Annotated in this window: 95 protein-coding genes and 4 pseudogenes; 42 read left to right on the top strand and 57 right to left on the bottom strand. The window is 71.1% G+C overall.

All coding sequences use genetic code 11. The features are described 5' to 3' along the window. Positions 1-725: 725 nt before the first annotated feature. A complete protein-coding gene (locus H613_RS0114005; protein WP_026924301.1) occupies positions 726-1469 on the bottom strand; it encodes a class I SAM-dependent methyltransferase in 744 nt (247 codons plus the stop codon). Positions 1470-1814: 345 nt separating this feature from the next. Between H613_RS0114005 and H613_RS26550 the strand changes: the two genes are divergently transcribed. After that, positions 1815-2321, top strand: a complete 507-nt coding sequence (locus H613_RS26550; RefSeq protein ID WP_051393341.1) for a hypothetical protein — start codon at positions 1815-1817, stop codon at positions 2319-2321. A gap of 124 nt (positions 2322-2445) precedes the next feature. Here the strand turns inward: H613_RS26550 and H613_RS0113995 are convergent, their stop codons facing one another. The 3 genes from H613_RS0113995 to H613_RS0113985 form a co-directional block, all read right to left on the bottom strand. Beyond that, positions 2446-3180 (bottom strand): hypothetical protein, encoded by a 735-nt coding sequence (locus H613_RS0113995; RefSeq protein WP_026924300.1) that lies wholly within the window; start codon positions 3178-3180, stop codon positions 2446-2448. A 186-nt stretch (positions 3181-3366) separates the two neighbouring features. Next, the gene (locus H613_RS26545) at positions 3367-3618 is read right to left on the bottom strand and encodes a DUF397 domain-containing protein (RefSeq protein ID WP_035738094.1); all 252 of its coding nucleotides are present in this window, start codon (positions 3616-3618) and stop codon (positions 3367-3369) included. Then, positions 3593-4426 carry a Scr1 family TA system antitoxin-like transcriptional regulator gene (locus H613_RS0113985; RefSeq protein ID WP_026924299.1) on the bottom strand — a complete coding sequence of 278 codons (834 nt, stop codon included), beginning with the start codon at positions 4424-4426 and terminating at the stop codon, positions 3593-3595. Before H613_RS0113985 ends, H613_RS26545 begins: the two co-directional genes overlap by 26 nt. 354 nt (positions 4427-4780) lie before the next feature. Between H613_RS0113985 and H613_RS0113980 the strand changes: the two genes are divergently transcribed. After that, positions 4781-5086 carry a hypothetical protein gene (locus tag H613_RS0113980; protein WP_156926027.1) on the top strand — a complete coding sequence of 102 codons (306 nt, stop codon included), beginning with the start codon at positions 4781-4783 and terminating at the stop codon, positions 5084-5086. Continuing rightward, entirely contained in the window at positions 5079-5438 is a 360-nt protein-coding gene (locus H613_RS0113975) for a hypothetical protein (protein WP_156926026.1), read from the top strand. Before H613_RS0113980 ends, H613_RS0113975 begins: the two co-directional genes overlap by 8 nt. A gap of 64 nt (positions 5439-5502) precedes the next feature. Here the strand turns inward: H613_RS0113975 and H613_RS0113970 are convergent, their stop codons facing one another. Beyond that, positions 5503-5832 (bottom strand): MazG nucleotide pyrophosphohydrolase domain-containing protein, encoded by a 330-nt coding sequence (locus tag H613_RS0113970; RefSeq protein ID WP_026924296.1) that lies wholly within the window; start codon positions 5830-5832, stop codon positions 5503-5505. A gap of 171 nt (positions 5833-6003) precedes the next feature. Further along, positions 6004-7140 carry a serine hydrolase domain-containing protein gene (locus tag H613_RS26540; RefSeq protein WP_035738092.1) on the bottom strand — a complete coding sequence of 379 codons (1137 nt, stop codon included), beginning with the start codon at positions 7138-7140 and terminating at the stop codon, positions 6004-6006. Positions 7141-7367: 227 nt separating this feature from the next. Here H613_RS26540 and nuoK point away from each other — a divergent pair. The 5 genes and pseudogenes from nuoK to htpX all read left to right on the top strand — a co-directional run. Next, a pseudogene (nuoK, locus tag H613_RS32395) lies at positions 7368-7670 on the top strand (NADH-quinone oxidoreductase subunit NuoK); the annotation flags it as partial. A gap of 44 nt (positions 7671-7714) precedes the next feature. Next, on the top strand, positions 7715-9484 hold the full coding sequence (locus H613_RS32390; protein ID WP_026924295.1) for an NADH-quinone oxidoreductase subunit 5 family protein: 1770 nt from the start codon (positions 7715-7717) through the stop codon (positions 9482-9484). Further along, positions 9484-10890: a complex I subunit 4 family protein gene (locus H613_RS0113955; protein WP_035738124.1), complete on the top strand. Its 1407-nt coding sequence runs from the start codon at positions 9484-9486 to the stop codon at positions 10888-10890. Before H613_RS32390 ends, H613_RS0113955 begins: the two co-directional genes overlap by 1 nt. After that, the gene (locus H613_RS0113950) at positions 10890-12293 is read left to right on the top strand and encodes an NADH-quinone oxidoreductase subunit N (RefSeq protein WP_026924293.1); all 1404 of its coding nucleotides are present in this window, start codon (positions 10890-10892) and stop codon (positions 12291-12293) included. Before H613_RS0113955 ends, H613_RS0113950 begins: the two co-directional genes overlap by 1 nt. A gap of 114 nt (positions 12294-12407) precedes the next feature. Continuing rightward, on the top strand, positions 12408-13265 hold the full coding sequence (gene htpX / locus H613_RS0113945; RefSeq protein WP_026924292.1) for a zinc metalloprotease HtpX: 858 nt from the start codon (positions 12408-12410) through the stop codon (positions 13263-13265). Between the two features lie 115 nt (positions 13266-13380). Here the strand turns inward: htpX and H613_RS0113940 are convergent, their stop codons facing one another. The 12 genes from H613_RS0113940 to H613_RS0113885 all read right to left on the bottom strand — a co-directional run bounded on the left by H613_RS0113940 (position 13381) and on the right by H613_RS0113885 (position 24743). Beyond that, positions 13381-13698: a DUF2516 family protein gene (locus H613_RS0113940; protein ID WP_026924291.1), complete on the bottom strand. Its 318-nt coding sequence runs from the start codon at positions 13696-13698 to the stop codon at positions 13381-13383. Positions 13699-13741: 43 nt separating this feature from the next. After that, on the bottom strand, positions 13742-13843 hold the full coding sequence (locus H613_RS30115; protein ID WP_081687713.1) for a 30S ribosomal protein bS22: 102 nt from the start codon (positions 13841-13843) through the stop codon (positions 13742-13744). 300 nt (positions 13844-14143) lie between these two features. Next, complete coding sequence (locus H613_RS0113930; protein ID WP_026924290.1) at positions 14144-14347, bottom strand: helix-turn-helix domain-containing protein; 204 nt, start codon at positions 14345-14347, stop codon at positions 14144-14146. 670 nt (positions 14348-15017) lie between these two features. Beyond that, positions 15018-16553: a hypothetical protein gene (locus H613_RS0113925; RefSeq protein WP_156926025.1), complete on the bottom strand. Its 1536-nt coding sequence runs from the start codon at positions 16551-16553 to the stop codon at positions 15018-15020. Positions 16554-16644: 91 nt separating this feature from the next. After that, a complete protein-coding gene (locus tag H613_RS0113920) occupies positions 16645-17565 on the bottom strand; it encodes a proline dehydrogenase family protein (RefSeq protein WP_026924288.1) in 921 nt (306 codons plus the stop codon). Positions 17566-17685: 120 nt separating this feature from the next. Next, positions 17686-18282, bottom strand: a complete 597-nt coding sequence (locus tag H613_RS29320; RefSeq protein ID WP_051393340.1) for a hypothetical protein — start codon at positions 18280-18282, stop codon at positions 17686-17688. Beyond that, complete coding sequence (locus tag H613_RS0113910; RefSeq protein WP_026924287.1) at positions 18279-19616, bottom strand: glycosyltransferase; 1338 nt, start codon at positions 19614-19616, stop codon at positions 18279-18281. Before H613_RS0113910 ends, H613_RS29320 begins: the two co-directional genes overlap by 4 nt. Then, the gene (locus H613_RS29315) at positions 19613-20149 is read right to left on the bottom strand and encodes a hypothetical protein (RefSeq protein ID WP_026924286.1); all 537 of its coding nucleotides are present in this window, start codon (positions 20147-20149) and stop codon (positions 19613-19615) included. Before H613_RS29315 ends, H613_RS0113910 begins: the two co-directional genes overlap by 4 nt. 29 nt (positions 20150-20178) lie before the next feature. Beyond that, positions 20179-21444 (bottom strand): glycosyltransferase family 4 protein, encoded by a 1266-nt coding sequence (locus tag H613_RS26530; RefSeq protein ID WP_169731998.1) that lies wholly within the window; start codon positions 21442-21444, stop codon positions 20179-20181. Positions 21445-21494: 50 nt separating this feature from the next. Further along, entirely contained in the window at positions 21495-22031 is a 537-nt protein-coding gene (locus H613_RS0113895; protein WP_026924285.1) for a hypothetical protein, read from the bottom strand. Continuing rightward, positions 22028-23242 carry a glycosyltransferase gene (locus H613_RS26525; RefSeq protein WP_211234822.1) on the bottom strand — a complete coding sequence of 405 codons (1215 nt, stop codon included), beginning with the start codon at positions 23240-23242 and terminating at the stop codon, positions 22028-22030. The genes H613_RS0113895 and H613_RS26525 overlap by 4 nt, the downstream gene beginning before the upstream one ends. Continuing rightward, positions 23235-24743: a glycosyltransferase family 4 protein gene (locus tag H613_RS0113885; RefSeq protein ID WP_156926023.1), complete on the bottom strand. Its 1509-nt coding sequence runs from the start codon at positions 24741-24743 to the stop codon at positions 23235-23237. Before H613_RS0113885 ends, H613_RS26525 begins: the two co-directional genes overlap by 8 nt. 343 nt (positions 24744-25086) lie before the next feature. Between H613_RS0113885 and wecB the strand changes: the two genes are divergently transcribed. Both wecB and H613_RS0113875 read left to right on the top strand, forming a co-directional pair. Continuing rightward, positions 25087-26172 (top strand): non-hydrolyzing UDP-N-acetylglucosamine 2-epimerase, encoded by a 1086-nt coding sequence (wecB, locus tag H613_RS0113880; RefSeq protein ID WP_026924283.1) that lies wholly within the window; start codon positions 25087-25089, stop codon positions 26170-26172. Positions 26173-26358: 186 nt separating this feature from the next. Continuing rightward, positions 26359-26976 carry an acyltransferase gene (locus H613_RS0113875; RefSeq protein ID WP_026924282.1) on the top strand — a complete coding sequence of 206 codons (618 nt, stop codon included), beginning with the start codon at positions 26359-26361 and terminating at the stop codon, positions 26974-26976. 76 nt (positions 26977-27052) lie between these two features. On the opposite strand, the gene H613_RS0113870 is transcribed toward H613_RS0113875, so the two are convergent. The 4 genes from H613_RS0113870 to H613_RS26520 all read right to left on the bottom strand — a co-directional run bounded on the left by H613_RS0113870 (position 27053) and on the right by H613_RS26520 (position 31457). Next, entirely contained in the window at positions 27053-28336 is a 1284-nt protein-coding gene (locus tag H613_RS0113870; protein WP_026924281.1) for a nucleotide sugar dehydrogenase, read from the bottom strand. 2 nt (positions 28337-28338) lie between these two features. Further along, positions 28339-29349, bottom strand: a complete 1011-nt coding sequence (locus tag H613_RS0113865; protein ID WP_026924280.1) for a Gfo/Idh/MocA family protein — start codon at positions 29347-29349, stop codon at positions 28339-28341. After that, the gene (locus tag H613_RS0113860) at positions 29346-30437 is read right to left on the bottom strand and encodes a DegT/DnrJ/EryC1/StrS family aminotransferase (RefSeq protein ID WP_026924279.1); all 1092 of its coding nucleotides are present in this window, start codon (positions 30435-30437) and stop codon (positions 29346-29348) included. The genes H613_RS0113865 and H613_RS0113860 overlap by 4 nt, the downstream gene beginning before the upstream one ends. Positions 30438-30659: 222 nt before the next feature. Next, on the bottom strand, positions 30660-31457 hold the full coding sequence (locus H613_RS26520; protein ID WP_035738117.1) for a sugar phosphate isomerase/epimerase family protein: 798 nt from the start codon (positions 31455-31457) through the stop codon (positions 30660-30662). 220 nt (positions 31458-31677) lie between these two features. Between H613_RS26520 and H613_RS0113850 the strand changes: the two genes are divergently transcribed. The 5 genes from H613_RS0113850 (at position 31678) to H613_RS29310 (ending at position 40090) form a co-directional block, all read left to right on the top strand. Beyond that, a complete protein-coding gene (locus tag H613_RS0113850; protein WP_026924278.1) occupies positions 31678-32487 on the top strand; it encodes a DUF3109 family protein in 810 nt (269 codons plus the stop codon). A 604-nt stretch (positions 32488-33091) separates the two neighbouring features. Continuing rightward, positions 33092-34588 (top strand): bifunctional cytidylyltransferase/SDR family oxidoreductase, encoded by a 1497-nt coding sequence (locus H613_RS0113840; protein ID WP_026924276.1) that lies wholly within the window; start codon positions 33092-33094, stop codon positions 34586-34588. A gap of 44 nt (positions 34589-34632) precedes the next feature. After that, positions 34633-36624: a hypothetical protein gene (locus H613_RS0113835; protein WP_211234820.1), complete on the top strand. Its 1992-nt coding sequence runs from the start codon at positions 34633-34635 to the stop codon at positions 36622-36624. A 25-nt stretch (positions 36625-36649) separates the two neighbouring features. After that, the gene (locus H613_RS0113830; RefSeq protein ID WP_035738091.1) at positions 36650-38299 is read left to right on the top strand and encodes a CDP-glycerol glycerophosphotransferase family protein; all 1650 of its coding nucleotides are present in this window, start codon (positions 36650-36652) and stop codon (positions 38297-38299) included. A gap of 135 nt (positions 38300-38434) precedes the next feature. Further along, entirely contained in the window at positions 38435-40090 is a 1656-nt protein-coding gene (locus tag H613_RS29310; protein ID WP_084546613.1) for a glycosyltransferase family 2 protein, read from the top strand. Positions 40091-40093: 3 nt separating this feature from the next. Here the strand turns inward: H613_RS29310 and rfbC are convergent, their stop codons facing one another. The 14 genes from rfbC to H613_RS0113755 all read right to left on the bottom strand — a co-directional run bounded on the left by rfbC (position 40094) and on the right by H613_RS0113755 (position 60188). Next, on the bottom strand, positions 40094-40687 hold the full coding sequence (rfbC, locus tag H613_RS0113820; protein WP_026924273.1) for a dTDP-4-dehydrorhamnose 3,5-epimerase: 594 nt from the start codon (positions 40685-40687) through the stop codon (positions 40094-40096). 29 nt (positions 40688-40716) lie between these two features. Continuing rightward, a complete protein-coding gene (locus H613_RS0113815; RefSeq protein ID WP_026924272.1) occupies positions 40717-42735 on the bottom strand; it encodes a glycosyltransferase family 2 protein in 2019 nt (672 codons plus the stop codon). Positions 42736-42793: 58 nt separating this feature from the next. Beyond that, positions 42794-44776, bottom strand: coding sequence for a glycosyltransferase family 2 protein (locus H613_RS26510; protein WP_035738090.1), 1983 nt, complete (start codon positions 44774-44776; stop codon positions 42794-42796). Continuing rightward, positions 44773-46677 carry a glycosyltransferase family 2 protein gene (locus tag H613_RS0113805; protein ID WP_026924271.1) on the bottom strand — a complete coding sequence of 635 codons (1905 nt, stop codon included), beginning with the start codon at positions 46675-46677 and terminating at the stop codon, positions 44773-44775. Before H613_RS0113805 ends, H613_RS26510 begins: the two co-directional genes overlap by 4 nt. Before the next feature lie 37 nt (positions 46678-46714). Next, entirely contained in the window at positions 46715-47599 is an 885-nt protein-coding gene (gene rfbD / locus H613_RS0113800) for a dTDP-4-dehydrorhamnose reductase (protein ID WP_026924270.1), read from the bottom strand. Then, complete coding sequence (gene rfbB, locus H613_RS0113795) at positions 47596-48579, bottom strand: dTDP-glucose 4,6-dehydratase (RefSeq protein WP_026924269.1); 984 nt, start codon at positions 48577-48579, stop codon at positions 47596-47598. The genes rfbD and rfbB overlap by 4 nt, the downstream gene beginning before the upstream one ends. Continuing rightward, the gene (locus H613_RS0113790) at positions 48576-49643 is read right to left on the bottom strand and encodes a glucose-1-phosphate thymidylyltransferase (RefSeq protein WP_026924268.1); all 1068 of its coding nucleotides are present in this window, start codon (positions 49641-49643) and stop codon (positions 48576-48578) included. Before H613_RS0113790 ends, rfbB begins: the two co-directional genes overlap by 4 nt. A 201-nt stretch (positions 49644-49844) precedes the next feature. Next, positions 49845-51566 (bottom strand): CDP-glycerol glycerophosphotransferase family protein, encoded by a 1722-nt coding sequence (locus H613_RS26505; protein ID WP_051393338.1) that lies wholly within the window; start codon positions 51564-51566, stop codon positions 49845-49847. 88 nt (positions 51567-51654) lie between these two features. Continuing rightward, entirely contained in the window at positions 51655-52350 is a 696-nt protein-coding gene (locus H613_RS0113780; protein ID WP_026924267.1) for a phosphocholine cytidylyltransferase family protein, read from the bottom strand. Positions 52351-52444: 94 nt separating this feature from the next. Beyond that, positions 52445-53653 carry a glycosyltransferase family 4 protein gene (locus tag H613_RS26500; RefSeq protein WP_084546612.1) on the bottom strand — a complete coding sequence of 403 codons (1209 nt, stop codon included), beginning with the start codon at positions 53651-53653 and terminating at the stop codon, positions 52445-52447. Between the two features lie 190 nt (positions 53654-53843). Further along, on the bottom strand, positions 53844-56603 hold the full coding sequence (topA, locus tag H613_RS0113770) for a type I DNA topoisomerase (protein WP_035738111.1): 2760 nt from the start codon (positions 56601-56603) through the stop codon (positions 53844-53846). Between the two features lie 179 nt (positions 56604-56782). Next, positions 56783-59104, bottom strand: a complete 2322-nt coding sequence (locus H613_RS0113765; RefSeq protein WP_026924265.1) for a sodium-translocating pyrophosphatase — start codon at positions 59102-59104, stop codon at positions 56783-56785. Between the two features lie 218 nt (positions 59105-59322). Beyond that, positions 59323-59832, bottom strand: a complete 510-nt coding sequence (locus tag H613_RS0113760; RefSeq protein WP_051393337.1) for an ATP-binding protein — start codon at positions 59830-59832, stop codon at positions 59323-59325. Then, positions 59829-60188, bottom strand: coding sequence for an STAS domain-containing protein (locus tag H613_RS0113755; RefSeq protein WP_245598558.1), 360 nt, complete (start codon positions 60186-60188; stop codon positions 59829-59831). Before H613_RS0113755 ends, H613_RS0113760 begins: the two co-directional genes overlap by 4 nt. Before the next feature lie 214 nt (positions 60189-60402). On the opposite strand from H613_RS0113755, the gene H613_RS26495 reads away from it, so the two are divergent. The 4 genes from H613_RS26495 (at position 60403) to H613_RS0113735 (ending at position 63791) form a co-directional block, all read left to right on the top strand. Continuing rightward, complete coding sequence (locus tag H613_RS26495) at positions 60403-62727, top strand: DEAD/DEAH box helicase (protein ID WP_245598557.1); 2325 nt, start codon at positions 60403-60405, stop codon at positions 62725-62727. Between the two features lie 97 nt (positions 62728-62824). Beyond that, the gene (locus H613_RS26490; RefSeq protein WP_156926022.1) at positions 62825-63046 is read left to right on the top strand and encodes a type II toxin-antitoxin system HicB family antitoxin; all 222 of its coding nucleotides are present in this window, start codon (positions 62825-62827) and stop codon (positions 63044-63046) included. Between the two features lie 95 nt (positions 63047-63141). Then, on the top strand, positions 63142-63381 hold the full coding sequence (locus H613_RS0113740; RefSeq protein ID WP_026924262.1) for a hypothetical protein: 240 nt from the start codon (positions 63142-63144) through the stop codon (positions 63379-63381). After that, the gene (locus H613_RS0113735; RefSeq protein WP_026924261.1) at positions 63378-63791 is read left to right on the top strand and encodes a type II toxin-antitoxin system VapC family toxin; all 414 of its coding nucleotides are present in this window, start codon (positions 63378-63380) and stop codon (positions 63789-63791) included. The genes H613_RS0113740 and H613_RS0113735 overlap by 4 nt, the downstream gene beginning before the upstream one ends. A gap of 6 nt (positions 63792-63797) precedes the next feature. On the opposite strand, the gene H613_RS0113730 is transcribed toward H613_RS0113735, so the two are convergent. Next, positions 63798-64385 (bottom strand): heme-binding beta-barrel domain-containing protein, encoded by a 588-nt coding sequence (locus H613_RS0113730; RefSeq protein WP_051393336.1) that lies wholly within the window; start codon positions 64383-64385, stop codon positions 63798-63800. A gap of 150 nt (positions 64386-64535) precedes the next feature. On the opposite strand from H613_RS0113730, the gene H613_RS0113725 reads away from it, so the two are divergent. Together H613_RS0113725 and H613_RS32620 are read left to right on the top strand one after the other, a co-directional pair. Next, a complete protein-coding gene (locus H613_RS0113725) occupies positions 64536-65321 on the top strand; it encodes an HAD-IIA family hydrolase (protein WP_026924259.1) in 786 nt (261 codons plus the stop codon). A 25-nt stretch (positions 65322-65346) separates the two neighbouring features. Beyond that, a pseudogene (locus tag H613_RS32620) lies at positions 65347-65703 on the top strand (DUF3263 domain-containing protein); the annotation flags it as partial. Positions 65704-65715: 12 nt separating this feature from the next. On the opposite strand, the gene H613_RS0113720 reads toward H613_RS32620, so the two are convergent. From H613_RS0113720 to mdh, 3 genes are all read right to left on the bottom strand, one after another. Further along, positions 65716-66957: an APC family permease gene (locus H613_RS0113720; RefSeq protein WP_026924258.1), complete on the bottom strand. Its 1242-nt coding sequence runs from the start codon at positions 66955-66957 to the stop codon at positions 65716-65718. Positions 66958-66973: 16 nt separating this feature from the next. Then, on the bottom strand, positions 66974-67720 hold the full coding sequence (locus H613_RS0113715; RefSeq protein ID WP_156926021.1) for a phosphatase PAP2 family protein: 747 nt from the start codon (positions 67718-67720) through the stop codon (positions 66974-66976). 102 nt (positions 67721-67822) lie between these two features. Then, complete coding sequence (gene mdh / locus H613_RS0113710; RefSeq protein ID WP_026924256.1) at positions 67823-68773, bottom strand: malate dehydrogenase; 951 nt, start codon at positions 68771-68773, stop codon at positions 67823-67825. Positions 68774-68960: 187 nt separating this feature from the next. Here mdh and H613_RS0113705 point away from each other — a divergent pair, with 187 nt between their 5' ends. The 4 genes from H613_RS0113705 to egtD all read left to right on the top strand — a co-directional run bounded on the left by H613_RS0113705 (position 68961) and on the right by egtD (position 73526). After that, positions 68961-69872 (top strand): sulfite exporter TauE/SafE family protein, encoded by a 912-nt coding sequence (locus H613_RS0113705; RefSeq protein WP_051393335.1) that lies wholly within the window; start codon positions 68961-68963, stop codon positions 69870-69872. Between the two features lie 124 nt (positions 69873-69996). Next, entirely contained in the window at positions 69997-71235 is a 1239-nt protein-coding gene (gene egtA, locus H613_RS0113700; protein WP_026924254.1) for an ergothioneine biosynthesis glutamate--cysteine ligase EgtA, read from the top strand. Continuing rightward, positions 71232-72545, top strand: a complete 1314-nt coding sequence (gene egtB, locus H613_RS0113695; protein WP_026924253.1) for an ergothioneine biosynthesis protein EgtB — start codon at positions 71232-71234, stop codon at positions 72543-72545. Before egtA ends, egtB begins: the two co-directional genes overlap by 4 nt. A 6-nt stretch (positions 72546-72551) precedes the next feature. Beyond that, positions 72552-73526 carry an L-histidine N(alpha)-methyltransferase gene (gene egtD / locus H613_RS0113690; RefSeq protein WP_026924252.1) on the top strand — a complete coding sequence of 325 codons (975 nt, stop codon included), beginning with the start codon at positions 72552-72554 and terminating at the stop codon, positions 73524-73526. Between the two features lie 11 nt (positions 73527-73537). On the opposite strand, the gene H613_RS0113685 is transcribed toward egtD, so the two are convergent. Further along, a complete protein-coding gene (locus tag H613_RS0113685) occupies positions 73538-74704 on the bottom strand; it encodes an acyl-CoA dehydrogenase family protein (protein WP_026924251.1) in 1167 nt (388 codons plus the stop codon). 329 nt (positions 74705-75033) lie between these two features. Between H613_RS0113685 and H613_RS0113680 the strand changes: the two genes are divergently transcribed. Then, the gene (locus H613_RS0113680; protein ID WP_035738088.1) at positions 75034-76434 is read left to right on the top strand and encodes a UDP-glucose dehydrogenase family protein; all 1401 of its coding nucleotides are present in this window, start codon (positions 75034-75036) and stop codon (positions 76432-76434) included. An 84-nt stretch (positions 76435-76518) separates the two neighbouring features. Here the strand turns inward: H613_RS0113680 and H613_RS0113675 are convergent, their stop codons facing one another. Both H613_RS0113675 and H613_RS0113670 read right to left on the bottom strand, forming a co-directional pair. Further along, positions 76519-76782, bottom strand: a complete 264-nt coding sequence (locus H613_RS0113675) for a hypothetical protein (protein ID WP_026924249.1) — start codon at positions 76780-76782, stop codon at positions 76519-76521. A 94-nt stretch (positions 76783-76876) separates the two neighbouring features. Continuing rightward, the gene (locus tag H613_RS0113670; protein WP_026924248.1) at positions 76877-77467 is read right to left on the bottom strand and encodes a non-oxidative hydroxyarylic acid decarboxylases subunit B; all 591 of its coding nucleotides are present in this window, start codon (positions 77465-77467) and stop codon (positions 76877-76879) included. A gap of 389 nt (positions 77468-77856) precedes the next feature. Between H613_RS0113670 and H613_RS0113665 the strand changes: the two genes are divergently transcribed. Further along, a complete protein-coding gene (locus H613_RS0113665) occupies positions 77857-78747 on the top strand; it encodes a polysaccharide deacetylase family protein (RefSeq protein ID WP_051393334.1) in 891 nt (296 codons plus the stop codon). 10 nt (positions 78748-78757) lie between these two features. Here H613_RS0113665 and H613_RS0113660 read toward each other — a convergent pair whose 3' ends face one another. From H613_RS0113660 to H613_RS0113640, 5 genes are all read right to left on the bottom strand, one after another. Continuing rightward, the gene (locus tag H613_RS0113660) at positions 78758-79183 is read right to left on the bottom strand and encodes a hypothetical protein (RefSeq protein WP_026924246.1); all 426 of its coding nucleotides are present in this window, start codon (positions 79181-79183) and stop codon (positions 78758-78760) included. 91 nt (positions 79184-79274) lie between these two features. Then, positions 79275-81296, bottom strand: a complete 2022-nt coding sequence (locus H613_RS26485) for a CDP-alcohol phosphatidyltransferase family protein (RefSeq protein ID WP_035738087.1) — start codon at positions 81294-81296, stop codon at positions 79275-79277. Continuing rightward, positions 81293-82111 (bottom strand): ABC transporter ATP-binding protein, encoded by an 819-nt coding sequence (locus tag H613_RS0113650; protein ID WP_026924245.1) that lies wholly within the window; start codon positions 82109-82111, stop codon positions 81293-81295. Before H613_RS0113650 ends, H613_RS26485 begins: the two co-directional genes overlap by 4 nt. A gap of 115 nt (positions 82112-82226) precedes the next feature. Next, positions 82227-82574, bottom strand: a complete 348-nt coding sequence (locus H613_RS0113645; RefSeq protein ID WP_026924244.1) for a hypothetical protein — start codon at positions 82572-82574, stop codon at positions 82227-82229. Beyond that, positions 82571-85060 carry a glycosyltransferase gene (locus H613_RS0113640; RefSeq protein WP_026924243.1) on the bottom strand — a complete coding sequence of 830 codons (2490 nt, stop codon included), beginning with the start codon at positions 85058-85060 and terminating at the stop codon, positions 82571-82573. The genes H613_RS0113645 and H613_RS0113640 overlap by 4 nt, the downstream gene beginning before the upstream one ends. Before the next feature lie 159 nt (positions 85061-85219). Here H613_RS0113640 and H613_RS26480 point away from each other — a divergent pair, with 159 nt between their 5' ends. Next, positions 85220-86719, top strand: a complete 1500-nt coding sequence (locus H613_RS26480) for a glycosyltransferase family 2 protein (protein ID WP_084546609.1) — start codon at positions 85220-85222, stop codon at positions 86717-86719. 29 nt (positions 86720-86748) lie between these two features. Continuing rightward, positions 86749-88203 (top strand): glycosyltransferase family 2 protein, encoded by a 1455-nt coding sequence (locus H613_RS31440; protein ID WP_051393332.1) that lies wholly within the window; start codon positions 86749-86751, stop codon positions 88201-88203. Here the strand turns inward: H613_RS31440 and H613_RS26470 are convergent. Next, positions 88120-89226, bottom strand: a complete 1107-nt coding sequence (locus tag H613_RS26470) for a glycosyltransferase family 2 protein (protein ID WP_051393331.1) — start codon at positions 89224-89226, stop codon at positions 88120-88122. The genes H613_RS31440 and H613_RS26470 overlap by 84 nt on opposite strands. 342 nt (positions 89227-89568) lie before the next feature. On the opposite strand from H613_RS26470, the gene H613_RS0113620 reads away from it, so the two are divergent. After that, positions 89569-90846: a nucleotide sugar dehydrogenase gene (locus H613_RS0113620; RefSeq protein ID WP_035738086.1), complete on the top strand. Its 1278-nt coding sequence runs from the start codon at positions 89569-89571 to the stop codon at positions 90844-90846. Positions 90847-90917: 71 nt separating this feature from the next. Here the strand turns inward: H613_RS0113620 and H613_RS0113615 are convergent, their stop codons facing one another. After that, on the bottom strand, positions 90918-91691 hold the full coding sequence (locus H613_RS0113615; protein ID WP_026924241.1) for an ABC transporter permease: 774 nt from the start codon (positions 91689-91691) through the stop codon (positions 90918-90920). A 1-nt stretch (position 91692) separates the two neighbouring features. Then, positions 91693-92664: a daunorubicin resistance protein DrrA family ABC transporter ATP-binding protein gene (locus H613_RS0113610; protein ID WP_026924240.1), complete on the bottom strand. Its 972-nt coding sequence runs from the start codon at positions 92662-92664 to the stop codon at positions 91693-91695. A 165-nt stretch (positions 92665-92829) separates the two neighbouring features. Between H613_RS0113610 and H613_RS26465 the strand changes: the two genes are divergently transcribed. From H613_RS26465 to H613_RS0113595, 3 genes and pseudogenes are all read left to right on the top strand, one after another. Continuing rightward, positions 92830-93504, top strand: a complete 675-nt coding sequence (locus H613_RS26465) for a PadR family transcriptional regulator (RefSeq protein WP_051393330.1) — start codon at positions 92830-92832, stop codon at positions 93502-93504. 157 nt (positions 93505-93661) lie between these two features. Continuing rightward, positions 93662-95392, top strand: a pseudogene (locus H613_RS26460) (acetyl/propionyl/methylcrotonyl-CoA carboxylase subunit alpha); the annotation flags it as partial. Positions 95393-95533: 141 nt separating this feature from the next. After that, the gene (locus H613_RS0113595; RefSeq protein ID WP_026924239.1) at positions 95534-96970 is read left to right on the top strand and encodes a GuaB1 family IMP dehydrogenase-related protein; all 1437 of its coding nucleotides are present in this window, start codon (positions 95534-95536) and stop codon (positions 96968-96970) included. Between the two features lie 62 nt (positions 96971-97032). On the opposite strand, the gene H613_RS0113590 is transcribed toward H613_RS0113595, so the two are convergent. Both H613_RS0113590 and H613_RS0113585 read right to left on the bottom strand, forming a co-directional pair. Continuing rightward, a complete protein-coding gene (locus tag H613_RS0113590) occupies positions 97033-97659 on the bottom strand; it encodes a response regulator (RefSeq protein ID WP_026924238.1) in 627 nt (208 codons plus the stop codon). Then, entirely contained in the window at positions 97656-98432 is a 777-nt protein-coding gene (locus H613_RS0113585; protein ID WP_026924237.1) for a sensor histidine kinase, read from the bottom strand. Before H613_RS0113585 ends, H613_RS0113590 begins: the two co-directional genes overlap by 4 nt. Positions 98433-98521: 89 nt before the next feature. Between H613_RS0113585 and H613_RS0113580 the strand changes: the two are divergent. Both H613_RS0113580 and H613_RS0113575 read left to right on the top strand, forming a co-directional pair. After that, a pseudogene (locus H613_RS0113580) lies at positions 98522-99184 on the top strand (ABC transporter ATP-binding protein); the annotation flags it as partial. A gap of 65 nt (positions 99185-99249) precedes the next feature. Then, on the top strand, positions 99250-100005 hold the full coding sequence (locus H613_RS0113575; RefSeq protein ID WP_026924235.1) for an ABC transporter permease: 756 nt from the start codon (positions 99250-99252) through the stop codon (positions 100003-100005). A 265-nt stretch (positions 100006-100270) separates the two neighbouring features. Here H613_RS0113575 and H613_RS0113570 read toward each other — a convergent pair whose 3' ends face one another. Continuing rightward, on the bottom strand, positions 100271-101776 hold the full coding sequence (locus H613_RS0113570) for an NAD(P)H-quinone dehydrogenase (RefSeq protein ID WP_084546607.1): 1506 nt from the start codon (positions 101774-101776) through the stop codon (positions 100271-100273). Here H613_RS0113570 and H613_RS0113565 point away from each other — a divergent pair. Continuing rightward, the gene (locus H613_RS0113565) at positions 101719-102162 is read left to right on the top strand and encodes a gamma-glutamylcyclotransferase family protein (RefSeq protein ID WP_026924233.1); all 444 of its coding nucleotides are present in this window, start codon (positions 101719-101721) and stop codon (positions 102160-102162) included. The genes H613_RS0113570 and H613_RS0113565 overlap by 58 nt on opposite strands. Positions 102163-102222: 60 nt before the next feature. On the opposite strand, the gene H613_RS0113560 is transcribed toward H613_RS0113565, so the two are convergent. After that, positions 102223-103413 carry an amidohydrolase gene (locus H613_RS0113560; protein WP_051393342.1) on the bottom strand — a complete coding sequence of 397 codons (1191 nt, stop codon included), beginning with the start codon at positions 103411-103413 and terminating at the stop codon, positions 102223-102225. A 571-nt stretch (positions 103414-103984) separates the two neighbouring features. After that, entirely contained in the window at positions 103985-105571 is a 1587-nt protein-coding gene (locus H613_RS0113555) for an acyl-CoA mutase large subunit family protein (RefSeq protein ID WP_026924231.1), read from the bottom strand. Between the two features lie 137 nt (positions 105572-105708). Here H613_RS0113555 and H613_RS31435 point away from each other — a divergent pair, with 137 nt between their 5' ends. The 3 genes from H613_RS31435 to H613_RS0113540 all read left to right on the top strand — a co-directional run bounded on the left by H613_RS31435 (position 105709) and on the right by H613_RS0113540 (position 110481). Beyond that, positions 105709-107679, top strand: a complete 1971-nt coding sequence (locus H613_RS31435) for a serine/threonine-protein kinase (protein WP_211234818.1) — start codon at positions 105709-105711, stop codon at positions 107677-107679. Between the two features lie 56 nt (positions 107680-107735). Then, positions 107736-109412: a phospho-sugar mutase gene (locus tag H613_RS0113545; RefSeq protein ID WP_051393327.1), complete on the top strand. Its 1677-nt coding sequence runs from the start codon at positions 107736-107738 to the stop codon at positions 109410-109412. Positions 109413-109596: 184 nt separating this feature from the next. After that, a complete protein-coding gene (locus H613_RS0113540) occupies positions 109597-110481 on the top strand; it encodes a hypothetical protein (protein WP_026924229.1) in 885 nt (294 codons plus the stop codon). A 277-nt stretch (positions 110482-110758) separates the two neighbouring features. Here the strand turns inward: H613_RS0113540 and upp are convergent, their stop codons facing one another. Further along, a complete protein-coding gene (gene upp, locus H613_RS0113535; protein WP_026924228.1) occupies positions 110759-111391 on the bottom strand; it encodes a uracil phosphoribosyltransferase in 633 nt (210 codons plus the stop codon). A gap of 122 nt (positions 111392-111513) precedes the next feature. On the opposite strand from upp, the gene deoC reads away from it, so the two are divergent. Genes deoC through H613_RS0113520 form a run of 3 tightly spaced genes read left to right on the top strand, consistent with a single transcriptional unit; the run spans position 111514 to position 114768 of the window. After that, positions 111514-112428 (top strand): deoxyribose-phosphate aldolase, encoded by a 915-nt coding sequence (deoC, locus tag H613_RS0113530; RefSeq protein WP_026924227.1) that lies wholly within the window; start codon positions 111514-111516, stop codon positions 112426-112428. A 2-nt stretch (positions 112429-112430) separates the two neighbouring features. Then, positions 112431-113855, top strand: a complete 1425-nt coding sequence (locus tag H613_RS0113525; RefSeq protein ID WP_026924226.1) for an aldehyde dehydrogenase family protein — start codon at positions 112431-112433, stop codon at positions 113853-113855. After that, positions 113848-114768, top strand: a complete 921-nt coding sequence (locus H613_RS0113520; protein ID WP_026924225.1) for an aldehyde dehydrogenase family protein — start codon at positions 113848-113850, stop codon at positions 114766-114768. Before H613_RS0113525 ends, H613_RS0113520 begins: the two co-directional genes overlap by 8 nt. Positions 114769-115166: the final 398 nt, after the last annotated feature.

The raw sequence follows: 115166 nt of genomic DNA, 5'->3' as shown, positions 1-115166 counted from the left end.
GCACGGGTACGCGCCCGCTTCGCCACACCAGCCACCAGGCAGGAGGCGACCGGCACACCCGAATGGGACACAGTAGACGAACCTGCGCCGGCCACGATAGCCGAAAACGAGCAGACCTCACTCCCACCGGATCGGACCACCCTGACACCGGCAGGAGTGACCGGCGCCACCGGGCCTGACGACCCCGTTCCCTTCTTACCCCGCCCGCCGCAGGATGCTGCGGCGGGGACAGAGCACATATGCTGCTCAGCCCGGAACCCCAACAGGGACCGGGCCCTTCCCCCTGTCCAGGCACCAAACCGACCCCACACGCCATCCCCTCAGCCGCCGCCACACCCCCAGAGGAAAGGACACCACGCCAACCCCACGACCAACCTCCGCGCCGACAAACCACCCCCGGCGTCCACTCACCTCTGCATCGCTGCCCCGTTTGAAGCCCAACCGAAGGCAACCCCAAGGACACCACACCAACCCCAGTCTCTTCCCATCTCACGATCGCCGATGCCTGAAGCCCAACCGAAGACAACCCGGAGAACACCACACCGCCCCAACGCTCTCCCACCTCACGGTCGCCGCCTCGCCTGAAGTCGGGCCAAAGGCGGCCCCAAGGCCACAGGGCACCTCAGGCCGACAGGCCAATGAAAAGTTCGACCACCGTCTCGTCCGCCGCGCTGATCACGCCTGCCGGGCAGGCACGATTCCATGCACCCGATCTTGGACAACCTTCAGGCGGCCTCGAGAACGAAGAACAGGAAGCACAGGAACGCCGAGTCGGGTGTCTCGACTTCGTCGGGGAACCGCTCGTGGGCGCCAGGGGCCGGAGGCGGCTCGCTGACAACGGCGATTCGGAACCCCGCTTCGATGAAGGCGCCAGTGATCGCGTGCAACGGCCGGTGCCATTGCGACAGTACGACGTTCTGACCGCTGAAATTGCACTCCAAGCCGTATTCGTGGGTCGCGAAGTAACTGCCGCCGTCCGGGTTGGTGTACTTGTAGACGAAGGGGTGATTCACGGCGACAATCAGGCGGCCGCCTGGGGTCAGCACGCGCCGCAATTCGGCGAGCGGTGCCGTCCAGTCCTCCAGGTAGTGCAGGACCAGACACGCGACGGCATCATCGAACGCATCGTCGGGGAACGGGAGTGGATCATTGAGGTCCGCCTGCCGCAACGCCGCGCCGTCGCCGAGCCGCTTCCTGGCCAGCTCCAGCATCTTGACGCTGGGGTCGATGCCGGTGACGATGGCGCCCCGGTCACGGAGCGCCTCGAAGAGCGGCCCGGCACCGCAGCCGACATCGAGGATGCGCCGCCCGACCACATCCCCGGCCAAATCCAGGATCGCGGGCCGCGCGTAGTAGCCGTTGAGAAGACTCGATTCCGTCTCAGCGGCGTACGCCTCGGCGAAGCCGTCGTAGTCGGCGGTCGGCGTCTGACCGCCAAGCCCGGAGGAATGCTTGCCATCAGGGGACATCGGCTCATCCTGGCATGGCTCCTCTGCGCAAAGGCATCCGGTGCCGCAGGACTCGAAGGACGAAGGTTTCCTGACACGACTCGGAAAACGACCACACAACGCCTCCACCGCAAGGTCCGCGAACGGCTTGCGGGTGGGCGCGCAGCCGTCCGATCCCGCACCTTCTTGGCCTGGTGAGCCGAGCGCCTGTTCACGACGAGGTGGACCTTCGGGTCGAACTGGCCGATGAGCCGTTCGAGGCGGCCGATGGACGCCTCCGCGTTGGACCGCTCGCGCATGACCGTGAAGTGCCGTTCGCCTTAAATCACCACAGCCGCGAACGACTCGCACGGCTATCATCCGGTTATGGCAACCACCCCCCATTCCGCGGTCCGCCGACTGCTCCGGCTGATCGGGCTCGCCGCACGGCTCCCGGTCGCGAGTGTCGCGCTGGCGGTCGCTCCTTCCGCCCGGATCGCCCGCGACACCTTCGAGATCACCGAAACACCCACGAGCGCAAGACGAATCGTTCACGCGATCACCGCGTTCGTCCTCGGCCTCACGAGCTGGGTCCTGTTCGCATTCGTCGCGCTCACGTTCGCGCGCGGCGCGCTCTACCCGATCTTCGATCACGGTCCGTACGACGACGCTTGGGGAGGACCGACCCTCGGCGGGGCATGGTTGGTCCATTTTCTTCTGTCCACCGTATTCCAGATCGTCGTGCTGCTGCTCGTTGCGGGCATCGGTGCTTTGAACCGCCGCCTGTCGGCCCCGTACCGCAACTCCAGGAGCGGCGTTTGGCCGTGGGTGATCGCAGTGCTCATCTGTCTCGCGACAGCCCTGTTCGTGGTGGCCTGGTCTCGCCAGATCTGATTCCCCGCGGAGCGGCGATCACTTCGCGAAGACGACCGGCATTGCGCGATCCTCGGTCCCCGCGCTGCGGTTCCGGCGTGTGAGCAGGGCTCGGGTGCCGGTCGACGGCGAGGCTCGGCGGCGTTCAGCTCCAGACGTAGAGGTCGGTGGTCAGGTAGATCCGCATCCAATTGCGTTCGTCTTCGGGGTGAATCGAGTCGATCGTCGACATGGCGATGGCGCCGTCGTCGGTCTGGACGCAGAAGACGGAGGTCTCCTCCAAGTCGTACTCCGAGGGGTTCCAGGGGTTGAAGTGCCAGCTGAGGCCGTCAACGCGCTCACTCAGCGTCGCGTAGCACTCGTCGGGGGTCGGATCGCCACCCGCGTAGTAAAGCGTGCCGACAAGGCCGTTCGGGGTGTACAGGTAGCTCATGCCCTCAACGCCGTAGTCGAAGCCGCACGAGTCCCACACCAGGTCGGTATAGTCGGGGAATCCGGAGTCCGGGCTCGTCTCGTACCAGGCCTCAGGATTCATGCTGGTGTCGTCGAAGTCGAAGAGGTAGTACAGGCACGATTCGCCGGTGGCGTCGTCGGGGCCGTTCTCGAGGACCATCGAGTATTCAGAGTATTCGAGGGTCCAGCCGGAAACCGCCTCCTCGGTGGTCGCCTCGTCCTCCCAGTCGACCCCGTTGTCGTCTTCCTCGCCCCAGTCCTCGGCATCGTCCTGCCAAGCGCTCTCGGTCGTGAACGGGTCGTCCGCTGAAGTCGTTTCAGTCGGTTCCGGGTCGGCGTCGGGGCCGACACCGATCCATCCGAGCGCGGTCGTGAAGTCGACGACGACGCTCAGGACGAAGGCGGCGGCCGTGATGTACACGGTCACCTTCCATTTCTGAATCGGTTCGGGGTCTGAACCGGAAGCGCCTGCCACCATGCAAGGTTACAGTGAGGAGACACGCCTCGCTGGTCGTGGAATTGGTGTGTGCTCTTGGGGCCGTTGCGATCAAGATCGAGTTCGCGCCGTCAGACGCATGCTCTGCGGTTCCCTGGTGGTGTCTATGGGAGGCGGTCAGCCTGTGACGGCCGCGCGGAGCAGGCTCGTGAAGTCGGTAGCGGCGAGGTCGAAGACCGGCGAGTCGTGGCCGAGCTTCGAGTCCCGGACCTGGAAGCCGGTGGCTGCGGTGCGGGCCTCGACGCAGTTGGTGTTGTTGGTGCCGCTGCTGTAGGTGCTCTTGCGCCAGGTCTGGCGGCACTCGACACAGTTGCTGGAGTCGGTGCCACTGCTGCGGGTGCTCTTACGCCAAGCGGTCGCGCTCTGCATTGAGATACTCCTCCAGAGGTGTCGCACGAAGCCAGTTCGGCTTGATCGATTCATGGTACAGCTTCACCCGCTTCAGCTCTTCCACACACCAGCTGCGGTCACGAACCTGGTTAAACACGAACGGCGGCCCTGCTGTCGCGTTGCTGTTCGGCATGAAGACCTCGAAGTTACCGCCGAGCAGCTGCGGCTTGTCCATGATTCGGAGCTCCCATCCGGAGCGGTCGTTGCATTCACGGAGATGTTCGAGCTGTGCAAGACGGCCTTCAGAGGGCATTCCCCGCAACCACAGGAGCGCGGCCTCACCGATGAGAATGTTCATCTTGTATTCGTCGGCACGGTCGAGGATGCCGCGCACCCGGCGTTCCTTGAAGTCCCAGCCGAAATTGGCCACCTCGTCGGTGGTGCCCTCGACCGGTTGCAGGACCTCGAAGTGGAACTCCCGGGTCTGGACAACGCCTGGTAGCACCTGTGGCTCCCACTTGAAGATGTCCCGGTAGTGCAGCTCTCCCTTCGCCAACATCAGGGCGTTGAATCGGGCGTCGGCCTCCAGGACCCGCAGGTCGGCCTTCTTGTTGCGCACTACCTGCTGCATGTACAGCATCGCTTCCTCGTCGCCGTCGCCGTAGTGCGCGAAGAACTCCCGCGCGTCGCCCACGGTCGGCTGTCCCGATCCCTTCCTCCAGTTCGCGATCGTCTGCGGCGAGTAGTCCAGGCGTGCCGCGACTTCGACGTCCGATGCCCCGTGAGCGTCCATGCGGTCGATGAGTTCGGCCCTGACATACCAGTCCGACAGCGACTGTCGCGCCATGAGAGATACCCCGCATTCGGTGGGAAGACTGCTGGTGGGCACACATAATGGCATGTGAGGGCAACTTGCGAAACCCCCACTGTGCACCTATTGCAAGTGGACCCAAATAATTTGGCCAAATTTTTATGCTCAAGATTTTGGGGCGTCTCAATCCACGATGAACTATCAGCTCATGTCCCCTTGCCACCTGCGAAAACGCCCCTTAGATTGGGTTCATCGCGAGCGACGCCATACGACTCGCGACAGGTAGGGAAAGCCGGAAACCGCCCTGTCGGAAAGCCGACATGCGGTTTTCGGCACACCTCTTACGAAAGTCCAATAGCGAACCGAACGCATCGAGGTGGGAACGCGGCAATGATCAGAACATCCATACCGGACTCAATTGAGCGCGGCGCCTTCTCCGACGGCGTGCACTCATTCTCCGTACGAGCCTCCAGCGGGGACGCGCCCGACTTCTTCCAGGTCTACACCTCCGGGAAGGTCGCCGAGATAGTCCTGGTCGTCTCCGGGCTCAACGCGGGCACCCTCAAGGCCACTTGGGGCCTCAACTGGGTCACCGCCTCCGAGGAGTGGCGCGAGTGGTGCGAGGCCGAGGCGTTCATGGTGTTCTACAACGGCACCAAGCCCGCCGTGGGGAGAGTGCGGGTCTGCAATGGCTGAGCCTCCAGTGCCCGAAGGCGCCTACATCGGCGAGTTCCGGCGCGGCCCGGCGATCTTCACCGTCTTCCGCATCGCCGTCAAACCCGACCGCTACCGGGTGCTGTGCTCGGACGGCAACGGCCCCGGCCCGGTCTGCGTCTTCGCCGACGAGCCCGGCTCCGAACCCCGCTGGCACGGCGCCTGGAACGGCGACGAGTGGTGCCCTTGGATCGACGCCGAGGCCCGCAAGGTCATCGCGCGGTTAAAGACTCGGGGGCGGAGGCGGGCCGACCGTTGTCGTCGTTCACGGCCTCTCAGCGCCGCCGCTCCCGACCATATGCCCTCGCCCGGCAACCCCCAGGGTCGCGGTTGAGGGCTGGAGGGCCGGTCGACCATGGTGGAGGTCGACCGGCCCGCCGCATCCGGCGCGGCACGGCCTATCGATCGTCGCCGCTGCCGCCGAGCACGCCGCGCTGTTGCCTGTCGGCGAGCTTCGCGATGTTGTGCTCGGCGACATCGTCAAGCGCTATGCCGAAGTGGTCGGCGATGACGGCGAGGTACCAGAGCGTGTCGCCGAGCTCCTTCTTGACGTCCTCGGTGTCCCACTGGGAGAAATCGCTGCCCTTGTCGCGGATGATCTTCTTCGCCTTCTCGGCGATCTCGCCCGTCTCCCCCACCAGGCCGAGCAGGAGGTGGAACAGCTCATTGGGCTTGTCGCGCGGCGCGGCCGTGCGGAGTGCCGCCCGCTGGTAGTCGTCCATGTTCACGCGCCAATCGTAGGAGCCTCGGCTCCGCTCTCGCGGCGCACCCGCTGATGAGCCGATATGTTGCAGCGCAAGGTATCCGGTACCGATCTGGTGCGGACGATCCCAGCAGGAGTGCATGTTCCGCCTCCGCGACGGTCGAACTCGGTTGTTCCTCCGCTCATAGAACGGGAGTCAGGCGGCCCGCGCGGCCGCCAGGACGTCGGCGCACACGGCCGGCGGGCCGGTCTCGTCCCATGCCCGCTGGGTCATGACGACGACGGTGAGGTCGCGGGCGGGGTCGTTGGCCCAAGCCGTGCCGAGGCCGCCGTCCCAGCCGTAGCAACCGTCATATATGGACAAGCCGTAGCCCCAGCCGCGGCCGTCGAGGAGGTCGAATCCCGGCCAGACGCGCGAGCGCTGCTCGTCGGTGAGCTGGTTCCGGGTCATCTCGGCGGCCATCTCGGGCCGCAGCACCGGGCCGCCGCCGCGCAGCAGCATCCGTCCGAAGGCGACCACGTCGCGGGCCGTGGACAGCAGGCAGGCGCTGCCGTCGCTGAAGGCGGGCGGGCGGGACCACTGGCCGTCCGGCGGGTCCGTGACGGTCAGCTCGCCGTCGATGCGCGCGTAGGCGGTGGGGATCCGGTCGGTCTCGCTGGAGTGGAAGGCCGTGTCGCGCATACCGAGCGGTTCGAACACCCTGGTGCGGAGGACCTCGTCGAGCGGTGCTTCCGCCGCGCGCGAGGCGAGCACCGAGAGCACTTGGGCGCCGGACTGGTACAGCCACCGCTCGCCCGGCTGCGCCATCAGCGGCAGTTCGCCGAGCCTGGCCATCCAGGTGTCGGGGTCCAGCATGTCGGCCGGTCGCGGCGGCTCGAAGGTGTGGAGTTCCCGCTCCTGCGCGGCGGTGACGATCGGCCAGGGCTCCTCGGCGGCGAACATGGCCCCCTGCATGCCGAAGCCCCACGTGAAGGTGAGCAGGTCGCGCACGGTGACCGGGCGCCTGGCCGGGACGGTGTCGTCGAGCGGGCCGTCCGGCTCGCGCAGCACGCGGCGGTCGGCCAGCTCGGGCAGCAGGGCGTCGACGGGCCCGTCCAGTTCGAGCAGGCCGTCCTGGACGAGCGACAGCACGGCCGCCGCGGTCATGGGCTTCGAGATCGATGCGATCCGGAAGAGGGCGTCAAAACGCATCGGCGGCCCGTCGACCGCCATCACACCGGCCCGCGCCACGTGGATCTCGTCTCCTGTGGCGACGGCGGCGACGATGCCGGGCGCCTGGCCTTCGCGCACCGCCTCTGCGACGAGGCCGTCGATCCGTTCTCGGATGTCCATGCCGTCAGCGTAGGCCGCAGGACCGACAGCGGCGGTCCCCTCGCCTGAGGCGGCCTTTTCTCAACCGCGCTCCTGGGGTTCTTGTCGCTCAGTGTGGCCGCCGCTTCCCGGCTGGTCGGACGGGTGGTATCGACACGGTCTCAACGCTGGACTTTCGGGGCCTCCCTGGGCCAAGATGATGCCATGTGCCCCCGAACGACCGATCTACCCCTCGCCTTGGAGGCACCGTGCATCCAGTGATCGGGTACGTCATCGCCTCGGGGCTGTTCGCGATCGGCCTCTACGGCGTGCTCACCAGACGCAACGCCGTCCTGCAGCTCGCCGCCGCCGAACTCATGCTCGGCGGCGTCCATCTCGTGCTGGTCACCACCGACCTCGTCCGCGACGCCTACACAGGACAGAGCTTCGCGCTGTTCATCGTCGTCATCGCCGCCGCCGAAGTGGGCGTCGGACTCGCGCTCGTGCTCAACCTATGGCGGGCGCGGGCGACGATCGACACCGATGACCTGCCCGCCGAAGAGCGGGAGGCACGGAGTCAGGAAGCACAGGGCCGGGAAGTGCAGGACCGTCGGTTATGGACTTCATCGCCTGGGCGCTGGTGGCCCTGCCCGCCGCGGCAGGGCTGGGCGGGCTGCTGCTGCGCCGCCGCGAGCACGCGGCCTGGCTGGGGGTCGGGACTCCGGCGGCGGCGCTCGTGTGCGCCGTCGTCGCGGCGTTCGGCAATCCGGCCGCGGCATTCACACTGGCCGACTTCGGGTCGGTACGGGTTTCGGCGGCGCTCGACCTCTCCCCCACGGCGGTCGCCGTGGCGATCGCGAGCGCGCTGGTCTCCACACTGGTCCAGCTCTACTCGGTCGCCTACCTGCGCGAGGACGCGCGCTATGTGCCGTTCGCCGCGCAGGTGAACCTGTTCTGCGCCGCCATGCTGCTCGTCGTGTGCGCCGACGACCTGGTGTTCCTGCTCATCGGGTGGGAGGTCATGGGCGCGTGCTCCTATCTGCTCATCGCGCATTACGCGAAGCTCCCGGCCGCACCCGGAGCCGCCGCGAAGGCGTTCCTGGTGACGCGGTTCGGCGACGTCGGGTTCGTGCTCGGTGTCATGGTCCTCGGCGTCTCGGCGGGGACGTTCCGTATCGGCGAGATCGAGGTCTCCTCAGCAGTCGCCGCCGTTTCCATGCTGCTGATCCTGTTCGGGTGCGTCGGGAAGTCCGCGCAGTTCCCGCTCCAGGTGTGGCTGCCTCCGGCGATGGCCGGGCCCACGCCGGTCAGCGCGCTCATCCACGCGGCCACGATGGTCGCGGCCGGGGCGTACGTGCTGACGCGGCTGCTGCCGGTCTGGCCGGAGGGACTGCTGCTCGTCGTCGCGGTCGTGGCCGCGGTCGGCATGGTCGGCGCCGGGGTGTGCGCCTTCGCCGCCACCGACGTCAAGGGCGTCCTGGCGTGGTCGACGATCAGCCAGGTCGGGTTCATGTTCGCCGCCGTGGCGGTCTCGGCCGCCGACACGGCACTGTTCCACCTGCTCGCCCACGCCGCGTTCAAGGCGCTCTTGTTCCTCACCGCCGGGGTCGTCATCGCGCTCGCCGGGACGGACGGGTCGCTCGCCACCACGCGGCTGCGGCCGAGGTCGGCGCCGCTGGCGTTCTGGTCGGTGACGATCGGCCTGGCCGCCATGTCGGGGCTGCCGCCGCTGGGCGGGTTCTACAGCAAGGAGGCGGTGCTCGGCGCCGCCTACGAGGCGGGGACGCCCGCCGGGGTCGTCGTGTTCTGGGCGGGCGTGGTGGCCTCGATCGTCACCGCGGCGTATTCGGCGCGGCTGTGGCTGCTGCTGTTCTGGCGCGGCGGACCGAGAGCGCGGCTCGCGGCGCCGCGGGCCGAGGCGGTCGGGCTGTGGACGCTGGCCGTCGCGACCGTCGGGACGGGCGCGCTCTACTACGCGGGGCCGCTGCGCGTGCCCGAGCTGCACCTGGATCTCATGGCGCTCATGCTCATCGCCACGGCGGGCGGGCTGTACGTGGTGGCCGACTCGTGGTGGCGCGACCGGGCGCGGGACCCGAACCGGCTGCTGGGCAGGGCCAAGGGGGCCTTCGCGCTGGGTCTGTACGGCGAGGCGCTGGCCACCGGGGCGGCGCGCGGCGCGGCGAGGGTCGCTTCGGGCGCGGCGCGGGTGCTCGATGAGCAGCTGGTGGACCGGGCCGCCGTCGAGGGCTCGGCGCGGGCGACCGTGGCGGCGGGACGCGGTGCCGCCCTGGGCCACCGGGGCGGGCTCGCCCGGCATCTGCGGCTGAGCGCGGCCGGGACACTGCTCGTGGCGGCCGTGGCGATCGGGGTGAGCCTGTGGACGTGATGCTCGTGGCGTGCGTGGCGCTGCCGCTCGTCGGGGCGGCGCTGACGTGGTGGCTGCGCCGGGGCGAGGTGGGCGTCGGAGCGGCGGCGCTCGCGCTCATCGCGGCGGCGGTGCTGCCGCTGGGGCGTGGTGACGGCTGGTGGCATGAGGTCGACCTGGCGTGGGCCCCGGCGATCCGGCTCGACTTCGCGCTGTCGGTCGACGGCGTCTCGTGGCCGCTGGTGGTGCTGACGGCGCTGCTCGGCCTCCTGTGCTGCGTCCACAATGCCCGCAGTGGCGGTTCGCCGACGCTGACGGCGCTGCTGCTGGCCGTCCAGGGGGCCTCCACGGCGGTGTTCCTGGCCGACAACCTGGTGCTGTTCTTCATCGCGTTCGAGGCGGTGCTGCTGCCGATGTGGGCGGTCGTCCACCGCTACGGCATCGACGAGACGAGGCGGCACGCGGCGGCCAAGTTCGCGCTGTTCACCATCGCCGGGTCGCTGCTCATGGCGACCGGCCTGTTCGTCGCGGCCGCCGACGCCGGGACGGCCGACCTCGGCGCGATCATCGCGGGCGGCGGCGTCAGCGAGGGCGTCTCGCTGCTGGTGTTCGCGCTGCTGGCGCTCGGCTTCGCGGTCAAGGCGCCGCTGTGGCCGCTGCACTCGTGGCTGCCGGACGCGCACACGGCCGCGCCGACGGTCGGCTCGGTGCTGCTGGCGGGCGTCCTGCTCAAGCTCGGGACGTACGGGCTCATCCGCGTCGCGGGCGGGATCGCGCCGGACGGGGCCGCCGATGCCGCGCCGGTGCTCGCCGTGCTCGCGGCGGCCGGGATCGTCGTCGCGAGCCTGGTGTGCCTGGGGCAAGGGGAGCTCAAGCGGCTCATCGCCTACTCGTCGGTGGGGCACATGGGGTTCGTGGTGCTGGCGTTCGCCACCGGCACCGAGGCGGGGGTGCGGGCGGCGCTGTTCGCGAACCTCGCGCACGGGCTCATCACGCCGCTGCTGTTCTTCCTGGCGGGGGCCGTGAAGGAGCGGACGCGCACCGGGCGGCTGGCGGAGCTCGGCGGGCTGCGGGTGGCCGCGCCCGCGCTCGCGGGGCTGCTGGGCTTCGCGTCGCTCGCCTCGCTCGGACTGCCGGGCCTGGCCGGGTTCTGGGGCGAGGCGTTCACGGTGTACGCGGCCGCCGAGCGCGGCGGGGCGTGGTTCGCGCTCGCGGCGGTGGCCGCTGTCGGCGCGTTCCTCACGGCCGCTTACCTGCTGCGGATGTTGAAGCACGTCAGCCACGGCGCGCCGACGGCGGCCGTGGCGGGCATCGGCGGCCTCTCGGTGGGCGAGGCGGCGGTGTGGGCGCCGCTGGTGGCCGCCACGCTCGCGCTGGGCCTGGCGCCGGGGCCGGTGCTGGACCTGTTCGCTACGGGGGTGCTGTAGTGCACGCGCAGACCATCGACCACGTCGCGCTGCTGCCGCTGTATCTGGCGGCGGCCGCGGCCGTCGCGGCGCTGTTCGCCGGGCGCTTCGCGGGGGCCGTGGCCATGATCGGGCTCGCCGCTTCGGCGGCCGCGGCGGTGTGGGTCGGCTTCGGGCCGACTCGGGAGACGTTCGCGGTCGGGCAGTGGCACTCGTTCGTCGCCGACGACGCCGCGATGGGCGCCGCGGCCCTGTTCGCCTCGCTCACCGTGCTGGTGGCGGCCGTCAGCGGCCGCAAGACGCCGGAATACTGCTTCCTGCTGGCGGTCTCGGCCGCCGGAGGGATCGCTTTGGCGGGCAGCCGGGACCTCGTGACGTTGATCGTGGCGCTGGAGACCTTGACCGTGCCGCTGTACGTGCTGGTGGCCAGGCCGGGGCGGGAGGGCGCCGAGGCCGGGGTGACGTTCCTCATCGCGTCGGTCACCGCGTCGGCGACCGCGCTCATGGGCGCGGCGCTGCTGTACGCCGCGAGCGGGACGGTGCACTTCGCCGGGCTCGCGGAGGGGTTGGGCGGCGCGCCCGCCGGACTGGTCGCCGCCGGTGTCGCGCTCGTGCTCGGGGGCCTGGCGTTCAAGCTCGCGGCCGTGCCGCTGCACGCGTGGGCGCCGCCGGTGCTCGAACGCGCGCCGCTGCCGGTCGCCGCGTATCTGGCGAGCGCCTCGAAGCTCGGCGGCGCGGTCGCGGTCATCTGGGTCGTCCACTTCGCTCTGGCGCAGGAGGCCGGGCTCGCGGCCGGGATCGTGCTGTCGGTGCTCGCGGTCGGCTCGATCGCGGTCGGGAACGTCGCGGCGCTCGTGCAGCGCCGCACCGTCGCGCTCCTGGCGTGGTCGGGCATCGCCCACGCCGGGTACGTGCTCGCGCCGCTGGCCGCGCTCGCCACCGCCGCCGGGCGCAGTGACGCGGAGGCGGCCTCGGCCGCGGCGTTCGCGTACGCGGTGTTCTTCGTGCTGCTGGAGGCCGGGGCGTTCGCCTCGCTGACGGCCGTGCGCGGCGAGGACGGGGACGGCGGCGCCGTCGCCGACCTGGGCGGCCTGTGGCGCTCGGCCCCGGGACGGGCGGCCGTGCTGCTCGTCGCGGTGGTCGGCCTGGCGGGGCTGCCGCCCGCGCTGGCCGGGACGTTCGCGAAGGTCGCCGTCCTCGAATGGCTCGCGGGCTCGGCGGTGTGGCTGGCGGTCGTCGTGGCCGCCGGGGCCGTCGTCGGGCTCGGCTACTACCTGCCGCTGGCGCGCACGGTCCTGCTCGGGCGCGGCCCGGCGGCCGCGAAGGGCCGTTTCCCCGTCGCCGTGCTGGCGATCGGGGCGGTGCTGGTGGCGATCAGCCTGGCGCCGCAGGCCGTGCTGGAGTTCACGGCGCTTTCCCGGTGATCTCCCAGCTCATCGCGGGTTCCCAACGATTTCCCACCGGCCTCCCAGCTCACATAGGAATACTGGCGGGTACGCGAGGCGTTTCGTCCGCGTAAAGGGGGAAATCGCAACACCATGAAACACCGCAACGGCTTGAAGACCGCGGTCCTGCTCGGCGCGCTGACGGCGCTGGTGATCGCCATCGGGTACGCCTTCGGCGGCTCCACCGGCGTCATCATCGCCGGGATCATCGCCGTCGGCATCAACGTCTTCGCCTACTTCAACTCCGACAAGCTGGCGCTGCGCTCCATGCGGGCCAAGCCGGTGAGCGAGGCGCAGGCGCCGCAGCTGTACGCGACCGTGCGCGAGCTCTCGCAGCGGGCCGACCAGCCGATGCCGCGGCTCTACGTCGCCCCGACCATGCAGCCCAACGCGTTCGCGACCGGCCGCAACCCCGAGCACGCGGCCGTCGCCGTCACCGAGGGGATCGTGCGGCTGCTCACCCCGGCGGAGCTGCGGGCCGTCCTGGGCCACGAGCTGTCGCACGTGTACAACCGCGACATCCTCATCTCGTCGGTGGCCGGGGCGCTGGCGGGCATCATCACGACCCTCGCCAACATCGCCTGGTTCATCCCGATCTTCGGCGGGGACCGCAACGGCCCCAATCCGCTCGTGCTCATCTTGACGATGCTGCTCGGGCCGATCGCGGCCGGGCTGATCCGGATGGCCGTGAGCCGTTCGCGCGAGTACGAGGCCGACGCTTCGGGGGCGCGGCTGACGGGCGACCCGCTGGCGCTGGCCAGCGCGCTCCAGAAGATCTCGGCCGGGGTCGACCGGATGCCGGCGCGCGCCGACAGCCCGCTGGCCGGCGAGGCGCACCTGATGATCGAGTCGCCGCTGCGCGGCGGCTTCTCGTCCCTGTTCTCGACGCACCCGCCGACGGAGCAGCGCGTGGCGCGGCTGCGCGACATGGCGCGGGGCGTGGTGCGGTAGGGGCCGTTCGCGAACGCCGGGCGGACGGGTGCCGTCTCGTGAGCAGACCTGGGAGGTCGGTCAGTGGGCGCTGCCGCCGATGTCCCGCACCTCCGGATATGGAACCTCGGATCGGTCAGTAAGCGCTGCCGCCGATGTCCTTGATGCTGGTCCTGATGTCGAGCAGGTAGACGAGCGCGGCGGCCATGGCGATGAGGCCGAATATGCCGAGACCGCCGATGCCGCCGAAGAACAGCGACATCGCGAAGCTGATGACCAGGAGCCCGAGCCAGGTGCCCTTCGAGAGCGTGTTGATGGCGTTGAACGCCTCGGGCTTCTGCACCGCGCAGTGCACCGAGGCGATGAGCGACAGGAGCGCGGCTCCGTAGCCGATGATCACCCAGACCCAGGTACGGATTTCGAAAGCGAACGCGGCGGCTTCGAACTCTGGCATGGCACCACCCTACCCGCCTGAGGCCCAGGGCCGGTCGTCTCGGTTACTTGCCGAGCTTGCGACGCTGCACGCGGGTCTTGCGCAGCAGCTTGCGGTGCTTCTTCTTCGCCATGCGCTTGCGTCGCTTCTTGATGACCGAGCCCATACAGGTTCCTCGCAGATATCGGTAGGTTCTTTCGAGCCCGACCAGCCTAGCTCGCCGCCCGAGCGGGCACCGAGCGGGGAGCGGGCGGCCGAAGGCCCCGTCACAGCGGATGCGCGGACGGGGCCGGGGGTCGGCAACTCGAATCCGAACGGGAGAGGCGGGCCGCCTGGGCGGCGTCACCGGTGTCGGTCACGAGGTCTCACTTTTTGAGCGGCATTGCCGGTTGTCGTGCTGCGGGGTTCGCCTTTTGAGCGGCGTCACCGTCGTCGGTCCGGGGGCTCGCCTGTGCGAGCGCCGCGGTCAGTCGTCGGTCTGGAGCGCCTCGGAGAGGTAGGTCTTGACGGCGCTTTCGGGGACGCGGAACGAGCGCCCCACCCGCACCGCCGCGATCTCACCGTTGTGGACGAGCCTGTAGACCGTCATCTTCGAGACGCGCATCAGGTCGGCCACTTCCGTCACCGTCAAAAACTTGACCTCGTCGAGGAGGTCCCCGGGTTCGCTCATGTGTCTCACCGTTCTGTCGAGGGCTGTTGCGAGGACTGGGCTAACTTGCGCGGCTCGCAAGCTTCGCCGACTGGGCTAACTTGCGGCTCGCAAGCTTCGCCGGGAGGGCGCCCGCCCGCGGATCGCGGGCGTCGCCTTGAGTGGGGTTCTGTGATGTATTAGAGGTGCGGTGGACGCGAATGCCCATATGAACCGAAACAAGTCGGTCGTCACTGTCCGTGACGTTGATGTCTTTCGATTGGGATGTTGCTCATGTTACGACAGTCCGCCTCATTGGGCAACAGGCGGTCTAGGCTGATCTGGGCGCTGAAGGTCGTAATCTCCTCACTCCCGTACCGTCGGGTCTGTGACCTGGGACTCGACTCATTCAATCACCCTCGGTGATTTTCAGGACGTGGGAGCGATCGGCATCATCATCCGCCGCCGCGGACGCTCCACATCGCTCGGGTCCGCCCGGAACCCCCGCGGCGAGCGGCTCCCCCCACCGCGGACGCTCCGCATTGCGCGGACCCGCCCAGCGCTCCTGCGGCGGGCGGCCCCACCGGCGGATGCCCCGCACCGCGCAGGCCCTTCGGTCGGCGGCTCCGGGCATGCCGACCGTGTCGGCGATGCGGCCGGTGACCGCTGCTCCGCGCCGCGCGGGCCCCTCGACCGGCGGCTCGGGACCGGCTCAGACCGTGTCGGCGATGTAGCCGGTGATCTCGTCCATGAGCGCCGCGTAGCTCTTGCCGAAGATCGCCTCGGCGGTGTCGGCGGCCGAGCCGCCCTCCCGGACCGTGGCGCCGAACCACTCGGCGAAGGCGTCCTGGCCGTAGGCGTCGATCATGTAGTCCACGCCGAGGAACGCGCAGCCGTACTTGCCCGAGCCGGCGAGCGTGTCGTCGTCCCCGTCCGGCGGCAGGACCTCGTCCTCGCACCCGCCCTGGGCGACGTAGTCCTCCACGTCCCACATGCGCTCGTACTCGTCGAGGGGCCGGTCGCCGTGGTCGATGTACTCGGCGATGCCCTCGACCATCCACCACGTCTCGTCGGTGTAGCGCTCGGAGGGCGCGGCCCACAGGGTCGCGGCGTGGCCGAGCTCGTGGCGGATCACCGAGGTGAGGTCGTAGCCCCAGCCGGTGCGGTCGACGTTCATGACCGTCGCGTACGTGGAGGGCTGCCGCTCGCCGTCCACCGTGCCCGGCAGCGGCAGGGCGAAGCCGAGGACGTCCTGGGTCTCGAACATCCCGCCGAACCAGACCTCGAACTCCTCATCGCCGGAGATGTAGATGACGTACCGGTCGGGGACCTCCCACAGGGCCCACTTGTCGGCGTTCTTCGCGGCGTCCTCGGCGATCGACAGAGCGTCGGGGAGCCGGTCCTCCATCGCGGTGGGGACGGCGACGACGGTGCGGTCGCCGACGGCCGCGACGAGCGCGTCGGTCTCCCACGGATGCGGGCCGTCCGCCCCCGAGGAGTTCTCGACCTCGACCATGACCATGCCCTCGTCGCCGTCGCGCCAGAAGGTGCGGAACACGACGTCGGCCGGGGCGCACTCCGCGGCCGGTTCGACGAAGCAGTAGCTGACCGCGACGCCGACCTCGTACAGCGGCACGGCGGCGGAGTCGTCCTCCAGCGGCCCGGAGGTGACCCGGTAGTCGAAGCGGCTGACCTGCATCGACCGCAGCGTCTCGTACCTGGTGGTCATCTGCTCGTGCAGCGTCGGGTCGTAGGCGGCGAGCCAGCCGTCGAGGCTGCCGTCGATGAGCGACTGCGCGTGGGCGTCGAGCACCAGCTGCGCCTGCTCCTTGAGGTAGGCGAGGACCTCGCTCTCGGGCGCGTCGGGGCCGGGGCTGGGGATCGTGCCCTCGCCGGGGGCGACGGGGGCGCCCTCGATGGTGCCGGTCTCGGCCTGGGGCAGCCCGGGGCTCCAGCCGCCCGCCAGGGCCCCGCCGAGCACCGAGGCGGCCACCAGGGCGAGGACGACGAGGGCGGTCGTCCACCGGGAGCGCCGCGGATCGGGCCGCGGGGGCGCGTACCACTGCGGGGGGTGGTAGCCGGGCGGCGGCGGGACCATCTCGACCGGCGGGGGCGCGTCGACCGGGGCGGGGGTCACCGCCTCGTCGGGCGAGGGCCGCGGGGCGGGGACGCGCGGGGCGGGCCTGGCCTCGGTGCCGGGGTGTCGCGCAGGCGTTTCCTGGGGGAACTCCTCGGGGGCTTGAGTCACCCTCGCAACTCTAGTCGCCGGTCGCTCAAGCCGCGAGACACGAGGCCGCGCCGATGGCGCGGCTCGCCTCCACAGTGCGCGGGCGAAGCGCTCAGGACCTGGTCCACAGGGACCGCGCGAAGACCGCCATGTTGGCCGGGCGCTCGGCCAGGCGGCGCATCAGGTAGCCGTACCACTGGTCGCCGTAGGGCACGTACACGCGCATGCGGTAGCCCTCGGCGGCCAGGCGCAGCTGCTCGGCGGGGCGGATGCCGAACAGCATCTGGAACTCGAAGGAGTCCGGCTCGCGGTCGAACCAGCGGGCGCGGTCGATCGCGATCTCGACCAGGCGCGGGTCGTGCGTGGCGAGCATCGGGTAGCCCTCGCCTGCCATGAGCGCGTTGACGCAGCGCACATAGGACCGGTCGACGTCGAGCCTGCGCTGGTAGGCGACCGACTCGGGCTCCTTGTAGGCGCCCTTGCACAGGCGGATGCGCGAGCCCGCGGTGGCCAGGGACTTGCAGTCGTCCTCGGTGCGGCGCAGGTAGGCCTGGAGGACCGCGCCGGTGGCGGGGAAGTCCTCGCGCAGGCGCGAGACGATCTCCAGGGTGGAGTCGGTGACCGTGTGGTCCTCCATGTCGACGGTGACCGTGGTCCCCGACTCGGCGGCGACCGCGCAGATCTCGCGGGCCAGGTCGTAGGCGAGCTCGGTGTCGATGCGCTGCCCGACCGCCGAGAGCTTGACGCTGACCTCGGTGGTCCCCGAGAGCCCTTCGGCCTCCAGGGCCGCGAGCAGGCGCACGTACTCGTCCCTGGTGGCCCTCGCCTGCTCGGCGACGACGGTGTCCTCGCCGAGGTGGTCGAGCGTGGCGAGCAGTCCGTCGGCGGCCAGGGCCTTGGCGGTGGCGACCGCGTCGGCGGTGGTCTCCCCCGCCACGTACCGGCGGACGAGCGACCGGGAGACCGGCGCGGTTCCTACGAGGCGCTCGATCTTCGATGACCGGGCGGCGGCGAGAATGACAGAACGCAGCATGCTGGCAGCGTATCCTCCCACAGTTCGGTATCGGGTCACGGTGACATAACGCGTGAGCGGAGACATCACCACCGAAGGGCCGAAGTCACATGGATCGATGTTTCGAACGCCGCGCGGCGCTCAGCTCTGGGATTGCATCGGTTCGAGGAGGGGCCGGTGCTCATGGCGGGCCCTGTCGAGCGTCCGCGTCACCTCCAGGCCGGGGTAGCGCCTGGTCAGCATCCAGCCGAACGGGACCGCCGCTTCGTCGGCGACGATGACCCTCGTGGCGGCCTCGAACCCGAGGCCGGGCAGGCTCCGGCGGGCCCGGCGCCGCACCGACTGGGGGCGCAGCGGGCGGTAGACCGGCCAGAAGACGTGGCGGCGCAGCTTCCCGGCGATCCTGCGGTGGAGGCGGCGCAGCTTCTCGGCGGCCCGGCCCGCCCGGCCGGGCAGACGCGATCGGAGGCGCCGCAGCAGCGACTGGGGGGCGCGCTCGACGAGCATGCAGTAGGTCCACACGCCCGGGCCGGTGTTCTCGAGGCGGGCGAGCGAGCGCACCCGCACCCGCGGGTCGAAGGGGGGCGCGTTCTTCCAGCCCTGCCCGTCGGCGGCGACCACGGTCAGGTCGACGCCGCGCGAGCACGCGTAGTCGGCGTAGGCGTTCACGCGTTCGACGGCGGCCTTGCGGAACACCACGACCACTTCGCGCTCGGGGCGGGCCGCTTCGGTCGTCATCGCCGCGCTCCGATCCGCTCGCGCGCCCAGTGCTCGAACGGCTCCAGGGCGCGGTGCCTGGTGAAGGACGCGGCGTAGGCCCGCGCCCGCTCGGCGGTGGCCGGGTCGTCCTTGCGCGCCGCGTCACCCGCGGCGGCCATGGCCGCGGCGACGTCGGACGGCTCCAGGCTGCCTGGGTCGAACCACAGCGGATAGTCGCGCAGCAGCTCCTCGGCGGCGCAGCCGGGCTCGTGGACCGAGACGATCGGCTTGCCGGTGGCCATGTACTCGAAGACCTTGCCGGAGGTGACGTATTTCGAGCCGCCGGCCAGGAAGACCAGCACATCGCTGGCGGCGTAGGCCTCGCCGACGGCGGCCTTCGAGACCGGGCCCCGGTAGTGGAGGCCGGGCGCGTCGGGCTCGTCGAACTCCAGGCCCAGCTTGGATCGGAGCTGCTCGGCGCTGCCGGTGAAGAATCCGAGGTGCCCGTACAGGTCGAGGCCGGCGTCGGCGTGGTCGCCGCGCTCGCGCATGGTCCGGTGGCCCTCGATCATGCTCCCGACCGGCTGGTTCGCCGTCAGCGTGCCGACGTAGGCGTAGGACAGCGGCCGGTCCGCTCCCGAGGCGACGTCGCCCGCGTCGAGGCAGTCGGGGTCCCAGCCGTTGGGCACCACCAGCATCCGGTCGGCGGCGCCCGGGTAGCGCTCGGCGTGCCATCCGCGCAGCGCGTCGTTGACGAACACGGACGCCGCGGCGCGGCGCAGCACCCGCCGCTCCCATTTCCAGGCGGGGTGCCCGGGCGGGAAGGCGTCGGCGCCCGCGAACAGGTCCAGCGTCCACGAATCGCGGTAGTCGACGACGTAGGGCGCTCCGGTGAGCCGCGAGAGGGCCCAGGCGGCGCCGAAGGCGGCGAACGGGTTGCCGGTCGCGATGATGAGGTCGAAGCGGCCCCGGCGGTGGCGGCGCCGTCCTTCGGCGACGCAGTGGCGCGCCCAGGACTGGTAGCGCTCGGGGAAGAGGTGCCGCTGCTGCCAGTCGTTCCAGCGTTTGGCGAGGATCGGGGCGTTGCCGCGGAAGCGCCCGTATCTGGCGATGTCGGTCTCCCACTCGAAGAGGCTCATCGGGACCTGCACCACGTCGATCGCGGGGTCCACCGTGTCCGTCAGCGCGGTGTCGGAGGAACCGGTGACCGTTTCGAAGAACCGGTCGGGCGCCCGCATGACGGTGACGTCCCAGCCCGCGGCCGCGAAGTGGTTGGCGGTGGCGCGGGCGCGGTAGACGCCGCTGGCGCGCGAGGGCGGGAAGTAGAACGCGAGGTAGAGCAGGCGGGGACGGCGAGCAGCGCTGATGCTCATGAGCGGCTCCGTTCCAGCGGCGTCTCGAACATGTAGGACGTGCGGACGTCGGGGCGCTCGTCCAGGAGGGGCGGCAGGAATCCGGCGCACCGGCGCAGCGCCACCGGTTCGCACAGCACGATCCAGTCGGGGTTCCAGCCGGTGCACTCCTCGGCCGTCCGCTCGGTCTTGCGGTGCTCCCGGAGGACTCGCGTGCGTGCGTCGAGCCGCTTGTCCAGCCGCCGGACCACGGTCGAGCGCCACTTCCGGGCGAGGCGGTCGGCCGGGCGGCGCAGCGGGCCGCGGCCGATGCGGCGCAGCAGGCCGAGGGGGAGGCGGCGGCCGAACAGGCGCGTCGTCCGCCGCTCGGTCGCGCGCAGGTGCGCGGTGGCGATCACGTGCACGCGCACGCGGGGGTCGAGGCCGCCGCCCTGCCACGCCGAGCCACGCTCGGTGACGAGCAGCACGTGGTGGCCCTCGTCGGCCGCGCGGGCGGTCTCGATCGCGAGCGCCCTGCGGCGGCGGCTGGTCGGGGCCAGGAACACGACGTTCATCGGCGGGGCTCCATTCGTGCTCGCCGCGGTCACTCGCCGTACCAGATCCGGACGTGGCGGTCGGCGACCGCTTCGGGCGAGTATCTGCCGCGCAGGAGCTCGCGCACCCGGTCGAGGTCGGTCTTCTCGGGGTGGCGTTCGCGCAGGAGCCGGTAGCCCTCGACCAGGGCGAGGGGATCGTCGTCGACGTCGAAGAACTGGCCGGCGTCGTCCTCGGCGCCCTCCAGGATCTGCTCGGGCCCGCCGCAGCGGCTGACCAGGACCGGAATGCCGACCGCGAGGGCTTCGGCGACGACGACGCCGAAGGTCTCGTGGCGGCTGGTGTGGACCAGCAGGTCGTGCTCGGCCATCAGGCCCGGTATGTCGGCCGGTTCGACCGCGCCGAGGAAGTCGACGGCGCCGGCCAGGCCGAGGTCGTCGCGTCGGGCTTCGAGCTCGGCTCGGAGGGGGCCCTCGCCCGCGACGGTCAGGTGCAGGTCCGGTTCGTCGGCGCGGCACTGGGCGAAGCCGTCGAGGAGGTAGCCGACGCGTTTGCGTTCGGAGAGCGCGGCCACCGACAGCCACCGCCGCAGCCGGGCGGGCGGGTGCTCGCGCCTGGTGTCGAACGCGACGGGGTTGGGGATGTACCGGATCTTGTCGGCGTGGTGGGGGAAGGTGCGCCCGATCAGCTCCCGCAGGGGCGCGCCGACCACGAAGAAGCCGGCGCAGCGGTCCATGGCCCGGTCGTACAGGTCCCTGGCGGCGGGCTGGGCGAGCACCGTCTCCAGGAACGAGGAGTGCTCGGTGAGGTAGACGCGGGCGTCCGGCAGGCAGTGCTCCAGTGCGGCGTGGCCGCCGAGGATCGGCACGTGGGCGTGGACGACCGGCGCTTCGATCGGCCTGCCGCCGAGGGCCTTGCCGAGCCATGCCGCGGAGGTCTCGGCGTGCACGGCCCAGTCCTTGGTGCGCGGCACCGGCGCGGGGATGCGGCGCAGCGCCGATCCGCCGACGCCGGGGACCGGGTGGGCCGAGCGGGGCAGCAGCCGCTCCTGGAGGTCCCAGCTGGAGCGCCGCTGCGCCGCGTTGCCGCGGATCTGCCATCCGTACACGTGGTAGACGTCGATCCGGTCGAGCCGTGGCGCGACGGCCTCGACCATCGCCTCGACGAAGGCGCCGTTGTAGGGCGCCTCCGCGTCCGGGTACCACGGGGTGACGACCGCGACGTGCCGCTCCCGACCGGTTGCCGCGGCGGGCGATGACGCGTCAGTGTCCGCCGGGCCGAGGATCCGCCGCTCCATGCTCTGAGTCTCCTTCATGGGCGCTCCGTCACGGGCGTTTCTCGGGGATTCGGCGGGGCTCGTCGCGCTCATGCCCGCGTCTCCGCGAGGAAATCCTCATAGGCGTAGGTGGTGCGCAGGTCCGGGCGGCGTTCGAGCAGGCCGGGCAGGTCGTCGGCCAGGAGGTCGATCGCGCTCGGTTCGGGCAGGACCAGCCAGTCGAAGTCGTGTGCGGCCATGAGCGAGCGCAGCACCGCGACGCGGTGGCGCTGCCGCAGTTCCCCCTCGCGCCGCTTGCGGCGGCGTTCGATCCGCTTCACGACCTTGCGGTTCCACGCGCGCAGGGCCTTGGCGGCGGGCCGCGCGAGCGGGCCGCGCCGCAGGCGGCGCAGCACGCCGCGCGGGAGGCGGCACAGGGTCCAGGTGACCAGCGTCGAGGAGGAGGCGAACAGCTTGTGCGTGCGCAGCCAGTGCACGTTGACGCGCGGGTCGATCGAGTGGTGTTCCCAGTGGGGCCGGAATTCGGCGATCAGGTGCACTTCGTGGCCGTCGTCGGCCGCGAGGCGCGGCTCGGTCCGCATGGTGCGGTACTTCTTCGCGAAGGGCATGACGAACAGGACCTTCAACGCTCCCCCTCCTCGGCGGTCCATCCCCAGGCCCGGTAGTGCTGGTCGGCGACCGCCGCGTGGGAGTAGCGGCGCCGGAGGCGGGCGCGGGCCGCTTCGAGGTCGAGGCCGCCGGGGTGGCGGCCGCGCAGCTCGGCGAAGCCCTTGACGAGGACGTCGGGGTCGTCGTCGACGTCGATGAGCTGCCCGGCCTCGAACTCGACGCCTCGGAGGACCTGCTCGGGTCCGCCGCAGCGGGTGACGAGGACGGGCAGGCCCGCGGCCGCGGCCTCGACGACGACGACGCCGAAGGTCTCGTGGCGGCTGGTGTGGACCAGCAGATCGTGCTCGGCCATCAGGCCCGGTATGTCGGCCGGTTCGACCGCGCCGAGGAAGTCGACCGCCTCCTCGATCCCCAGTTCGGCGCTGAGCGCTTCGAGTTCGGCCCGGAGCGCGCCGTCGCCCGCGAGGGTCAGCGTCAGCGCCGGGTCGTCGGCCAGGCAGCGGGCGAAGCCGCGCAGCAGGTAGTCGATGCGCTTGCGTTCCACCAGGCCGGCGATCGAGAGCCAGCGGCGCAGCCCGGCGGGAGGGCGGGGGCGCCGGGAGCCGAAGTCGACGGGGTTGGCGATGTGGCCGATCTTGTCGGCGTGGTGGGGGAAGGTCGCGGCGACCAGCGCGCGCAGCGGCTCGCCCACGACGAAGTAGCCCGCGAGCCGGTGCAGGATCTCGTCGTAGCGCCGCCGGGCGTCCCCTTGGGCGAGCACGTCGGCGAGGAACGAGGAGTGCTCGGTGGCGTAGACGGCGGCGCCGGGGCCGCAGTTCTCGAGGGCCGCGTGGCCGGCCAGGAGCGGCACGTGCGCGTGGACGACGGGGGCGTCGATCGCCTCGCCGCCGAGGGCGGTGCGGAACCAGCGCGCGGCCTCGTCGGACCGGTCCGCCCAGGACTCGGTGGGCGGCACCATCGCGGGGACGCGGTAGAGGGTCGCGCCGCCCGCCGTCGCCACGGGGGGCACCGACCGCGGCAGCAGGCGCCGCTGCGCCTCCCAGATCGGCGCGAGCCGCTCGGCGCGCAGGCGCACGGCCCACAGCTCGAGGTGGTACACGGTCACCGCGTCGCAGCCGGGCGCGACCGCCTCGACCATGGCCCGCACGAACGATCCGCGGTAGGGGACCTCGGAGGTGGGGTACCACGGCGTCACCACGGCGACCCGTCTCGCGCGGCGGTCAGTCATCCGGTCCTCCCAGGCAGCGCCGGTAGAGCGCGACGAGGCCCGCGACCTGGGCGCCCCACGTCCACTCCTCCAGCGGGACCTTGCCGTCGTAGGCCGCGCGGTACCGCTCGGGGTCGGCGAGGACCGCCTTGGCCGCTCTGACGAAGTCCTCGACGTCGCCGGAGCGGAAGACCTCGCCGTGGCCGAAGTCGCGCACCGCCGCCGCCATCGTCCGCACGTCGCTGACGACGAGCGGGAGGCGCGCGTGCGCGTACTCGAAGAACTTGTTGCTCAAGGCGATCTCGTGGTTGAGGATGCCGGTCCGCAGGGGATGGACGCCGACGTCGGCCTCCGAGAGGTAGGGGACGATCTGCCGGTAGGGGACGTAGGTGAGCACGTGGGTGCGGTCGGCGACGCCGAGCTCGGCGGCCCGCTCCTGTATCCGCTTGACGTAGCGCCAGCTGGGCTTGGAGACGACGAAGGCGGCGTGGGCCTCCGGCAGCGACGGCAGCGCCTCGACCATGAGGTGCATGCCGCGCTGTTCGAGCGGCGCGCCCGAGTACACCATGAGGGGGGTGCGGCGGTCGATGCCGCAGTGCTCGCGCAGGCTCGGCGCGGGCTCCCATGCGTCCCTGACGTCCGGGGCGTTCATGACGACGGCGGGCCGCTCGGGCAGCGCGTAGGCGTCGACGAGCAGGTCGGCCAGCGGTTCGGAAACGGTGACGACGGCGTCGGCGCGGGGGGCGTACTCGCGTTCGTGGGCCTGCTGCGCCGGGAGCCACCAGGGGTGGGGCTTCCACGACTGCATGCCCTGGAGGAACTCGTGGGCGTCCCACACGAGCGCGCAGGGCCGTCCGGCGGCGAGGGCGCGCACCTTGGCGCGGGCGCCGACGCCGAGCATCTGGAAGTCGTTGGCGTGGATCAGGTCGGGCTTGAGCTTGTCGATGACCGGCCCGAAGGCGAGTTCGAGCTCCCACAGGGACGGGTCGAGGCGGCGCCAGGCCCGGTCGCCGAGGAGCGCCCGCCAGGCTCTGGCGCTGAGGCGGTCGATGCGGCCCGAGGCGTGCTTGCGGCGTTCGCGCAGCCGCCTGCTCCGCTCGCAGCGGGCCTCGACCCAGGCGCCGACGACGGCGTAGTGGGCCCGGCGGGCGAAAAGTTCGAGGCGGAGCGCGGCGCTCGGTTCGATCGCGCGGCGGGCCCGCAGCTGGTCGATCTCGGCCTTCCAGACGCGGCGCTGCCGGCGCCGGTGGGCTTCGAGCGGGCCGGGCGGGTAGGCCAGGGGGCTGCGCAGGCGGCCGCCGCGCACTTCGTGGCGGCGCCGGTCGAGGACGCCGACGACGGGGACGAGCCGCACCGTGGCCTTGCCGAGCGTCCACTCCTCGGCTCGCTTCTTCGGCGCCCGGCCGAGCAGGACGACGTCCCAGCCCGCCTCGGCCGCCCATTCGGCCTCCTTCTGGACGCGGGAATCGCCGACGACACCGTTCTGCACCAGCATCACGATGCGTTTTCGAGAATGGTTCACAACTGCTCCGGCTCTGGCGGCGTTCTCAATTCCCTGCGAGGCGTGGAGAAGCGCCTGGTTCTACGGCTGAGGAATGCGTCGGCGCCCGGTATCGCGGCGGCCGACCCTTTCCGGCGAGGCACATCCTACAAACCGCGCCGGTTCACTCTCCGTTTCCTGAAAGCAGGCCCTTTCTGGCAATTCATATCCTACAAACCCTGGCGGTTCACTCGCCGTTCTCTGAAAAAGGAGGAAGAATTCATCGCTGCCATTCTCATATATGCTCCGCACGACGGTGGACGGTTTCGTCCCATACGGCGACCGGCACCGCACCGCCACGCACCCGTCCCGGAGGGAACCGCCAGTGAAAGTCGTCAGCATCGTCGGCACCCGGCCCCAGCTGGTCAAGCTGGGGGCGATCGCCCGGGCGTTCGCCGGCACCGGCCACACGCACCGCATCGTCCACACCGGCCAGCACTACGACTCCAGGCTGTCGGACGCGTTCTTCGCCGAACTGGGCATCCCCGCCCCCGACTTCCACCTCGGCGTCGGCTCCGGTTCCCACGGCGCCCAGACCGGCGCGATGCTGGCCGCGCTCGACCCGGTCCTGGAGGCCGAGCGGCCCGACTGGGTGCTCGTCTACGGCGACACCAACTCCACGATCGCCGGGGCGCTCTCGGCGGTCAAGCAGCATCTGCCCCTCGCTCACCTGGAGGCCGGACTGCGCTCGTTCAACCGGCGCATGCCCGAGGAGCACAACCGGGTCATGACCGACCACTGCGCCGACCTGCTGCTGGCCCCGACCGAGGAGGCCATGCGGCACCTGGCGCGCGAGGGCCTGGCCGAGCGGGCGGTGCGCGTCGGGGACGTGATGACCGACGTGTGCTTCCACACCCGCGACGCGGTCCTCGACGGCGGACGGGCGCGGCCGCCGCTGCCGGACGGCGTCGACGCCGCGGCGCCGTTCCTGGTGGCGACGCTGCACCGCGCCGAGAACACCGACGACCCCGACCGGCTCGCGGCCCTGATCGGCGCGCTCGCGGACCTGCCGGTGCCGGTGGTGCTGCCCGCGCACCCGCGCCTGGCGGCCAAGGCCGAGGAGCACGGGCTCAAGCTGGCCGTCGGCGCCGTCGCGGTCGTCCCGCCGCTGCCGTACCGCGACCTGGTCGCGGCCGTGCTGGCGTCGCGGGGGGTGCTGACCGACTCCGGCGGCCTGCAGAAGGAGGCGTTCCTGCTGGAGCGGCCCTGCACCACGCTGCGGGCCGAGACCGAATGGGTCGAGACGCTCGACGACGGCTGGAATGTGCTGGTCCCCCATCCCGAAGGCATGGATCGGGCGCAGTGGCGCTCGACCGCGACCCGGCCAGCGCCGCGGTCGGCGCGGACCGAGCCTTACGGCGACGGGCGCGCGGCGCGGCGCGTGGTGAGTGTGCTGGAGGAGCACCGCTGAATTCGAGGCTCCGGAATCGCCGCCCGCTCCTCGCGGCATCGGGCGACGCATTCGGCGCCGCGATCGAATTCACGGGAATTTCCTTTCCGGTTCATTCGGAATGCGATTGTCGCCGACTCGCCGCGCAAGGGAGACGGCGTCCGTATAATCGCTCCTTCAATCCGCCCCGACAGCAGAAGGCGACCAATGTCCTACAGGGTTCAGGAAACGGCGCAGGTGCACGAGAGCGCCGAGATAGGCGAGGGCACGAGCGTCTGGGAGCTCGCCCAGATCCGCGAGCAGGCGCGGCTCGGCGCCGACTGCGTGATCGGGCGCGGCGCCTACGTCGGCACCGGCGTCTGGATCGGCGACAACGTGAAGCTCCAGAACTACGCGCTGGTGTACGAGCCGGCGCGACTCGCGGACGGCGTCTTCGTCGGCCCGGCGGCCGTGCTGACCAACGACCGCAACCCGCGCGCGGTGACCCCCGACGGCGGACTCAAGCGCGCCGACGACTGGGAGGCCGTCGGGGTGGACGTCGCCGAGGGCGCCTCCATCGGCGCCCGCGCGGTCTGCGTCGCGCCGATCCGCGTCGGACGCTGGGCGATGGTGGCGGCCGGGGCCGTGGTGACCGGCGACGTGCCCGACCATGCGCTGGTCATGGGCGTGCCCGCCCGGCGGGCCGGATGGGTCGGCCGCTCGGGGGCGAAGCTGGAGGCCGACCCGGCCGAGCCGGGCGTGTGGGTGTGCCCGCAGACCGGCGAGCGCTACCGCGAAGCGGACGGGCGCCTGGCCGAGGAGGACCGCGAGCGCCGCGCGGGCTGAGGCGCGCGGCGCCCCGGGCGGCCACCGGCCGATGCCCGGAGCCGTCTTCGTCGGGAAATCTGCGGCGCCCGGGCGGCTATCCGCCGATGACGATGTGGCGGCGGCCCCGCCAGGCGGCCGGGTCGGTGACGCGGCGGCCGTCGAGGAGGACTTTCACGTCGGGCAGGTCGGCCGGGCTCAGGGCCCGGTACTCGGCGTGGTCGGCCTGGACGACCGCGGCGGTGACGCTCTCGCCGCGGTGGGCGGGCAGGCCTTCGGCCTCGAGTTCGGCGCCGGTGTACATCGGGTCGGACACGAACGGCACCGCCCCGCGCTCGCGCAGGGACTCGACCAGGCCGAACACTCCCGAGAACGCCGTCTCCTTGACGCCGCCGCGGTAGGCGGCGCCGAGGACGAGCACGCCCGCGCCGGTCAGGTCGCCGTAGGCGGCGGCGAGGACGCCCGCGGCGTAGGCGGGCATGGCGGCGTTGGCGCGCCTGGCCTCGCGCACGATGGTGGCCTCGGGGTCGTTCCACAGGTACATCTGCGGATAGATCGGGATGCAGTGGCCGCCGACGGCGATGCCGGGCCGGTGGAGGTGGGAGTAGGGCTGGGAGTTGCAGGCCTCGATGACCTTCATGACGTCCAGGCCGTGCCGGTCGGCGAAGCGCGCGAACTGGTTGGCCAGGCCGATGTTGACGTCGCGGTAGGTCGTCTCGGCGAGTTTGGCCATCTCGGCGGCCTCGGCCGAGCCGAGGTCCCACACGCCGTTCGGCCGGGGCAGGTCGTCCCGGTCGTCGAAGTCGAGCACCGCCTCGTAGAACCGGACCCCGGCCAGCGCCGAGGCGTCGTCGAGGCCGCCGACGAGCTTGGGGTAGCGGGCGAGGTCGGCGAACACGCGGCCGGTGAGGACGCGTTCGGGACTGAAGACGAGATGGAAATCGGCACCGGCGGCCAGGCCCGAGCCGGCCTCGAGCATGGCGGCCCACCGGCCGCGGGTGGTGCCGACCGGGAGGGTCGTCTCGTAGGAGACCAGCGTGCCCGGCCGCAGGCCCGCGGCGACGGCCTCGGTGGCGCCGTCCATCCAGCCGAAGTCGGGGACGCCGTCGGCGTCGACGAACAGGGGCACGACGATGACGACGGCCTCGGCCTCGCGGACGGCCGCGGTGGTGTCGACGGTGGCCCGCAGGCGCCCGCTCGCGACCGCGTCACGGAGCCGCTCGGCGAGGCCGTGCTCGCCGGGGAACGGCTCGATGCCCTCGTTCACCCGGTCGACCACGCGCTCGTCGACATCGGCGCCGACGACCTGGTGGCCCTTGGAGGCGAACTGCACGGCCAGCGGCAGCCCGATCTTTCCCAGGGCGACGACGCAGATCCGCATGCTCACTCACTTCCAATCGAAATCGCGATGGTCCGGCCGAGCTCGGCCGAGCGCAGCATCGTGTCGGAGACCGCGACGGTCGCCAGGCCCTGCGCGAGGCCGACGACGTCGTTGTCGAGGCCGAGGACCGCGTCGCGGAAGTGCTCGTGCTCGACCAGGAGCGGCTCGCGCTTGCGGATCGCGTAGCGGACCATGTCGCCCTCGGACACGCCCCGGAACGCGCGCAGCGCCTCCCACTCGGTGTGCTCGACGCCGTTGGCGTAGAACGTCAGGTCCCCGGTGAGGGTGTCGGCCACGAAGCAGCCGCGGTCGCCGGTGACGACCGTCGTGCGCTCCTTGAACGGGCTCAACCAGTTCACCGAGTGGTTCGCGATCGCCCCGTCGGTCAGGTGCCCGATGGCCGAGAGCAGGTCCTCGTGCTCGCGGCCCGAGCGCGAGACGGTCCGGGCGGTGATCGACTCGTACGACTGCCCGGTGACCCAGCAGGTCAGGTCGATGTCGTGCGTGGCGAGGTCCTTGACCACGCCGACATCGGCGATGCGGTGCGGGAAGGGCCCCTGGCGGCGCGTCACCACCTGCAATACCTCGCCGAGCTCACCGGACTCCAGCCGGGAGCGGAGGCTGACGACCGCCGGGTTGTACCGCTCGATGTGCCCCACCCCGGCCACCAGGCCGCGCGAGCCGAACGCCTCGGCCAGGCGGCGCGCGGCCGCGACGGTGTGCGCCAGCGGCTTCTCGATCAGCGTGTGCACGCCGGCCTCGGCCAGGGCCAGCCCGACCGACTCGTGGAACGCGGTCGGGCAGGCCACCACCGCGTAGTCGATGCCGAGATCGACGAGTTCCGCGACGCTCTCGACCGCGGGCACCCCCGGCAGCGTGAAGCGCTTGTCGGGGACCGGGTCGGCCACGCCGGCCAGCTCGACGCCGTCGAGGCCGCCGAGGACGCGGGCGTGGTTGCGGCCCATCGCGCCCAGGCCCACCAGTCCGACGCGCAGGTGCGGTGCTCCGCTCATGGCCGCTCCAAGGCGTTCACCGCGGCCGCGACGCGGTCGAGGTCGCCGGGGGACAGCGAGGGATGCACCGGCAGCGACAGCACCTCGGCGGCCGCCCGGTCGGTCTCGGGCAGGTCCGCGCGCGCCTGTGCGTACGGGGCGAGGCGGTGGATCGGCGTCGGGTAGTAGACCGCGCTGCCGACCCCCGCGGCCTGGAGCCGCTCCCGGGCGGCGTCGCGGTCGCCTTCGACGCGGACGGTGTACTGGTGGTACACGTGCCGGGCGCCGGGCGACACCGGCGGGACGAGCGCGGCGGTGACGGCATTGTCGAGGAAGGCGGCGTTCGCGCGGCGCGCCTCGGTCCACTCATCGAGCCGCCGCAGCTGGACGCGGCCGATCGCGGCGGCCACGTCGGTCATGCGCATGTTCGCGCCCACGATCTCGTTGGCGTAGCGCTGCTCCATGCCCTGGTTGCGCAGCAGCCGCAGCGTCCGGGCCAGGGCGGCGTCGTCGGTGGTGACCATGCCGCCCTCCAGGGCGTGCATGTTCTTCGTCGGATAGAAGCTGAACGCCCCCACCGCGCCGAACGAGCCGACCGGACGCCCGTCCAGTTCGGCCCCGTGCGCCTGGCAGGCGTCCTCGACCACGGCCAGGCCGTGCCGCTCGGCCAGCGGCAGCAGGCGGCGCAGGTCGGCCGGGTGCCCGTACAGGTGCACCGGCATGACCGCGGCCGTGCGCGGCCCGACCAGTGCGGCGACCGCGTCCGGGTCGAGGCAGAAGCTGCCCGGCTCGATGTCGGCGAAGACCGGCTCGGCCCCGACCAGGCGCACCGCGTTCGCCGAGGCGGCGAACGAGAACGAGGGGACGATCACCTCGTCGCCCGGCCCGATCCCGAGCGCCATGAGCGCCAGTTGCAGCGCCGAGGTCCCCGAGTTCACCGCCACGCAGTGCCCGGTGCCGGCGACCTTCCCGAACTCCGCTTCGAACCCGGCCACCTCCGGGCCCTGCACCACCTGCCCCGATCGGAGCACGGCCACGGCCGCGTCGATCTCGGCCTGGCCGATGACCGGTCTGGCCGGCGGTATGAATGTGCGTTCCTCGGTTGTCATTGGGCCACCTCAGTCGGTTCTGTGGATCAGCGACGGCCGCAAACGGTAATCCGCGGACGTGAACCCGGGTGGAACTCACGATGGCCGGGGCAGGGCCGCGACCGGTCCGGATCCGGTGGAGTTCACCCGGCGTCCATGATGCGGGGACCGGCGGCCCGTTCGCTGCGCAACGGCGAGAAACGCGAGACCGCCTCGGACGGGGAACCGCTGGGGAGAGGAGGCTCAGGCGCTGGCGGCCGTGAGGCCGCTGCGGGCGAAGTGCAGGGACTCGGCGAGATCGTCGGCGCGGCGGGAGCGGTTGCCGGACTTGCGCGTGTTGACTTCGAGGGTGACCGAGCCGTCCCAGTCGGCGGCGGCGAGCTTGCCGAGGAGTTCGGCGCACGGCTGGGTGCCGCGGCCGGGCACCATGTGGGCGTCCGAGCCGGGCGTGGTGCCGTCGCACAGGTGGATGTGCCGCAGGCCCTCGCCCATGCGCTCGGCCATGGCGAGCGCGTCGGCGCCCGAGGCGGCGCAGTGGGACAGGTCGAGCGTGTAGGCGTCGTAGCCGTGGCGGGTGGGGTCCCAGTGGGGGCTGTAGGGGACGAGCTTGCGCCTGCCGAGTTTGAGCGGGAACATGTTCTCCACGGCGATGGTGATGTCCGGGTACCGGGCCTTGAGGCTGTCGAGGACCGCGGAGAACTTCTTGGCGTAGTCGCGCTGCCAGGAGAACGGCGGGTGGATGACGACGGTGGGCGCGTCGAGGTATTCGGCGGCCTGGACCGACCGGCGCAGCCGCGTCCAGGGGTCGGCGCTCCACACGCGCTGGGTGACCAGCAGGCAGGGGGCGTGGACGGCGCCGATCTTGACGCCGTAGTGGCGCGAGAGGCCGGCGGCCGCGGACGGGTCCTGCGAGATCCGGTCGGTGAAGACCATGAGCTCCACGCCGTCGTAGCCCAGCTCGGCGGCCAGCTCGAAGCCCACCGAGGTGGGCTCGGGGTAGACGGAGGTGGTCGAGAGCAGAACCGGGACGGACTGGGTCACCACACCAGGGTACGCCGCGCCGCGCGGGCGGACCCTCCTCCCGGGCTTTTGACGGCTCGGTGGAACGGGGTGCACCCGTGGCGGGCGGACCCTCCTCCCGAGTTCTCGACGGCTCGGTGCAGCCGGGTACGCCGCGCCGCGCGGGCGGGCTTGGACACCGGCGCCTCCGGCTCCGCCGCGCATGCGCCCCCGGAGCGGCTCCGGTGGGTACGGTTGACCGATGACCGACGAGGTGGAGCCGAACTTCGACCGCGAATGGGTCGAGTTCTTCGATCCCGAGGACCCGCAGACGCTGATCCGGGCGGACCTGACGTGGCTGCTCTCGCGCTGGGGGTGCGTGTTCGGCAGGGCCCCCGAGGCCGGCGGGTGCCCGGGGATCGACTTCGGGCGGCCTGCGGACGGCTGCTGCCTCCACGGGGCGTTCTACACCGACGACGAGGACATCGCGCGCACCCGCCGGGCGGCGAAGAAGCTCACGCCCGAGACGTGGCAGCTGCACCGGCGGTGGAAGGACACGATCGTCGACGACACCCTCGAGAACGACGAGGGAGTGGAGGAGCCGGCTCGGAAGACCGCCGTGGTCGACGGCGCCTGCGTCTTCCACAACCGCGAGGGCTTTCCCACCGGCTCGGGCTGCGCGCTGCACCAGCAGGCGCTGCGCGACGGGGTCCACCCGATGGAGTACAAGCCGGAGGTGTGCTGGCAGCTGCCGGTCAAGCGCGACTTCAAGACCGAGCACCGCGCCGACGGCACCAGCGTGGAGGTCACCCTCATCACCGAGTTCGACCGGGCCTCGTGGGGGCCGGGCGGCCACGACTTCGACTGGTGGTGCACCGGCTCGCCGCTGGCGCACACGGCCGCCGAACCGGTGTGGCGCTCCTACCGGACCGAGCTGATCGAGCTGCTGGGCTCGGCGGCGTACGAGCGGCTGGCGGAGCTGTGCGCCGAACGCGAGAAGCACGGCCAGCTCGCGCCGCACCCGGCCAGCGCCCGGGCGCTGGAACGACTCGACGCCCCCCGCCGCCGCTGACCTGGGTGCGAAGGGAGGCGGTGGATGCTGAGCATCGTCTTCCGGGACGCCGTCGCTGAGCCGCGCGCGAGGGAAAGCAGGCTGAACAGTGTCCTGCAGTTGACTCGCGCGAGGGGAAGCATGAGCGCCCGGATGACGGCCTGCTCGGTATGGACGTTGACCCGCGCGCGAGGGGAAGCAGTGCGCGGCGGGCTTCTCCGTGTCGGGTTCGAGCGCTGACCCGCGCGTGAGGGAAAACAGCCGCCGACCTCTGGCACAGGAAGGAAGCATCTCCGCTGAACCGCGAATGTGAGGCATCCTTCCTGGTCGCATTGGGCAGTGCGTCGCCCGCTGCCTAGGACTCGGCGAGGGGAGGCCGAGCTGCGATTTCGCAGTGTCCTCAGGTGAATGCCGGGCAAAGTCGGGGCAAACGGACACGATGTCAGGGCTGATAGAATCCACAGGCGAGCACAGCCGACGGCTGACCTGCCGATCGGCCACTGATTTGCCCTGCCGGTCATCGCGATCCCTCGCCGACGCCTCTCACCGCTCGGAACAAGAGCGTCCGCGCCGTCGCTGGCCTTTCCACCGATACCGGGGCGAAGCAACTCAAGGAGGAACCACCTTGTCCCATCGCGGAGCAGACCGGCGGCCAGGCGTCACGGCAGTGGTGCTGGCCGGAGGCACCGGTCAGCGGATCGGCCTGAGCATCCCCAAGCAGCTCATCAAGATCGCCGGCAAACCCGTGATTCAGCACACTCTGGAGGCTTTCGAGAAAGCCGATGAGATCGACGACATCCTCGTGCTCATGGCCCCGGGCCACATCGACGAGGTGAAGGCCATCGTCAAGAAGGCCGGGTTCACCAAGGTCACCGACGTCGTCTCCGGCGGCGCCACCCGCTCCGAGAGCACCAAGGCCGCCATCGCCCACCTCGAGGCGCGGGCCGACTCCTCCCCCGACCACCGGCTGGTCTTCCACGACGCCGTGCGCCCCCTGATCTCGCACCGGGTCATCGCCGAGACCGTCGCCGCCCTGAACCGCTACGACGCGGTCGACGTCGCGATCCCCTCCTCGGACACCGTCATCGTCACCCGCACCCACGGCCACGACGGCGAGTTCATCACCGACGTGCCCGAGCGGGCCCGGCTGCGGCGCGGCCAGACGCCGCAGGCGTTCAAGCTCGCCACCATCCGCGCCGCCTACGACGAGGCGGACAAGGACCCCAACTTCGAGGCCACGGACGACTGCTCGGTGGTGCTCAAGTACCTGCCCAGCGTCCCCATCCACGTCGTCGCCGGAGACGAGTGGAACCTGAAGGTCACGCAGCCGGTGGACCTCTACATCGCGGACAAGCTGTTCCAGCTGGCCACCACCGCCGTCCCGTCGCCTTCCGAGGAGGACTACCGGGCGAACCTGACCGGCAGGACGCTGGTGGTGTTCGGCGGCTCCTACGGCATCGGCAGCGACCTGAGCGAACTCGCTGAATCGTACGGCGCCGACGTCTACCGCTTCTCCCGTTCCACCACCGGCACCCACGTCGAGAACCCCGACGACATCACCGAGGCCCTCGAGAAGGCGCACCGCGAGACCGGCAGGATCGACTTCGTCGTCAACACCGCGGGCGTGCTCCAGATCGGCCGGCTCAACAACACCAGCACCGCCGATATCGACAAGACCTTCCAGGTCAACTACCTCGCCCCGGTGCACATCGCCCGCGCCGCGTTCCCCTATCTGGCCGCGACCGGCGGGCAGCTGCTGCTCTACACCTCTTCGAGCTACACCCGCGGCCGCGCGAACTACAGCCTCTACTCCTCCGCCAAGGCCGCCATGGTCAACCTCACTCAGGCGCTGGCCGACGAATGGAGCGACGACGGCATCCGGGTCAACTGCGTCAACCCCGAGCGCACCGCCACCCCCATGCGCACCAAGGCGTTCGGCCAGGAGGACCCCGAAACGCTCCTGGCCTCCGAAGCGGTGGCCCGCACCTCGCTCGACGTGCTGCTGTCCGCCCTCAACGGCGCCGTGATCGACGTGCGCCGCGAGGACCCGACGGCCCCCGCCGACGGAACGGTCGGCTTCGAGCAGGCCATCGCGCGGGTGCTGGACACCGGTCTGGAATAGCCCCCGCCCCCACCACCACGACGACCAGATTGGGAACACGACAGATGTCCATGCGCGCACTGTGGAACGGCACCCAGGTGCAGGAGGCCGGTCCCGCAGGGCTGGCGGTGACCGGGCTCATGCTCGCCGCCTATCCCGCGATGCTGGCCCTCGCGCTCGTCCCCTCGCCCGCCGGATTCGCCGCGGCCCTGGCGGTCAGCTACATCGCCGACCTGGTGCTGCACAGCCGCTACCAGGTCGTCATCAGCAGGCTGCGCCAGATGCGGTTCGGCGTCTCCAACCGGTTCCTCGTGCGCGAGCTGCTGGTGATCCTGCTGCTGGCCCGCCTCACCGACGCGCACGACTTCAGCCCGTACGTCCTCATGCTGGCCGTCCTCGCGTTCGCCGTGATGGTCGGCGTCCAGGTGGTCCACGGCGGGATGGTCGCCCTGCTGCGCAAGTCCAGGGCGCTGCCGTTCACCAGCCGCAACATCGACCTCTCCGGGCTCGCGATCACCGACGCCACGCCGAAATGGCTCGAGCACCGCGCCGGCGAGAAGATCCTCCACACCGACGTCCCGCTCGTGGCGGGCATCCTCGTCACGACGTTCTCGACCGCGGCCGCTCCCGCCTACATCGGCGCAGGTGGCAGCTTCGTACTGGCCTGCGGATACCTGCTGGCGCTCGGCGTCTGGCTCGCGCCGCGGCACCGGGTGCCCCGCCCGGACCCGGCGCTGGCGTGGTTCGACCGCTGGCTGGCCGACTACGCCCCGACGGTGGCGCTGTACTTCTCGGGTTCGAAGGACTCCACGTACCAGGTCAACATGTGGCTCGAGACGGTCGAGCGGATGGAGGGCGAGCGCGGGATCGTGATCCTGCGCGAGAACCACACCATTCCCGATCTGGCGCGCACCAGCCTTCCCGTGGTCTGCGTGCCCAGCGCCGTCCACCTCATGAACATGGACCTGTCGACGATCCGCGTGGCCCTCTACCCGGCCCACGTCGGCAAGAACCTGCACCTGCTGCGCGTGCCGACCATGAAGCACGTGTTCATCGGGCACGGCGACAGCGACAAGGTCGCCAGCGTCAACCCGTTCGGCAAGGCCTACGACGAGCTGTGGACGGCGGGAAAGGCCGGCCGCGACCGGTGGGCGCTGGCCGATGTCGGCGTTCGGGACGAGGACGTGGTGGAAGTCGGGCGTCCGCAGCTCGACGTGATCGCCACCGCCGGTCCCGACGGGCCGATTCCCACCGTCCTCTACGCGCCGACATGGGAGAACTGGACCGACGAGCCCGGCAGCACCTCGGTCACCGTGCAAGGCGAGATCATCGTCAAGGCGCTCTTGGAGTCCGAACCGCCCGTGCGCGTGGTCTACAAGCCCCACCCGTTCACCGGAACCCGCTCCGCCAAGGCCAAGGCCGCCGATCAGCGCATCCGCGCACTCATCGAAGCGGCCAACCAGCGTTCAGGCGCGGTGCCTTCGGCCGCCGTGCCCGAACCGGTCGGGCAGACCGGCGCCGACGCGGACGCCGGCCTCAAGTGGACGGATGCGGCCACCTCGCGCGATGCTGTCACCACGCGAGAGGAGGTCGCCGCCGAGCGCCGGGCGGCGGCGGAGTGGGACTCGGACTTCTGGAACGCCCAGCCTCCGCACCGGCACCTGGTCGTCACCGGAGCGCAGCCCACGGTCTACGAATGCTTCAACCGGTCCAACGCGCTCGTCTCCGACATCTCCAGCGTCGTCTCCGACTTCATCGCCTCCGGCAAGCCCTATGCGGTGGTCGACTCGGCCGGTGTCGGCGAGGAGGCGTTCAGGGTCGCCAACACCGCCGTCCGCGCCGCGGTGATCCTCAGCCCCACCGCGGACGGACTCGACGAACTCCTCGAAGCGGTCCGCGACCCGCTCGCCGACCGGCGCAAGGCCGACCGCACCGAGCTCAAGACGTACCTGCTCGGCCCCGACGAGCCTTCGGCGCAGAAACGCTTCGACCAGGCCGCCAGGGAACTGGCCGAGCGCGCCGAAGAACGCGACCGGTCGCTGCGACGCACCACTTGACCTTCCCTTCAGAATCGACACGTCCATGACCATGCTCCGCCGCCTCCTCTCCCGCACGGCGTCCACCGGTTTCGCCGCCCTCGCACTGGTGCTCGCGCTCCTGCCCGACCTCTCCTGGGCGGCCGTGGTCGCCGCCGCGGCGGCGCTCGCCATCGCGTGGCGCGGTCACCGCGATCTCGGCCCCGGTCGCGCCCGCTTCGACCGCGGGGTCGCCGTGGCGGCGATCGCGGTGGTCGCGGCGCAGTCCACCGGCGGCAGCCCGATCCCCGCCGCGATCGCGGCGGGGGCGCTCATCACCGTGGTGGGACTCGAACCGCAGCTGGCCGTAGCCGTCGCGACCGGCCACATGGCCTCCGCGAACTTGGAGACCGGGCGCGGACGCGGCTGGTTCACCCCCCGCGCGATCGGTGATCTCGTCAACGTCGCGGTGGCGCTCTTCGCCGCCGCGGCCGCCGCGACCATGCTGTGGGCCTCGCCGGTGCCGCTGTGGCTCGCGGTGATCGCGGTGATCGGCGTGCTCGGCACGGCCGCGGTCGGCGCCGCGGCGGCCCTGCTGCGCCGACGCCGCTCGGCGCATACCGGAGACGCCGCCGTCATCCGAGCCGTGGGAGCGCTGGACCCCGTCTTCGTGGTCCACTTCTCCGGTCCTCCAGGCTCGGCGTACCAGCTCCGGATGTGGCTGCCGTACCTCGACCTCCTCGGCGACCCCTACGTGGTGATCAGCCGCGAGGCGGGGCACCTCGGCGAACTGCGCTCCGCCACCACGGCGCCGATCGTGGTCGCGCCCTCGATGTCCGAGGTGGAGCAGCTGCTCGCCCCCGGCGTGAAGGCGGCGTTCTACGTCAACGGGAGCGCGCTGAACACGCATCTGGTCCGGTTCGGGAACCTCCGGCATCTGCAGTTGTTCCACGGTGAGTCCGACAAGGCCTCCAGCTTCAACAAGGTCACGACGATCTACGACGAGGTGTTCGTGGCCGGGCAGGCCGCCGTCGACCGCTACCGGGCGCACGGGCTCGACCTGACGTTCCGGAAGGTCGGCCGACCGCAGTTGGCCGCGGTCGCGTCGGGCCCGCGGGCCGGATCCGGCGCCAGGCCGGTGCTGCTGTACGCGCCCACGTGGACCGGGCTGACGAGCGAGTTCGACTACTCCTCGCTGCCCATCGGGAAGGCCGTCGTGTCCGAGGCGCTGCGGCGCGACATGGACGTCATCGTGCGCGCGCATCCCTACACCAGGTTCAACCTCGCGGCGTCCAGGCAGTTGGATTCGATCGAGCGGCTCCTCGCCGAGGACGCCGAGCGCACCGGCCGGGCCCACCGGTGGGGCCCGCGGTCCACGGGCGACTTCAGCCTGGTCGACTGCATCAACGCCGCCGACGTCGCCGTGTGCGACATCAGCGGCGTCGCCACCGACTGGATCGCCTCCGACCGGCCCTTCGCGGTCACCGACATGGGCATGCTCGGCGACCGCTTCGCCGACGAGGCCTGGATCGCCCGCGGCGCCTACCGCCTCGCCGGCGACGCGGGGAACCTCGGATCCGTCTTCGACGAGCTGCTGGACACCGATTCCAAAGCGGTGCAGCGCAAGGAGACCCGTGAGTACTTCCTCGGCGGGGCGAACGGCGAGTCGGGCGTCGAAGCGTTCCTCGCCGCCGCCCGGGACGCCTACCGCGGGTAGGCGGGTCCGCGGCCCCGTCCGAGCGATGGGCGAGTCGAACACCTCCGATTATCATCGTTACGAGTCGAACACCTTCGATTATCATCGTTAACCGCCCCAGCAGCACTCAAGAAGGCTCGGAGCTCAGAAGCCCACATGACAACGCCACTCGTCTCAGTCGTCATCCCGGTTCACAATGCGATGCCTTACCTGCTCAGGGGTATCGAGTCGCTCCTGGAGCAGTCACTCGGCAAGGAACGCGTCGAGATCATCGCCGTCGACGACGGCTCCACCGACGGCAGCGGCGAGGCCCTCGACCGGTTCGCCGCCGCCGAACCCGACTGCGTCCGGGTCGTCCACCAGGAGGCCAGCGGCACGCCGAGCGTTCCGCGCAACCGCGGCATCGAACTCGCGCGGGGCAGATACGTGTTCTTCCTGGACGCCGACGACTACCTGGGGGTCGAGGCCTTGGAGCGCATGGTCGAGATGGCCGAGGAGCACGAGTCGGATGTCGTACTCGGCAAGCTCGTGGGGGTCGCGGGGCGCGGTGTGGCCCGGTCCATGTTCACCCGCGATCAGCCGCGCGCCGACCTCTACTCCTCGCGGGTCTACTGGAACCTCACCTGCTTGAAGCTGTTCCGGCGGGAGATGCTGGAACGCCACGGGCTCCGCTTCCGGACCGACCGGCGCCTCATCGAAGACCTGCTGTTCACCATCCAGGCCTACTACCACGCTCGGAACATCTCCGTCGTGGGCGAGTACGGCTGCTACTACGTCGTGCTGCGCGACGACGGCGGCAACCTCACCAGTGGGGGGATGCAAACGCCCGAGCATTTCCAGCAGTCGGAGGGCAGCCACGTGTCGCTGCTGGTCGACCTGGTCGGCAATCTCGTGCCGGAGGGACCGAAGCGGGACTTCCTGATGATGCGCCACTGGAACGTCGAGGGTCTCAACGAGATGCGGCGGCTCCTCCACGACGCCGATCCCGAGGCTCGTCTGCGGCGCTTCGAGGACTTCCGGCGACTCGTCCGGCGGTGGTACACGCCGGGCGCGGCCGCGCGGCTCGCACCTCTTCGGCAGTTGCAGTACCAGCTGGTGCTGGACGACCGGCCGGACGACCTCATGCGGATGCTCGAGCACTCGGGCGACCTGGAGTTCCACGGAAGCGACGACCGCGTCTACCTCACCGTGCCCGGCGACGAGGACGGCGTCGGTCCCGAACGGGAGGCGCGGGTCGACCTCACCGGGTCGCTAGACGTCCGTCACTGGCTCAAGGGCGTCGAGCTGACCGGTACCGCCCTGCGCATCGAGGGGACCGGCCGCATCGCGCCCGTCCCCTCCGACCTCATCCGGCTGCGCCTCGAAGCCGTCCACTCCGGCACCGGCGCGGTCAGGGCGGTCGACCTCGAACACGACGACGGCCACTTCACCGCCGTCTTCGGTCTCGAAGCGCTCCTCAAGCCGAGGGGCCGCCGGGGAAGCTGGCGCTTCGAGATCGTCGCCGGCATCGGCGGGACCGAGCGCCGCGCTCCGTTCGGAAGCCGCCTGGGCGGTGCGCTGCACGGCAAGCAGCAGCCGCGGGCGAAGGCCAGGACCCGGCGGCGCGAGCTCGCGCTGGGCTTCACCGAACCCGGCGACCAGCTCATGCTCGACGTCGAACGGCGCTTCACCGCGGGGCGCCTCGTCGGCGCCGCACTGCGCCGGGCCGGACTGCGCCGGACCGCACCACACCGGGAAGGCATCACCGCGGTGCGGGTCCCCGTCCAGTTTCCGCGGGAGGAAGTCGCCGGCGGCGAAGCCCCCCGCGGATAGCGCTCAGCGGCGCAGCTCCGCGTAGAACGCCTGGCAGTCCTCCCAAGTGGGGAGCAGGCCTTGGGCTTCGGCCTCGGCCAGGCTCGGCGCCGCCGCGTCCTTGTCGGACAGCAGCGGCTCGAGCCCGCTCGGCCATTCGATCCCGATCGCGGGGTCGAGCGGGTTCACGCCGTACTCGCGTTCGGGCGCGTAGCCTTCCGAGCACAGGTAGACCACGGTGGCGTCGTCGGTCAGGGCCATGAAGCCGTGCCCGAGGCCCTCGGAGAGGTACACCGAGTGGTGGGTCTGGTCGTCGAGGCGGACCAGCTGCCACTTTCCGAAGGTGGGCGAGCCGACCCGGATGTCCACGATCAGGTCGAGGATCGCCCCGCGCACGCACTTGACGTACTTGGCCTGACTGGGCGGGACGTCGGCGAAGTGGATGCCGCGCAGGGTGCCGCGGCTGGAGACCGAGCAGTTCGCCTGGGCCAGATCGAGCCGGTGGCCCACGGCCTCCTCGAAGAGCGGGGTCTTGAACCACTCGTGGAAGCTGCCGCGGCTGTCGCCGAACACCTTCGGCTCGAAGACCCAGGCGCCCTGGATGTCAAGCTGTCGCATGGAGATTCACTTTCCTGTCGGTTCGGATGTCAGAGCCGGGACGCGAACTTGCGCAACCGCCGCTTGGCCGGGGCCGGAAGGCGGCGGGCGATCGGGCCGCCGACGGTGCGCACGGCCCGCTTGACGGCGTCCTTGCGCCGCTTCGCGGCGATCGCGGCGAGGGTGGCGTCGTCCAGCAGGGGCACGCCGGTGACGGCCAGGCGCCCGGAGTCGTCGACCGTGGCGCCGCCGAGCCGCACACCGGGCTTGTCCGTGCCGGTCAGCAGTGCGACAAGCTCATAGGAGCCCGCCGGGGCGCCGTGGACCTTCTGCGGCAGCCGCAAGTGGGCGCGGTCGAGCACCGGGTGCAGCACGGCCTTGAACCGGTGCTCGCCCGCCTCGGAGACCAGGGCGAACGCGGTCTCACGCTCGGCGGTCTTCGCGGAGGTGTAGACCTCCAGGCGCAGTTCGGCCGGGTGTTCGTCCGCCAGCCGCACCGGGCGGTCTTCGAGGACGGCCGCGAGTTCGCGGGCACCGCGGCTGACGTCGAGGGTCAGGTTGCCGTGGGGGTCGGTGAAGTAGGGGATGACCCGGCGCGCGGGCGAACCCAGGATCGCCGGGAAGCAGGCCGCGTCGACGGCCGGGTCGCGGTCCGCTCCGATGCGGGCCTTCTTGACCACGCCGAGGCCGCGCACGGGGGCCCACGCGTCCCACATGCCCTTGCCGAGCCGGCCGCGGCCCTTGACGGCCTCGGTCGGCAGGTGGCCGCCGCCGCGCAGGACGACCTGCCGACGGCCCTCCCCCGCCTCCTCGAGCTCCACGGCGAACGCCGCCTCGCAGGGCCACTCGACGGCGGTCTCGCGGTTGCGCAGCGACAGTTCGGCGGTGAAGCCGTCGAGTTCGTCCGTGACGTCGACGAGCTCGTCGGAGCCGAGGATCTCGGCGGTCAGTTCGGGATCGAGGTAGTGGCGGCCGTCCTTCTCAAGGAACTCGAACGGCACCTGGTCCTCGCCGTGGACGAGCCGGGCCGAGAGGGCCACGCGCATGCGGCCGTTGCCGGTCCACTCGACCGCTGTCAAGCGGGCGGCGGCCTTGACCGAGCCCGCGAAGCGGGCGATGCGGAGCAGGCCCTCGCGGTCGTTCGCGCGCAGCAGGGTCGAGCGCATCCGCTGGAGGGCGCCCAGGCCCTCGTGGACGCCCTCGGTGATGTAGTCGCGCTCGACCTGCTGGATCTCGTCGATGATCTCGTCGCGGTAGGCGTCCTCGTAGCGCAGGATCGCCGGCTCGGAGATGCGGCCGAGCATCTCGACCCGGTAGAAGCGTCGGAGCAGCTTGTCGCGGAACTCGCCCGGCTCGGTGTTCTCGACGATGACGTCGAGCACCTCGCGGAGGTTCCCGTAGTAGCCGGAGGGGACCAGCTTCGCCGATCCGGCGTTCTTGCCGTCGTCGCGCTTCGAGTAGTAGTAGCAGGTGTAGGAGCCCAGGATCGACACGGTCTTCGCGGGGAAGTACGACTGCATCATGTACAGCTGGTCTTCGAGGCGCCGCTTGCCCTCGGGGTAGGCGATGCCGTTCTCGCGCAGGAACGCCGTGCGGAACATCTTGTGCGGGGTGAGACTGTCGAACAGCGGGAAGGTGCGCAGGTCGACCTTGTCGCGGTCGGCCTTGAACACGCCGTGGGGGACGCCCCGGAAGTTCGAGGCGACCTTGCCGATCACGATGTCCGAGGCGTTGCGGTGGCCCAGCTCGTACAGTCGGCGCAGCGCGTCCGAGGCCAGGTAATCGTCCTGGTCGAGGAACTGCACGTACTCGCCGCAGGCCGCCTCCACGCCGACGTTGCGCGGCTTGCCCGGCCAGCCGGAGTTGGGGATGTGGATCGCCTTGAAGTGCGGGTGATCGGCGGCGAGCTTGTCCAGCATCGCCGGGGTGTCGTCACTGGAGCCGTCGTCGACGAACAGCACCTCGAACTCCGAGGCGGGCAGCGTCTGCCGCAGCAGCGAATCGATGGCCGGTTCGATGTACTTGCCCGGGTTGTACACCGGGATGATGACGCTGACTTTCACGGTCATGGGGTATCCACCCTCTGCACGGGCCGCCTTGGCGGCGCTTCCTGATCTGCTTGCGGATTCATCGCCGGACCTTTCGGACCAGCCTGCGCAGCGCCCGCTTCGGCAGCGACGCGGCACGGTGCCGCCGCTCGCTCCGCCGCTGGGACGCGACCTCGTTCCTGACGCGGGGGTCCGCCGCGCGGAACCCCGCTTCCACGGCCAGTGTGCCCCCGCGCCCGACTTCGGCCTTTCCCAGGGGCAGCTCGCGGCCGGTCGGACCGTCGAGCCTCACTCCCAGGGCATGGACGCCCGGTTCGACGTCCCTGATGTGCTTCGGCAGCCGCAGGTGCACGCGCCCGGCGACCCGCCGCCACCCGGCGGGGACCTCGGCACTTCCGGCAGGGCCGGTGAGCACGACGACCGGCTTGAGCGCCTTCGCGTCGGCGGTGGTGAACACGTCGAGCCGCAGCTCGGCCGGGTCCGCGGCCGCCAGGGCGACGGGCCGGTCCGCCAAGGCCTTCGCGAGCGTCCTGGAGCGGGCGCCGACATCGAGACTGAGGTTCCCGTGGTGCTCGGTGAAATAGGGGGCGACGCCTCGGGCGGGTGCGCCCAGGACCGCCGGGCGGCAGGCCTCGGCAACGCCATCGGCCCGGTCGGCGCCCAGACGGGCCTTGACCATCTGCCCGAAGACCCGCACGGGTACCCACAGGTCCCACAGGCCCTTCGACAGGCGGTCGCGGGCCCCGTCGGCCTCGGTGACCGCATGACCGGTGCCGCGCAGGACGACCTCGGCGCGGCCCTCGCCGACCGGTTCGACCGAGGCGGTGAACGCGGCCGGGCAGTGCCATTCGATCGAGTTGGAGCGTCCGCGGATCGTCAGGTCGGCAGCGATGTCCGCCAGTTCGTCGGTGACGTCCACTGGCTCGTCGGTGGCGCCCGCCGGCGAGGCGGGGAGGAAATAGCGGCCGTCCCGGTGGACCAGCTCCAACCGGGCCCGATCCTCGCCGTGGACCAGGTGAACCGTGACGTCGACCTTGAGACGGCCGTCCGGCTCCCAGTCGGCGGCCTCGAGCCGGGCAGCGGCCTTGACGGCCGAGCCCATGGCGGCGGCGCGGCGGAAGCCCTCCGCGTCGCCGGCGAGCAGCGTCGCGGACCGGGGCCGCAATACCGCGCCGAGCCCGGAGCGGACCGCGTCGTTCATGTACTCCTCGTCGAGCCCGCGCATCAGTGCGAACAACTCGTCGAAGGACTCCGGGTCGTACTTGTAGACCCCGGCCCCGGCGAGGCAGCCGAGCATCTCCACCCGGTAGAAGCGCCGCAGCATCCGGTCGCGGGCCTCGCCCGGCTCAGTGTGGGCGAGGACGACGTCGAGGACCGCCCGCACACTGTCGACGTATTCGCTGGGGACGATCTTGGTGGCACCCGCGTGCCGGCCGTCGGCTCGCTGCCAGTAGAAGTAGGCCGTGTACGAGCCGAGGATCGCGACCCGCCGCGCCTGGAGGTAGGCGCTCATCATGTACGGCTGGTCCTCGAGGTAGCACTTGCCCTCGGGATAGGCGATGCCGTTCTCCCGCAGGAACGCCGTGCGGAACATCTTGTGCGGGGTGAGACTGTCGTAGAGTGGTGCGTCCGCGATCGTGCAGGACTCGCGGTCCTCTCTGAACACGCCGTGGGGGACGCCGCGGAAGTTCGAGGCGACCTTACCCAGCACCACGTCGGCGCCGCGCCGGGAACCCAGTTCGTAGAGCCGTCGCAGCGCATCGGCGGCGAGGTGGTCGTCCTCGTCGAGGAACTGCACGTACTCGCCGCGGGCCTCGGCGACGCCGACGTTGCGCGGCTTGCCCGGCCAGCCGGAGTTCGGGATGTGGATCGCCTTGAAGTGCGGATGCTCGGCGGCGAGCGCGTCCAATCGCGCGGGGGTGTCGTCAGTGGAGCCGTCGTCGACGAACAGCACCTCGAACTCCGAGGCGGGCAGCGTCTGCCGCAGCAGCGAATCGATGCAGGCGTCGATGCAGTCGCCGGGATTGTAGACCGGGACCACTACGGTGACCTTGGGGTTCATCTGACCTCGTTCATCATGGCCAAGCCGGCCGTCTGGCGCGGGTCCGCCGACAGGGTGCCGTCCGGGCCGATGCGGACCTCGCAGAGGGGCAGGGGCGGCACGTCCCCCGGGTCGAGGCGCACGAACAGCCGCCCGTCTCCGGGCACGAGGCCCCGAACCGATTGGGGAAGTTCGAGTCGCCAGCGGCCTTCGAAGGGACGCACGGGCACCGACACCTCGTACCAGGCCCCTTCGCCGTCCTCGACGATGAGTTTCGAGCGCACCGGCGCGGTGGACGACGCGGTGGCCGCGTCGAGCAGCAGTGATTGCGGAGCACCGGGAACCGGCTCGACCCCGCGGCCGGACAGGTAGTGCGCCAGGGACTTGGCCTTCTTGCCGACGTCGATCGTGAGTTCGCCCTTGGTGCCAGTGAAGAACGGGATCACACCGCGGGCGGGCGAGCCGAGCACGGCCGGACCGAGGTCGCGCTCGACGGCCGGGCCGCGGTCGGCGCCGAGCCGCAGGCTCCGGGAGAGCCCGAAACCGGCCAGTCCGACGTGGACGTCCCACAGACCGCGGGAGAGCCGTTCGCGGCTCCCGTGGACTTCGGTCGGGACCGAACCGGAGGCGGTGAAGGCGACGGTGAGGCCGCCGTCCCCGTCTTCGGTGAGGACACGCTCGAACTCGGCGGGGCAGAACCAGCGGACCCGGTCCGCGCGGTGCTCGACGAACAGTTCTCCAGTGTGGACTTCCATGTCGTCGGTGGCGTCGAACAACTCGGCGTCCAGGCCGAACCGTTCCGCGCGCGGGCAGTCGAGGAGGACCCGGTCGCCGACGCGTTCGAAGCGGATCGGGGCACCGTCGGACCAGGTGAGGCGGGCGGTGAAGTCGAGTTCCAAGGCTCCCGCGGGGCCCCACTCGGCCCGCTCCAGCCGTGCCTCGACCCGGACCGACATCATGAGCCGGTACCACTCGTTGAGCCGGTCGCCGTCGCCGCGCTCCAGCAGCATGGCCGCCACCCGTCCGAAGACGCCCAGGCGGGGACCGACCGTGGACGGCAGGTGCGCGGGCAGGGCCTTGCGGGCCGCCTCGTACCAGGCGTCGAAGCCCTGCCGGGGGTCCTCCCAGTCGATGCGGCGCATGAGCGGGCCGTGCACGTCGATGCGGTAGATCCGGCCCAGGGCCCGATCGAGTGCGGGCCCGGGCTCGAGTCGGGACGTGTAGGCGTCCATGACGGCGGACAGGTGGCCGAACCAGGCTTCGGCGTCGTGCAGGCCGCCCGGGCCGCGGGTGGGCTGGGAGCGGCTTCGCCAGTAATAGCAGGGCCGGTCGGCGTAGACGGCGATCCGGTCAGTGGAGCAGTAGGCCTCGGAGACGAAGAGGGCGTCCTCCATGAGCCGCTTGTCCTCGCGGAAACAGATGCCGTGCTCGTCGAGGAATGAGCGGCGGAACATCTTGTGGCCTGTCAGGGATTCGACGACCGCCGAGTCGGCGATGCCGCAGCGCCCCACGGTGCGCTGGAACACCGAGTGCGAGACCTCCCGGAACTCGCTCACCATCTTGGGCAGCACGATGTCCGCCTCGTTGGCCGCGGCGAACTCGTAGAGCCGGTGCAGCGCGTCGGGGGCCATGTGGTCGTCGTCGTCCAGGAACTGGACGAACTGGCCCCGGGCCATGTCGATGCCGATGTTCCGGGGGCGGGCGAACGAGCCGGAGTCCTCGATGTGCACCACCGTGACCTGCGAGTGCTCGGCCGCGAGCCTGTCGAGCTTCGCCGGGGTGTCGTCGGTCGAGCCGTCGTCGACGTAGATGACCTCGTACTCCGCCGGGGGGAGGGTCTGGGCCAGCATGGACTCGATGTTCCGGTCGATGTCCGGCCCCGTGTCGCGCACGGCGACGACGACGCTCACCTTCACGCGCATGTCCGGTGGTTCCAATCTGGGTCGAAGAGCTCGGCGTTCAGGCCCCGCGTTCGGCAGCGAGCAACGCCGGGAAGGCCTCCGCGAGGGCTTCGTCCCAGTCCCTGATGGGTTCGATCCCGGCTTCCTTCCAGCGGTCGTGTCCGAGGACGCTGTAGGCGGGGCGGGGAGCGGGGCGTTTGAAGGCCTCGCTGGTGGTGGGTCGGACCCGGTCGGTGTCGGCGCCGAGGAGCCGGAAGATCTCCCGAGTGAGACCGAACCAGGTGGTCTCCCCGGAACTGGTGCCGTGGTAGACCCCGGCGGGTGCGGTGCCGGCGAGCGCGCCGAGCCCGAGGCGGACGAGCCTGTCGGCGAGGTCGACGGTCCAGGTCGGCTGGCCGCGCTGGTCGTCGACGACGTCCAGGGTGTCCTTGACGCCTTCGAGCTTGATCATGGTGCGCACGAAGTTGCCGCCGCCGGCCCCGTAGAGCCAGGCGGTGCGGACGACGTAGCCAGTCTCGGGCAGCAGGTCGAGGACGGCCCGCTCGCCGGCGAGCTTGGTCCGCCCGTAGGCGCCCTTGGGCCCGGTGGGGTGGTCCTCGCCGTACGGGGACGCGTCGTCCCCAGCGAAGACGTAGTCGGTGGAGACCTGGAGCAGGACCGCTCCGGAAGCGGCGCAGGCCTCGACGAGATTGCGGGGCCCGTCGCCGTTGACGGCGAGGGCGGCGGGCTCCTGCTCCTCGGCGTCGTCCACGGCGGTCCATGCCGCGCAGTTGACCACCACGGCGGGGGCGTGCTCGGCGACGGCGGCGGCGACCGAACCGGGGTCGGTGATGTCGAGTTCCTTGCGGGACAGGACGACCACGTTCGCGTCTTCGGATTCGAGGCGGGCGGCGACGTCCCTGGCGAGCATGCCCGCGCCGCCGGTGATCAACCAGGTGCTCACAGCGCGGCCTTGTCCTTCAGCGGCTCCCACCAGTCGCGGTGGTCGCGGTACCACTGGACGGTCTCGGCCAGGCCGACCTTGAAGTCCTTCTTCGGTTCGTAGCCGAGCTCGGTGCCGATCTTGGTGCAGTCCACCGAGTACCGCCGGTCGTGGCCCTTGCGGTCGGTGACGTACTCGACCGAGTCCCAGTCGGCGCCGCAGGCGTCGAGGAGGAGCTGCGTCAGCTCCTTGTTGGACAGCTCGGTGCCGCCGCCGATGTTGTAGATCTCGCCGGCGCGGCCCTTGGTGCGGACCAGTTCGATGCCCTGGACGTGGTCGTCGATGTGCAGCCAGTCACGGACGTTGCCGCCGTCGCCGTAGAGCGGGACCCGCTTGCCGTCCAGCAGGTTCGTGATGAACAGGGGGATGACCTTCTCGGGGAAGTGGTGGTGCCCGTAGTTGTTGGAGCAGCGGGTGACGCGCACGTCGAGGCCGTGGGTGCGCTGGTAGGAAAGGGCGATGAGATCGCTGGAGGCCTTGGACGCCGAGTAGGGCGAGTTCGGCGCGAGCGGGTCGGTCTCGGGCCAGGAGCCCTCGTCGATCGATCCGTAGACCTCGTCGGTCGAGACGTGCACGAACACGTCGATGCCCGACCGGTGAGCGGCGTCGATGAGCGTGTGCGTCCCGACCACATTGGTGCGCACGAACTCGGCGCCCCCGTCGATCGACCGGTCGACGTGGGACTCGGCCGCGAAGTGGACCACCTCGTCGTGCTCGGCCATGAGCCTACCGACCAGGTCGGCGTCGCAGATGTCGCCTTCGACCAAGGCGAAGGCGGCGTGGCCGCGGACCGCATCAAGGTTCGCGGGGTTGCCCGCGTACGTCAGCTTGTCGAGGACGGTGACCGCCACGTCCCCCGGCCCCTCGGGGCCGAGCAGGGTGCGGACATAGTGCGAGCCGATGAAACCGGCGCCGCCGGTCACGAGGATCTTCGTGGTCATGAAGAGATCTGCACCTTGCTGTAGTCGCCGATGACGAGTCGATGGGCCGCCGGAACCCTGGGGGCGGGGGTGATCTCGACGTTCCTGCCGATCAGGGACGCCTCGACGCGGCGCACGCCGACGATCGAGGAATCCTTGAGGAGGATCGAGTACTCGACCTCCGCGTCCTCGATGCGGCAGTTCTCCGAGATCGAGGTGAACGGACCCACATAGGAATCGTTGATGACCGCACCCGGGCCGATGATCGCGGGACCGACGATGCGCGAGCCCGAGACCTTCGCCGTCTGATGGATCTGGACCCGGCCGATGATCTCGGACGCCTCGTCGACCTCACCGTCCAGTGCGGGCTCCAGCGTCTCGAGCACCGTCCGGTTGACCTCGAGCATGTCGGTGACATTGCCGGTGTCCTTCCAGTACCCGTAGATCGTGGTGGAACGGACGTGCAAGTCCCGCTCGATGAGCCACTGGATCGCATGGGTGATCTCGAGTTCACCGCGCCACGACGGCTCGATCGAGCGCACCGCCTCATGGATGGCGGGCGTGAACAGATAGACGCCGACCAGCGCCAGATCACTCTTGGGATGCGCGGGCTTCTCCTCCAGGCCGATCACCTTGCCGTGCTCGTCGAGCTCGGCGACACCGAACGCCTTGGGATTGGAGACCTGCGTAAGCAGGATCTGGGCGTCGGGCCGATCGGCGCGGAACTCATCGACCAGGCCCGAGATGCCGCCGACGATGAAGTTGTCACCCAAGTACATGACGAAGTCGTCCTCGCCCAGGAAGTCCTCGGCGATCAGGACCGCGTGCGCCAGACCGAGCGGCGCCTCTTGGGGGATGTAGGTCACCTCGATGCCCAACTCGGAACCGTCGCCGACCGCGGCGCGAATCTCCTCGGCGGTATCACCGACGACGATGCCGACCTCGGTGATCCCCGCCTCGGCGATCGCCTCCAGCCCGTAGAACAGCACCGGCTTGTTCGCCACCGGCACCAACTGCTTGGCCGAAGTATGCGTGATCGGCCGCAGCCTGGTACCCGCTCCACCGGAAAGTACAAGAGCCTTCATGAACGACACTTTAACAGCTCACGCTTTCGCCGCCTTTGGCGATGTTCCGCCGTTGGGCAGCTCACGGACGGTGGTCTTGGGGTGGTGCGGCGGCGTCCGCGCCGCGGATGAAACACTGCGCGGCCTTCGTCCGGCGGTGCCCGGTCCGGTGCTACCCGCCGTGCCGGCGGGCGTGCACCCGCGGAGGCCGATCCGGGGGTCTCATCGCCGGTCCAGGAGCTTCGATGCCGCATCACTCGGCGGGGCGGCCTCCGGCACGTCCCGGTCCGCGGGGTCGTAGGTGGCCTTGACGGCGCGGCGGAAGACGTCGACGAGGTCCTCGGGGGCGATGTCGCCGAGGTAGTACTCGCGGACCTCGGCGCGGAGCGGGGCGAGCGAATCGCTCACGAGCAGCTCGTCGAGGACCTCCTCGATGTTGCCCGCGCCGGGTTCGAGCAGGTAGGCGGCCCGCGCCAGCGGGAACTCCTCGAGGTATGCCTCGCCGATGCCGCGCGGATCGGTCATCGCCAGCGGCCGGCCGCAGTAGAGCCAGTCCGAGGCGGTGCCGCTGATGTCGGAGATCGCGGCGTCCGCGGCGTTGACGCACTCGGTGAGCGTCACCTGGGACTCGGCCCTCGGCCCCCACCAGTGGTCCCGTCCGGTCGCGGCCGCGTCGGCGGCTATGAGGCCCCGGATCTCCTCGACGAGTTCCATGTAGGCCTTGTTGGAGGCCGTGTACGGGTGGCTGCGGAAGATGACCCGCACCCCTCGGCGGAGCAGCGCCTCGACGATGCGCCTGCCCTCGCTCAGCGACGAGTAGTCGACGTCGCTGGTCAGCCCGGCCCAAGTGGGGGTGTACAGGACGGTGGGCGGCGCGTCGGGCTCCCCCGGGCGCGGCCCGACTTGGATCTCGTGCAGCTGGGGGCGGCCGATCCTGCGGAACTTGTAGGCGGGGATGTCGACGCCGTGCCGGTGGTAGCGGTCGACGCCGGCCTGGCCGGCGACGAAGACGCGGTCGTACATCTGCGAGACCGGGCTGCGGCTGATGGGCTTGTCCGAGTCGCCGTGCATGAGCTGCACGTGGACGTATTTGTCGAGCTTGACCATCTGCGCGTTCTTGACCGCGTGGTTCACGTAGAAGCAGGAGCCGACGCTCTCGGGCAGCAGCTTGTCGAGCACCGACTGCGCGGGCACGCGCACGATCGGGGCCTCGGTCCGCGCGGCGACGCCGTTGAAGAGGTAGCGGTCCCGGACGATGATCATGTAGGGGTCGCCGACCTGCTCGAAGTAGGGCAGCCACATCTGGAGCTGGTACTCGGAGGCGTGCGCCCCCGCGAAGTGCACGACGAACTTCGGCGCGAGCCGTTCGACGGCGTCCATGACGCTGGCGTCGACCGGGTGCGGCTCCCGGCGGCGCCGCAGGTAGTTCCCGGCCACGGCGGCGGCCGTCCAGGCGAAGGCGGCGAGCACCACGGCGAGGAAGACCGCGTCGGAGGCGGCCGTGGCCGGGGCGGCGGCGGCCAGCACGTAGACGACGGCCAGGAGGTTCATGAGCGTCGCGATCGTCGGCGGGGAGGCGAGCCGCTGCCGCCGGCTCCGGTGCACCTCCAGGTGCGCCGTCTGCAGGTAGGCGATGTTGAGGGCCTTCGCCACGATGTCGGCGTAGGCGAAGTAGCAGGTGATGAGCACCCCGGCGGCCAGCATCGGCGCGCGGTCGGCGCCGTCGGCGATCCAGACCTCGATGAGCACGGCGAGCGAGGTGAGGATGCGCGCGATCCGCATCGAGGCGAGGCCGCCGCGGTTGCGCCACGCGATCGTCCCGAAGACGACGGCGGCGAGCAGGAACGTCGGCCACGACATGCCGGTCAGCGCCACGGCCGAGATGACGGCCGCCACCGCGAGCAGGTTCAGCCGGGCGGATCGGGATTTGAGCAGTCTCTTCAACTCGCTGTGCCCCCCTGGGATGGCCCGTCGCCGGGCCTGCGCGGCGTGCCGGGCGCAGGCCCCCGATCGGCGGTGGGCCGGTGTCGGCCTACTTGAAGTGCCGGTTGACGTTGTTGAGGTCTTCGGCGAAGTCGACCTCGATGACCTGGTGCTGGGAGATGCCGACCGCCTCGAACTTCAGGCCGTCCTTCTCGATGGCGGCCTCGATGCCGGCCTCGAAGTACGCCTGGTCGTCGACCTCCGCGAGGCGCTTGGCGACGACGGCGCGGTCGTCGGCCGAGACGTAGTTGATGCCCACGGCCTCGCCGAGCGCGCCTTCGGCGATCGTCTTGGAGAGCTTGCTGACGTACCCGTCGGCCCCGAGCGTGTACTTGACCTCCTCGTCGGAGACCTTGGCGGTGTTGACGCTGATGAACGACCGGTCCATGGCGATGTGCGGCAGCAGCAGGTCGAGCACCTGCGGCTCGAACACGACGTCGCCGTTGAGCCACAGCACCCCGCCGGGGCCGAGGATGTTGAAGGCCTTCAGCAGGCTCTTGGAGGTGTTGGTGTCGCCGTAGGCCTGGTTGTAGATGAAGCCGACGTCGGGCACCTCCTCCATGATCATCTCCTTCTTGAAGCCGACGACGAGGTGGATCGAGTGGCGGCTGAACCGGGAGGTGAGCAGGCGGAGCGCGCGGCCGAGGATGGTCTCGCCGGTGTTCAGCGGCGTCAGGGGCTTCGGATGCGGCCTGCCGAGCCGCGAGCCGACCCCCGCCGCCAAGATCACGATGTTCGTGGACATGGTCGCCATCCTTCAATTCAATCTGCGGTATTTCAGTAGTTTACATATCTAAACAGGCAATTGAGAAACGGCTTATGAGCAGTGCATATACTGGCTACAATCGACTGTTTCCCGCGCGGGGAAGCCCCGCATGCGCCCGCCCACCGGCCCTGACCAGGCGTTCGAACAGCTGTTCATGCATGGCGACGACCTGTTCGGGTTCGTAGGCGCGGGCGGTGGCCCGGGCGCCCGCGGCGAGACTGTGCCGCAACCGCGGATCGTCCATGAGGCGCACCAGCGCCTCGGAGAGCCGCTCGGCGTTCCCCGGCTCGACGAACAGGCCGTCCACCCCGTCGGTGACGATGTCGACCGGCCCCGGCTCGGCGGCGGTGGAGACGACGGGCATCCCGGCCGCCATGGCCTCCACCAGGACGAGGCCGAACGCCTCGCGATGCGAGGTCATCACCGCTATGGAGGCCTTGTGCCACTCCTCGTCGAGCGGTGAGACGGGCCCCGGGAGCTTGATGCGGGCCCGCAGGCCGTACTCGCCGATGAGCCGCTGGAGCCGCTTGCGCTCGGGGCCGCGGCCGTAGATGCGGACGCTCCACTCGGGATACCGATGGGCGATCTCGCCGAACGCCTCGACGAGGGTGCTGAAGCCCTTCGCGCCGGTGAGCCGGCCGGCGGCCATGATCACCGGCTCGGTCAGCGGCGAGGGACCGCGCGGGTTGGCGGGGATGGAGTTCGGAATGACCTCGACCAGGCCGGCGTGCTCCCCCAGGGCGTCGCGGTAGGCGTTCGCGTCGGTCTCGGTGATGGTGACGATCGCGCTCAAGTGCCGGTACTCGACGAGGATGCGCCGCCGGACGGGGGGCTTGTAGTTGTCGAGGAAGAGGTGCTCTTGGGCGACCACGACCGTGTCCGGACGGGCGTACCTGGCGGCGTAGAGGTTGAGCGTCACCTGCGTGGTGACGACGATGTCGGCGTCGACCTCGCGGAAGAACCGCTTGACCCGGTGGTCGAGCAGCGCCGAGGACTCCTTCATGTTGTTCACGTGGTCGGCGTCGAGGTACGACGGCCGCCGACCGCGGAGCCTGTCCAGGGACGACAGTGCCTCGCCGCCGCCGGCGGGCTCCCTGACGTCCCAGAGGGACCGCACCGCGATCCGGGGGTCGATCGGGAAGTCGGGGTGCTCCTTGTTGCGGATGCAGGACACGAGGGTCACCTCATGGCCGCGTTCGGCCAGGGCTTCCGCCGTGTTGATCGTGGTCCTGATGGTCCCGCCGATGCCCCAGACACCGCGGACGAGAAACGCGATTCGCATGATGTGTGATCCGCTCCCCCAGTGAAGTGCGACCGAGACGGGGCTGGGCCAGCCCGCGGAGGGCGTACCCGGATCCGGGCCCGCGTACACGGCCCACGCCGCGCATGGGCGCTCCGCCTGGTGCGTACACCACGATACTGGCCCGTCGGCCGAATACCGGCGGTGCAACGCGCGCGGGGCGGCGCCGGGCTCACTCGCCGGAATCCGGGGCCTTCCTCGCGGCCTTCTTCGCGGTGGACTTCTTGGCCGTCTTCTTGGCGGTCTTCTTCGCGGTGGACTTCTTGGCGGTCTTCTTGGCCGCGGTCTTCTTCGCGGCGGTCTTCTTGGCCGCCTTCTTCTTGGGGGCTCCGCCGCCCGCGGCGACCTTCTCGCGCCGCTCCACGAGCAGCTCGGCGGCCCGGTCGATCGTCATGGCCTCGACCGTGTCGGTCTTGCGGATGCTCGCGTTCGTCTCCCCGTCGGTGACGTACGGGCCGAAGCGCCCGTCCTTGAGCGTGACCTCCTTGCCGGTCACCGGGTCGGGGCCGAGCTCCTTGAGCAGCGTCTGCGCGCGCTGGCGCCCCCGCGTCTTCGGCTGGGCGAGCAGCTTCTTCGCCTCGTCGAGGGTGAGGGTGAACAGCTGGTCCTCCGATTCGAGGGACCGGAACTCGCGGTTCTTCTTGACGTAGGGGCCGTGCGGGCCGAGCCCGGTGCGGATCTCCTCGCCGTCGTCGTCCTTGCCGACCAGCCGTGGGAGCGACAGGAGCTTGAGCGCGTCGTCGAGCGTGAGTTCGGCGAGCTTCTGGCCGGTCAGCAGCGACGAGGACTTCTCGCCGCTGGTGACGTACGGCCCGAACCGGCCGGTCTTGGCGTAGACCGGCTCCCCGGTCTCGGGGTGGGCGCCCAGCTCGCCCTCGGCGGCGGCGAGCTCGAAGGTCTCCTCGACCTTGGCGCGGGTCAGCTCGTCGGGCGCGAGCGACTCCTCGATCGAGGCGCGCTCCCCCGGCTCGCCCGCCTCGGCCTGCTCGGGCGTGGTCCGCTCGAGGTAGGGCCCGTAGCGGCCCACGCGGGCCACGACCCTGCGGCCCTGCTCGTCGGTGTAGAGGGGGATCGAGTTGACCCCGCGCGCGTCGATCCTGCCGAGCTCCTCCTCGACCATGCGGCGCAGCCCGCCCGAGGCGGCGACGGTGCCCTCCTTGTCCTCGCCGCCGAAGTAGAACTTGCGCAGGAACTCGACGCGCTGCTCCTCGCCGCCGGCGACCTCGTCGAGCTCGTCCTCCATCCCGGCGGTGAAGTCGTAGTCCACCAGGCGCGGGAAGTGCCGCTCCATCAGGCCGATCACGGCGAACGCCCGGAACGTCGGGATGAGGGCCTGGCCGCGCTTGAACACGTACTCGCGGTCCTGGATGGTCTGCATGATCGAGGCGTACGTCGAAGGGCGGCCGATGCCGCGGTCCTCGAGGGCCTTGACGAGGCTGGCCTCGGTGTAGCGGGCGGGCGGCTGGGTGGTGTGCCCGGCGGCCTCCAGGCCCCGCTCGCTCAGGCGCTGGCGCTCGGCGAGCTCGGGCAGGCGCTTCTCGGCGTCGTCGGCGTCGCCCTCCTCGATCGACTCGACGTAGGCGAGCAGGAAGCCCGGGTTGGTGATGGTCTTGCCGGAGGCGCCGAAGTCGGCCTCCTCCCCGGCCGCGGTGGCGGCGCGGGCGCGCACCGACGTCGAGTTGCCGGTGGCGTCGACCATCTGGCAGGCGAGCGTGCGCCGCCAGATCAGGTCGTAGAGCCGGTGCTCCTCGGCGGTGAGCTGGCCTTTGAGCTGGTTCGGGGTCTTGAAGCGGTTCCCGGCGGGGCGGATGGCCTCGTGGGCCTCCTGCGCGTTCTTGACCTTGCGGGAGTAGCGCCGCGGCTCGGCCGGCACGTACTGGGCGCCGTAGAGCTCGGCGGCCTGGGCGCGGGCGGCGTCGACGGCGGTGTTCGACAGGTTCGTCGAGTCGGTCCGCATATAAGTGATGTGACCGTTTTCATAGAGCCGCTGGGCGACGCGCATGACCTGGGCGCTCGACAGCCGCAGCTTCCGCCCGGCCTCCTGCTGGAGCGTCGAGGTGATGAACGGGGCGTAGGGACGGCGGCGGTACGGCTTCCTGTCGACCTTGACCACGGTGAACTCGCGGCCGGAGAGCCGCTCGGCCAGGCCGCGCGCGCCCGCCTCGTCGAGGTGGACGACATTGCCCTTCGCCCGGCCGGTGGCCGGGTCGAAGTCCTTGCCTCCGGCGATCCTGTCGCCGTCGACGGCGATGAGCGAGGCCTTGAAGACCTGCTCGTCACCGGTGGCCAGGCGCGCGGTGACGTCCCAGTAGTCGGCCGCGTGGAAGGCCATGCGGGCCCGCTCGCGCTCGACGACGACCCTGGTGGCGACGGACTGGACGCGCCCGGCCGACAGGCGCGGCATGACCTTCTTCCACAGCACCGGGCTGACCTCGTAGCCGTAGAGGCGGTCGAGGATGCGCCGGGCCTCCTGGGCGTCGACGAGGTCCTGGTTGAGCTCGCGCGGGTTGGCGGCGGCGTCGGCGATGGCCTGCGGGGTGATCTCGTGGAAGACCATGCGCTTGACCGGGATCTTCGGCTTCAAGGTCTCCAGCAGGTGCCAGGCGATGGCCTCGCCTTCGCGGTCCTCATCGGTGGCGAGGTAGAGCTCGTCGGCCTCGGCGAGGTAGCCCTTGAGCTTCTTGACGTGGGCCTGCCGGTCGGGGTTGACGATGTAGAGCGGGGCGAAGTCGTTGTCGACGTCGACACCGAGGCGCGACCAGGGCTTGTCCTTGTACTTCTTCGGGATCTCCTTGGCGCTGCGGGGCAGGTCGCGGATGTGCCCGAGCGAGGAGTCGACGATGTAGCCGGGGCCGAGGTATGAGGAGATCGTCTTGGCCTTCGCCGGGGACTCGACGATGACCAGGCGCTTGAGGTCGGCCACTGCTCCCACCTTCACTCGGAGATCTGCACTAGGGGATTCGAAGATTTGCACTCGATTCGTTACCGTAGCTCACGCTTCACGGCTTCGTCCCCTGAGTATGCGTGTGCCCCGGCCCGATCCGAACGCGCGACTCGCGCATCCGTCGAACGGGACCGGGGCTCACATCGCATTTGCCCTGAGGCGGAGCGCTAACCGACGTTCACGGTCTCAAGCTCCTCCTCGGCGCGGTCTTCCCCCGCTTCCACCACCGCCGAGCGGCGCTTGCTGACCACGATCGCGATGACGAGGACGAGCAGGGCCGCGCCCGCGACGGCCGCGCGGATCGCGGGCGAGGCGTCGTCGCCGACCGTGGCGATCACGACCGCCGGGGCGATGATGAGCGCCACCAGGTTCATGACCTTGATCAGCGGGTTGATGGCCGGACCGGCGGTGTCCTTGAACGGGTCGCCGACGGTGTCGCCGATGACCGCCGCGGCGTGGGCGTCGGAGCCCTTGCCGCCGTGGTGGCCGTCCTCGACGTCCTTCTTGGCGTTGTCCCAGGCGCCGCCCGAGTTGGCCAGGAGGATCGCCATGAGCACACCGGTGGCGATCGCGCCGGCCAGGTAGGCGGCGAGCGGGCCGACGCCGAGGCCGAAGCCGACGATGACCGGCGCGGTCACGGCCAACAGGCCCGGCGTGATGAGCTCGCGCTGGGCGTCGCGGGTGCAGATGTCGACCACGCGCCCGTACTCGGGGCGCTGCTCGCCGGTCATGATGCCCGGGAAGCGGGCGAACTGGGAGCGGACCTCGGTGACGACCGCGGCGGCGGAGCGGGCCACGGCGTTGATGGCCAGGCCGGAGAACAGGAACACCACCGAAGCGCCGATGATGAAGCCGACGATGTTGGCCGGGTCGGCGATGTTCAGCGCGTCGAGCAGCTGGGCGCCGACGAGTCCCTTCTCCCTGACGGCCTGGGTGTACGAGCCGAACAGGGCGGTCGCGGCCAGCACGGCCGTGGCGATCGCGATGCCCTTGGTGATGGCCTTGGTGGTGTTGCCGACCGCGTCGAGGTCGGTGAGCGTCTGGGCCGCGGGGCCGTCGACGTCGCCGCTCATCTCCGCGATGCCCTGCGCGTTGTCGCTGATCGGGCCGAAGGTGTCCATCGCGACGATGACGCCGACGGTGGTCAGCAGGCCGCAGCCGGCGAGCGCGACGGCGAACAGGCTCACCATCATGTCGCCGCCGCCGAGCAGGTAGGCGCCCAGGACGGCACCGGCGATGAGCAGCGCCGAGTACACGGCGGACTCCAGGCCGAGCGAGAAGCCCGAGAGGATGTTCGTGGCCGCGCCGGTGCGCGTGGAGGCCGAGACCGTCTTGGTGGGCTTGTAGCGCGTGTCGGTGAAGTAGCCGGTGAGCGCCATGATGGCCGCGGCGAGCACGATGCCGATGATGACGGCGACGATGGCCAGGACCTGCGGGTTGACCGGGATGTCCCCGGCGTTGACGTCGGTGCCGAGGTCGGCCCAGTCGGCCGGGACGTAGGCGAGGACGGCGACGGCCGTGAGCACCGCGGAGATGGCCGCGGAGATGTAGAAGGCCCGGTTGATGGCGGTGAGGCCGGAGGCGTCGGAGGCCCGCATGCGGGTGATGATGACGCCGACGAGGGCGCAGACGATGCCGACGGAGGCCACGATGAGCGGCAGGACCAGACCGGTCTCGCCGAAGGCGGTGCGGCCGAGGATGAGGCTGGCGACCAGGACCACGGCGTAGGACTCGAAGAGGTCGGCGGCCATGCCCGCGCAGTCGCCCACGTTGTCGCCGACGTTGTCGGCGATGGTGGCGGCGTTGCGCGGGTCGTCTTCGGGAATGCCCTGCTCGACCTTGCCGACGAGGTCGGCGCCGACGTCGGCGGCCTTGGTGAAGATGCCGCCGCCGACGCGCATGAACATCGCCAGCAGGGCGGCGCCGAAGCCGAAGCCCTCCAGGACGACGGGCGCGTCGGACTTGTAGACCAGGACCACGATGGCGGCGCCGAGCAGGCCCAGGCCGATGGTGAGGAAGCCGACCACGCCGCCGGTGCGGAACGCCAGGTGCATCGCGCCGATGGGCTTGCCTTCGCGGGCCGCGGCGGCGACGCGGACGTTCGCGCGGGTCGCCAGGCTCATGCCGGCCCAGCCGATGAAGGCGCTGAACCCGGCCCCGAACACGAAGAAGAGGCTGCGGCCGATGCGGACGTCGGTCCCGACCCCCTCGCCGACCGGCAGCAGGTACAGCAGGACCACGGCGACGACCACGAAGATCCCCAGCGTGCGGAACTGGCGGCGCAGGTACGCGGAGGCGCCCTCCTGGACGGCTCCGGCGATCTCGCGCATCTTGTCGGTGCCGGTGCCCGCGCCGAGGATGCTCTTGACCAGTGCGGCGGCGCTTCCCAGCGCTACCAGCGCGAGTACGGCGGCCACGACCACGAGGCTCATGTTGGAGCCGTCGAGTTGGCCTACGCTCTCGTCGCCGTTGGCGAGCAACGTATGCATGTTGTTCCTCCAGAGACTGGCTGCGCGCGGCGCGCGCGTGCGGTTCGGTGAAGGCCGCCCGCGCGTGGCGGAGCGGCGTTCGGGGGCGCGCTTTGGCACTGGACGCAGTAGTGCGTGGCGGTGCGCGGCGGCGCGTCTGACATAACGTGCGGAGTGTAACGATGTGAGTTCTTTGCGAGTGGGGTCGGTCACTGCGGGCGGCGCGGGACGGGTCGCGTTCAGTGATCGGCGGACTGAGGGCCGCCGGGCAGGGGCCAGCTCATGGAGACCGTGGTGCCGTTCTCGCTGTCGGGACCGGTGACTACCAGGTCTTCGACCAGGCCGCCGAGGACGATGAGCGTGATCTCCTCGGAGAGGGTGTCCTCTTCGAGCGCATCGTGATCGTTCGGGCGCGCATCGCCGCCGTGGGCGACGGGGGCGCGACGGCCCTCCGATCGCGCGCGCATATCGCGCGCGTTATCGGTGATTTTCGCAACGAAACGATCACCGATCGAAAATTCGATGCGCACAAGATCATCGATCTGGCTGTCGCGGTGCCTGAGGACCGCTCGGGTGCATGCCTCGCCGACGGCCTGGCGGACCTCGTCGAGCAGCCCGGTGACGACCCCGGCGTGCGAGGCGACGTCGGCGGCGACGAGGCGCGCGGCGCGGACGTAGGCGGCGGCGGGCGTGAACGCGAACCGCACCGTCACCGGTTCAGCGCGGTGTTCGTGCTTGGAGGCGTTCACTCGCTGGGCACCGCTTCCCGGACATCGAGCACCTTGTCCAGGCCGGTCAGGTCGAGGAGCTTGCTGATGCGGGGATTGGAGCAGACCACCACCAGCGCACCGCCCGCGTCGGTGAGCCTGCGGCGGGCCCCGATGAGCACGCCCAGGCCGGTCGAGTCGCAGAACTCGGTGGGCGTCAGGTCGATGGCCACGAGCATGCGGCCCTCGGCGGCGAGCTGCCTGACGGCCTCGCGCAGCTTCGGCGCCGTGTACATGTCGATCTCCCCGGTCACCGAGATGACCGAGTAAGCGCCGACTGCGGACAGGCTAAGTCCCAGCTCCGGTTCGGGCGCTCCGTCACTGGATGATCCCCTCACGCGCTCTCCCAAGGCCTTGTTGTGTCCTGGCGCATAGCGTACTGCCTCCGACATGGGTGCGTGTCGGGAGCACTGAGCCGAAGTATGCTCCCGAACACGCTCGGCGACGCCGCGTCGGCGCAGGCGCCGGTGAGCCGCGCGTCACCGCTTGCGAGCCGTCGATCGGTCCGGCCGAGCGCGCCGGGTGTCGGAGCGCTGCGGCATCATTGACGCCGTGTCATCGGACCGGCTGATCAGCGCACTGGGCGCGGACGACGAAGGGCTTCGCCACCTCAGGCGCGTCCCGCCGCGCCGCTCGGCGCACGCCGACTGGCCCGAGTGGGTGCCGGGCGAGGTGCGGGCGGCGCTGTCCGATACCGGGATCGTGCGGCTGTGGCCGCACCAGGCCGAGGCCGCGACGCACGCGTTCGAAGGCCGCGACGTCGTCGTCGCCACCGGGACCGCGTCGGGCAAGAGCCTCGCCTACCTGCTGCCGGTCCTGAGCGAGGCAGTGCTGGACGGGGAGGGCCGCACGCTCTACCTGGCGCCGACGAAGGCGCTCGCCGCCGACCAGGCCAGAGCCGTCGGCGAGTTCGACGTCGACGGCCTCGTCCCGGCCATCGTCGACGGCGACACGCCGTACGAGCACCGGCAGTGGGCGCAGCGGTTCGCGAACCTCGTGTTCTCCAACCCCGACCTCGTCCACCACTCGCTGTTGCCGCGCCACCGCGCCTGGAGATCGCTGCTGCGGAACCTCAAGTACGTCGTGGTCGACGAGTGCCACATCTACCGGGGCGTGTTCGGCGCGCACGTCGCGCTCACGCTGCGGCGGCTGCTGCGATTGGCCGAGCACTACGGCGCCTCGCCGACGGTCATCGCGGCCTCGGCGACGGCCGCCGACCCGGCCGCGTCGCTGTCGACGCTGACCGGGCGGCCCGCGATGCAGGTCACCGTCGACTCCTCGCCGTCGCCGGGCGCGAGCATCGCGCTGTGGGAGCCCGAGACGCACCTGATCGAAGGCGAGCCGCAGAAGGCCTCGACGCTCTCGGAGACCGCGCGGATGCTCGCCCAGCTCACGCAGCGGGGCGTCCGCACGCTGGCGTTCGTGCCGTCGCGGCGCGGGGCCGAGATCGTCGCGGCCGAGGCGAAGTCGCGGCTCGGCGCGGACCCGGCGGCCGAGCGCATCGCCGCCTATAGGGCCGGATACCTGCGCGAGCACCGCAGGGACTTGGAGGCCGACCTGCGCGAGGGGCGCCTGCTCGGCGTGGCCACCACGAACGCGCTCGAACTCGGCATCGACGTCACCGGGCTCGACGCGGTCGTGCTGTGCGGCTACCCGGGGCGCCTGGCCTCGTTCTGGCAGCAGATCGGGCGGGCCGGGCGGGGCGAGACCGAGGCGCTGGCGATCATGCTCGCCAAGGACGACCCGCTCGACACGTACCTGGTCAACCACCCGGAGGCGATCTTCGAGCGGCCGGTCGAGGCGAGCGTGTGCGACCCGTCGAACCCGTACGTGCTGGCCGGGCACCTGTGCCTGGCCGCCGAGGAGCTGCCGCTGCGCGAGGCGGACCTGGCGTCGATCCCGGGCAGCCGCGAGGTGGCCGAGGAGCTGTGCGAGCGGAGGCTGCTGCGCCGCAGACCGGGCGGGCGCTACTACTGGGTCGGCTCGGAGCGGCCGGAGGTGACGCTGCGGGGCTCGGGGCCGATGGGCATCGACATCGCGGAGACCGCGACGGGGCGGCTCATCGGCACCGTGGACGCGGCCGCGTCGCACCGGCTCGTGCACAACGGGGCGCTGTACCTGCACCAGGGCGAGTCGTTCCTGGTCGACGAGTTGGACCTGGACGACGGGATCGCGCTGGTGCACGCGGCGAAGCCGCCGTGGACGACCAGCGCGCAGGAGATCACGCACCTGGAGATCCTCGGCACGCGCCAGATCCGCGAGATGGGCGCGGTGACCTTGTGCCTCGGCGAGGTGGAGGTGACCACGAACGTCATCTCCTACCAGCGCAGGCGCATCCCGACCGGGGAGGTCATCGACACGCAGGCGCTGGACCTGCCGCCGCAGACGCTGCGGACGGTGGCGGTGTGGTGGACGGTCGAGCCGGAGGCGCTGGTGGGGGTGGGGGACCTGCCGGGGGCGCTGCACGCGGCCGAGCACGCCTCGATCGGGCTGCTGCCGTTGATCGCCACGTGCGACCGGTGGGACATCGGCGGCCTGTCGACGGCGGCGCACCCGGACACGGAGCTGCCGACGGTGTTCGTCTACGACGGCCACCCGGGCGGGGCGGGCTTCGCCGAGCAGGCGTTCCGCAAGTGGACGGACTGGCTGGGCGCGACGAGGGACGCGATCGACGCGTGCGACTGCAAGGCGGGATGCCCCAGCTGCATCCAGAGCCCGAAGTGCGGCAACGGCAACGAGCCGCTCGACAAGGCGGGAAGCATTCAGGTCCTGGGCGTGGTCCTGGAAGCGGACGACGGCAGGGAGCCGACGGTGATCGAGGCCGCAAAACCCACAGAGGCAGAAGAGGAAGACGACCTCTGGCCCGGCGATTTCTGACCGAAGGTGTCTCGCAACGCTGTCCGATTCCCGACACGTGTCGCCGGTGTTCGAGCAGGCTCAGAGATCCTGTTCTGACAGGCAGAGGAGGTTCGACATGCGGTACAGCGCGATTGCCGAGGCGGCGTCCGAAGGCGGATGGGTTGTCGCGGTCCCGCGCCTCAGGGGCGCGGTCACGCAGGGCGAGGACTGGGCCGATGCCGAATACATGGCGCGGGACCTCATCGCCACGGTCCTCGACGCCCCGATCGAGACCGTGCAGGTCGCTTTGAGTGAGGTCGGTACCGGCGGCGTCGACTCGGTCGCGGCGGGCCGATAGGTGGAACTCAGTGGTTTGCCTTCGGCGGCCTTCTCCACAGCGCACCTCAGAGTGTCTTGATGTCAACATGCAGCCAATGCTGCTAAAATGCTTGCATGAGCGAGATCAGCATGACCATCAGGCACATTCCCGAGGAATGGCGGGCCGAACTGGCGGCGCGAGCCGCCCGCCAGTCGCAGTCGCTTCAGGAGTTCATGCTCAGCGAGATCGAGAACATCGTCGCGCACCCACCGCTCGATCTGGTCATCATGCGCGCGCGCGAGCGGGTTGATGCCTCCGGTTCCGGCATGACGATCGAGGACATCCTCGAAGCCCGCGACGCGGATCGTCGATGACGGACTCCCCCGCTCTCATCGTGGATGCGTCAGCGGTGGTCGCACAGCTCACCACGCCCGGCGAACGCGGCAAGTGGTTCGCCGCCCAAATGCTGGGCAAGCAGCTGTTCTCCTCGGAGATGTTGCATTACGAAGTGACGAACATCCTCCGGCGAGGGCGCCGACAAGGCGCCTTGGACGAGACCGCCGCGAACCTCGCCTTCCAAGACCTTCAAGACATGGCAATCCGCCTCGAACCGTTTTCGCTGGTGGCCAACCGAATCTGGAAGCTCCGCGACAGCGTCACCGCGTACGACGCCTCCTATGTCGCGGTAGCCGAATGGCGTCGGGCGCCCTTGCTGACCGCTGATCTCCGACTGACTCGGAGTCACGGACCGAAATGCGAGTTCATCACGCCGCCGATGTCGTAGCCGGGGTCAGCCCTCTACTCGGTCAAGGCGCGCCGAGAGGTGGGGGCTCAGCGGGTGGCCTTCGGCGGCCATCTCGACGGCGTACATCAGGGCGCCCTCCACGATCCCGTACAGGCGCTTGGCGGCCGTGACCTCCTTGGTCTGGGGGCTGCGCACCACCGCGTCCGTGGCGAGCTCGATCTTCGTGCCGTCCACGTGACCGTAGTACAGGTCGAGGATGCCGGTCGGGTGCGCCAGCATCACCTCCACCTCGGGACGCGCCGGGTCCTGGCCCGCGACGATGCGCCACCAGCCGGTCTCCCGGGCCGCCGGGCGCACCGGCTTGCCGTCCTCGTCGACGACCCACGAGCGCGCGTCGTAGCGCAGGAACGGCCGCCCGTCGTGCGCGAAGCGGACCTCCTGGGCGTACATGAAGTCCTCGCTGCCGGGATAGCCGCCCTGCCCGCGGCCCCGCCACAGGCCGACCAGGGGCAGCAGCGGCACCAGGTCGTCATGCAGGCTCGGACCGCTGCGCAGGTCGGCGGTCTCCTCGAAGGGATAGGGCTCGACCTGCTCATAGGTCGATGCGAACTCCGCGGGCACCTCGCCGTTCATCGGTTCCTCCCCGTTCTGATCGTCCAATAGCCGAAAACGCCCGCCAGCGCGCCGGACGCGATGACGAGCACGGCGGTCATTGCCGTCTCCACGGCCCCACTTTACGTCCGCGACTCGTCGTTTCGATCATGCGATGGCAAGATGTTGACCATGGATACACCTGGACCGTTCGATTCCTGGCTCTCGGACATGGACGGCGTGCTCGTCCACGAGGGGGTCCCCGTGCCCGGGGCCAACAAACTCATCGAGAAGCTGCAGACGGCGGGGAAGCGGTTCCTCGTGCTCACCAACAACTCGATCTACACCCCGCGTGATCTGCATGTGCGCCTGAAGAACTCCGGCCTGACCGTCCCGGAGTCCTCGATCTACACCTCGGCGATGGCCACCGCGGACTTCCTGCACTCCCAGCGCCCGGCGGGCTCGGCGTACGTCATCGGCGAGGCGGGGCTGACGACGGCGCTGCACGAGATCGACTACGTGCTCACCGACTACCGCCCCGACTACGTGGTGCTCGGCGAGACCCGCCGCTACGACTTCGGCGCGATCACCACGGCGGTGCGGCTGATCAAGGCCGGGGCGCGGTTCATCGCCACGAACCCGGACGCCACCGGCCCGTCCCTGGAGGGCATCCTGCCGGCGACCGGCGCGGTCGCGGCCATGATCTCCGAGGCCACCGGCGCCGACCCGTACTTCGTGGGCAAGCCGAACCCGCTGATGATGCGCAACGCCCTGCGGCGGATCGAGGCGCACTCGGAGACGACGGTCATGATCGGCGACCGGATGGACACCGACGTGCTCTCGGGCCTGGAGGCGGGCCTGGAGACGGTCCTGGTTTTGTCGGGGGTCACTGACACCATGGATGAAGTCGAGAAATACCCCTTCCGGCCGAACCACGTGAAGGATTCGGTGGCGGATCTCATCGATTGGATTGAATGAGGAGCCGACCGCGTTAGGAGCGACCATGCCTCCCATCAGCACCCACACCCATGCCTCGGCGCGGGCGGCGGACGAGGCGCCCGTGCCGCACGGCCCCGGGACGGCGACCGGCGCCGTCCGGGCCACCGCCGAGCCGGCGGGCGGGCCGTCCGGTGGCGCGCGCGAGCCGGAGACGAGGCTCACCGGTCTCGAGCAGCGGATCCTGGCGTTCGAGGCCCGCTGGTGGCGCGCCTCCGGAGCCAAGACGCAGGCGATCGCCGACGAGCTGGAGCTGACGCCCGAGCAGTACTACCAGCAGCTGGCGCGACTGATCGACCACCCGGGGGCGGCCGCCGAGCAGCCCGCGGTCGTCCGGCGGCTCCGTGCCGCGCGCGACCACCGCAGGAACGCCCGATTAGCGGCGCGCTCGCTCGCTGACCAGGTACCAGACCGCACCGACCGCGAAGGTGGCCATGCCGCCGAGGACGGCGGGCGCCGGGAGGCTCACGGCGATGAGCAGGCACCCGGCCAGGCCGACCCACGGCACCGGACTGCGCCCGCCCAGCGTGGCCGCCGAGCCGTTGGCCACCGCGTAGTAGATCAGGACGCAGAAGCTGGAGAAGCCGATCGCCCCGGCCAGGTCGAGGGTGGCGACGACGACGAGGACCGCGGTGCTCGCGGTGAGCTCGGCCGCCCACGGGGCGGCGAACCGATCGGAGACGGCGGCCAGGCCGCCGGGCAGGCGGCGGTCGCGGGCCATCGCGAGCGCGGTGCGGGCGATCCCGGCCAGCAGGCTCAGCAGGACGCCCGCCGCGGCGATGCCCGCGCCGACCGAGACCAGCGGTTCGAGGGCGGGGGCCCCGGCGGCGGCGAGGTCGGCCAGGGGCGTCTCGGATCCGGCGAGGGTCCCGGTGCCCAGGACGTACAGGGCCGCGGCCGCGACGGTCGCATAGAGGGCGAAGGTGATCGCCAGGGCGATCGGGATCGCCCGCGGGATGGTCCGCTCGGGGCGTTTGACCTCCTCGCCGAGCGTGGCGATGCGGGCGTACCCGGCGAAGGCGAAGAAGATGAACCCGGCCGCGGTCAGCACGCCCCACGGGTGCGTCCGGCCGAGGTGCTGGGCGGCCGCGGGACCGGTGAACCCGGCGATGACGACGGCGGCCAGGACGCCGACGGTGACGCTCGCGAAGACCGCGGCGGCCACGGCGGTCTTCTTGACGCCCAGCAGGTTCACCGCGCACAGCGCGACGACGACGGCGACGGCGAGCGCCCGGTGGTACTCGGGCAGCAGGTAGTGGCCGAAGGTCAGGGCCATGGCGGCGGCCGAGGCGGTCTTGCCGACCAGGAAGCCCCATCCGGCGGCGAATCCGGCGGCCGGGTGGAGGCGCTCGGTGCCGTAGACGTAGGCCCCGCCGGACTGCGGGTAGATCGCGGCCAGGCGCGCCGAGGAGTCGGCGTTGCAGTAGGCCAGGAGTCCGGCGACGGCGAGGGCGGCCAGGAGCGCGGCCCCGGATCCGGCGGCCGCGGCGGCCGGTCCCCACACGGAGAAGACGCCGGCGCCGAGCATCGAGGCGAGCCCGATGACGATCGCCGAAGGCAGTCCGAGGTGGCGTCTGAGGGGCGGGGGTGGCCGGGTTTGCGACGGCTGCGCGGGCATGCCCTAAAGGTACCGTCTAGCGATATCGTTTCTCCGGTTCGAGCCATGTCGGCAATTCGACTGTCTCCCATCGGATGCGCTGGACGACGCGGATGATGATCACGCCGACGAGGAAGCCGCCGACGGCGTCGGTCAGCCAGTGGTAGCCCAGGTAGGTGGTCGAGACGGCCACGATCAGCGGCGGCGCGAGCAGCAGCAGGCGCCGCTGCCACGTCTCCAGGTGCGCGCCGAGGAGGAACACGAAGTAGCCGTACCAGACGATCGTGTTGAGCACGTGCCCCGAGGGGTAGGCGCCGAACGGCTCCAGGGTGGTGAACAGCGTGGCCTGCTCGACCGTGGCGTACGGAGGTGAGCCGATGTCGGGCCAGTGCGGGTAGACGCGGGTGAGCACGTACTTGACGACCAGGACCGAGCCGGTCATGCCGTAGACGACCAGGAACGCGATCATGGGGCGGACGGTGCGCAGCCGGTAGGCGATGATCGCGCTGAGTCCGAGCGCGATGCCGCCGAGCAGGCCGCCCTGGCCGAGCTTGTTGGTGTTGACGGCGATCAGGTAGGCCCAGTGGGGCCGGTTGGCGTCGGAGAGGTCCCGCAGGTGCACGTCGAGCTCCACGACGGCCGAGGGCCACACCAGCAGCGCCGAGAGGGCGAGGAACGCCGCGGCCATGGCGATCTCGAGTCCCCACGAGCGCGGTCGCCTGACCATGAACGGCGTCCACGCGCCCGGGGGGACCCGGGTGTGGCGTTGGGCTACGGCGGTCACGGCCGTAAGCCTAGCGAGCGTCACCGTCGAGGCCGATCCGATATCGTGCGGCGGCGCGAAATACACGCAGTGCGACCACTCCGCGCCGCTCGATCACGGCTCTCACAGGTCGGCGATGTCGGCCTGCTTGGCGCGGACGGCCTCGGCGGCCTCCTTGAGGTTGGCCAGTTCGGTGTCGCTCAGGGGGGTCTCGACGACCTCCTTGATGCCCTCGGCGCCGATCTTGGCGGTGACGCCGAGGTAGACGCCGCTGATGCCGTACTCGCCGTCGACCCAGGCGCACACGGGCATGACGTCGCCGGAGTCGGTGGCGACGGCCTTGGCCATGCGGGCGGCGGCGGCCGAGGGGGCGTAGTAGGCCGAGCCGGTCTTGAGCAGGGCGACGACCTCGGCGCCGCCGTTGCGGGTCTTGGTGACGAGCTCCTCGATCTTGTCGGCGGGGAGCAGGTCGGCGAGCGGCTTGCCATCCACAGAGGACTGGCTCGGCACCGGGACCATGGTGTCGCCGTGGGAGCCGAGGGTCAGGGTCGTGACCGAGCCGACCTTGACGCCGAGCTCCTCGGCGACGAAGTTGGTGAAGCGCGCGGTGTCGAGCATTCCGGCCTGGCCGAGGACGCGGTGCTTGGGGAAGCCGGAGGCGAGCTGCGCGAGCGCGGTCATCTCGTCGAGCGGGTTCGAGACGACGATGATGACGGCCTCGGGCGACTTCGCGACGAGCTGCTCGGTGACGCCGCGGACGATCTTCGCGTTGACCTCGAGCAGGTCCATGCGGCTCATGCCGGGCTTGCGGGGCAGGCCCGCGGTGATGATGATGATGTCGGAGTTCGCGGTCGCCTCGTAGCCGCCGCCCTCGTTGTCGGTGGTGGCGCCGACGACCTTGGTCTCGAAGCCCTCGATGGAGCGGGACTGGTTCATGTCGAGCGCCAGTCCCTCGGGCTTGCCCTCGACGATGTCGGTGAGGACGACCTCGTCGAACACGTCGTACTCGGCCAGACGCTGGGCGGTGGTGGAGCCGTAGAACCCGGCGCCTACGACCGTGACTTTCTTACCCATAAGATGCTCCTCTGCATAGGGACTACAGTGTCACGCTATGGCCGCGGGCATGTGATGTTCATTCGGCCCTCGGTCTCGTGGCTCAGGCTACGCACGGCGCCGCGTCCCGCCCAATGGACGGTAGTTGACAACTCCTACTAGTTAAGTGGACTATTGGCGGAACGCAGGAGACCGTAGGGAGCCCCCAGTGCTGACGACCGCCATCATCGCCGGTGCGGCCGGTTTCGTCGCCCAGCTGGTCGACGGGAGCCTCGGCATGGGCTTCGGGACGATCACCATGACCTTCATGCTGGGCCTGGGCATCGCCCCCGCGGTCGCCTCCGCCTCGGTCAACGTCGCCACCATCGCCACCGGCGCGGTCAGCGCCGTCTCCCACCACAAGTTCCGCAACGTCCACTGGCCGACCGCGGTCAAGCTCGGCGTCCCCGGCGCGCTCGGCGGCTTCGCCGGGGCGTGGGCCCTGGCGTCGCTGACGCACCTGGACGCGGCCACCCCGGTCACCAGCTCCATCCTCGTCGTGCTCGGCGCGGCCATCGTGTGGCGCTTCGTCAAGGGCAAGTCCACCGGCATCGGCCCCTCCGGCGGCATCCTCGCCGTCCCCACCGGCCTGGTCGGCGGGTTCCTCGCGGCCGTCGGCGGCGGCGGGTGGGGCCCGGTGACGATGCCGATCATGCTCTCCACCTCGCGCCTGGCCCCGCACCAGATCGTCGGCTCGGTGTCGACCGCGCAGGTGGCCGCCTCCTCGGCGGCCGTGCTCGGATTCTGGTGGGCGCTGCCTTCGAGCCTGACGGTGCTGTGGCCGCTGGTCGTCGGCATGGCCGTCGGCGGCGTGATCGCGGCCCCCATCGCGGCGTGGCTGACGCGCAAGATCCCCACCGCGAAACTCGGCTCCACGATCGGGATGCTGGTCGTGGCCCTGAACCTGCGGACGCTGCTGGGCGGCTTCGGCCTGGCGTGGCAGCTCGTGGCCCTCGTCTACCTGGCACTGGCCCTGGTCTGGGTCGCCGTCCTGGTCGGCCCGTCCCGCCACAGCGACGGCGCACCGGCCGCCGAGGCGGCTCCCGAGGCCGCGCCCGAGCCGGCCCGCGCCGAAGCCTGACCGGCGCCGCGATTACTTCCCCGCACGGGGGGTACCTGCCGATTCGGCCGAGCGCATGCGCACGAGCCCCGAACGGGGCCCCGCGCGGCGCGACATCGACGGAATTGCCGCAGAGGTGAGTGCTATGAGCGCGGAGCTGTCAGAGGCCGAGGCCGAAACCTACATCGGTGAGCACTGCTTCACCGCCGGACGGCCGCACCTGGTCGGCGTGGAGCTCGAATGGCTGCTCCGGTTCGCCGGCGACGCCGCCGCGCCCGTCGGCAGCGAGGTCTCGGAGTCGGTCGTCGTGCCGCTGGAGGCCGATCCGCTGCCGCGCGGCGGCCGCGTCACCAGGGAGCCGGGCGGGCAGGTCGAGCTCAGCTCGCACCCGGCCGAGGGCCTGGCCGCGTGCGTCGCGGACGTCCGCTCGGACCTGGCTGTGATCGCGGCGGCACTCGCCGGGCACGGGCTCGTGATCGAGGGCGGCGGCGTCGACCACCGCCCGCCGGTCATCGTCGTCGACGACCCCAGGTACCGGGCGATGGAGGCCTACTACACCGACAAGCAGGCCGCGTACACGCTGATGTGCGGCACCGCCTCCATCCAGGTCAACCTCGACGCCGGCGAGGAGGACGGGGTCCTGGGCTGGCGGCGGCGCTGGGCGCTGGCGCACCGCCTCGGGCCGGTCCTGAACGCCTCGTTCGCGAACTCGCCGACGCTGGAGGGGCGGCCGTCCGGATGGAAGTCGACGCGCCAGACGATGTGGTGGCGACTCGACCGGACCCGCACCCGGCCCGTCGAGGGCGGCGGCGACCCGCGGGCGGCGTGGACGCGGTACGCACTCGACGCGGGCGTGCTGTGCTTCAGGCGCGAGGTGCCCGAGCCGTGGGACCCGCCGCCGGGCCTGACATTCCGGTCCTGGCTGCGCGGGGCATGCGCCGAGCGCGGGCCCACCATGGACGACCTGCGGTACCACTTGGGGACGCTGTTCCCGCCGGTGCGCCCGCGCGGCTGGCTGGAGCTGCGCATGATCGACGCGCAACCGGGCGAGGACTGGACGGTGCCGCTGGCGCTCGCGTGGGCACTGTTCGACGACCCGGCCGCCTCGGTCGCGGCCTGGGAGGCCACCGAGCCGCTGATCGACGGCGGCGGCCACCCGCCGTGGCAGGTCTGGGAGCGGGCCGCCAGGGACGGCCTGGCCGATCCCGCGCTGCGCGCGGCCGCCGAGGCGTGCTTCGCGGCCGCCGGGGCCGCGCTCGACCGCGCCGATGTTCCGGCGCGGGTGCGCACCGCGGTGCGCGGCTTCGCGGCCCGCTACGTCGAGCGCGGCCGCTGCCCGGCCGACGACCGGCTCGCCGCCGCCTCCCAGGAGGTGCCGTCATGACGCACCGCACCGCCGATCGGGTCGACGCGGCCAAGACGCGCGCGCTCGACTCGCTCGACGCCGCGCGCCACCGCACCCTGGCGCTGACGGCGTGCCTCGGCGACGACGAGCTGCTCGCCCAGCACTCGCCGCTGATGTCGCCGCTGGTGTGGGACCTGGCGCACGTGGGCAACCAGGAGGAGATCTGGCTCGTCCGCGGCGTCGGCGGCCGGGCGGCCATGCGGCCCGGCCTCGACGGGCTCTACGACGCGTTCGAGCACCCGAGGGCCGAGCGCCCCGAGCTGCCGCTGCTGCGCCCGGCCGAGGCCCGCGAGTACATCGCCGCCGTCCGGGCCCGGACCGTCGACGTCCTCGCGACGGTGGAGCTGACCGACGCGGTGCTGCTGCGCGGCGCCTTCATCTTCCACATGACCGCCCAGCACGAGCACCAGCACGGCGAGACGATGCTCGCCACCCACCAGCTCCGCGAGGGCCCCGCCGTCCTGTCCGCGACCGGCCCCGCGCCGGTCGACGCGGGCGATCTCCCCGGCGAGGTCTACGTGGAGGGCGGGCCGTTCATCATGGGCACCGACCGCGACGACCGGGCGCTCGACAACGAGCGGCCCGCGCATCCGGTCGACGTGCCGGCCTTCTGGATCGACGCCGCGCCGGTCACCTGCGCCGACTTCCAGCACTTCATCGCGGACGGCGGCTACGACGAGCCGCGCTGGTGGAGCCCGGACGGCTGGGAGCACCGGATGGAGGCCGGGCTCACGGCACCCCTGTTCTGGGAACACGAGGGCGAGTTGTGGATGCGGCGGCGCTTCGGGCGCGCCGAGCCGGTGCCCGGCGACGAACCGGTCGTGCACGTGTGCTGGTACGAGGCCGACGCCTACGCCCGCTGGGCCGGGCGGCGCCTGCCGACCGAGGCCGAGTGGGAGAAGGCCGCTTCCTGGGACGCGGCCGGGTGGGCGCGGCGCTACCCGTGGGGCGACGACGAACCCGATCCCGAGCGCGCGAACCTCGGCCAGGCGTTCCTGGAGCCGGCCCCGGCCGGGTCCTATCCGGCGGGCGAGGCCCCGTGCGGGGCGAGGCAGATGATCGGCGACGTGTGGGAGTGGACCGCCTCGGACTTCGCCCCTTACCCGGGCTTCCGGGCCCTGCCGGACGAGGGCTATTCGGCGGCGCACTTCGACGGGCGAAGCAAGGTGCTGCGGGGCGGCTCGTTCGCCACGCACCCCGACGCGGTGCGGGCCACGTTCCGCAACTGGGACTTCCCGGTCCGGCGGCAGATCTTCGCCGGGTTCCGCACCGCCCGCGACGCCGTCTGAGCGGCCATGGGCCGCTTCGGCATCGTCTCGCGCCTGCCGGAGGGCGACTGCGGCGAGCGGCTGCGCGCCGACGTCCTCTCGGGCCTCACCTCGCGTCCGAAGTCGCTGCCGCCCAAGTGGTTCTACGACGCCGAAGGCAGCCGGCTGTTCGAGCGGATCACGCGGTCGCCCGAGTACTACCTGAGCCGGGCCGAACGCGAGATCCTCGCCGAGAGGGCGCCGCTGATCGCCGCCACCGGCGCCCGCAGCCTCATCGAGCTCGGCTCGGGCTCCTCGGCGAAGACCCGCGTCCTCATCGACGCGCTGCGCCCCGAGCGGTACGTCCCGGTCGACGTCAGCCGCGCCGCGCTCGAAGGCGCCGCAGCGGCCTTGAGCGCGGCCTATCCCGGGCTCGAGATCCGGGCCGTCGTCGACGACTTCCAGCGCGAGCTCCATCTGCCGCGCTCGCCCGCGCCGCGCCTGCTGGCCTTCCTCGGCGGCACCGTCGGGAACCTGCTTCCGGTGCGGCGGGCCCGGTTCCTGGCGGGCCTGCGCCGCCTCCTGGAGCCGGGGGACGCGCTCCTGCTCGGCACCGACCTGGTCAAGGACGAGGCGGCGCTCGTCGCGGCCTACGACGACGCGGCCGGGGTGACCGCGGCGTTCAACCGGCACGTCCTGGAGGTCCTCAACCGGCGGCTCGGCGCCGACTTCGACCCCGGCGACTTCGCACACGTCGTCCGCTGGGACGCCGGGCGCGAGTGGATCGAGATGCGCCTGCGCGCCCGGCGCGCCCTCGGCGTCGCGGTCGCCGCCCTCGGCATCGAGTTCCACTTCGCGGCCGGGGAGGACCTGCTGACGGAGGTCTCGGCGAAGTTCCGCCGCGAGGGCGTCACCGCCGAGCTCACCCGTGCCGGGTTCGCGCCGCGGCACTGGTGGACCGACGGCGAGGGCCGCTACGCGCTCACTCTCGCCACAGTCTCCGACGGAAGTTATAGCCTATAAGGCCGCAGTGCTTAGAAGGCTCTACCCTTGAGCAGCTCGCGGGCCATGACGATTCGCTGGATCTGGTTGGTGCCCTCGTAGATCTGCGTGATCTTCGCGTCGCGCATCATCCGCTCGACCGGGAAGTCCCTGGTGTAGCCGTAGCCGCCGAAGACCTGCACCATGTCGGTGGTGACCTCCATGGCCGCGTCCGAGGCGAAGCACTTGGCGGCGGCCCCGAAGTACGTCAGATCGGCGTCGCCGCGCTCGGACTTGGCCGCCGCGGCGTAGGTGAGCTCGCGGGCGGCGCTGATCTTCATGGCCGCGTCGGCGAGCATGAACTGGACGGCCTGGAAGGACGCGATCGGCTTGCCGAACTGCTCGCGTTCGGCGGCGTAGGCTCTGGCGGCGTCGAGCGCGCCCTGGGCGATGCCGAGCGCCTGGGCGGCGATGGTGACGCGGGTGTGGTCGAGGGTCCGCATGGCGAGGGAGAAGCCCTGTCCCTCCTCGCCGATGAGGCGGTCGGCAGGGAGTCGCACCGAGTCGAAGTAGACCTCGGCGGTGGGCGAGCCCTTGACGCCGAGCTTCTTCTCGGGGGCGCCGAAGGAGACACCCTGATCGTCCTTCTCTACGACGAACGCGGAGATGCCTCGCGAACCGGCCTGTGGGTCGGTGACGGCGAAGACCGTGTAGTAGCCGCTGACACCGGCATTGGTGATCCAGCGCTTGACGCCGTCGAGGACCCAGGTGTCGCCGTCGCGTTCGGCACGGGTCCGCATCGATGCGGCGTCGGAGCCGGCCTCGGGCTCGGACAGGCAGTAGGAGAACATCGCCTCGCCGGAGGCCACCGGCGGCAGGTAGCGCTCCTTGAGCGCGTCGGAGGCGTCCAGCAGCAGCGGCAGCGTGCCGAGCTTGTTGACCGCCGGGATCAGCGAGGACGAGGCGCAGGCGCGGGCGACCTCCTCGATGACGATGGCCGTGCCGAGGGCGTCGATGCCCGCTCCGCCGTACTCGGCGGGGAGGTGCGGGGCGTGGAGGTCGGCGGACCGCAGCGCCTCGTAGGAGGCGGTCGGGAAGGACGCGGCCTCGTCGGCCTCGGCGGCGTGAGGTGCGACTCCCGCATCGCACACATCGCGAGTGGCGCTCCGGATTTCGGAGTATTCTGCTGGCAGCTGGTAAGGGCTGAACCCGGTGCTCATCGGCGCTCACTCCTTCACGGGGTCGGGCGGACTGGACCGCCAGGTGGTGTTACTGGTGAGTAACGCACGCCGAGTCTAACGCACTCGGCGGAGCGGCGGTGATGCGCGACACCGGGAATTCTTCACCGGTTCGGCGCAACGTCATCGCCCGTTCATGCGTGAAGTTGAATATACGATGGCGTCTACCGCAAGCACTCACGGAGACGCTCGCGGAGCCGCATGTCGGCCGCCTCCGGCGGCCCTGCGGGGGTACATCCGAACGGGATCCGGCGCGAACACGCGGACCGGCCCACGACACCGACGACGAGCACAGACAGGGCACGTATCAGATGGGCAATGCGACGCAGGCACCGGAGACTCCGCAGAACACCACGACCAGGCCGAGAATCGCCTTCATCGGCTGCGGCTACCTCGGGGCGACCTATGCGATCTGCTTCGCCGAGCTCGGCTACGAGGTCGTCGGCTACGACATCAACACCGCCAAGATCGACGCGTTCTCCTCGGGCACCCTCCCCTTCCACGAGGCGGGACTGCCCGAGCTGCTCAAGAAGAACCTCGAGTCCGGGCGCCTGCGCTTCACCACTGACGTGCAGGCCGTCGCCGACTTCGCCGACGTCCACTTCATCTGCGTCGACACCCCGCAGCGCAAGGGCGAGCCGGGCGCCGACCTGTCCTACATCGAGGCCGCCGTCACCGAGCTCTCGCGGCACCTGACGCGCAAGTGCCTCATCGTCGGCAAGTCCACCGTCCCGGTCGGCACCGCCTCCTGGGTCCAGGAGCTCGTCGACCGCCACGCCCCCGCGGACCTCGGCGTCGAGGTCGGCTGGTCGCCGGAGTTCCTCCAGGAGTCCAACGCGATGCACGACGTGCTGCGGCCCAGCCGCATCGTCTACGCCGCGCAGTCCGAGTGGGCCTCCAAGCTCCTCAAGGACGTCCACAGGGGCATCCTGGAACTCGCCGCGGTCGAGGACCGCGAGGTGCCGGTCGTCGAGACCGACCTGGCCACCGCCGAACTGGTCAAGGTCGCCGCGAACGCCTTCCTGTCGACGAAGATCTCCTTCATCAACGCCATGGCCGACCTGTGCGAGGTGACCGGCGGCGACGTCACCGACCTGGCGCGGGCCATCGGCCACGACCAGCGCATCGGCAACAAGTTCCTGCGCGCCGGCATCGGCTTCGGCGGCGGCTGCCTGCCCAAGGACCTCAGGGCGCTGACCGCCCGCGCGGGAGACCTGGGCGTCGGCGAGTCCTTCCGCTTTCTCGGCGAGATCGACCAGCTCAACACCCGCCGCCGCTCGCACACCGTGCGGGCCGTCGCCGAGCTGGTCGGCCGCCCGCCGGGTCCGGCCGGGCCGGACCTGTCGGGCGTGCGCGTCGCCTACCTGGGCGCCACGTTCAAGCCCGACACCGACGACATCCGCGACTCCCCCGCCCTGGCGATCGCGCAGGGGCTGCGGCGGGCGCGCGCCGACGTGGTCGTCTACGACCCCGAGGGCCTCGACAACGCCCAGACGGCCGCGCCCGAGCTCAGCTACGTGAAGACCCTTGTCGAGGCCGTCGCCGACGCCGACGTGGTGTGCGCGATGGTGCCGTGGGAGGAGTTCCGCACGCTCGACCCGGAGGCCTTGGGCCGCCAGGTCGCCGAGCGGCGCATCCTCGACGGCATGAACGCCTTCGACGCCGACCAGTGGACCGCCCACGGCTGGACCTACCGAGGCATCGGCCGCTGACGTCGCGGGAACCTCTGAGTATCGTATTATAACCTATAACATATAGTCTATAATGTATGATATGTTGAGTTATAGGCTATAGGATCAGGGGTTCGGCTGCCTTGGGCTGGTCGTGATCCGGGTGAAGGGCCAGGCGTGGGGCGGGCGTTCGATGAGGTCTTCGGGCGGGTCGGAGAGTGTGCGTGGGGCCTCGTGGCCGACGACGATGACCACGACGCGGTCCGAGGCCGTGAAGACCTCCGTGCGGACCGATTCGCCGAGCCCGGCGACGCCATCGGTGAGCGCCCACTCCAGCAGGTCCCCCTCGCGACCGGGGCGGGCCTTGGCCTCCCACATCAGCGTGTCCACGGCGGTTCCTTCCTTTCGGAGTTCGAGTGCGGCGAACCCAGTGCGTTCCAGTGTCACGCAACCGCGCTCGGGAAGCCGAACCGGTCTGTGACGGCTATTTCCCTTCGGAGTCCGGCTCGTCCGGACCCAGGCCGTTCCAGCGCCGCGCCCCCGCACTGGGGAGGTCGAACTGGTCGAGGACCCGCACCACGATGTGGTCGACGACGTCCTCGACGCTCTGCGGGTGGTTGTAGAACGCCGGGACCGGCGGCATGACGACCGCGCCCATGCGCGAGAGCGCCAGCAGGTTCTCCAGGTGGATGTCGGACAGCGGGCTCTCGCGGGCGACCAGGACGAGCTTGCGCCGCTCCTTGAGCACGACGTCGGCGGCCCGGCCGATGAGCCCCTCGGTGTACCCGGTGCGGATGCCCGCCACGGTCTTCATGCTGCACGGGGCGATGATCATCCCGTCGGTGCGGAACGACCCCGACGAGATCGGCGCGGCCTGCTCCCCCGGCCCGTAGCTGTGATCGGCCAAGCGCGCGACCTCGGCGGCCGAGCGGCCGGTCTCGAGCTTCAGGGTGGTGCGCGCCCACTTGCTGATGACCAGGTGCGTCTCGACGCCCTCGACCGCGCGCAGGGCCTCGAGCAGCCGGACGCCGAACACGGCACCGGTGGCACCGGTCATGCCGACGATCAATCGCATTCGCGACCTCCAGACTCGCGGGCCCCTCGGCCCTCGCGGTGCTCATATCCGGGAGCCCGACAACGCGGCCTCCATGCGGAGCGAGCGCGTTCTCGGGCCGTGGCGGACGACGGGCGGGCCGGATAACGCTCGGCCCGATGCACTCGGTACCCCTTGATCCCACGATCACGCCTCGCGCGGTGCGACCGCCGCAACTGCGCATGAGGACCGGGCAAGGACGGCGTGTCCGACTCCGGCTCGCGTGACCACCACGACTTGCACAGTAGAGCCCGAACGCCGCCCGCCGGGACGAGGGCGACCGGAAGCGAAGTCCCTCACGACCACGACGCACTCACCCGGTAGCGCAGGAATGTCGCGGTATAGCGGCATCTGCGCCATAAGATCACGCCATGAGGCGATTCAAGGTCAGGATCGGAATCGGGATCGGCGTCGCGGCCGTCACCCTCGTGCTGCTCGCCTGGGCCTGGCCGGACGGGACCGATCCGGGAGGCCACAGCCCCGGCGACCCGGCGGCCTCGGTCTCGCCCTCGATCGCCGGCGCGCCCGCCGCCGAGCCCTCCCACGACGAGGATACCGAGTCGCCCTCACCTTCGCCATCGCCTTCTCCCGAGCCCTCCCTCACCGAGCGCAGCGCCGAACCCGAGATCACCGCCGAGCCGGACGACCCCGCCCGCGACGTCTACGGCGGCCCGATGGGCACCCGCAACCACACCGGCTCGGACGCCGTCGCGCTGACCTTCGACGACGGCCCCAACCCGGACTGGACGCCGAAGGTCCTCGGCGAGCTGCGCGAGCGGGGCGTCAAGGCCACGTTCTGCGTCATCGGCGCCTACGCCGAGGCCTACCCCGACCTCATCGCCGACATCGTCCACGACGGCCACACGCTGTGCAGCCACTCGTGGTACCACGAGATGGACCTCGGCCAGCGGAGCGAGGAGGAGATCCGGGCGAACCTCCAGCGCACCAACGACGCGATCGAGAAGGCCGCCCCGGGCGCCGAGGTCGAGTACTTCCGCCAGCCCGGCGGCAAGTGGACCGACCGCGTGATCCGCGTGGCCGCCGACATGGGCATGGAGTCCCTGCACTGGGCCGTCGACCCTTCGGACTGGGACCACGACACCACCGAGGCGCAGATCCGCGACCGCGTCCTCGACCACGCCGAGCCGGGGTCGGTCGTCCTGCTGCACGACGGCGCCTCGAACCAGCGGCGCATGCTCGGGGCCCTGCGCTCCATTCTCGACGAATTCGAGGACCGCGGCTACACGCTGACGGCGCTGTGAAGGGCGCCGGTCAGCGCAGGTTCTCGGGCATGCGTCGGCCCGGCAGCAGCGCCAGGAACGCCAGCGCGATCAAAGCGGCCGATATCCCGGCCTGCACCGGGAACGACAGGCCGAGCAGCCCGCCGGCGTCACTGCTGGTCCTGCGGGTCGGGTCGTTGACGTCGGAGTTCCCGGGGTCGCCGCCGCCTTCCGGCCCGGCCCCTTCGGACTCCCCGCCGTCCCCGCCGTCGGTGCCGCCGTTCTCGTCCGGTTCGGACGTGCCGTCGCCGTCGTAGCTGGGGCTGGGCGAGATCGGCGGGTAGACCGGGTTGGTCGAGTCGGCGTTGGTCCACTCCACTCGGGCCGTGTCGACGTCGTGCGGAAGGAATGACAAAGCGCTCACCGCACCGAGGAGGGTCGCGGCGAGCACCAGACGCAGCAGCCGGTTCTTGCGCACAGGTACACCTTAGTTGCAATGCACCAGAGCCGCCCGCCCGTTGCCGGGTATTGCCCCGGACGAGTTCGGTTGGGGCGCCCCGGGGTCGCCCTCAGGCGCGGGCGGCGCGCACCGTACCGGCGACGATGGCGCCGATGAACACGGCCGCAACGTAGACCGCGAGCGCGGCGAACACGGCCGTGGCCACCGCGGGGGCCGTCGGCACGGCCGCCGCGGCCGCGATGATGGCGACGAGTCCTCTTGCGGGCCAACCGAGTCCGAGATCACGGCGGGCCACCGGCGAGGCGGCCTTGTCGAGTCCGGCGGCGAGGTCGTAGAAGTACAGGGCGATGACGCCGAGGAGCGCGAACAGGACCGGCCAGGCGACACCGGCGACGATCCCGGCGGCGGTGACGACGCCGAGCTCGACGGCCCGCAGCCCGGCGGGGATGAGCCAGTCGAAGATGCCGTCGTGGTCGCTGCGGGCCGCGGTGAGCGCGGCGAGGAGTGCGGCCGCGGCGAGCGCGAGCGGCGTCCAGACGTCGCCCGCTGCGGCACGCCACACGGCGGCGCCCGCGCAGGCGGCGGCGAGGGCCGTGGCGGCGGCGGGCAGGTTCGCGAACCGGTGCCCGCCCGGCGGCATGAGCCGCGCGAGGATCCCGTCGTCGCGGTGGGCGGACCGGTCGGGCCGCCGCAGCGCGGCGGTGCGCGCGGCGAGGGTGCGCAGGCACCGCCCGGCGGTGGTGTAGCCGAGGGCGAGCAGCTGCCAGACCAGGAGCGCGCCTATGGCGATCTGGGGGCCGAAGGCGACGGCGGCGACGGCCAACAGGAGCCAGCGCTCGCCGACGGGGGCGACGATGGTGCGTTTGGCCCAGTACAGGGGCGACCGGTGGGCGCCCATGACCTGCTCGGAGGCCGAGCCGAGTCGCTGGCCGAGGTGGGCGGCGCGCCCGACCGGCGGGGCGGTCTCGCGTCTGCGGGCCTGGCGGACGACGGCGGTGTCGAGCAGGACGGCGTACCAGGTGTCGGCGGTGTGCCTGACGGTCTGGGTGATCATGGCGGCGATCGCCAGGCCCCATGCCGCAGCGTCGGAGCCGTGGAGGGCGGCGCCCGCGGCGAGTCCGGCGTAGATGAGGAACTCCTTGGAGCGGTCGGCCATCATGTCGAGCCAGCCGCCGAAGGCCGAGAAGTTCTGGGTGTAGCGCGCGAGCTGCCCGTCGACGCAGTCGAACACGAAGCTGAAGTACATGAGCGCCGCGGCCAGGGCGTACCACGGCACCGAGGCGTCGGCACCGCCCGCGAGCCCGGCCGAGCCGGTGGCGAAGATCCCGGCGGCGCCGAGGGCGAGCACGATGGACACCCACGTGATCGGGGTGGGTCCCACGCCGAGGCGCGCGGCGAGCTTGACGAGCCTGGGCGACCAGGAGGAGACGGCGTAGGTGGCGAAGAGGTCGTCGTCGTGTTTGACGGCGTTCTTCAGCCGCCACGCGTCCATGTCGACCGAGGTGAACTCGGCGATGGTCTTGACCGCGTCCTCCTCGTCGCGGGCCTGGACATGCACCAGGCCGGGGGTCCGGTAGGCGCCCACGGGGACCGCGCGGGCGTGCAGGGCCGCCAGGACGGCGTCGAAGGCGTCGGTCGGGGTCTCCCCGGCCCTGGCGGCCGTGCGGGAGGCGGGCCAGTGGCGTTCGAGGCGCGCCAGGTGCGCCTCGGAGACCTTCGCGAGGCCGCCGAGGCGGGCCGGGCCGGGCCCGGGGCCGGTGACCAGGCCGCGTTCGACGCTGACCGGGGCGGCGGCCGGGTCGTCGGCGCCGACCAGGACGCCCGAGCGCCGCGAGGAGTCGGACAGGACGGCGGCGACGGTGGTCTGGGAGGCGACGAGGTCGGCGAAGGCGAGGAACAGCGGCCCGGTCCCGCCGAAGGCGATCTCGCCGATGTGCTCGAGGTCGGCGTCGGGGCCGGCCGATTCGAGTTGCGCGGCCTTGCAGCTGAAGTCGGCTCCGGGGCGGATGAGCACGGTGATGTCGTCGCAGCCGGCCTCGCGGATCTGCGCGATCAGCCGGTCGAGGACCGTGCCGCCGTCGGGGAGGGCCGTGGAGCCGCCTGGAGCCGGCAGGATGACGGCTCGGCTCACGAAGCCGCCTCGACGGGCTTGCGCGCCGCCTCCTCGGCGGCCTTCTTCTTGTCGGCCTTCTGCTTGGCGTCGGCGTCCTCGGCGGACTTGTAGGAGTCCAGAGCCTCCTGGACGGTCCCGTCGGTGACGACGTGGCCGGTGTCGAGGAAGATGCCCCGCTGGCAGTACTTCTTGAGCTCACCGGGGGAGTGGGAGACGAACACGAGAGTGCGGCCCTCGTCGAGCAGGCCCTGGATGACGCCGTGGCACTTCTTCTTGAACGCGGCGTCGCCGACGGCGAGGGCCTCGTCGACGAGGAGGATCGGGTGCGGCAGCTGCGTGATCACCCCGAAGCCGAGGCGCACCTTCATGCCCGAGGAGTAGTGCTTGACGGGCGTGTCGATGAAGTCCTCGAGCTCGGAGAAGTCGACGATCTCGTCGAACTTCGACTTGATCTCCCTGGTCGTCATGCCGTGGAGGGCGCCGACGAGGTTGACGTTCTCGCGGCCGGTGAGGTCGCCGGAGAAGCCCGCGGACAGGGCGATGAGCGGTGCGACGCGGCCCTCGCGGCGCACGTATCCCTCGTCGGGGATGAGGACGCCGGTGATCAGGCGCAGCAGCGTCGACTTGCCGGTGCCGTTGCGTCCGATGATGCCGACGGAGTCGCCGGGGAAGATGTCGAAGTTGACGTGGCGCAGGGGCCAGAAGTCCTCGGTGGCGGCACCTTTCTTGTTGGCGGCGCGCCGGACGAACAGGTCCTTGACCCGCCCCTTCTTCTGCTTGCCTTTGGCGAAGCGGATTCCGAGGTCGCGAGCCTGGATGATCGGCTCCTCCATGGGGGCGGCCCTCCCAGAACAGGTGGTTGACACGGCGCGCCAATACTACCGCTCGCGTCCGCCGTGGCGCCCCGGGCCGAGGCGGGGCCCCCGGCGGGCCCCGTGCCGGGCGGTGTCAGCGGCTCTGCTCCTGGGCGGGGACGACGAGGCCCTGGGCGTGGCGGCGCTCGGCGGCGAGGCGCTCGACCTCGATGGCGGCGAGGATGCGCCGGTAGGTGACCTCGGTGCGCTCGGTGGAGGCGCGCACCGCGGCGCGGGTCTTGCGGGCCTCGTTCCACGCCACGGCCACCGCGGCGATCGTCACGAGGCTCATCAGCAGCGACAGCGACGACACGAGTCGGGCGTCGCCGAAATAGGCGGCGACGACGAACAGGGCCGCGGCGATCGGCCCCAGGACGGCGGCGAGGCGGCGGAGCGACGGGCGGCCCAGGCGGCCGTAGACGGCTTTGAGCATGGATTTCACTGGTGGTCCTCGAAGGTCGCGGTGTCCGACAGGAGGTCGGTCACGAGTTTGCGGTAGGAGTCGTGACTGAAGCGCTCGAGCACCCGCTGCTGGGCGAGGGCGCTCTGGGCGAGGTAGCGCTCGGGGTCGGCGTAGTGGGCGTCGACCAGGCCGATCACCTCGGCGGGCTCGCAGTACAGGGCGGCGTCGCCGAACGTCGCCTCGAAGCGGGGCGGCAGGACGGCGACGCATCCGGCGGCGAGGGCCTCGAGCACGGCCCGCCCGAACGCCTCGTACTGCTTGGGGTGGGGGAAGTAGATCCAGAAGTCGAGCTGGAAGAGGAACGCGTCGATGTCGGTCTCGTCGTAGAGGTAGCAGGTCCACTCCGGGGAGGGCTCGCGGCCGAGGATGCCGCGGACGGCCTTGACCCCGCCCATGACGCGGACGTCCCAGCGGCCGTCGCCGGGGTAGACCAGCGGGAGGTCGCCCGCGGTGGGCCACTTCGTCCAGTCGTCCCTCGAATGGCGCCCGACGACCGGCAGGGTCGAGCGGAAGCCCGAGCGGGCGGGCGCGAGCTGGGCGGTGTCGAGGATGCCGGGCATGTCGAAGTCGGCCGGGCGAGCGGCGGTGAGGCCGCCGAGGGCCTCGCGGACCTGCGGCCCCTGGGGCACCCACAGCGGTTCGACGCCGAACATCGCGGTGGCGTTGGCGTGGCAGGCGTCGGGGACGTAGCGGACGTCGGAGCCGTCGCGCTCGGCGGGAGCCTGGTTGGCGAGGACGATCATCCGCTTCGGGCGCACGTTCGAGCGCTCGCCGGAGCGGAACTGGAGGATCGGCGGGTAGCGCAGGACGAGCAGCTCGCATTCGACGTCGTCGGTGGGCAGGACCTGGTCGACCTCGCCGTCGTTGACCATGCGCTGGATCGCCTCGCCCATGGGCCGGTCGTCGGTGGTCATGTGCCGCCACGACTCCAGGTGCATGACCGCGATGTCCAGGCCCTCGCCGCGCAGCGCCCTGATCTCCTCGATGGTGGACTTCTGGGGGCCGCCGAAGGGCCGCCAGTCGAGGGCGAAGACGACGTCGAAGCGGCGGCGGCGCTGATCGCGTCCGGCGACGGCGGTGTGGTACGGGGCCCAGAACGGGCGGCGCTCGGGCGAGCGCGGCAGGCGGGGGTCGGCGTTCCCGGCGCTGATCGCCCGGTGCCACAGCGGGTAGGCGGACTGGTAGGCGCGGCGGGCCGGGTGCTTCCAGCCGGGTCCGAACTCGTCGCGGGACAGCGAGCCGGGCGCTTGGCGCATGAGGGTGTCCCACCGGCCGCGCAGGCGCCTGACCGCGGCCGTGCCGTAGGCGGCCGAGACGCGGTGCAGGAACTCGGTGTCGGCGCCCTTGCGGACCTCGTCGTAGTAGCCGATGCGGTCGAGCACGCCGCGGCGGAACGTCATCGACGCGGTGGAGACGGTGGTGAGGACGCGGCCGGGGCGGGTGACGGTGAGGTCCTCGCCGAACAGGAACGCCTCGGAGTGGGTCAGCTGGAGCTCGGGGTCCTCCAGCAGCGGGGCGATCGAGTTCGCCAGGCGGTCGGGGGCGGCCCAGTCGTCGGAGTCGAGTCCGGTGACGAAGTCGCCGGTAACGGCATCGAAGGCGGTGTTGCGGGCGGCGAAGGTGCCGCCGTTGGTGTCCCTGCGGATGAGGCGGACGCGGTCGTCGAGGGCGGCGACCTCGTCGAGGACGCCGTCGTACGCCTCGCCGGAGGCACCGCTGTCGGAGGCGTCGTCGACGACGAGGATCTCAAGGTTGGTCCAGGTGCCGGCCAGGAGGGACTCGACGGCGGTGCGCAGTGCGCGGGTCGGCTCGTAGGCGGTCATGACCACCGAGATCTTGGGGCCGCCGGTGATGGCGGGCCCGCCGCCCGCGCGGAGCCGGTCGAACCGGGGCAGGTCCGCGTCGGGGTCGAGCCTGAGGGAGGGCAGGCGGCACAGCGCGCCGAGCCGGGAGATCCAGGTCCGCTCGTCGGCACCGGGGACGTGGTCGGGGTGGGCGAGGTCGGCTTCGAGTGCGCCTCTTTCGAGCGCGGGCATGGCCTTGTAGCGCCGCAGCAGTTCCCGCGCCCGCTCGGTCTCGCCGAGCGACCAGGCGAGCTGGGCGTGGAGGGCCTGGTGGCGCGGGGCGATGCGCTTGCGTCCGGCGCGGTGCAGCGCGAGGTCGTAGAGGGCGAGCGCGTCGCGGCGGTCGTCATCGCCGCCGAACTGGAGGCCGACGACGCGGGCGAGCTCGCACAGCGCCGCCGCGTCGACCTCAGCGTCGGTACCGCCGGACCGGGCGGCCTCGAGCAGCTGCGGGAGGCTCATGGTCCGGCTCGCGGCGCGGGCGAGGAGGTGCCGCGCGCCCGGCGAGCGGGTGCGCAGCGCCGTGGCGGCCATGGTCCCCGGCCGCCGGGTCGCCGCCCGCGCCAGGTGGTCATCGGTGAGCCGGGACGGGTACAGCGCCGCCTCGTCGTAGGCGTTCATCGATTTCACAGTCTCCAGTCGAATTCCGCACGGTGGTCGCGTCCAATTCGTAGATTAAATGAATCGGACTCGAACAATAATGCCCATTCGGGTGAACAACCGTTGAACAGGCAAGCCGGTCAATAACATCGAATACGAACGGGATATCGTGAGCGCGAAATGAACGATTCTCCAAAGCGCCCCCGCATCGTCCGCAACGACTATAGGGCGCTGCATCCGCCGACCTCCAGTGATTGGCGACCGAACCTGGCAGTGAGCGTGATCATACCGGCTTACGGCGGCCAGGAGAAGCTCGACCTGACGCTGGCGGCCCTCGCCGCCCAGACCTACCCGGCCGAGCTCATGGAGGTCGTCGTCGTCGACGACAACTCCGAACCGGCCCTGCGCCTGCCCGAACTGCGCCCCGAGCACACCCGGCTGGTCGTCACCACGGCCGAGTCGTGGGGCTCGGCCCACGCCGTCAACACCGGTGTCGCGCACGCCGAAGGCCAGGTGATCCTGCGCCTGGACGCCGACATGGTCGCCTGGCGCGACCACGTCGAGGCCCAGATGCGCTGGCACCACGCCGCCGACTACCTCGCCGTCCTCGGCCACAAGCGCTTCGTCGACTACGCCGAGGGCGACCGCACGCCCGAGCAGGTCTACGAGAAGACCGTCTGCGGCGAAGGCGAGGCCCTGTTCGCGATCGAGGCCAGCCGTCCGCACTGGATCGAGGCGGTCATCGACGACACCGACGGCCTCACGGTCCACCACCCGGGCAACTACCGGGTGTTCATCGGCGCGACCGGCTCGCTCCACCGCGACTTCTTCAAGACCGCCGGCGGCCTGTCGACCGATCTGCGCCTGGGCAGCGACACCGAGTTCGCCTACCGGCTCGCCCAGGCCGGGGCCGTGTTCGTGCCCGAGCGGACCTCCTCGGCCTGGCATCTGGGCTTCCCGCAGATGCAGGAGAAGGAGGCCGAGGGCCGGGCCCAGCGCCTGCCCTACATCGCCCAGCGCGTGCCGCTGCACGGCATGCGGCGATCGGCCCCGCCGCGCGGGTGGCGCGTCCCGCTGGTCGACATCGTCATCGGCGTCGGCGAGGCCGCCGTCGCGGACGTGGACGCCGCCGTGGCGCCGGTCCTGGCAGGCACCGACGCCGACGTCCGCATCACGCTGGTCACCGGGCAGGCCGCGCCGCGGCACGACCGGGAGGCGATCCTCTCCGGCGAGGGCGCCCAGCTGCGGCTGATCGAGGAGATGTACGCGGCCGAGTCGCGCGTGCGCGTCACCGCCGAGGAGCCCGAGGCCGACCCGGCCGTCCCCTACCGGCTGATCCTGCCCAGGCCGGTCCCCCTGCACGGCCGCAGCGTCACCGGCGTCCTCGCCGCCGCCCAGCGGGCCGACGCGGGCCTGGTCCTGGCCGAGGTGCCCGGCTCGGCGCCCGCCCGCTTCGAGCGCACCGCCGCGTTCGCGCGCGCCCGCCACATCGGTGCGGGCGAGGACCTCGACCGGGTCGTCGCCGGCATCTGGGGCGCGGTCGTCCACAAGGGCCTGGCCGCGGCCGAGCCCGCCGCGACCGCCTTCAACCCCGCACCGGCCGACGCGGCCCGCCGCCTCGTCCGCCGCCTCCTGAACGCCCGCCAGCGCGCGCGCCTGCGCAGCCTGCTCAAACGCTGAGACCGAAGCGAGAACCAGAGGAGACCACGGTGCCTTCGACAGCAGGAACCGAGCCGACCATCCGGTGCAACGACTACGGGGCGGTCGCCCCGCCGACCGGCGATTGGACGCCGCGACTGAGCGTCAGCGTCGTCATCCCCGCGCAGGGCCACCAGGAGCGGCTCGACGTGGTGCTCGCGGCGCTGGCCGCGCAGACCTATCCGGAGGACCTGCTGGAGGTCGTCGTCGTCGACGACGGCTCCGATCCGGCCCTGCGCCTGCCCGAACTGCGCCCGGCGAACACGAGGATCGTGCCGCCGCTGCCGGGCGGCTGGGCCTCGGCGCACGCCACGAACTCCGGGGTCGAGCGCTCGGACGGCGACGTCGTCCTCCGGCTCGACTCGGACATGCTGGCGTTCGCCGACCACGTCGAGTCGCAGATGCGCTGGCACCACGCCGCCGACTACCTGGCGGTCCTGGGCCACAAGCGGTTCGTGGACTACGCCGACGGCGACCTGGACCCGGCCGAGGTGCACAAGCGGGTGGGGGACGGGGACGCGGCGGGGCTGTTCGCCGTCGAGGACTCCGAGCCGCAGTGGATCGAGGCGATCATCGAGCGCACCGACGCGCTCAAGGGCGCCGACCACCGGGCGTTCCGCGTCCTGGTGGGCGCCACGTTCTCGGTGCCGCGCGCCCTGTTCGAGGCCTCGGGAGGGATGGACGCGGACGTGATCCTCGGCTCGGACACGGTCTTCGGCTACCGGCTGCACCAGGCCGGGGCGGTGTTCGTGCCCGACGGCGGCTCCTCGTCGTGGCACCTGGGGCCGCGCCAGATCGCCGCCCGCGGGGACCTGGCGAAGCGCTACCGCAAGCCGCACATCGCCAACCGGGTGCCGGAGCTGGACGTCAAGCGCCCCCGGGCGCGGCGCGGCTGGGACACGCCGCTGGCGGAGGTGTTCGTCGACGCCGGGCCGGGCGCCGAGGCCTGCGTCGACAAGGTCCTGGCCGGGACGGTCCCGGACGTGCGGGTGACGCTGCTGGGCGAGTGGCCGCGGCCGCTGCCCGAGCGCGGCGCCCCGCTGGACGACCCGGACCTGGAGGCGCGGCTGCTGGCCGAGGCGTTCCGCGGCGAGCCGCGGGTCCGCCTGGCGTCGGGCGTCGCGGACGACCCGGCCGTGCCGTACCGGATCTGGCTGCCGGCGAAGGCGAAGCCGCGCGCCGACGCGGTCGAATCGCTCATCGCCCATGCGAACGAGGCCCGGCTCGGCAGGCTCGAGGTCGCGCTTCCCGAGGGGACCGCCCGCCTGGTGCGCACCGCCGCCGCGGCGAGGGCCGCCCACCTGGGCGTGGACATCGCCGACGTGTGGGGCGCCCGGCACGTCGCCGAAGGGCCGCTGGTGGACGCGCTGCGCGGCTCGGCGTCAGGGGCCGGCGGTGCCTCCCGGCGGGGGGCCGACGGACTGGCCCGGCGCGCTCGCGGCGTCCTGCGCCGCCTCCGCGGCTGAGGCCGCGGTGCCGCCCAGGAGGCGCCTGGTGCCCTGGCCGAGGCGCCAGACCTGGCGCAGGGCCTCGTATCCGAGGTAGGCGCGGGCGGCGAGCAGGCGCTGCTTGAGGCCGGTGGTGCCGGGGGCGGGCCGCCACGCCTCCGGCCCGGGGTGGTAGCGGCGGTACAGCTCGGAGGTGCGGCGGAAGAACTCGCGCCGCCGCTTGGGGTCGACGCGCTCGGTGTTGCCGATGACGAGCAGCAGGTGCCACACCATGTGGTTGAACAGGGCGACGCGCACGCCGGTGTCGTCGACGCCCGCGAAGTCGTCCCAGGTGCGCTGCCACTGGGTGAACACGTCGAAGTGCCGGTCGTCGCGGGTGCGGGTGATGGAGGATCCGGCCCGCTGGCGCCACTGGTAGCAGCAGTCGGTGACCACCGACATGCGCTTGGCGCGGCGGAACAGCCCGTACGTCCAGGGGATGTCGGTGTACCAGCCGGAGGGGAAGTCCAGGTCGATCGAGGTCAGGAACTCGCGGCGGGAGACCTTCGTCCACGGCGTGTGGGTGTAGTCGACGATCTGCGGCCACTCCTCCAGAGTGAACCCGTCGAGGTCGACGGGGCTCTGGTCGGCGAGGTCGGCGAGCTCGCCGAGTTCGACGGTGCCGGTGTCGCGGACCTTGTCGTGCTGGACGAGCACGACGTCGGGCTGGTCTTCGCTGTCGGCGACGGCGGCGATGACGCGGTCGACCGCGCCGGGCTTGAGCTCGTCGTCGGCGTCGACGAACCAGACGTAGTCGCCGGTGGCGTGGCGCAGGCCGAAGTTGCGGGCGGGTCCGGACCCGGCGTTGCCGGGTGTGGACACCACGCGGATGCGCCGGTCGCTGCGGGCGTAGCGATCGGCGATGGCGCGCGAGCGGTCGGGCGAGCAGTCGTCGGCGATGATGATCTCGAGCTGGTCTCCGCCGCCGACGATCGTGTCGAGGCACCCCGCGAGGTAATCCTCGGCTTGGTAGACGGGGATGACGATGCTCAATGCGGGCATGGATGAATACTAACCCCGCAGCGGCAACCGCGATGCCCCATGAATACGGCGCGAGTCACGCGCGCGATAGTGCGTTCGGACATGTGAACTGCGATTTTCGGCGTGTGTTCGGCGCCATTCGAACGACACGCCGAGTAAATCGGACCGACGATGAACTCTTGCACATCAATAGGTGAACAATCATCGCAATTGGCCGCCGCCTTGCCCGCAGATGGCCGCGAAGTGAACTGATTTCGAATAAATTCCTATGTTCGCCCTGGTCAGATCGGCGGGCTCTGATATTGCTAATCTCAGGGCGCGTACACCCGCACCACCTCCCACCGAACCGCAAAGGACTCCACTATGGCATCGAATGAGCATGCCGGCGAGAAGCCGATCGATCTCGTCATCGTCGGCCAGGGCTACGTCGGCCTGCCGCTCGCTCAAGCGGCCGTCGCCAAGGGGCTCACCGTGGTCGGCCTCGACCGCTCGCAGCGCGTCGTCGACGCGCTGAACGGCGGGTCCAGCCACATCGACGACATCGACGACCACGCGCTCGCCGCCATGCTCGGCCAGGGATACACCGCCTCGACCGACCCGTCGGTCCAGGCGCGGGCGAAGGCCGTCGTCATCTGCGTGCCGACCCCGCTCTCCGAGGCCGGCGGCCCCGACCTCGGCGCCGTCACCGCCGCCGCCCGCTCGGTCGGCGATCACCTCATGCCCGGCACCCTGGTGGTGCTGGAGTCCACGACCTACCCGGGCACCACCGAGGAGGTCGTCGCGCCGATCCTGGAGAAGAACGGCCTCAAGGCCGGCGAGGACTTCCACCTCGCCTTCTCCCCCGAGCGCGTCGACCCGGGCAACCCCGTCTACGGGATCGTCAACACCCCCAAGGTCGTCGGCGGCCTCACCCCCGCCTGCACCGCGGCCGCGGCCGGGCTGTACGGCCGGTTCGTCGACACCGTCGTCGAGGCGCGGGGCACCCGCGAGGCCGAGATGGCGAAGCTGCTGGAGAACACCTACCGGCACGTCAACATCGCCCTGGTCAACGAGATGGCCGTCTTCTGCCGCGAGCTCGGCGTGGACCTGTGGGACGCGATCGGCCTGGCGAAGACCAAGCCGTTCGGGTACCAGGCGTTCTACCCCGGCCCCGGCGTGGGCGGGCACTGCATCCCCATCGACCCGAACTACCTGTCCTACAAGGTCCGCACCCTCGGCTACCCGTTCCGGTTCGTGGAGCTGGCCCAGGAGATCAACAACCGGATGCCCGAGTACGTGGTCGGCCGGGCGATGTCGCGCCTCAACGAGAACGGCCTGGCGCTGTCGCGCGCGCGGGTGCTGCTGCTGGGCGTCACCTACAAGCCGGACATCGCCGACCAGCGCGAGTCGCCGGCCGAGCCGGTGGCGAAGAAGCTCATCGACGCGGGCGCCGAAGTGGCCTACCACGACCCGCACGTGACATCGTGGACCGTGGCCGGGCACGAGGTCGAGCGCGTCGGCGACCTGGGCGACGCCAAGGCCGACCTGGTGGTCCTCTTGACCGACCACGGCGAGTACACCGCGGCCGCCATGCCCTCCGGCGTCGCGGTCCTGGACACGCGCGGCGCCCTGCGGGGCGCCGAGGGCGTCGAGACGCTCTGAGGCGGGACGAGCCGCCGCCGGAGGAGGCCTCCGGCGGCGGCTCGTCGTCTCCCGGTTTCCTCGCGGGCGCCCTACGCGACGGCGCGGGCGAACTTGCGGCTGGCCCAGACGACCAGCAGGACGGCCAGGCCGCCGATGAAGAGGGCGGCCTGCCAGACGAAGTCGCTCTCCAGCTCGCCGGCGAACAGCGCCCGGGCCGCCTCGACGGCGTAGTAGAACGGGTTGAAGTTCGCGACGTTCTGGAGCCAGCTCGGGGCCAGCGCCATCGGCAGCATGATGCCCGAGAGCAGCATGACCGGCTGGACGAGCGTGTTCAGCGTCGGCGCGAGGGTGTCCTCGCTCTTGAGGACGATCGCGACGCCGTAGGACAGGGCGCCGAGCATGAACGAGGTCAGGACGATGATCCCGAACATGAGGAACACGCCGGGCCAGTAGATCGTCAGGCCGCCGAGCGGCGAGGCGAGGACCACCAGGATGAGCGCCTGGACGAGCGTCGTGGTGACCGTCGAGAGGGTCCGTCCGATCAGGAGCGCGACGCGGCTGACGGGGGTGACCCGCATCCGCTCGATGACGCCCTGGCGCAGCTCGGCGATGAGCCCGAAGCCGACGAACGTGGAGCCGAACAGGGCCATCATGATGATCAGGCCGGGCACGAACGTCTCCATCGCGCCGGACTCGAAGCCGGGCATGCCGCCGGGCACGTCGTCGAACGAGTTCAGCAGCGGCGCGAAGAAGATCAGGAAGTACAGCGGCTGGATGAGCATGACGACGAGCCACACGGGCTGCTTGACGTTGAGCATCATGGCTCGCGAGTAGACGAGCCAGGTGTCTCGCAGGGCTTTCATGTCAGGACTCCTCCTCGCGCAGCGAGCGGCCGGTCTGCTTCAGGAACACGTCGTCGAGGCTGGGCCGGTGCAGCTCGATGGACGCGGCCGCGATGCCGGCGCCGTCGAGGGCGCGCAGCAGCTCGGGCAGGGCGGTGGAGCCGTCGTCGACGTAGAGGCGCATGACGGCGGTGCCGGTGGCGGGGTCGGGCTCGCCGGCCTCGACCTCGCGGACGAAGTCCTTGGCGTCGAGCATGGCGCGGGCCTCGTCGTGCCGCTCGTTGACGCCGATGGCGACGACGTCCCCGGCGACCTCCTTCTTGAGCGCCGTGGGCGTGCCCTCGGCGACGATCTCGCCGTGGTCGATGATGGCGAGCCGGTCGCACAGGGCGTCGGCCTCGTCGAGGTAGTGCGTGGTCAGGAAGACCGCGGTGCCCCGTTCGCGCAGGGCGCGGACCTCGTCCCACATGTGGGCCCTGGACTGCGGGTCGAGACCGGTGGTGGGCTCGTCGAGGAACAGGAGCTTCGGCTCGTGCATGATGCCGAGCGAGATGTCGAGGCGGCGCTTCTGGCCGCCGGAGTAGGTCTTGATGTTGCGGTCGGCGAACTCGGTGAGCTGGAAGGCCTCGAGGACGGTCGCGGCGCGCCTCGCGGCGGTCTTCTTGGACATGCCGTACAGGCGGCCCTGCATGATGAGCTCCTCGCGGGCGGTGACCTCCCCCCAGGTGCCGCCCTCCTGGCCGACGTAGCCGATGTCGCGGCGAACGCCGGCCTGGTCGGAGGCGAGGTCGTGGCCGCAGACGGAGGCGTGGCCCTCGCTGGGCTCGATGAGGGTGGAGAGCATCCGCATCGTGGTGGTCTTCCCGGCCCCGTTGGGGCCGAGGAGTCCGAATATCTCCCCTTCTTTCACGGAGAGGTCGACGCCGCGGACGGCCTCGACCTCCTTCCCGCGGGACTTGAAGACCTTCTTCAGCCCCTTCGTTTCAATGAGCATGGGTACCTCACGGGTGGGTTCCGGTCAGCGTTCGACGCTGTGGTGTTCGGTGCGGCCCGCCGGACCGCCTTCCTTGTTCAAATTTGACTATAGATGGCGTGCCACATGGCTTGCAATCAGGTATCCGTCTAGTCAGAGGGTTAGTCAACGCTATAATATGGCCGCATGTGGAGCACGCGTCTTCTCGTCTTGGGCCTGGTCAGATGGCTCGGCCCCGTCCACGGCTACCTGGTGCGCCGCGAGCTCGACTCGTGGCGGATGCCGGGGGTGACCGAGATCGGCGCGGGCTCGATCTACCACGCGCTGAAGAAGCTCACCGCCGACGGCCTGATCGAGGTCGTGGCCACCGAGTCGGTGGACGACCGCCCCGCCCGGACAACGTATCGGATCACTGTGACAGGCGAGAGCGAGTTTCAGCGGCTGCTGCGCGAGAAGCTGTGGGAGGTGGCCCCGGCCGACGACCCGTTCCACACCGCGTGGTCGTTCGCGAACGTGCTCAGCAAGAGCGAGAACACGGCCCTGCTGCGGCAGCGCACCGAGGTCCTCTACGCGCGCATCGACGCGATGACGGTGCTGCTGGCCTCCACCACCGGCGAGTTCACCTGCGGACGGGAGGAGTACTTCCTGCCTTCGCACGTCCGCGCGCTGATCAAGCGGCAGATCGACCTGATGGCGACCGACGCCGAGTGGTGCGAGTCCACCGCCGAGCGGATCGAGTCCGGCGAGCTCGAACTCGGGCAGGACGTCGGGCCGAAGGAGGGCGAGCAGTGGCGCGAGTCGATCCGCTCAGACCGCTACGTGAACCCGGCGGTCGAGCACTGGCAGCAGACGTTCCGGTGAGCACCGGCCTTAACGAACGTTCGGTAGATCACCTCAAAAAATCGACAATGCCAGCTGTCGGAACACTACAAAACCTGCCCGCTTTATACCTATTTCCATGGGCCATGGTCTTCGACGGGCCCCCGGTCTCGGATACCCGGCCATTACACTGCGGAGCGTGCGCAAGGTATTGATCGCCAACCGCGGCGAGATCGCAGTGAGAGTCATCCGGGCCTGCCGGGACGCCGGGTTCGCGTCCGTCGCCGTCTACGCCGACGGCGACCGCGATGCTCCCCACACCCTCCTCGCCGACGAGGCGTTCGCCCTCGACGGCGTCACCGCAGCCGACACGTACCTGCGTATCGACAAGCTGATCCGGATCGCCGAGCGCTCAGAGGCCGACGCCGTCCACCCCGGCTACGGCTTCCTCTCGGAGAACGCCGACTTCGCCCAGGCCGTCATCGACGCCGGGATCACCTGGATCGGCCCCACCCCGCAGTCCATTCGCGACCTCGGCGACAAGGTCACCGCCCGCCACCTCGCGATGCGCGCCGACGTGCCGCTCGTGCCCGGCACCAAGGAGCCGGTCAAGGACGCCGAGGAGATCACCGCCTTCGCCGACGAGCACGGGCTGCCGGTGGCGATCAAGGCCGCCTTCGGCGGCGGCGGGCGCGGCTTGAAGGTGGCCCGGGAGCGCGAGGAGATCCCCGCGCTGTTCGAGTCGGCCGTCCGCGAGGCCGAGGCCGCGTTCGGGCGCGGCGAGTGCTTCGTCGAGCGCTACCTCGACCGGCCCCGCCACGTCGAGGCCCAAGTCCTGGCCGACACGCACGGGAACGTCATCGTCGTCGGCACCCGCGACTGCTCGCTCCAGCGGCGCCACCAGAAGCTCGTCGAGGAGGCGCCCGCGCCGTTTCTGAACGACGAGCAGCGCGCCACGATCCACAGCGCCGCCAAGGCGATCTGCAAGGCGTCCGACTACCACGGGGCCGGCACCGTCGAGTTCCTCGTCGGCACCGACGGCACCATCTCCTTCCTCGAGGTGAACACCCGCCTCCAGGTCGAGCACCCCGTCTCCGAGGAGACCTCCGGGATCGACCTGGTGCGCGAGCAGTTCCGCATCGCCTCCGGCGAGGCCCTCGACCGCACCGAGGACCCCGAGCCGCGCGGCCACTCCATCGAGTTCCGCATCAACGGCGAGGACCCCGGTCGCGGCTTCCTGCCCGCCCCCGGCACCGTCACCGCCATCAAGCTGCCGTCCGGGCCGGGCGTCCGGGTGGACACCGGCATCGAGGACGGCACCGTCATCGACGGGAACTTCGACTCGCTGCTGGCCAAGGTCGTCATCACCGGCGCCACCCGCGAGGAGGCCCTGCAGCGCTCGCGGCGCGCGCTGGCCGAGATGGAGGTCGAGGGGCTGGCCACGGTCCTGCCCTTCCACCGGGCCGTCGTCGCCGATCCCGCCTTCGCCGAGGACTTCACGGTCCACACGAGGTGGATCGAGACCGAGTGGGACAACACGCTCGCCCCCTTCGACGCCACCGCCGAGGTCGGCGAGGCCGAGGACCGCACCAGCCTCGTCGTCGAGGTCGGCGGCAAGCGCCTCGAGGTGTCGATCCCCGCAGGGCTGCTGAGCCCGGCCGCCTCGGCCAAGCCGCGCAAGCGCGGCCCGAAGAAGAAGTCCGACGCCGGTCCGGCCGTCGGCGGGGACAACCTGCCCTCGCCGATGCAGGGCACGATCGTCAAGGTCGCCGTGTCCGACGGCCAGAGCGTCGTCAAGGGCGACACCATCGTGGTCCTGGAGGCCATGAAGATGGAGCAGCCGATCGAGGCGCACAAGTCCGGCACCGTGTCGGGCCTGGAAGTGGCCATCGGCGACGTCGTCTCGGCCGGCGCGCCGATCTGTCAGATCACGGACTTACGCCTCCTCCCCTCCCGAGGGACAATAGAGTCGCTGTGCGTAGCACCACAACCACTGCGGTGCCTGGCCGAAACCGGTTAGAGTGCCCGGCGGTGCATCCACGCGCCGTACACCACCTAGGGGGCCAGCACCATGCGCTTCATCGACGACCAGCCCGGACACGACCTCACCTACTCGGACGTCTTCATGGTCCCGGGCCGGTCGGCGGTCGCCTCGCGCCTCGACGTGGACCTGGCGACCGCCGACGGCACCGGCAACACCGTCCCGATCATCGCGGCGAACATGACCGCCGTGTCGGGGCGCCGCATGGCCGAGACGCTGGCCCGCCGCGGCGGGATCGCCGTCATCCCGCAGGACATCCCGGTCGATGTCGTCGCCGACGTCATCGCCAAGGTCAAGTCCCGCCCGCTCGACTGCGACACCGCATTGACGCTGCCGCCGACCGCGACCGTCGCCGAGGCGCTCGCGCTGTTCCCCAAGCGGGCGCACGGCGCGGTCATCGTCGTCGGTGCCGAGGGCAGGCCGCTCGGCGTGGTCACCGAGGCCGACTGCCGCGGCGTCGACCGGTTCACGCAGCTCGAGCAGGTCGCCTCCGACCGCCTCGTCACGCTGCCGCAGGGCATCACCGACGCCGAGGCCTTCCAGATCCTGGAGGAGGCCAACGTCAAGCTCGCGCCGGTCCTCGACGACACCGGGCGCCTCCACGGGGTGCTCACCAAGCCGGGGGCGCTGCGCAACACGCTGTACAAGCCGAACACCGACGCTTCTGGGCGGCTGCGCGTCGCGGTCGCCATCGGCATCAACGGCGACGTCACCGGCAAGGCCACCGCGCTGGTCGAGGCCGGGGCGGACCTCATCGTGGTCGACACCGCGCACGGCCACCAGGAGCGGATGCTCGACGCGCTCAAGCTGGCGCGCAAGGCCGCGCCGGACGTGCCGATCGCGGCCGGGAACGTGGTCACCGCCGAAGGGGCGACGGACCTGATCGACGCGGGCGCCGACATCGTGAAGGTGGGCGTGGGCCCGGGCGCGATGTGCACGACCCGGATGATGACCGGCGTGGGCCGCCCGCAGTTCTCGGCAGTGCTGGAGTGCGCGGCGACGGCGCGGCGGTTCGGCAGGCACGCGTGGGCCGACGGCGGCGTGCGGCACCCGCGGGACGTGGCGCTGGCGCTGGCGGCGGGCGCCTCGAACGTCATGATCGGCTCGTGGTTCGCCGGGACGCACGAGTCGCCCGGCGACATGCACTACGACGCGGACGGCAAGCCGTACAAGGACAGCTTCGGGATGGCCTCGGCGCGCGCGGTGAAGGCGCGCAGCGCGACGGACTCGGGGTTCGAGCAGGCCCGCAAGGCGCTGTTCGAGGAGGGCATCTCGAGCGGCCGGATGTACCTGGACCCGAGGCGCCCTGGCGTGGAGGACCTGCTCGACTCGATCGTGGCCGGGGTCCGCTCGGCGGCGACGTACGCGGGGGCGACGAACCTGTCCGAGTTCCACGAGCGCGCCGCGGTCGGCGTACAGTCGGCGGCGGGCTACACCGAGGGCGCGCCGGTGCCGAGCGGCTGGTGACGTCCCAATCCACCTATACCTTATAGCCTATAATCATCTTATGGGCTATAGGCTCGCCTCGCTCAGGTGCGGGCGTCGCGGGCGAGGAGGGCCGCCTGGACGCGGTTGTCGCATTCGAGCTTGGCCAGGATGCGGCTGACGTAGGTCTTCACCGTGGCCTCGCTCATGTGCGCGCGGCGCGCGATCTCGGCGTTCGGCATCCCTTCGGCGAGCAACTCCAAGACTTCCCTTTCGCGTGCGGCCAGGCGCGAGAGCCGCTGGACGGCGTCGCGGCGCCTCGGCACGGCGGCGGGCCGCACCAAGTGGAGCAGTTGCCTTGTGACGGCCGGGGACAGGTAGGCCTCGCCGTCGTGGACGGCGCGGACGGCGCGGATGAGCTCCTCGGGCGCGCAGGTCTTCAGCAAGAACCCCGCCGCGCCGCTCTGGACGGCAGCGAGCACGTTGTCCTGGTCGCCGAAGGAGGTGAGGATCAGCGCGCGGGTGGCGCCAAGGCGTTCGAGGACGTCGAGGCCGCCGAGCCCGGGCATATTGAGGTCGAGCAGCGCCACGTCGACGCCGTCGGCCGCGGAAAGCGCATCGCGTCCGTTGTGGGCGGTCGCCGCCACGGTGATGTCGCCGGCCGATTCGAGGACAGTGCGGATGCCCTCGACGACGAGCGGCTCGTCGTCGGCCACCAGGACACGGATCACGGCTGGGCCCCCGAGACCACGCTCACCGGCAGGAGCGCGATCAGCACGGCGATCGTGACGGCCCCGGCCAGTGCCACGCCGCGCAGCCGCCTCGGCGCGGTCACCGGCAGCATGGCGCTCAGCTGGAACCGCCCGTCCGCGGCGCGGACGTCGAGGAGGCCGCCTGCCGCCTCGACGCGCTCGCGCAGACCGGTCAGTCCGAAGCCTCCGGACGGGCCTCCCTCGCCGCCGACAGGGTTGGACACAGGGTTTGCAACACAGACGAGCAGCGCGTCGTCCTCCCAGGTGATCGCGACCTTCACCGGTCGTCCCCCGGCGTGCTTGGCCGCGTTGGCGAGCCCCTCCTCGACGACGCCGTAGGCCGCCCGGTCAGCCATGGGCGGCAGCGCGATCGGCGTTCCGGTCTGGACCAGTTCGACCTCGGCCCCGGCCCGCTCGGCGTCGGCGACGAGCGCGGCGACGCCGGTCAGATCGTGTTCGGCGCCGGGCGACCCGTCTCTGAGGACGCCGACCAGGTCGTGCAGGTCGTCGACCGCGGCCCGGACGGCGTCGCCGACACGGCGCGCCGCCGCCTTCGTCTCGTCGTCCGCGGTGACTTCGAGGGCTCCCGCCTGGACGGCGGCGAGGCCGAGCCTGCGGCCGAGGCTGTCGTGCATGTCGCGGGCGATGCGGAGCCGTTCGCGCTGGACCGCGGCCTCGCGTTCGCGCGCGGTGCGCCGGTACAGCTGCCACAGCGCGATGCCGACCGCCAGCCAGACGAGGAGGGTAGTCATACGGCTCAGCGTACGGGTCCTCTTTCGTCGCACCGGCCCGCGACGTTCGGCGACTATCGCCGGGGCCGCGGCCTTCCTACGGTGGCAGCGTGATCGAAATACACGAGCTGACGAAGCGGTACCGCCAGAAGGCGGCGGTGGACGGCCTGTCGTTCACGGTCGAACCGGGCCGCGTGACCGGCTTCCTGGGCCCCAACGGCGCGGGCAAGTCCACGACCATCCGCATGGCCCTGGGGCTGGACCGGCCGACGAGCGGCAGGGCCCTGATCGACGGGAGGCCGTACGCCGAGCTGGAGCGCCCGCTGACGCGGGTGGGCGCGCTCTTGGAGGCCGATGCGGTGCATCCGTCCCGCAGCGCCTTCAATCATCTGCTGTGGCTGGCGAAGACGAACGGCCTGCCGACCTCGCGGGTCCGCGAGGTCCTCGACGAGACCGGTCTGGCCGACGTCGCCGGGAAGACCGCGCGCACGTTCTCCCTCGGCATGCGCCAGCGCCTCGGTGTGGCGGCGGCGCTGCTGGGCGATCCGGACGTGCTCATCCTCGACGAGCCGGTGAACGGGCTCGACCCCGAAGGGGTGATCTGGATCAGGAACCTGGTCAAGCGCCTCGCGGCCGAGGGCCGCACGGTGCTCGTCTCGAGCCACCTCATGGCTGAGATGGCGCTGACGGCCGAGCACCTGGTGGTGATCGGCCGGGGGCGCCTGCTGGCGGACACGTCCACTGAGGAATTCATCGCCGCGAACAGCGGCTCGACACTGGAGGAGGCGTTCATGCGCCTGACGGGCGCTTCGGTCGAGTTCCAAGGCGGTGGGGGCCGATGAGCGCGCTGGGATCGGCGATCGCCGCCGAATGGGTGAAGGTCCGCTCGGTTCGATCCACAGTGATCACACTGGGCCTGTTCGCGGCCGTCGCGCTCGGGCTGAGCTGGATGGTCGCCAGGGCGTTCGATCCCGGCGGCCCGGCGGACGATGCGATCCTCCCGGTCTCCTTCGGACTCCTCACCGGGCAGCTCGTGCTCGTCACCTTCGCGGTCGCGACCGTGGGCTCGGAGTTCTCGACGGGCACGATCCGGGCCTCGCTGGCGGCCGTGCCCTCGCGCGGCAGGCTGTTCGCCGCGAAGATGACGGCGGTGGGCCTGACCGTCGGGGCCGCGGCGCTCATCGTGGAGTCGGCGGTGTTCGCGCTGGTCCGGTTCACGATCGGCGACGGGGCCGCGCCGCTGACCGAATGGTGGACGATCGAGGTGCTGCTGGGCGGCTGGATCCACCTCACCCTGCTGAGCGTGTTCACGGCGGCCGTCGCGGTCATGGTGCGCAGCACGGTGATCGCGCTGTCGGTCCTGCTGCCGATCCTGTTCCTGTCCTCGCAGGGCCTGGGGAACGTCGAGGCGATCAAACCGGTGGCGCAGTATCTGCCCGACCAGGTCGGGATGGTCATCATGCACATGACGGTGCCGGGCGACCCGCAGTTCGGTCGCGACTACAGCGCTTGGGGCGGGATCGGGATCCTGGTGCTGTGGACGGCGGCGGCACTGGCGGCGGCCTGGTGGTCGATGCGCCGCAGAGACGCTTGAACGCAGCCTGAAATCCTATAGGATATAGCCTACAGGATTTCAGGCTATAAGATATAGCCATAAGACATGATATATGTATGAGTTATAGGCTATAGGGTCGGTGGTGCCAGTCCGGTCCGTGCAAATGCGGATCAGTACCACGCACACGGTGATGCCGAGCATGGTCCCGGTGCGGGTCCGCGCGAGCTGGGGCGGAGCGTCCAGCCGCGCTCTCATTCGGCGGTGCCCGGTCCGCGCTTGTGCGGACCGGGCACCGCCGCCGTGTTCAGTACTCCATGAGCTGGCGCGCGGCCTCGGCGATCGAGCCCGACAGCGACGGGTAGATCGTCAAAGTGCGGGCCAGCTGCTCCACGGTGAGGCGCTGTTCGACGGCCAGCGCGATCGGGGTGATGAGCTCAGAGGCCCGAGAGGCGACGACGACGCCCCCGGCGACGATTCCCGAGGAGTTCCACGCGAACAGCTTCACGAACCCGTCGGTGCGGTCGACCATCTTCGCGCGCGGGTTGGACGACAGCGGCAGCAGCACGGCCCGGCAGTCGACCTTGCCCGCGTCGACCTCGGACTGGCTGACGCCCACGGACGCCAGCTCGGGGTCGGTGAACACGTTCGCCGCGACGTTGGCGAGTTTGAGCGGCCGCACGGCCTCCCCGAGGGCGTGCCAGATCGCGATGCGGCCCTGCATGGCCGCGACCGAGGCGAGGGCGTGGACGCCGGTGACGTCGCCCGCGGCGTAGACGCCGGGGACGTTGGTGCGCGAGACCTTGTCGACGGGGATGAAGCCGCGCTCGTTGACGTCGACGCCGTAGGCGTGGAGGCCGAGGTCGTCGGAGTTGGGGATGGAGCCGACGCAGATGAGGGCGTGGCTGCCGTCGACGACGGTGCCGTCCTCGAGCTCGACCTCGACGCCGGTGGCGGTGCGGCGCGCCGCCGCGGCCCGCGAGTGGTTGCGGATGTCCATGCCGCGCTTCTCGAAGACCTTGCCGACGGTCTCGGCCGCGTCGGCGTCCTCGTGCGGCATGACGCGGTCCCGCGAGGAGATGAGCGTGACCTGCGAGCCCATCGCGAGGTAGGCGGAGGCGAACTCGGCGCCGGTGACGCCGGAACCGACGACGATGAGGTGCTCGGGCAGCTCATCGAGGTCGTAGAGCTGGCGCCAGGAGAGGATCCGCTCGCCGTCGGTCGGCGCCGAGGTCAGCGTGCGGGGCGTGGCCCCGGTGCAGATGAGGACGATGTCGCAGTCCGTGTCGTACGGCTCGCCTTCGAGCGGCGTGACGCGCAGCTCGTGCACGTAGTTGTGCCGGTTGTCCAGGCGCAGCGCGCCGCGGCCGTAGACGATCTCGACGCCGGCGGCGGCGACCTTCTGGGCGATGTCGGCGGACTGCTGGGTGGCCAGGCGCCTGACGCGGCCGTTGACGGCCTTGGCGTCGATCGTCGTGTCGACGGCGCCGACGCCCATCGGGGTGCTCTCGTGGATCTCGGTGAGGACGTTGGAGGCGGCGATGAAGGTCTTGGACGGCACGCAGTCGGAGAGGACGCAGGCGCCTCCGGCGCCGGTCGATTCGATGAGGGTGACGTCGGCGCCGAGTTGGGCCGCCACGAGGGCGGCCTCATATCCGGCCGGACCGCCGCCGATGATCGCTACTCGTGCCACGGTTGCGCCTTTCGGTGTCGGGGATGCTGCTGTTCGGGCAGGTTCCAGGGTATCTTCGAGTCGTGCATCTCTATGCCGCGTACGGCTCGAATCTAGACCCCGCCCGCATGCGGGCGACATGCCCGCGTTCGCCGCTGGTGGGGACGGGCTGGCTCGAGGGCTGGCGCCTGACGTTCGCCGGGGCCGACCTGGGCTGGGAGTCCGCGGTGGCCACGGTCGTGGAGGCCCCCGGGGAGCGCGTGTTCGTCGCGCTCTACGACCTGGACCCGGCCGACCGCGCGGTCCTCGACGAGCTCGAGGGCCTCAACTCCGGGCTGTATCGCAAGATGCACCTCCAGGCGGCGACGCTGGAGGCGAACCGCCCGGTGTGGCTGTACGTCTTCGAGGGCTTCGAGGGCGGCCTGCCGAGCCAGTGGTACCTGGACGAGATCATGCGCGCGGCCGAGGCCGCGGGGGCGCCGCAGGACTACGTGGCGGCGCTGCGCAAGCGCCCGACCGCCGAATAAGACGCGAGACGGCGGCGGGGAGGCGATCCTCCCCGCCGCCGTCGCTGCTCGAAGTGCCGTTCAGAGCGCCGGACTGGCGGCCGCGGCGAGCGCGGTGTGGGCCATGACGCGCACACCGTGGCCGAGCGCGGCCTCGTCGATGTCGAAGTTGCCCTGGTGGATGTCGCACGCGACGCCGGGGCGGCCGACGCCGAGGCGGGCCATCGCGCCGGGCACCTGCTCGAGGTAGTAGGCGAAGTCCTCGCCGCCCATCGACATGGGGGCCTCGGCGACGGCTTGGTCCCCGAGGGCGGCGGCGGTGGCGCCGGCGAACATCGCCGAGGCGAGCCGGTCGTTCACCACCGGCGGGACACCCCGCCGGTACTCGATCTCGCATTCGACGCCCGCCGAGCGGGCGACCGAGCGGGTGACCTCCTGGACGAGGTCGGGGATCATCTGCCACGTCTCCCGGCCCTGCATGCGGATGGTGGCGCGCGCGAGGGCCTCTTCGGGGATCGCGTTGGCGGCCTCGCCGGCCTGGACGGCGCCGAAGACGATCGCGACGGCGTGCCTGGGGTCGATGCGGCGGCCGACCAGCGCGGGCATGTCGACGATGACGCGGCCCATCGCGTTGATGAGGTCGGTGGTCAGGTGCGGCCGGGAGGTGTGCCCGCCGCGGCCCCGCATGCGGATCTCCATGACGTCGCAGGCGGCGGTGAGGGGGCCGTTGCGCACGCCGACCTGCCCGGCGAGGAACTGCGGATCGCAGTGGAAGGCGAAGATCGCCGCGACGTCGGTGAGCGCGCCGTGCTTGATCATGGTGGGCGCGCCGGACGGGAACTGCTCCTCGGACGGCTGGAAGACCAGCCGGAACCGGCCGGGGAGCTCCCCGCGGGCCGACAGCTCGGCGAGGACGCGGCCGACGCCGATGAGGATCGCCGTGTGGGCGTCGTGGCCGCACGCGTGGCAGACGCCGTCGACGGTCGAGCGGTACGGGACGTCCTTCGGGTCCTGGATCGGCAGGGCGTCCATGTCCGCCCGGATCGCGATGACCCGGTCGCCGTCGCCGATGTCGCAGGTCAGGCCGGTGCCGTCGGGGATGGGCTGCGGCTTGAGCCCGGCGGCGACGAGCTGCTCGGCGACGTAGTCGGCGGTGTCCTGCTCGCCGCGGGACAGGCGCGGGTTGGCGTGGATGTGGCGGCGGTCGGCGACGAGGTCGTCGAAGTGGGCTTCCAGCCAGGAGTCGAGGAATCGGGGCAGTGATGTGGGCATGATGGGAGGCTCCGGTGCGGTGGGATCGGGTGTGATGCCGATCGAGGGCAGCGCAGCGGGCACCAGGAGGCGGGGCTCGGACGCCTTCGCACCGGACAGGTGGGCCTCATTGGATTTGGTTGCTGTTCCCATTTCGACGACATTCTCCGCAGTGAGCGTGTACATTCCTTCGCGCCTCTCAATTCGCATCAGTGAATCAGCGCCAAAGGAGACCGATCGGGCAAGCTTAAACCCGATCGCTCTCCGTCGCGGCGGACGTCCGGTTGAGCTACGCCTCCGCAGTGATCCGCATCGGCGGGCCACACCGCTCGCCGCGAAATCGAAACATATTGGCACTCAGCGTGATCAATGACCGCGCGCATGGTGGCGCAACAGCTGCTGACCGTACGTCCGAGGACCCCGTTGTGGTGCATAACGCTTTCCGACACCAAAAGTTACGGCCCTGATCCGACTTTTCAATGACCCGCCGCGCGATTCGTCCCCTCGCGGCGCGTTCGCGCCCAGTATTCCCGGAGTTCGCAATGGCGGCATCAGACAGTTTGTGCGCTTCCGCCATTCGGTGACAATGGGGCTACAAACTGTCGGCGGGGACGTATCGGCCCCATTCCTCCGCCAGTGTTCCGCATACCTCACCCACCGTGGCGCCCGCGGCGAGCGCGGCCTTCAGCGGGTAGAGGACGTTGTCGGTGCCGCGGGCCGCGGCGAGCAGCCCGGCCAGGGCCGCCTCGACGGCCGCGGTGTCGCGGGCGCCGCGGCGCTCGCGAAGCCGCTCGATCTGGGCGGCCTCGACCGCCGGATCGACTCTGAGCGGCTTATAGGGGGCGTCGTCGCCGCCCGCGGTATAGGCGTTGACGCCGACGACGACCTGCTCACCGGCGTCGATGCGCTTGGCCGTCTCGTAGGCGCTGCGCTCGATCTCGCCCTTCTGGAACCCGGCCTCGATCGCGGCCGTCACCGAGCCGTGCGCGAACACCGCGTCGATGAGGCCCTCGGCCTCGGCCTCGATCCGGTCGGTGAGCGATTCGACCGCGTACGAGCCGGCGAACGGGTCGACGGTCTCGCACAGGTCGGTCTCGGCGGCGATGACCTGCTGGGTGCGCAGCGCGAGCCGGGCGGAGGCGTCGGTGGGCAGGGCGATGGCCTCGTCGTAGGCGTTGGTGTGCAGCGACTGCGTGCCGCCCATGACGGCGGCGAGGGCCTGGACGGTCACGCGGGCCATGTTGACCTCGGGCTGCTGGGCGGTGAGCTCGACGCCGGCGGTCTGGGTGTGGAAGCGGAGCTTGAGCGAGCGCGGGTCGGCCGCGCCGAAGCGCTCGCGCATGATGCGGGCCCACAGCCTGCGGGCGGCGCGGAACTTGGCCACCTCGGTGAGGATCGCCGAGCGGGCCACGAAGAAGAACGACAGCCGCGGCGCGAACGCGTCGACGTCGAGCCCGGCCGCCAGCGCGCAGTTCACGTACTCGATGCCGTCGGCGAGGGTGAACGCGAGCTCCTGCGCGGGCGTGGCGCCGGCCTCGGCCATGTGGTAGCCGGAGATCGAGATCGTGTTCCACCGCGGCAGCTCGGCGGCGCAGTACGCGAACGTGTCGCTGACCAGGCGCAGGCTGGGCGCGGGCGGGAAGATGTAGGTGCCGCGCGCGATGTACTCCTTGAGGATGTCGTTCTGGATCGTGCCGCGCAGCTCGGCGGGGTCGGCGCCCTGCTCCTCGGCGACGAGCTGGTAGAGCAGCAGCAGGACCGCGGCGGGGGCGTTGATGGTCATCGAGGTGGAGACCTCGGCGAGCGGAATCTGGTCGAACAGGGTCCGCATGTCGTCGATCGAGTCGACGGCGACGCCGACCTTGCCGACCTCACCGGCCGCCTCGGGGGCGTCGGAGTCGTAGCCCATCTGCGTGGGCAAGTCGAAGGCGACGCTGAGCCCGGTGGTGCCGTGGGCGAGGAGGTCCCGGTAGCGCCGGTTGGACTCGGCGGCCGTGGCGAACCCGGCGTACTGGCGCATCGTCCAGGGCCGGGAGGTGTACATGGTGGGGTGGATGCCGCGCGTGTACGGGAACGCCCCGGGGTCTCCGAGCCGTTCGGGCAGGTCTGCGGCGAGGTCTTCGGGGCCGTACACGGGTCGGATCTCGACTCCGCCTCGGCCTTGCGTGGGCGGCTGCATCTCCAAGATCCTAGTGGTTCGGCGTCCGCTCCGGGAGGGTCGATCGCGTGAACACCTCGGGTGTGACCAGAACCCGGCATGCGGAGCGTGGCGCGGACACGGCAAACTAGTGAAGAGCCCTCGCGAGGAGTTGCCGAATGGCGTATTCAGCAGACTACGGACGCGGCGGTCCCAGTGCCTGGCAGGACCCCCGCTCCGGGCGCGTGCCGCCCAGGCAGCGATCTACCGATGCCGCTGGGCCCTATGAGGATTCATCATACGGGTCGCCGCCGTCGGGTTCGCACGATGCCCGCGGCGGGCGGTTCGGCGACTCGTCCTCCTACAACCAGGGCCCCTACGGCGGGTCCTCGGGCGCCTACCGGCAGCAGCCGTACGGCGGCGACAGCGGCAGCTACGGCAATTACGGGCAGAGCTTCGCCGTCGGCGGCGGCGGCGAGGACGACTACGGCCGCCAGGCCCAGTCGTCGTTCGGCTACAACACCCCCGGCTCGGCGGGCCACCACGCCGGCCCCGGCGACATGGTCGGCGACCGGTACCGGCTCGTCGACCTCGTCGGCAAGGGCGGCAACGGCTCGGTGTGGCGCGCCGACGACACCGTGCTGCGGCGCGAGGTGGCGCTCAAGGAGGTGTTCCTGCCGCCCGACCTGCCGCCGGGCGAGCGCGTCCAGCTCATCGACCGGTCCAGGCGCGAGGCGCAGATCGCCGCGGGGCTGTCCCATCCGTCGGTCATCCGCGTCTTCGACGTCGTCGAGCACGCCGGGCTGCCGTGGATCGTCATGGAGCTGCTCCAGGCGCGCAGCCTCGCCGACATCCTCACCGCCGACGGGCCGCTGCCGCCGCGCGTCGCCGCCAAGATCGGCCTGGCGCTGGTCGGGGCGCTCCAGGCCGCGCACGAGGCGGGGATCATCCACCGCGACGTCAAGCCCGGCAACGTCCTCATCTCCGTCGACGGCCGCTGCGTCCTGTCCGACTTCGGTGCGGCCCAGATGAACCAGGTCTCCGGCGGCACCACTCCCGGCAAGGTCCTCGGCTCGGCCCACTACATCGCGCCCGAGCGCGCCGTGGGGCACCCGGCCGAGCCGGCCAGCGACGTCTTCAGCCTCGGCGTCACGCTGTACGCGGCCGTGGAGGGGCGGCCGCCGTTCGACCGCGGCGACGCGGTCGCGACGATGCGCGCCGTCGTCCAGGACCCGCCCGAGAGCCCCCGGGGCGCGGGGCCGCTCACGCCGCTGCTGGGCGGGATGCTCGCCAAGGAGCCGCACCAGCGGCACACCCTCGAGCAGGTCCGAGGCGAGCTCGCCGAGCTGCTCTCCGGGCCGCTGGCGGGCAACACCGGCCCCATACCCGCCGGGAGCGCTCCGACGCGCGCCGCCGAGCCCTCCGGCTCGTTCCGGCAGGCGACCCCGCCGCCGCGCTCGCGCCCCCGCACGCGCGAGCCCGAGGAGGCCCCCGAGCCGGCCGGCATCGGAAGGAAACTCGCGATCGCGGCAGTGTGCCTCGTCGTCGTCCTCGGCCTGGGCTACGTGGTGTACCGGTGGCAGTTCGACGGCGGTGGCGGTGGCGGTGGGGCCGAAGACCCCGCGCCGACCGCCTCGGAGGGCCCCGCCGAGACCGCCTCCCCCGCCGAAGGCGATGGCGGCGAAGAAGAGGACACTGGCCCGAGCTTCGAGACCGCGACCCACGAAGGCGACGGCTTCAGCGTCGACTACCCGTCCGCCTGGGGTGAGGGGCTCGCGCAGGACGACTTCGTCACCTACTACAACACCGAGGACGACACCCAGTGGGTGCGGTTCTACTCCGGGTCCGACCGCGGCGCGGGCGACCCCCAGGGCTACCTCGCCGACTTCTACGAGAACGACCTCGGCACCGACACCACCGACCTCGAGCAGATCCGGCTCGAAGGCGTCGAGTTCGGTGGGATGAGCGGCGCCGTCATCGAATACACCGGCACCGATATCGCCTCGGGGGCCGAGCGGCACTCCATCTGGGCCATCGTGGACGCCGGCGACGGGACCGCCTACGGCGTGTTCATCGCCGGGCCCGCCGAGTCCTGGGAGCTATCACAGCAGGTCTACGACGAGGCGCTGCGGTCGTTCCAGACCGGGTGATGCCACACCGTGCGCAACAGGCGCCTCCGGGGCACCGGGTGTGCGAGGATTTCGGCATGGAGTCCTCGCAGACACGAGAAGCGACCGGCGGCCTCGACGCGCTGCGCGCCGAGGCGCTCACCTGGATCACCGACGACCCCGACAAGGACGACCGCGACGAGCTCTACCGGCTGCTCGACGCGCTGCCGCAGTCAGAGGCCGAACTGGCCGACCGCTTCGCGGGACGGCTCCGGTTCGGCACGGCCGGGCTGCGCGGCCCGCTGCGGGCGGGCCCGAACGGCATGAACCGGGCCGTGGTACGCGCCGCCGCCGCCGGGCTGGTGCGCTGGCTCGACGCGAAGGGCGCGAGCGGCCCGGTCGTCATCGGCTACGACGCGCGGCACCGCAGCCGCGAGTTCGCCGCCGAGACCGCCCGCGTCGTCACCGGCTCGGGCCGCCGCGCGCTGGTCATGCCGGGGCCGCTGCCCACGCCGGTGACCGCGTTCGCGGTGACCGCGCTCGACGGCGCCGCCGCGGTGCAGGTGACCGCGAGCCACAATCCGCCGCAGGACAACGGGTACAAGGTCTACCTCGGGCGCGAACTGGGCGGCGAGCTCGGCGCGGGCGCGCAGATCGTGCCGCCGGCCGACACCGAGATCGAGGCCTCGATCGCCGCGCTCGGGCCGCTCTCGGAGATCCCGCTCGGCGACGACGGCGAGGTCCTCGACGAAGGGATCGTCGAGCGGTACCTGGCCGCGGTCGCGTCCGTGGTCGACCCCGACGACCCCAAGCGCCTCGCCGCGGTCGCCACGCCGATGCACGGCGTGGGCGGGCGGACGCTCGTAAGAGCGATGGAGCGCGCCGGTTTCCGGGCGCCGGTGCTCGTGCCCGAGCAGGCCGAGCCCGACCCCGACTTCCCGACCGTGGCGTTCCCGAACCCCGAGGAGCCCGGCGCGATCGACCTGCTCAAGGCCCTTGCGGCCGAAGAGGGCGCGGACGTGGCGGTGGCGCTCGACCCGGACGCCGACCGCTGCTCGGTGGCCGTGCCGACCGGCGACGGGACGTGGCGCCAACTGACGGGCAACGAGGTGGGCGTGCTGCTGGCCGACCACTGGATGCGCAAGGGCCACAACGGGACGTACGCGACGACGATCGTCTCCACCACGCAGCTGAAGGCCATGTGCGAGGCCCGCGGCTTCGGCTACGAGGAGACCCTGACGGGCTTCAAGTGGCTCGCGAGGGCCGGTTCGGACCTGGCGTTCGCGTTCGAGGAGGCCCTGGGCTACTGCGTGGCGCCGCAGTTCCTGCGCGACAAGGACGGCATCTCGGCGGCCCTGGTGGTCTCGGAGATCGCCGCCGGGCAGGCCGCGAAGCTCGCGACGCTGGCCGACCGCCTGGACGAGCTGGCCGAGGAGTTCGGCGTCTACGAGACCGGGCAGCTCTCACTGCGCGTGGAGGACCTCGCCGAGATCGACGCGTGCATGAAGCACCTGCGCTCGCACCGGCCCGACGAGCTGCTGGACGAGCCGGTGACCGAGTGGACCGACCGCCTCCCCGACGCCGACGTGGTCACGGTCAGGACGGCGAACCTCCGCGTGGTGGCCCGCCCGAGCGGCACGGAACCGAAGCTGAAGGCCTACCTGGAAGTCCGCGAGGAGGCCGGGGACGACCTGGAGGCGGCGAGAGAACGCGCCAGAGCGGCCCTGGCGGCCCTGCGAGCCGAAGTGGCGGGCCTGCTGGGAGTCCAGCACTAACCGGCACTAGCCACCACCAGCACGAGAGGGCCGGGCGCTGACGCGCCCGGCCCTCTCCTTTACGTGAATGTGACTACTCGCATACTTTGCCGATTTGCCATCACTTTTCCTCACGCCAACGAGTTAGACGCGGTGTCAACCGATCACGACCGATGGCAAAGGAGGCCGTGTGACCCGTGACGGAGTGACCGGCCAGCATGAGGGCATTCTCGATGTCGCCCGTTTCGATCCCGCTTACGTCGTGCAGTTGCTGCGACTGGCCGGGATGGCATATGATCCGGCGCAGCTGTGCTCGGCCGGAGGCGTGTCCGAGAACGCCAACCGGAGGGTCCCGTTCGAGCGGCGCATCGACTTCGTGGCTCGGCTCGTCCTGCCGGAAGGTCCGCTGATCGTCCCGGTGGAGGCGCACCGGCGGAACAAGCAGAACCCGGCCAAGCTCATCGAACGGGTGCGGCCAAGGTGGGCCGCCGACTTCGGCGTGCTCTACGAGATGCACCGGTGCCCGGTGATCCTGCTGGTGATCAGCGACTGCGACGAGGTGGCGGCCGAGGCCCGCAAACCGATCGACCTAGGCCCCGGCTCCACGGTCCGTCCGGTGTCGGTCGGCCCCTCGCAGGTGCGGCCCATCACCGACCCCGACGATCCGGCGGCCGACGCGGGATCGGTCATGCTTTCGGCCCTCCTCCATGGGAGCGGCCCGAACCGCGAAGCGGTGCTGACGACACTCAACGATTTCCTGTCTAGAATCAAAGAGGAGGAAGCGAGCCGCCGACTCTATGCCGTCTTGAAGGCGTTGCAGGGCGAGCCCGCGAAAATCTTGGAGACGATCATGGCGAAGACCCCGTACAAGTACCACTCGGTCTGGGCTGACAGCCTCCGCGATGAGGGCCGCGAAGAAGGCGAGCTCGTGGAGGCGCGCGAAGCGGTCCTCGACATCCTGGCGGCCCGCTCGCTGGAGCCAACCGCCGAACAGCGTGAACTGGTCAAGACCTGCACCGACCATGACCGGCTCCGCTCCTGGCGCCGGACGGCCATCGTCGCAGCCTCCAGCGATGAAGTCTTCGGCTAGTCGGAGGATTCGGCTGGCGGCGCTTCGTCGCGGCGACAATAGTGGGGCCACGGGCGACGGAGCTGCCTCCTCGGCTGAGGAGGCCGCGCCGAGTCGTTTTCGGCGGTCTCGAAGGCGAGTTGGTTTACGACAACGGCGATTTCGACATCGATCCCGATATTCAGGAGATGTTTTACGGCGCGCGGTGAGGACCTGCCCCGGGGCAGGCTCAGCGGTGGCAACGAGTTCGAGCGAAGAAGGCCGGGCGCTGGCGCGCCCGGCCTTCTTCGCTCGGTTCTCAGAAGCGGCGGTAGGCGCCGAATTGGCGGTCCCCCGCGTCGCCGAGGCCCGGGACGATGTAGGCGCGGTCGTTCAGGCCCGGGTCGACCGCCGCGGTGGTCATGCGCAGTCCCAGGCCCGCCCCGCGCAGCTTCTCGATGCCCTCGGGGGCGGCGAGCACGCAGACCAGGGTGATGTCGGTGCAGCCGCGGGAGGCGATCATCTCGCAGCAGCGCAGGAGCGAGCCGCCGGTGGCGACCATCGGGTCGAGGACGATCACGTGCCGCTCGGACAGGTCGTCGGGCAGGGACTCCATGTAGGCGTACGGCTCGTGGGTCTCCTCGTCTCGGGCGAGCCCGACGAAGCCCATCGAGGCGTCGGGGATCATCGCCAGCGCCGCGTCGGCCATGCCGAGCCCGGCGCGCAGCACCGGCACCAGCACCGGCGGGTTGGCGAGCTTGTAGCCCTTGGCGGGCGCCACCGGGGTGCGGATCCCGTACTCGGCGACGGCCACGTCGCGGGTGGCCTCGTAGACGAGGATGCTGGTGAGCTCGTGCAGTGCGGCTCTGAACCGCGGGGAGTCGGACCGCTCGTCGCGCATGGCGGTGAGCCTCTCGGCGGCGAGCGGGTGTTCGACGATCTGTACATCCACGGTTCCCAACCTTAACGGCCGGGCCTTGACGAGCACTGTTGCGAGCTAATGTGAGCTGGTCGGCACACGAAGGCGACGCGAATCGCGAGAACGGATATCATGGGGCTATGAATCATGGGGTCATGGGATCTATTCTGAACGGCGCCGAGGCCGTCGCGCTCGCGCGCTCACTGCCGGGCGTGGACGCCGTCGGCCTCGAAGCGCGCGCGGCGGGCCTGGGCACCCGCTCGATCAAGAAGGCGTCGAAGGCGCACGCGATCGACCTGGCCATCGGCATGATCGACCTCACCACGCTCGAAGGCGCCGACACCCCCGGCAAGGTCCGCACGCTGTGCGCCAAGGCCGTCCGCCCCGACACCGGCGCCCCGTCGGTCGCGGCGGTGTGCGTCTACCCGGCGATGGCCGCCGTGGCGGTCGAGGCCCTCAAGGGCTCGGGCGTCAAGGTCGCCTCCGTGGCGACCGGCTTCCCCGCCGGGCAGGTCCCGCTCGACGTCAGGCTCGCCGACACCGAGGCGGCCGTGGCCGCGGGCGCCGACGAGATCGACATGGTCATCAACCGCGGCGCGTTCCTCGCCGGGGACCTCGAACGCGTCTTCGACGAGATCCGCGCCGTCAAGGCCGCCTGCGGCGAGGCCCGCCTCAAGGTCATCCTGGAGACCGGCGAGCTGGTCACCTACGACAACGTCCGCCGCGCCTCGCACCTGGCGATGCACGCCGGAGCCGACTTCATCAAGACCTCCACCGGCAAGGTCGGCGGCGGCGCCACCCTGCCGGTCACGCTGCTGATGATGCAGGCCGTGCGCGACTTCCGGGCCGCCACGGGCGTCCAGGTCGGCGTCAAGCCGGCCGGCGGCATCCGCACCACCAAGGACGCGATCAAGTACCTGGTGTGCGTCAACGAGGTCCTCGGCGACGACTGGCTCTCGCCGCACTGGTTCCGCTTCGGCGCCTCCAGTCTGCTCAACGACCTGCTCATGCAGCGCCAGAAGCTCACGACCGGGCACTACTCCGGTCCCGACTATGTGACGGTGGATTGACGATGTTCGAGTACGCGCCGGCGCCGGAGTCGGTCCGGCCCGAGATCCGGGAGCACTACGGGCTGTTCATCGACGGGAAGTTCGTCGACGCCGAGGACGGATCGACGTTCAAGTCGATCAACCCGTCCAATGAGGAAGTGCTGTTCACCGTCGCCGAGGCGGGCGAGGCCGACGTGGCGGCCGCCGTGGCCGCGGCCCGCCGCGCCCACGAGACCGTGTGGGGCCGCATGGGCGGCGCCGAGCGCGGCAAGTACCTGTTCCGCATCGCCCGGCTCCTCCAGGAGCGCGCACGCGAGTTCGCGGCGGCCGAGTCGATCGACAACGGCAAGCCGATCAAGGAGACCCGCGACTTCGACATCCCGACCGCGGCGCAGCACTTCTTCTACCACGCCGGGTGGGCCGACAAGCTCGACTACGCGGGACTCGGCCCCGACCCGCGGCCGCTCGGCGTCGTCGGGCAGGTCATCCCCTGGAACTTCCCGCTGCTCATGCTCTCGTGGAAGATCGCCCCGGCGCTCGCCTGCGGCAACACGGTGGTGCTGAAGCCGGCCGAGACCACGCCGCTGACGGCGCTCATGTTCGCCGAGCTGTGCCAGGAGGCCGACCTGCCGCCGGGCGTGGTGAACATCCTGCCCGGTGCGGGAGCCACCGGCGAGGCGCTCGTCCACAGCCCTGTGGACAAGGTCGCCTTCACCGGCTCGACGGCCGTGGGCCGCTCCATCGCGAAGGCCGTCGCCGGGTCGAAGAAGAAGCTCACCCTCGAACTGGGCGGCAAGGCCGCCAACATCGTCTACGACGACGCGCCCGTCGACCAGGCCGTCGAGGGCATCGTCAACGGCATCTTCTTCAACCAGGGGCACGTGTGCTGCGCCGGTTCGCGCCTGCTGGTGCAGGAATCGATCGCCGACGACGTCTTGGCGCGCCTGAAGGAGCGCGTGGCGACACTGCGCGTGGGGGACCCGCTCGACAAGAACACCGACATCGGCGCCATCAACTCCGCCGAGCAGCTGACGCGCATCGAAGCGCTCACCGAGACCGGCGCGGCCGACGGCGCCGAGGCATGGCAGCCCGAGTGCGAGCTTCCCGAGCGGGGCTTCTGGTTCCGGCCAACGGTGTTCACCGGTGTGCAACAGTCGATGCGCATCGCCCGGGAGGAGATCTTCGGGCCGGTGCTGTCGGTGCTGACGTTCCGCACGCCCGACGAGGCGATCGCCAAGGCCAACAACACGCCGTACGGACTGTCGGCCGGGGTGTGGACCGAGCAGGGCTCGAAGATACTGTGGACGGCCGAGCGGCTGCGCGCGGGCGTGGTGTGGGCCAACACGTTCAACCAGTTCGACGCCGCGAGCCCGTTCGGCGGCGTGAAGGAGTCCGGTTACGGCCGCGAGGGCGGCCGCCAGGGGCTGGAGGCCTACCTCGATGTCTGAGCAGAGCAAGCCGAAGCGCGGCGGAGCGAAGAACGCCGCCCCCGCCCGACTGCGAGTCAAGAAGACTTACAAGCTGTACGTGGGCGGGAAGTTCCCGCGTTCGGAATCCGGGAGGAGCTACGCCGTGACCGGTCCGGACGGCGCCGAGCTGGCGAACGCCGCGCTCGCCAGCCGCAAGGACGCCCGCGACGCGGTGAGTGCCGCGCGCAAGGCGCAGCGGCCGTGGGCGGGTCAGACCGCGTACCTGCGGGGGCAGATCCTCTACCGGGCAGCAGAGATGCTCGAAGGCAGGGCGGGGCAGTTCGCCGAGGAGCTGTCGGAGGCCACGGGCGCCGAGCCGCACGAAGCACTGGGCACTGTGGAGGCGGCGATCGACGCTCTGGTGCACTACGCGGGGTGGACCGACAAGGTCGCCTCGGTGCTGGGCGGGGCGAACCCGGTGGCGGGGCCGTTCTTCAACCACACCAAGCCCGAGCCGCTCGGCGTCGTGGCCGTATTCGCGCCGCAGGACGACCCGCTGCTGGGCCTGGTCGAAGCGGTGGCTCCGGCGATCGCGACGGGGAACACGGTTGTGGCCGTGGCGAGCGAGGAGAAGCCGCTCCCGGCGATGAGCTTCGCGGAGGTCCTGGCGACCTCGGATCTGCCTGGGGGCGTGGTGAACCTGCTGAGCGGAAAGGTCGCCGAGATAGCGCCGCACTTGGCGGCCCACGCAGACGTGAACGGCATAGACCTGGGCGGCGTCGAAGACGAGGCACTGGCGGCCGACTTGGAGGCCGCGGCGGCGGAGACGCTCAAGGTCGTGCGGCGCCCCGGCAAGAGTGGGTCTTCGTTGGACCTGGTGCGCCAGTGGGTGGAGTACAAGACGGTATGGCACCCGGCAGGAATGGCCGCGGCGGCGGGCGGCGGCTACTGAGCACTGCCGTACGCCCTGAGGAAGAGGAAGAGGACGGCGCCTGGGGAGCCCGGCAATGGCCGCGCGTTCGCGGGCGGGGTTGGTCGTGTGCGTGGTTGCGGTGCGCTGCGGCAGCGACAAAGACGGGAGTGATCGTTTCGGTCCCTCTCCGGCGGTGGAGTCTCTTTTGGTACGGCTTCAAGCGGGCGGCGACAAAGACGAGGCCTCCTCCCCGGGCCCCTCTCCGGCACCGAGGTTCACCTGTTCCCTTGTGGAGTGATTGTGTGTGGTGGCCTGTTTCCTTGGGAGGGTGGGGGTTCGGTCCCGAAACATGAAACCTTTCGCATCCTTCGGGTGATGACGGACCGGCCCTGGCCTGGGATCATTGGTGTATAGCACGAAGGAGCCAAACCGGAAGG

The sequence above is a fragment of the Glycomyces arizonensis DSM 44726 genome, assembly GCF_000482705.1.
GTDB classification, from domain to species: domain Bacteria; phylum Actinomycetota; class Actinomycetes; order Mycobacteriales; family Micromonosporaceae; genus Glycomyces; species Glycomyces arizonensis.
Note: the sequence above shows the minus strand (reverse complement) of the source record. Positions and strands in the feature narration are given on the sequence as shown.

Coding starts and splice junctions, on each gene's coding strand:
- H613_RS0114005 (WP_026924301.1), bottom strand. CDS start 1,469: ATGTCCCCTGATGGCAAGCATTCCTCCGGGCTTGGCGGTCAGACGCCG.
- H613_RS26550 (WP_051393341.1), top strand. CDS start 1,815: ATGGCAACCACCCCCCATTCCGCGGTCCGCCGACTGCTCCGGCTGATC.
- H613_RS26545 (WP_035738094.1), bottom strand. CDS start 3,618: ATGCAGAGCGCGACCGCTTGGCGTAAGAGCACCCGCAGCAGTGGCACC.
- H613_RS0113985 (WP_026924299.1), bottom strand. CDS start 4,426: ATGGCGCGACAGTCGCTGTCGGACTGGTATGTCAGGGCCGAACTCATC.
- H613_RS0113980 (WP_156926027.1), top strand. CDS start 4,781: ATGATCAGAACATCCATACCGGACTCAATTGAGCGCGGCGCCTTCTCC.
- H613_RS0113975 (WP_156926026.1), top strand. CDS start 5,079: ATGGCTGAGCCTCCAGTGCCCGAAGGCGCCTACATCGGCGAGTTCCGG.
- H613_RS26540 (WP_035738092.1), bottom strand. CDS start 7,140: ATGGACATCCGAGAACGGATCGACGGCCTCGTCGCAGAGGCGGTGCGC.
- H613_RS32390 (WP_026924295.1), top strand. CDS start 7,715: ATGGACTTCATCGCCTGGGCGCTGGTGGCCCTGCCCGCCGCGGCAGGG.
- H613_RS0113955 (WP_035738124.1), top strand. CDS start 9,484: ATGCTCGTGGCGTGCGTGGCGCTGCCGCTCGTCGGGGCGGCGCTGACG.
- htpX (WP_026924292.1), top strand. CDS start 12,408: ATGAAACACCGCAACGGCTTGAAGACCGCGGTCCTGCTCGGCGCGCTG.
- H613_RS0113940 (WP_026924291.1), bottom strand. CDS start 13,698: ATGCCAGAGTTCGAAGCCGCCGCGTTCGCTTTCGAAATCCGTACCTGG.
- H613_RS30115 (WP_081687713.1), bottom strand. CDS start 13,843: ATGGGCTCGGTCATCAAGAAGCGACGCAAGCGCATGGCGAAGAAGAAG.
- H613_RS0113930 (WP_026924290.1), bottom strand. CDS start 14,347: ATGAGCGAACCCGGGGACCTCCTCGACGAGGTCAAGTTTTTGACGGTG.
- H613_RS0113920 (WP_026924288.1), bottom strand. CDS start 17,565: ATGCTGCGTTCTGTCATTCTCGCCGCCGCCCGGTCATCGAAGATCGAG.
- H613_RS29320 (WP_051393340.1), bottom strand. CDS start 18,282: ATGACGACCGAAGCGGCCCGCCCCGAGCGCGAAGTGGTCGTGGTGTTC.
- H613_RS0113910 (WP_026924287.1), bottom strand. CDS start 19,616: ATGAGCATCAGCGCTGCTCGCCGTCCCCGCCTGCTCTACCTCGCGTTC.
- H613_RS29315 (WP_026924286.1), bottom strand. CDS start 20,149: ATGAACGTCGTGTTCCTGGCCCCGACCAGCCGCCGCCGCAGGGCGCTC.
- H613_RS26530 (WP_169731998.1), bottom strand. CDS start 21,444: ATGAAGGAGACTCAGAGCATGGAGCGGCGGATCCTCGGCCCGGCGGAC.
- H613_RS26525 (WP_211234822.1), bottom strand. CDS start 23,242: ATGACTGACCGCCGCGCGAGACGGGTCGCCGTGGTGACGCCGTGGTAC.
- H613_RS0113875 (WP_026924282.1), top strand. CDS start 26,359: ATGTCCTACAGGGTTCAGGAAACGGCGCAGGTGCACGAGAGCGCCGAG.
- H613_RS0113870 (WP_026924281.1), bottom strand. CDS start 28,336: ATGCGGATCTGCGTCGTCGCCCTGGGAAAGATCGGGCTGCCGCTGGCC.
- H613_RS0113865 (WP_026924280.1), bottom strand. CDS start 29,349: ATGAGCGGAGCACCGCACCTGCGCGTCGGACTGGTGGGCCTGGGCGCG.
- H613_RS0113860 (WP_026924279.1), bottom strand. CDS start 30,437: ATGACAACCGAGGAACGCACATTCATACCGCCGGCCAGACCGGTCATC.
- H613_RS0113850 (WP_026924278.1), top strand. CDS start 31,678: ATGACCGACGAGGTGGAGCCGAACTTCGACCGCGAATGGGTCGAGTTC.
- H613_RS0113835 (WP_211234820.1), top strand. CDS start 34,633: ATGTCCATGCGCGCACTGTGGAACGGCACCCAGGTGCAGGAGGCCGGT.
- H613_RS0113830 (WP_035738091.1), top strand. CDS start 36,650: ATGACCATGCTCCGCCGCCTCCTCTCCCGCACGGCGTCCACCGGTTTC.
- H613_RS29310 (WP_084546613.1), top strand. CDS start 38,435: ATGACAACGCCACTCGTCTCAGTCGTCATCCCGGTTCACAATGCGATG.
- rfbC (WP_026924273.1), bottom strand. CDS start 40,687: ATGCGACAGCTTGACATCCAGGGCGCCTGGGTCTTCGAGCCGAAGGTG.
- H613_RS0113815 (WP_026924272.1), bottom strand. CDS start 42,735: ATGACCGTGAAAGTCAGCGTCATCATCCCGGTGTACAACCCGGGCAAG.
- H613_RS26510 (WP_035738090.1), bottom strand. CDS start 44,776: ATGAACCCCAAGGTCACCGTAGTGGTCCCGGTCTACAATCCCGGCGAC.
- H613_RS0113805 (WP_026924271.1), bottom strand. CDS start 46,677: ATGCGCGTGAAGGTGAGCGTCGTCGTCGCCGTGCGCGACACGGGGCCG.
- rfbB (WP_026924269.1), bottom strand. CDS start 48,579: ATGACCACGAAGATCCTCGTGACCGGCGGCGCCGGTTTCATCGGCTCG.
- H613_RS0113790 (WP_026924268.1), bottom strand. CDS start 49,643: ATGAAGGCTCTTGTACTTTCCGGTGGAGCGGGTACCAGGCTGCGGCCG.
- H613_RS0113780 (WP_026924267.1), bottom strand. CDS start 52,350: ATGTCCACGAACATCGTGATCTTGGCGGCGGGGGTCGGCTCGCGGCTC.
- H613_RS26500 (WP_084546612.1), bottom strand. CDS start 53,653: ATGCGAATCGCGTTTCTCGTCCGCGGTGTCTGGGGCATCGGCGGGACC.
- H613_RS0113765 (WP_026924265.1), bottom strand. CDS start 59,104: ATGCATACGTTGCTCGCCAACGGCGACGAGAGCGTAGGCCAACTCGAC.
- H613_RS26490 (WP_156926022.1), top strand. CDS start 62,825: ATGCGGTACAGCGCGATTGCCGAGGCGGCGTCCGAAGGCGGATGGGTT.
- H613_RS0113740 (WP_026924262.1), top strand. CDS start 63,142: ATGAGCGAGATCAGCATGACCATCAGGCACATTCCCGAGGAATGGCGG.
- H613_RS0113735 (WP_026924261.1), top strand. CDS start 63,378: ATGACGGACTCCCCCGCTCTCATCGTGGATGCGTCAGCGGTGGTCGCA.
- H613_RS0113730 (WP_051393336.1), bottom strand. CDS start 64,385: ATGAACGGCGAGGTGCCCGCGGAGTTCGCATCGACCTATGAGCAGGTC.
- H613_RS0113725 (WP_026924259.1), top strand. CDS start 64,536: ATGGATACACCTGGACCGTTCGATTCCTGGCTCTCGGACATGGACGGC.
- H613_RS0113720 (WP_026924258.1), bottom strand. CDS start 66,957: ATGCCCGCGCAGCCGTCGCAAACCCGGCCACCCCCGCCCCTCAGACGC.
- mdh (WP_026924256.1), bottom strand. CDS start 68,773: ATGGGTAAGAAAGTCACGGTCGTAGGCGCCGGGTTCTACGGCTCCACC.
- egtA (WP_026924254.1), top strand. CDS start 69,997: ATGAGCGCGGAGCTGTCAGAGGCCGAGGCCGAAACCTACATCGGTGAG.
- egtB (WP_026924253.1), top strand. CDS start 71,232: ATGACGCACCGCACCGCCGATCGGGTCGACGCGGCCAAGACGCGCGCG.
- egtD (WP_026924252.1), top strand. CDS start 72,552: ATGGGCCGCTTCGGCATCGTCTCGCGCCTGCCGGAGGGCGACTGCGGC.
- H613_RS0113685 (WP_026924251.1), bottom strand. CDS start 74,704: ATGAGCACCGGGTTCAGCCCTTACCAGCTGCCAGCAGAATACTCCGAA.
- H613_RS0113680 (WP_035738088.1), top strand. CDS start 75,034: ATGGGCAATGCGACGCAGGCACCGGAGACTCCGCAGAACACCACGACC.
- H613_RS0113670 (WP_026924248.1), bottom strand. CDS start 77,467: ATGCGATTGATCGTCGGCATGACCGGTGCCACCGGTGCCGTGTTCGGC.
- H613_RS0113665 (WP_051393334.1), top strand. CDS start 77,857: ATGAGGCGATTCAAGGTCAGGATCGGAATCGGGATCGGCGTCGCGGCC.
- H613_RS0113650 (WP_026924245.1), bottom strand. CDS start 82,111: ATGGAGGAGCCGATCATCCAGGCTCGCGACCTCGGAATCCGCTTCGCC.
- H613_RS0113640 (WP_026924243.1), bottom strand. CDS start 85,060: ATGAACGCCTACGACGAGGCGGCGCTGTACCCGTCCCGGCTCACCGAT.
- H613_RS26480 (WP_084546609.1), top strand. CDS start 85,220: ATGAACGATTCTCCAAAGCGCCCCCGCATCGTCCGCAACGACTATAGG.
- H613_RS26470 (WP_051393331.1), bottom strand. CDS start 89,226: ATGCCCGCATTGAGCATCGTCATCCCCGTCTACCAAGCCGAGGATTAC.
- H613_RS0113620 (WP_035738086.1), top strand. CDS start 89,569: ATGGCATCGAATGAGCATGCCGGCGAGAAGCCGATCGATCTCGTCATC.
- H613_RS0113615 (WP_026924241.1), bottom strand. CDS start 91,691: ATGAAAGCCCTGCGAGACACCTGGCTCGTCTACTCGCGAGCCATGATG.
- H613_RS0113610 (WP_026924240.1), bottom strand. CDS start 92,664: ATGCTCATTGAAACGAAGGGGCTGAAGAAGGTCTTCAAGTCCCGCGGG.
- H613_RS26465 (WP_051393330.1), top strand. CDS start 92,830: ATGTGGAGCACGCGTCTTCTCGTCTTGGGCCTGGTCAGATGGCTCGGC.
- H613_RS0113595 (WP_026924239.1), top strand. CDS start 95,534: ATGCGCTTCATCGACGACCAGCCCGGACACGACCTCACCTACTCGGAC.
- H613_RS0113585 (WP_026924237.1), bottom strand. CDS start 98,432: ATGACTACCCTCCTCGTCTGGCTGGCGGTCGGCATCGCGCTGTGGCAG.
- H613_RS0113575 (WP_026924235.1), top strand. CDS start 99,250: ATGAGCGCGCTGGGATCGGCGATCGCCGCCGAATGGGTGAAGGTCCGC.
- H613_RS0113570 (WP_084546607.1), bottom strand. CDS start 101,776: ATGTCGCCCGCATGCGGGCGGGGTCTAGATTCGAGCCGTACGCGGCAT.
- H613_RS0113560 (WP_051393342.1), bottom strand. CDS start 103,413: ATGCCCACATCACTGCCCCGATTCCTCGACTCCTGGCTGGAAGCCCAC.
- H613_RS0113555 (WP_026924231.1), bottom strand. CDS start 105,571: ATGCAGCCGCCCACGCAAGGCCGAGGCGGAGTCGAGATCCGACCCGTG.
- H613_RS31435 (WP_211234818.1), top strand. CDS start 105,709: ATGGCGTATTCAGCAGACTACGGACGCGGCGGTCCCAGTGCCTGGCAG.
- H613_RS0113545 (WP_051393327.1), top strand. CDS start 107,736: ATGGAGTCCTCGCAGACACGAGAAGCGACCGGCGGCCTCGACGCGCTG.
- deoC (WP_026924227.1), top strand. CDS start 111,514: ATGGGATCTATTCTGAACGGCGCCGAGGCCGTCGCGCTCGCGCGCTCA.
- H613_RS0113525 (WP_026924226.1), top strand. CDS start 112,431: ATGTTCGAGTACGCGCCGGCGCCGGAGTCGGTCCGGCCCGAGATCCGG.
- H613_RS0113520 (WP_026924225.1), top strand. CDS start 113,848: ATGTCTGAGCAGAGCAAGCCGAAGCGCGGCGGAGCGAAGAACGCCGCC.